Genomic DNA, 112,931 nt, shown 5'->3' with positions numbered 1-112,931 from the left:
CCGGTACGTCGGTGAGCGCGCGGGGCGCCGGGCGCGTGGCCGGGTCCGGGGCGTGGGACCAGATCAGCTCGTCGAGATCGCCCGGCGACCAGTCGGCGAGCACGCGCGCGTTGGCGAGCGTCGCGTCGACCTTGGCGCGGTTGCGGATGATGCCGGGGTCGGCGAGCAGGCGCTCGCGGTCGGCGTCCGTGAAGGCCGCCACCTCGGAGATCTTGAAGTGGGCGAAGGCGGCGCGGAAGGTCTCGCGGCGGCGCAGGATGGTGATCCAGGACAGGCCCGACTGGAACGCCTCCAGGGACAGCCGCTCGAAGAGCGCGTCGTCGCCGTGGACGGGGCGGCCCCACTCCTCGTCGTGGTAGGTCACGTAGTCCGGCGTGGACAGGCCCCAGGGGCAGCGCAGAGCGCCGTCCGGGCCCGGGACGGCGCCGCTCGTCGGCCGGCTCATCGAAGGCCCTCCCCGGCCTCGTCCTGGTAGCCCTGGTAGCCGCCGGGCGGCGCGAAGCCCGACCCGGGGCCGGGGCCCCGGTCGACCGGCCGCCGCGCCTGCGCGTGGGCGGTGGCGAGGGCGGACTCCAGCTCGGAGATGCGGGCGTCGCGTTCGGCCAGCTCCGCCCCGAGGCGGTTCAGCGCGTCGTCGACCTCCGCCATGCGGTAGCCGCGCACGGCAGTGGGCAGCCGCAGCTCCTCGACGTCGGCGCGGGCCAGCGGGCGGTCCTGGGGCAGCGGGTCCGCGTAGAACTGGGGCGGTTCCTCGGGCAGGGCGCCGCCGTCGCCCCCGCCGAGGACCGCGAGCGTCACCGCCGCGACCACCACGACGAGCGCGGCGACCAGAAACAAGAACATGACCATCGCTGCCGTCCCCTTGGCTCGACCGGGCCGGTGTGCGCACACGGCCCGGAACCATCAGGCTCCGATCGTGCCATGCCGCACCGACGGTTAAGGTCGCAGGCGGACGTTGCGGCATGATCCAGAGGAGAGTCACAGGGATGCTCAGGCTTGGCGGGCGCGAGTTCGACGCGCACGAGCCGGTGATCATGGCGATCGTGAACCGTACCCCGGACTCCTTCTACGACCAGGGCGCCACGTTCCAGGACGAGCCCGCGCTCGCCCGCGTCGAGCAGGCGGTGGCCGAGGGCGCCGCGATCGTCGACATCGGCGGGGTGAAGGCGGGCCCCGGCGAGGAGGTCGACGCCGCGGAGGAGGCGCGGCGCACCGTCGGTTTCGTCGCCGAGGTACGGCGCCGGTTCCCCTCGGTGATCATCAGCGTGGACACCTGGCGCCACGAGGTCGGCGAGGCCGTGTGCGAGGCGGGCGCCGACCTGCTCAACGACGCGTGGGGCGGGGTCGACCCGAAGCTCGCGGAGGTCGCGGCCCGCCACAAGGTGGGCATCGTCTGCACGCACGCGGGCGGCGCCGAGCCCCGTACGAGGCCGCACCGTGCCACGTACGACGACGTGATGGCGGACATCCTCGACGTGACGGTCTCCTACGCCGAGCGGGCCGTCGCGCTCGGGGTCCCCCGCGAGTCCGTCCTGATCGACCCGGGGCACGACTTCGGCAAGAACACGCGGCACTCCCTGGAGGCGACGCGGCGGCTGCCGGAGATGGTGGAGACCGGCTGGCCCGTGCTGGTCTCGCTGTCCAACAAGGACTTCGTCGGCGAGACGCTCGACAAGCCCGTCAAGGAGCGCGTCATCGGGACGCTGGCGACCACGGCGGTGTCCGCGTGGCTCGGGGCGCAGGTCTACCGCGTGCACGAGGTGGCGGAGACCCGGCAGGTGCTCGACATGGTGGCGTCGATCGCGGGGCACAGGCCCCCGGCGGTGGCCCGCCGGGGACTCGCGTGACAGGTACTACCTGCGGCTAGTTGCCGGTCTCCTTGGTGACCAGGGTGATCGCCTCCTCCACGTCGTCCGTGACGTGGAAGAGGAGCAGATCCGCCTCGCTCGCCTTGCCCTGGGCGATCACCGTGTTCTTCAGCCACTCGACGAGGCCGCTCCAGTACTGCGTACCGAAGAGGACGATCGGGAACCGCGTCACCTTGGTCGTCTGGACGAGGGTGAGCGCCTCGAACAGCTCGTCCAGGGTGCCGAGCCCGCCCGGCAGGACGACGAACCCTTGCGCGTACTTCACGAACATCGTCTTCCGCACGAAGAAGTAGCGGAAGTTCAGGCCCAGGTCGACGTACGGGTTGAGGCCCTGTTCGAAGGGCAGCTCGATGCCGAGCCCGACCGACGTGCCATTGGCCTCCACGGCGCCCTGGTTCGCCGCCTGCATGGCGCCGGGGCCGCCGCCCGTGATGACCGCGAAACCGGCCTCCACGAGCGCCTTGCCGATCTCCACGCCCGCCGCGTACTCCGGTGAGTCCACCGGGGTGCGCGCCGAGCCGAAGACACTGATCGCGGGCGGCAGTTCGGCCAGGGTGCCGAAGCCCTCGATGAACTCCGACTGGATGCGCAGGACCCGCCAGGGGTCTGTGTGCACCCAGCCCGAGGGTCCTTCCGAATCGAGCAGACGCTGGTCACTCGTCCCGGCCTGCACCTGGTCGCGACGGCGGACCACCGGTCCCGTCCGCTGCTCCTTCGGATGCCGCTTGCCCTCCGGGTTGCTCATGTCCGCTCCCTCCATGCGCAGGTATCACGCGCTCACGTAGAGCAAGGGTAGGTCTACGCGGGTTACGGACGAGGGACCTGGCAGTGTCGGGCGTCAGGCGGTGAGCCAGGCGACCAGGCGCTTCTCCGCCCCCAGGATGAGCGCCGTGTCGACATGCTCGTCGATCTTGTGGGCGTACATCGGGTCGCCGGGGCCGTAGTTGACCGCCGGGACGCCGAGCGCGCTGAAGCGGGAGACGTCCGTCCAGCCGAACTTGGGGCGCGGCTCCCCGCCCACGGCGGCCAGGAAGGCGGCGGCAGCGGGGTGGGTGAGGCCGGGGCGGGCACCGCCCGTGTGGTCGTCGACGACGAACTCCTCGACCGGGCAGCCGTCGAAGAAGTCGCGGACGAACTGCTCGGCCTCGGCCATGGTCCGGTCGGGCGCGTAGCGGAAGTTGACCGTGACGGCGCAGGCGTCCGGGATGACGTTCGTGGCGACGAAGCCCTCGATCCGTACGGCGTTGAGGCCCTCGTGGAACTCCAGGCCGTCGACGACCGGCCTGCGCGGCTCGTAGGCGGCCAGGCGCTCCAGGATCGGGGCGGCGGCGTGGATGGCGTTGTGCCCCATCCACGCGCGCGCGGAGTGGGCCCGCTCGCCCTTGACCTTGAGGATGACGCGCAGGGTGCCCTGGCAGCCGCCCTCGATGAGGCCCTCGGTGGGCTCCAGGAGGATCGCGAAGTCGCCCTCCAGCCACTCCGGGTGGGCGTCGGCGACGTGCCCGAGCCCGTTGAGGTGGGCGGCGACCTCCTCGTTGTCGTAGAAGACGAACGTGAGGTCGCGGTTGGGCTCGGTGACCGTCTGCGCGATGCGGAGCTGGACCGCGACGCCCGACTTCATGTCGCTCGTGCCGCAGCCCCACAGGATGCCGTCGGCGTCCAGGCGCGAGGGCACGTTGTCCGCGATCGGGACCGTGTCGATGTGGCCCGCGAGGACGACCCGCTCGGCGCGGCCGAGATTGGTGCGCGCCACCACGTTGTTGCCGTACCGGTCGACCATGAGGTGCGGCAGGGGGCGCAGGGCCGCCTCGACGGCGTCGGCCAGCTCCTTCTCGCTGCCGCTGGGCGAGGGGAGGTCGACCAGCTGGGCGGTGAGGAGGGCGGCGTCCTGCGTGAGGTCGAGTGAGGTGCGGTCCATGGCGTTGACCCTATCGCCCGGCCATGCGGGGCACGGAGCGACTTCAGATGCCCGCATACTCCATGGTCATCAGTGCGAGCGGCCACTCGATCGAGGTATACCCGGCATGCTCGGCGCCTGTGCGGCAAAACGCTCGGGGCAGAGCGCGGGCCGTCTCGCGATTCCCTTGCGGACACAGGGGCGTAAGGGTTCTTCAGCGCTTCGGACGCGTCACAGGACACACGACTTTTGCCCGTTTTTATCCGCAGCCGATTATGCGACGCATTACCAACCCTTTGCGTTGCCGACCCGCAACCTTCGGGGGCCCTGGGGCTGTTGTCACGGCGTCCGACCGCCGCACGGCAGCCGGGCACACCATCTTCTCTCCCGTCTAAGGAGCACCATGTCCCTCCCCCTGACCCGCCGGATCGCCCGCGTCGCGCTGCTCGTAGCGGCGGGAGCGGCGCCCGTGGTCGGTGCGGCCGGCTCCGCGAGCGCTGCCGAACTCCCGGCCACGCCCGACCTCGGCGGTGTGACCGCGCTGGACGGCGCCAACCTGGGCAACACCGTCGACAGCGCGAGCCGGCAAGTCAGCGGACTCGCGGGCCACGCCGGTGGCGAAGCCGTGAAGACGGCCGTGCCGGCCGCGGGCAAGTCGGTCGGCAAGGCCGCCAAGACCACCACGCCGGTCGCGCAGAAGGCCGCGGGCGACCTGGCCGGCAGCGCCGGTGACACGGTCGGCAAGACGGCCGGTTCGGTGACGGACGGCGGCCTCCCGACCGACGCGGTCACCAAGGGCGGCCTCCCGCTCTCCGGCGGGCTGCCCACCGACCAGCTGCCGGTCGGCCAGCTGCCGCTGGGCTGATCACCGCGCGTCGTCGGTGACGACGGGGGTGCGGGGAGCGCATGCGCTCCCCGCACCCCCGTTCTCGTTGCTCAGGCAGACGTCCGGGTCAGGCAGACGTCCGGGTCAGGCAGACGTCCGGGTCAGGACGACAGACGGGCGACGGCCGCCCGGATCCGCTCGTCCGACGCGGTCAGGGCGACGCGCACGAACCGCTCCCCCGCCTCGCCGTAGAAGTCGCCGGGCGCGACCAGGATGCCGAGGTCCGCGAGGTGGGCGACGGTGTCCCAGCAGGACTCGTCGCGGGTCGCCCACAGGTACAGGCTCGCCTCGCTGTGCTCGATGCGGAAGCCGTGCGCGAGCAGCGCCTCGCGCAGCAGTTCGCGGCGGGCCGCGTACCGGGCGCGCTGCTCGTGGACGTGGGCCTCGTCGCCGAGCGCCGCGACGACCGCCGCCTGGGTCGGCGCCGAGGTCATCATGCCGCCGTGCTTGCGGATCTGGAGCAGGTCGCCGAGGACGGCGGCGTCACCGGCGAGGAACGCGGCCCGGTACCCGGCCAGGTTCGAGCGCTTGGAGAGCGAGTGGACGGTGACCAGGCCGTCGAGCGAGCCGCCGTTCACCTCCGGGTCCAGGACCGAGACCGGGTCGGCCTCCCAGCCCAGCTCGATGTAGCACTCGTCCGAGAAGACCAGGATCGCGTGCTCGCGCGCCCAGGCGACGATGCGGGTCAGCTCGTCCTTGGAGAGGACCCGGCCCGTCGGGTTCGACGGGGAGTTGAGCCAGAGCAGCTTGATCCCGGCCGGGTCCAGCTCGGTCGGGTCGTCGTAGGCGACGTGCTCGGCGCGGGCCAGACGGGCGCCCACCTCGTACGTGGGGTAGGCGAGGCGCGGGTGGGCGACCTTGTCGCCCGGGCCGAGGCCGAGCTGCGTCGGGAGCCAGGCCACCAGCTCCTTGGAGCCGACGACCGGCAGGACGTTGGTGTGGCCGAGACCGCGGGCGCCCAGGCGCCGTTCGCACCAGGAGACCAGCGCGTCCCGCAGCTCCGGGGTGCCCCACACCGTCGGGTAGCCCGGCGAGTCCGCCGCGTCGGTGAGCGCCTTCTGGATCAGCTCCGGCACCGGGTCGACGGGGGTGCCGACCGACAGGTCCACCAGGCCGTCCGGGTGCGCCGCGGCCGTCTTCTTGTACGGCTCCAGCTTGTCCCAGGGGAAGGTGGGGAGGCGGTCGACGGGGGCGGGGACTGCGGACACCTGGTCAGCTCACTTCTCTTGCGTAGGGCGCCCTGGACGGGCGGGCGGACAAACGCCTCGGTCCCGTACGGCAGTCGAGCCGTACGGGACCGGGGCAGCGCCTGTGCGTACCGCGCTGGACGCGGGTACTGCTTCTGCTACTGGTTCTGCGGCGGCAGAGCGGCGATGAACGGGTGGTCCTTCTCGATGAGACCCATCTTCGAGGCACCACCGGGCGAGCCGAGCTCGTCGAAGAACTCGACGTTCGCCTTGTAGTAGTCCTTCCACTCCTCCGGAGTGTCGTCCTCGTAGAAGATCGCCTCGACCGGGCAGACCGGCTCACAGGCACCACAGTCGACGCATTCGTCCGGGTGGATGTACAAGGACCTGGAGCCCTCGTAGATGCAGTCGACCGGGCACTCCTCGATGCACGCCTTGTCCTTGACGTCGACACAAGGCTGCGCGATGACGTAGGTCACGCTGTCGTTCCTCCTCGATAGGGCGCTGGCGGGCCTCCACAGGCTCCGCCGCCTGGCGCGCGGGAGCGCGGCGTCGTCGATGCCCGCCCCTAGTATCTCCGTTCCCGGCCATGATCCGAACAGGAGGGGTGGACCGAGCTGTGGAATTCACTGCGAGCGGACGGCTAGAGGTTCGCTTGACCCGCGCTGACGTGGGAAAACGCGTTTCCGTGCGACGGGTGAGCGAGAAGGGGCCCGCGGGTCGCGAGTTCACCGACACGGTCGGTGTTCTCACATCGTGGAATGACGATGTGCTGCTCATCACACGGCGCACCGGAGAACAGGTGGCCGTGGACGCCGCCGCGCTCGTCGCGGGCAAGGTCGTGCCCGCCGAACCGGCCAGGCGCCAGGGGCCCTCGGCGACGTACCCGGAGCTCGCGCACGTCGCCTCGCGCGCGTGGCGGCCGATCGAGAGCGAGCGGCTCGGTGAGTGGGAGCTGAGGGCGGCTCAGGGGTTCACCCGGCGCGCCAACTCCGTCCTGCCGGTGGGCGATCCGGGCGTCCCGCTCGACGACGCCCTGGACCGCGTACGGGACTGGTACGCGGCCCGCGGCCTGCCCGCCTACGCGCAGACCGCCACGGGGGCCGCCGGGGCGCAGGAGATGCTCTGCGCCGAGCTCGAGGCGCGCGGCTGGGTGCGGGAGGTCAGCGCCGAGATGCGGATCGCGGCGCTCGCGCCCATCGGGGACGGGCGCGAGAACGACAGCGTCGTGCTGAGCCGGGAGCCGGACGAGGCGTGGCTCGGGCGCTACCAGCGCAAGGGCGCGAGCGAGGTCGCGCTGCGGGTGCTGAGCGCCGGTCCTTCCGTGTGGTTCGCCACCGTGCCGGGCGAGGGTGAGGTGCCCGCGGCGATCGGGCGGTGCGTGGTCGACGGGCGGTGGGCCGGGTTCGCCGCCGTCGAGGTCGACCCCGCCCAGCGGCGCCGGGGCCTCGGCTCGGCCGTCATGACGGCGCTCGCGCGCCGCGCCCTGGACGAGGGCGCGTCGGCGGCCTGGCTCCAGGTCGAGGCCGACAACGAGGGGGCGCGCGCGCTCTACGACCGCCTGGGTTTCGCCACACACCACGCCTATCACCACTACCGTGCTCCGGAGCGCGGCGTCCGACGACCCGTCGCCGACAGCGCCGAGCGCGCTAATCGATCGGTCTGAGAGGGCACGAGGCTCGTATGTCCCCGCAACTGTCCCCCCGCTCCGCCGAGCTGCGGCGCCGGTTCGCCGAGGAGGCCAGGGCCGAGCGGCCCGACCTCGCGCAGCTCTGCCTGCTGCTCGCCGCGGAGGGGGACGGCACGCTCGACGAGGCCGGCATGGACGCCGTCCAGATCGAGCTCGACGAGCTGGCCGGGCAGTTGCCGTTCCGGCCGGGCGGCCCGCGCTCCTGGGCCACCGCCCTCGCCGAACTGCTCGGCGAGCGGCTCGGCTTCCACGGCTCCGCCGCCGACTACCAGCGTCTTGAGTCGTCGCTGCTGCACGAGGTCGTACGGCGCCGGCGCGGGCTGCCGATCCTGCTCTCGGTGGTGTGGATGGAGGTCGCGCGGCGGGCCGGGGCGCCGGTCTACGGGGTGGCGCTGCCGGGCCACTTCGTCGTCGGGTTCGGCGATCCGGAGGAGCGGATCCTCGCCGATCCGTTCGGCGCGGGGAGGGTGCTGGCCGGGTCGGACGCGGAGCTGCTCGTCGCCGGGGCGACGGGGGCGCCGCTCGATCCGTCGATGCTGCGGCCCGCATCGGCTGGGCCGCGACCGCCGAGCGTCCGAGGCCGTCATCCTGCGCGGTTGCGGTACGAGCGCAGTTGCTTGTGCAGCGGGGGATTGTGCGGAGCGTGAGTGGAGCGTACGCGGAGTGTGAGGGTGGTCGATGCGGGGGCCGCGGAGCGGGTGCGGGGGCAGGCCCGGGCGGCCCGGGCCATGTTGAACTAGGGGTGGTGTGGTCGGGTGCGGGTCGCGTGTGGTTGCTCGCGCCGTTCCCGCGCCCCTTCAGGGCGCTGCACGGCCCCGCGCGATCTTGTCGTGCGGGGCCGCTGTCGTGCTGTGTCAGCTCGGGTTCGTCTCGATCGTCGCCGTGCGTTCCGTCGGGGTCTTGCCCAGGAGGGCCTTGCCCAGGGCCGTGGCCACGTCTTTCGGCTGGACCGGGGTCTTCTCGCCGTTGGCACGGGTGATCAGGACGCCGTCGAAGACGTTGCCGTAGAGGCTCTTGAGGGCCTCCAGGTCGTACGTCTCCTCCAGCTTGCCGTTGACCGCCTTCACGCCGAGGATCTTCGGCAGCGACTTGTCCGGGCCGAACGGGATCGACGCCGCGCCCGCCTTGATCGTGACCAGGCCGGACATCGCGGGCTCCGCGAACTCCTTCATCTCCCGGTCGACCTCGGCGTTCGCGATCGTCGGCTGCCGGGTCGTCGTGGCGACCCGCACCGGCGTCGACGCGCCCGTCTCGACCTGGCGCTGGTACGCCTGCTCGACGGCGTTCGTGGACTTGGCGACGTCGATGCCCTTGCCCGCCTTGCCGTACACGGCGACGGCCTTGCCGGGTTCGAACTTGATCGTGCCGTCGCCGGAGCCCGCGGCCCCGCCCGCCGCCTGCTCGAGCGCGGCGTGCAGCTTCTCCTCGTCGACGGGCATGACCGGGTCGACGACCCGCTGCTGGCCGAAGAGCGAGCCGATCACGGAGACCGGGTTGTAGTCGCTGCCCGCGGCGGCCGAGACGGTCGCGGCGCTGTCCAGGGACAGGCCCGCCTGGTCCGGCTTCAGCTCGACGGTCCTGCCGTCGACCTGGAGCTTCAGCGCCTGCCCGGTGCGCTTGCCGAGCGCCTTGTCGAGCTTGGCGGCGGCCTCGTCACGGGTCCCGCCGCCGATGTCGACGCCGAGGACCGTGGTGCCCTTGGGCACGTCCGAGTGGTTCATCAGCAGGCCCGCGCCGTACGCGATGCCCGCCACGCCGACGATGCCCACGCCGAGCAGGACCAGCTTGTTGCGGCCCTTCTTCTTTTTCGCGGGGGCCGGGGTGCTCGGCACCGGGTCGGGCAGCTTGGGCGGGGTGTGCGCCGCCGGGGTGCGGCCGGACCCCGCGCCGTCGGTCTGCGGGACGACCGGCATCCCGCTGGTGAGGGTGTCACCGGAGACGTGTCCTGCGGACGGCGGCTCGGGTGCGGGCTTCTGCGGGGTGAGGATCGCGGTGTCGTCGCTCATGCGCGGCGGGTTCGGGGCGCCGCCGTTGCCTCCCGGGCGGACCTGGGGGTTCGGCGCGGGCGTCGGCAGTATCGGGCCGTCACCGGTGGCGGGCCCGGCGGTGGGCCCGGCGGGGCCGCTGCGCGGGGCGCCGGGGCGGCGGGGGCCGGCGGGGCTGCTGGAACCGGCGGAGTTGCCTGGGCCGCCGAGCCCACCGGAGGCACCAGGACCACCGGCACCGCCCGGGCCGCCCGTGTCACCCGCGCTACCAGAACCGCCGTAAGCGAGCGGGCCGCCTGAGGTACCCGGGCCACCGACACCGCCGGGGCCGCCCGCGTTACCGGGACCGCCATAGGCGAGCGGGCCGCCTGAGCTGCCAGAGCCACCGGCACCGCCCGGGCTACCGGCGTCCCCCGGGCCACCCGCGTTACCGGGACCGCCATAGGCGAGCGGGCCGCCTGAGCTGCCAGGGCCGCCGGCGTCACCGAGGCCGCCGGACGTACCGGCGCCGCGGCCGTCGGAACCGCCGAAGGCGTCCGTGCCGCCGCGCGGACCCGGCGCACCGTTTCCGCGGCCGCCGGTGACGCCCAGGCCCGCCGCGTTGCCGAGGCCGCCGGAGGCACCGGCGTCGTCGAGGCCGTCGAAGACGCTCCGGCCGCCGGGGGCACCCGTACCGCCGGAGTCGCCGAGGCCGTCAGCGGCGCCCGGGCCGCCGGAACCCCGCGCGTCACCGAACCCGCCGGAACCACCGGAGGTACCCGTGTCGCCGGAGAAGTACGGCAGGTCGTCCCTGTCGCCCCGGCTCCCGGGCGCGGCGCCGTTGCCGAGCGGGCCCGCGGCGAGCGCGCCCTGGACGTCGAAGCCGCCGGACGTGCCGGACCCCTCCGACGGGGCGCCGCCGCGGGTCGCGGGGCTCTTGCGCGGCGCGAACCAGTCGCTGGTCTTCTCCTCGCGGGAGGACTTCGGCTCGGCGGCGTCGCCGGTGGCGGGCCCGGCACCGTCGGCCGCACCGGCGGTGCCGTCCGCGTACCCCGTGCGGGCGGACGGGTGGCCCGCGCCGGTGTCCGGCTCCGCGGCCTGCGCCTCGGCGCCGTCCTGCGGCCCGCCGTCGACATCGCTCATCGGCGTACGCATCACGACCGGCGGGATGGGACGCGAGCCGGGGATGTTGATCCGGATCCGCGTCGTCAGCGTGGTCTCCGTCTTGGGGCTGTCCGGAGTGGTCCGGTCGCCCGCGGGGCCCTGGCCCGGGTCGGCGTCGCCGGACGCCGCGCCCTGCGCGGACGTGCCGTACGGAGGCGTCCCCGACGGGTACGCGGCAGCGCCGCGCCCCTGGGGCCCGGAGGACGAACTGTCAGTTTCACGACTCAAAGCAGGTTCTCCCGGTTGGCTCCGCCGCCCGTCTCGACCTCACGCGGGCTGCTCGGCGGCGCGCACCACCATACTGGCCGCGGCCGGGCGTCACGGAGTGACGGACGGTGAATCCTGTACCGGGCACGGGCCGAAGTGGTACGTCACTTCCCAAGTCGGGCGTCGGAGGCGCCCGGTTGCCGGGTAAGGCCGAGCGTGGCACACATCACAGCCACGGCCATGCCTCCGAGGAGGAAGAGGTAGGAGCCGATTCCCGCGCCGAAGAGGAAGTCGCCCTCGGGGCGGCTCGCGGTGAGCAGGATGACCGCCAGGACCCAGCCGCCGGCGGGGGCGAGGGCGCCGGACCTGCCGCCGGTGAGCCGCGCTCCGCCGTGGAACAGTCCGGCCGCGCCGAGCAGCGCGAGCAGCAACCCGGCCGGGAACCAGCCCCCTTGGAGCAGCGCGCCCGCCGCGCCGACGAGGACGCCGAGCACGAAGAGGACGATCAGGGCGACGGCCCGTCCCGGGGTGAGCGACATGCTGAAGGGGAGGTCGACCTGTGCGGCCGAACTCCCGGGCCGGGCCCCGTTCGCACCGCTGTTCTTGCCGCCGCTCATCACGCGTCCACTCCCTCGATGCCGCCCTCGACGCCCTCGACGCCCTCGAACAGGTCCTTCTCGTACGCCGATCCGGCCTCGCCGCGTACCAACTCGTAGTACTCGATCGGGAACACGGGCTGTGCGAGCCCGTTCGAGAGCGCGAACACGCCGAGCCCTTCGGGGATGTCGATCTGGGTGGCGTGTGCGCGCATCGCGGCTTCCTTGCGCAGCCAGTGGAGGCGGCCGTCGATCTCGGCGGTCACGCGCTCGTCGTCGACGACGCCCGGTACGTCGGCCACGGTGGCGACGGCCTCGAAGGGCGTCTCGCCGAGTCCGGCCTCGACGCGGCGGAACAGTCTCTCGGCGACCGAACGGGGCACCCGGTTCCAGTAAATCTTGGCGATCGCGTGCGGCTCCCCCAGATCCCGGCGGAAGGCCGGCTCGGCCGCGAGGTCGGCGGCGCGCATCGCCACGCGGTGTGCCTGGATGTGGTCGGGGTGGCCGTAGCCGCCGTCCGGGTCGTACGTGATCAGGACCTGCGGGCGGATCTCGCGGATGACGGCGACGAGGTGCGCCGCGGCCTCGTCGAGGTCGGCGGACCAGAAGGCGCCCGGGCGCTCGTTCTGCTCGACGCCCATCATCCCGGAGTCGTGGTAGCGGCCGGGGCCGCCGAGGAAGCGGTGGTCGGTGACGCCCAGCTCCTTCATGGCGGCGGCGAGTTCGCCGATGCGGTGGGGGCCGAGGCGGTTCTCCCGGTCCGGGGCGAGATGGGCCAGTTCGTCCGGGATGACCTCGCCCTCCTCACCGAGGGTGCAGGTCACGAGCGTGACGTGCGCGCCGTCGGCGGCGTACTTGGCCATCGTGGCGCCGTTGTTGATCGACTCGTCGTCGGGGTGCGCGTGCACGAGGAGCAGACGCCGACCGGGCAGTTCCGTCATGCCCCCACCCTAGAACGCGGCGCCCCTGGGACCTGAACACGCTAGAACTTGATGCCGCCGATCATGCCCGCCACGTTCGTCGTCAGTTCCTTGATCGTGGGGGCGATGGAGGAGCTGGCCAGATAGAAGCCGAGCAGCATGCAGACGACGGCGTGCCCGGCCTTCAGCCCTGACTTCTTGATCAGGATGAAGACGATGATCGCGAACAGCACCACGGCCGAGATCGAGAGTGCCACAGCGGTCCCTCCTCCAAAGTGATCCGGTCACCGACGGACGTCCCCCTTCCGGGATGCCCACACAGCGCTACTGATCATAACTATCCGCTGTCGCGCATGAGTCACGGCGAGGGAGCACCGGGGGCGGGCGGGAGCGCGCGGGGGGCGCGTCACCCCCCTGTTGGTCCTAGGCTTCGGGGATGACCACCGAGAACGCCACGGGCAGTGGGCCCGACACGCCGCGGGACAGCGCGAGCGAGACGTACTCCTTTCCTCGTCAGCACGCGCGGACGCAGCGCTTCACCTCCGGTGCGCCCCGTGCCTTCACGGTGGCGCCGGACGGGGAGCGGGTCGCGTTCCTGCGGTCCTCCGGGGGCACCGACCGGGCGAACGCGCTGTGGGTGCTCGATGTGGCGAGTGGTCAGGAGCGGGTCGCGGCCGACCCGGTGACCCTGCTCGGCGGGTCCGTGGAGCGGCTGTCGGCCGAGGAGCGGGCGCGGCGCGAGCGCAGCCGGGAGGGCGGCGCGGGCATCGTGGGCTACGCGACGGACGCCGCCGCCGAGCTGGCCGCGTTCTCCTTGTCGGGGCGCCTCTTCGCCGCCGAGCTGCGGGCCGGCACCGCACGGGAACTGCGCGTTCCGGGCCCGGTGCTCGACCCCCGCCCCTCCCCCGACGGGCGGCACATCGCCTACGTGGCGCGGGGCGCGCTCCGGGTCGTCGGCGCGGAGGGCGACGACGACCGGGCCCTCGCCGCCCCCGAGTCGGACACGGTGACGTACGGGCTCGCGGAGTTCATCGCGGCCGAGGAGATGAGCCGGTACCGCGGCCACTGGTGGTCCCCGGGTTCGGACCGGCTGCTCGTGGCCCGCGCCGACGACGCGGACGTGCGGCGCTGGTGGATCGCCGACCCCGCGCACCCGGACCGCGAACCGGCGCGCAACGCCTATCCGGCGGCGGGCACGCCCAACGCCGAGGTCCGCCTGTTCGCGTACGGCCTCGACGGCTCCCGTACGGAGATCAACTGGAACCGGTCCGCCTACCCGTACCTGGCCCGCGTGCACTGGTCGGCGGACGGCGCCCCGCTCATCCTCGTACAGGCGCGCGACCAGCAGAGCGCGCTGTACCTGGCGGTGAACCCGGACGACGGTGCGACCCGCATGGTGCACGCCGACGAGGACGCGCAGTGGCTGGAGCTGTTCCCGGGCGTGCCGTGCTGGTCGCCGAGCGGGCAGCTCGTGCGGATCGCCGACGAGGGCGGCGCGCGGGTCCTCGCGGTCGGCGAACGGCTGCTCACGGGCGGGCAGTTGCATGTGCGGGCCGTGCTCGACGTCGGGGACGGCGATGTGCTCGTCTCGGCCTCCGCCGGTGCCCGCGCCGAGTCGCCCGAGACCGGCGAGGTGCACGTCTACCGGGTCAACGAGCTGGGCGTGCAGCGCGTCTCGGAGGGTCCTGGCGTGCACACGGCGGTCCGCTCGGGCGGCGTCACCGTCCTCGTCTCGTCGACGCTCGACACCCCGGGCGCGCGGGTGCGCGTGGAGCGCGACGGCAAGCACGTCGCCGACATCGCCTCGTACGCCGAACGCCCCCTGCTCTCCCCGCGCGTCACGCTGACGGAGGCGGAGGGCATCCCGTGCGCCGTCCTGCTCCCCTCCTCGTACACGGAGGGGGACGGGCCGCTTCCGGTCCTCCTCGACCCGTACGGGGGTCCGCACGGGCAGCGCGTCTACGCGGCGCACAACCCGTACCTGACCTCGCAGTGGTTCGCCGACCAGGGTTTCGCGGTGATCGTCGCGGACGGGCGCGGGACGCCCGGGACCTCGCCCGGCCGGGAGAAGTCGATCCGCGGCGACTTCACGCTGACCCTCGACGACCAGGTCACCGCCCTGCACGCGCTGGCGGAGCGGTTCCCGCTCGACCTGTCGAAGGTGGCGATGCGCGGCTGGAGCTACGGCGGTTATCTGTCCGCCCTCGCCGTGCTGCGGCGGCCGGACGTCTTCCACGCGGGTGTCGCGGGCGCGCCGGTCACGGACTGGCGGCTGTACGACACGCACTACACGGAGCGGTACCTGGGCGATCCGGCCGCCTCCCCCGACACGTACGCCGCGAACTCGCTCGTCACCGACGACGGGCTCTCGGACGCCGCGCCGCGGCACCGGCCGCTGCTGATCGTGCACGGGCTCGCCGACGACAACGTGGTGGTGGCGCACGCCCTGCGGCTCAGCTCGGCCCTGCTCGCGGACGGACGGCCGCACGAGGTGCTGCCCCTGTCGGGCGTGACGCACATGACGCCGCAGGAGCAGGTCGCGGAGAACCTGCTGCTGCTCCAGGTCGACTTCCTGAAGCGGTCCCTCGGCCTCGGCTGAACGGTCTACTGCTCCGGCGGCACGACCTGCTTCTCCTCCGCGAAGTGGCAGGCTGAGGGGTGCTGCGCCGGGCCCGGGTCGCCGAGGCGGAAGACCGCCGGGACCGCGAGGAGCGGGACCTCGTCCGCGCACCGCTGCTGGGCCTTCCAGCAGCGGGTGCGGAACCGGCAGCCCGAGGGCGGGTTGGCCGGTGAGGGCACGTCGCCGCTGAGGATGATGCGTTCGCGGTGCTCGCGCGCCTCCGGGTCCGGGACGGGCACGGCCGACAGGAGCGCCTGTGTGTAGGGATGCGTCGGATGGTCGTAGATCTCGGCGTCGGAGCCGATCTCGACGATCCGGCCGAGGTACATCACGCCGACCCGGTCGGAGATGTGGCGCACGATCGAGAGGTCGTGCGCGATGAAGACGTACGACAGGTCGAACTCGTTCTGGAGGCGGTCCAGGAGGTTGATGACCTGGGCCTGCACCGACACGTCGAGCGCGGAGACCGGCTCGTCCGCGACGATGATCTCGGGGCGCAGGGCGAGCCCGCGCGCGATGCCGATGCGCTGGCGCTGGCCGCCCGAGAACTGGTGCGGGTAGCGGTTGATGTACTCCGGGTTCAGCCCGACCACGTCGAGCAGGTCCTGCACCCGCTTCCTGCGGTCCCCCTTCGGCGCGACCTCGGGGTGGATCTCGTACGGCTCCCCGATGATGTCGCCGACCGTCATACGGGGGTTCAGGGACGTGTACGGGTCCTGGAACACCATCTGGATGTTGCGGCGCACCGCCTTCAGGGCGCGGCCCGAGAGGCGGGTGATGTCCTCGCCCTTGTACTTGATGACGCCGGCGGTCGGGCGCTCCAGGTTGACGAGCATCTTGGCGACGGTGGACTTGCCGCAGCCGGACTCGCCGACGATGCCGAGGGTCTCGCCCTGGCCGAGGTCGAAGTCGACGCCGTCGACGGCCTTGACCGCGCCGACCTGCTTCTTGAAGAGGACGCCCTGGGTGAGGGGGTAGTGCTTGACCAGGCCCCGCACCTCCAGGATGGGTTCGCGGCCCGACGCGGAGCCGTGCGCCGCGTACTCCGACTCGGCCTGTGCCTTGTGCAGGAGGTGTTCGGCCACCTCGCCCTCGCGCCGGAGATCGCCCTTGCTGACGTGCGAGCCGCCCTCAGCGTGACGCATCGATCGTCTCCTTCCAGAAGTGGCAGGCGCTGCGACGGTTCTCGGAGACGCGGTAGAGCGGCGGGACGTCGGTGGTGCACACGTCCTGGGCCATGGGGCAGCGCGGGTGGAAGGCGCATCCTGGCGGGATGTGCATGAGGTTCGGCGGCAGGCCCTTGATGGCGAAGAGCTCCTGGCCCTTCTGGTCGAGGCGCGGGATCGATTCGAGGAGCCCCTTGGTGTACGGGTGCGCGGGCGCCTTGTAGATCTCGTGGACGGGGGCGTGCTCGACGATGCGGCCCGCGTACATCACGGCGATCTTGTCGGCGACGTCGGCGACGACGCCGAGGTCGTGGGTGATGAGGATGAGCCCCATGTTGAGCTCGCGCTGCAGCTCGGCGAGCAGGTCCATGACCTGGGCCTGCACGGTCACGTCGAGGGCGGTGGTGGGCTCGTCGGCGATGATCAGGTCGGGTTCGAGGGCGAGCGCCATCGCGATCATGATGCGCTGGCGCATACCGCCGGAGAACTGGTGCGGGTACTGGTTGACCCGCTCCTTCGCCGCCGGGATGCGCACCCGGTCCATCAGCTCGACGGCCTTGTTCCTGGCGTCCTTGCGGGACATCCCCTGGTGGACGCTGAACAGCTCGCCGATCTGGGCGCCGACGGAGAGCACCGGGTTGAGGGAGCTGAGCGCGTCCTGGAAGATCATCGCCATCTCGGCGCCGCGGACCTTCCTGCGCTCCTCCTCCTTGGTCTTGAGCAGGTCCCGGCCCTTGAAGAGGACCTCGCCGCCGGTGATCCTCCCGGGCGGCACGTCGAGGATGCCCATGATCGCCTGCGCGGTGACGGACTTGCCGGACCCGGACTCGCCGAGCACGGCCAGCGTCTCGCCCGCGTCGACCGTGTAGTTGACGCCGTTCACGGCCTTGGCGACGCCGTCCCGGGTGCGGAACTCGACGTGCAGATCGCGTACTTCGAGCAACGGCATGGGCGCTACCTCAGCTTCGGGTCGAGGGCGTCGCGCACCGCGTCGCCGAGCATGATGAACGCCAGGACCGTGATCGCGAGCGCGCCGGCGGGCCAGAGCAGCATGTGCGGGGCGTTGCGGATGTACCCGGAGGCCGCCGAGATGTCGATGCCCCAGCTCACGGCCGGTGGCTTCAGTCCGACACCGAGGTACGAGAGGGTCGCCTCCAGGGCGATGTACGTACCGAGGGCGATGGTCGCGACGACGATGACGGGCGCGACGGCGTTCGGCGCGATGTGGCGCAGGAGCATCCGGTTGTTGGAGGCGCCGAGCGCGCGGGCCGCCTGCACGTAGTCGTTCTGCTTGGCGGTGATGACCGAGCCGCGGGCGATGCGGGAGATCTGCGGCCAGCCGAGCAGCACCATGAAGCCGATGACGGGCCAGACGGTGTTGCTGGTGACGACCGAGAGCAGCACCAGGCCGCCGAGGACGACGGGGATCGCGAAGAAGATGTCGGTGATGCGGGAGAGGACGGCGTCCCAGGCCCCGCCGAAGAACCCGGCGAGCCCGCCGAGGACGGAGCCGAGGAGCGCGACACCGACCGTGGAGCAGACGCCGACGGTGATCGAGTTGCGGGCGCCGTGCACGGTGCGGGTGTAGACGTCGCAGCCCTGGCCGTCGAAGCCGAAGGGGTGGCCGGGCTGCGAGCCCTGCTGGCGTTTGGCCAGGTCGCAGGAGAGCGGGTTGCCGGAGGCGATGAGCTGCGGCCAGATCGAGATGACGATCAGGAACAGGATGACGAGGGCCGAGATGATGAAGACGGGGTTGCGCCGCAGGTCCCGCCAGGCGTCGGACCACAGGCTGCGGGGCTTTCCGGCCGGGTCGCCGGGGCCGACGGCCGGGCCCTCGATGAGCGCGCCCTCGCTGGTGGCGAGGTCCATGGCGCCGCCCATGCCGGTCGCGGCGATGGCGCCGTCCTCGGGCGCGCGTCCGCCGCCGGTCGCTCCGGGCCGTCCGGAGGGGGGCTCTGGCGCTTGCGGTTCAGGCATAGCGGATCCTCGGGTCGAGTACGGCGTACAGGAGGTCGACGATCAGGTTCACCGCGAGGAAGACAAGGACGAGGATCGTCACGAAGCCGACGACGGTCTGGGTGTTCTGGCGCAGGATGCCCTGGTAGAGCTGGAAGCCGACGCCGTGGATGTTGAAGATGCGCTCGGTGACGATGGCGCCGCCCATCAGCGCGCCGACGTCGGCGCCGATGAAGGTGACGACGGGGATGAGCGAGTTGCGCAGCAGGTGCCGGGTGATGACGCGGTGCCGGGGCAGCCCCTTGGCGATGGCGGTACGGACGTAGTCGGCGCGCTTGTTCTCGGCGATGGAGGTCCGGGTCAGCCGGGTCACGTAGGCGAGGGAGACGGAGGCGAGCACGAGCCCCGGCACGATGAGTTCGCCGAAGGGGGCGTCGGTGGAGACGGCGGGGTTGATCCAGCCCCACTTCACGCCGAGCAGCAGTTGCAGCAGCAGACCGGTGACGAACGTCGGCACGGAGATGACGACCAGGGTGAGCAGCAGCACGGTGGTGTCGATGGGACGGCCGCGGCGCAGGCCGGTGAGGACGCCGAGCGTGATGCCGACGACGATCTCGAAGAGGATCGCCACGATCGTCAGCCGGATGGTGACCGGGAACGCGGTCGACATCAGCTCGGTGACCTTCTGGCCGTTGAACGCCGTACCGAAGTCACCGGTGAAGACGTTCCCCATGTAGGTCAGGTATTGCTGCCACACCGGCTTGTCGAGGCCGAACTCCTTGGAGAGCTGGGCCTTGGTGGCGGGGTCGCAGGCCTTGTCGCCGCAGAGGCCCGCGATGGGGTCGCCCATCACGTTGACCATGAGGAAGATCAGCAGCGTCGCCCCGATGAAGACCGGGATCATCTGGAGCAGCCGCCGGATCACATACCGTCCCATCGAGGGCTCCGTCCCTGGCGTCCGGTGTCTGTGTCGCGTTCGGTGGCGGTCAGTTGACCTTGATCTCGTTGTAGACGGGGACGCTGAACGGGTTCAGCGCGACGTTGGAGACCTTGTCCGAATAGCCCGCGCTGCCGTTCTGGTACCAGAGCGGGATGGCCGCCATGTTGTCCCGGACGACCTCCTGGGCCTGCTGGAACGTCTTGACCGCCGTCGCCTGGTCGGACTCGCCGTTCGCCTTGTCGACGAGGGAGTCGAACTCCTTGTTCGACCAGTGGCCGTCGTTGGAGGAGGCGTTGGTGTAGTACAGCGGCTGGAGGAAGTTCTGGATGAGCGGGTAGTCCATCTGCCAGCCGGCGCGGAACGGGCCCGTCATCTTCTTGTCGGTGATCTTGTTGCGGAAGTCGGCGAAGGTGCCGGTGGGGCTGCCGACGCAGGCCTTGTCGTTGCCGAGGGCGTTGTTGATGGAGTTGCAGACGGCGTCGACCCACTCCTTGTGGCTGCCGGTGTCGGCGTTGTAGCCGATCTTCACCTGGCCGCCGGGGATGCCGCCGCCCTCCTTGACCAGCTTCTTGGCCTCGTCGGGCTTGTAGTCGCAGAACTCGCCGCAGAGCCCCTTCTTGTAGCCGCCGTCCTCGCCGAGCACCGGCGACGTCCAGTCGGTGGCGGGGGTCCGGGTCTTCTGGAAGATCGACTCGGTGATCTGCTTGCGGTTGATCGCCATGGACAGGCCCTTGCGGACCTTGTCGCTGTCCGACTTGTTCCACGCGGAGTCGTAGAACGGGAAGGCGAGCGTCTGGATGATGCCGGCCGGGGTGTTGATGTACCGCCCGTTCAGGTCGCTGTCCGCGTTGCTGAGCTGGGAGGCGGGCACGTCGTCGACGAGGTCGAGGTTGCCGGCCGTCAGGTCCGTGTAGGCGGTGTTGTTGTCGGTGTAGACCTTGAGGTCGACGCCGCCGTTCTGCGCCTTGTCGTCACCGGGGTACTTGTCCCACTTGCGAAGGGACATCTGGGACCCCTTCTGATAGGAGTCCACGGTGTAGGGCCCGTTGCCGACGGGCTTGCTGACGTACGAGTCGTGGTCGTCGAAGAACATCTTCGGCAGCGGCGCGAAGGCGGCGTAGCCGAGGGTGTCGGGCCAGGTCGAGAACTTCTGGGTGAGCTTGACCGTGAACGTGCGGTCGCCGGTGACCTTGAGCCCGGAGAGCGTGTCGGCGCTCTGCTTGCCCGAGTCCGGGTGGACCTTGTCGTAGCCCTCGATCTGCCCGAAGAAGTACGCGTTCTTCTGGTTGTTCTTGAGGCTCGCGCCGTAGTTCCAGGCGTCGACGAAGGACTTGGCGGTGACCTTCTCGCCGTTGGAGAAGGTCCAGCCGTCCTTGACGGTGATCGTGAAGTTCGTCTGGTCGGACGTCTCGATCTTCTCGGCGAGCATGTCCTTGGCGGCGCCCGTCTTCGGGTCGTACCGCTTCAGGCCGCGGAAGATCATGTCGAGGACCTTGCCGCCCTGCACTTCGTTGGTGTTGGCGGGTTCGAGGGGGTTCTGCGGATCGCCCCACGAGGAGCGGACCACGCCGGAGCCGTCACCGCCGCCGCCACCGCTGTCGCCGCCCCCGCCACAGGCGGTCGCGGCCATGGCGACGACGACCGCTGTCGCGGCCCACTTGGCGTGCGTGGCTCCACGCATGGAGTGCCTCCCTCATACCGGTCACAAGTCACGTACGCCTAAATATCGGGGCGAGACGGACAGTGCGCACTTTGAGGGCGGCCTTACGAGGCGGGGGGTGGCCGGGCGGGCGTGCCCCGGGCGATGATCGGCCGATGCCGGACCACGCCTTCACCGACACCCGCCTCGCCGCGCTCTACGACGCGCTGAACCCGTGGGGGCCGGGGGACGACTTCTACCTCTCCCTGGTCCGGGGCGCCGGCGCGGTGCTGGATGTGGGGTGCGGTACGGGGGCGCTGCTGGTCCGGGCCCGGGAGGAGGGGCATACGGGGCGGCTGTGCGGGCTCGATCCGGCGCCGGGGATGCTGAGCGTTGCGCGGGGGCGGGCGGATGCGGGGGTGGAGTGGGTGCGGGGCACGCTGGATTCCGGGGTGCGGCTCGCGGGGCCGTTCGACCTGGTGCTGATGAACGGGCACGCGTTCCAGGTCCTGGTGGAGGACGCGGAGATCCGTACGGCGCTGGACGCGATCCGGGGGCTGCTCGCGCCCGGGGGGCGGTTCGCGTTCGAGACGCGGAATCCTGCGGGGCGGGCGTGGGAGGGGTGGACTCCGTCGGCTGCCGTGGTGGTGGACGGGGTCCGGGTCGCGCACGAGGTGGTGCGGGGCTTCGACGGGCGGACGGTCACGTTCGACACGACGTTCAGCGGGGTGGGGCGGGACCGGGCGGAGGTCAGCCGCAGCACGCTCCGGTTTCTCTCACCGGGTGAGCTGGACGGCTTCCTGACCGCGGCCGGCCTGGTGCCCGAGGCCCGCTACGGATCTTTCGACCGCTCCCCGCTGACACCCCACAGCCCGGAGATCATCAGCGTCTGCCGGGCGCCGGACTGACCCCCCGCTGCGGCCCGCACCATGGCCAGCCGCACAGTTCCCCGCGCCCCTGAGGCATCCGTCGCCGACTGCGGCGCCATCGCGGTTGCTCGCGCAGTTCCCCGCGCCCCTGAGATGCGCACTGCGTGCGCCATCAACCGGGTTGGTTCTCGGGTGCGGCGCCGTCGTGGTTGCTCGCGCAGTTCCCCGCGCCCCTGAGATGCGCACTTCGTGCGCCATCTCAGCAAGGCGCGTGGGACGCCCCGCATGCCCAGGGGAAGGCGCGGCGAAGCCGCGCCCTTCAGGGGCGCGGGGAACTGCGCGATCAGCCACGAAGGACCCGCGGACGACAACGGATGGGATGCCGCACGCAGTGCGCATCCCCAGGGGCGCGGGGAACTGCGCGACCAGCCACCACGAGACCCGCGGAGACGCACGCGCGGCAAAAGGCCCGGCCCGGTGAGATCACCGGCCCGGGCCAAAATTCCGCCGAACCGACGGAGTCAGTCGTTGTTCTCCAGCGCCGCCAGCGCCGGATCGAGCACGATGTCCTCGCCCCGCGCCTCGATGCTCGGCTCCTCCGGGAAGTGGCACGCCGTCAGGTGCCCGGGCTTGCTGCCCGAGATCTGGACGAGCGGCGGCTCCTCCGAGGCGCACTTGTCCTGCGCCTTCCAGCACCGCGTACGGAACCGGCAGCCGGACGGCGGAGCGATCGGCGAGGGCACGTCGCCCTCGAGGCGGATGCGCTCCTTCTTCTCCGCGTCGATGTCCGCGTCGGGCACGGCCGACATCAGCGCGTGCGTGTACGGGTGCCGCGGCCGGTTGTACAGCGAGTCCCGGTCCGCGATCTCGACGATCTTGCCGAGGTACATGACCGCGACCCGCTGCGAGAAGTGCCGCACGATCGCGAGGTCGTGCGCGATGAAGACGAACGCGATGCCCATCTCCCGCTGCACTTCCTGCAGAAGGTTGACGACCTGCGCCTGGATGGAGACGTCGAGCGCCGAGACGGGCTCGTCGGCGACGATCAGCTTCGGCTCCAGGGCCACCGCGCGGGCGACCCCGATGCGCTGGCGCTGACCGCCGGAGAACTCGTGCGGGAAGCGGTTGTAGTGCTCCGGGTTGAGACCGACGATCTCCAGGAGCTCCCGGACCCGGTTCTCGCGGCCGCCGGGCGGGTTGATCCCGTTGATCTCCATCGGGCCCGAGATGATCGAGCCGACCGTCTGGCGCGGGTTCAGCGACGCGTACGGGTCCTGGAAGATCATCTGGATCTCGGACCTGATGGGCGCGAGCTCCTTGCGCTTCGCGTGGCTGATGTCCTGGCCCTTGTACGTGACGGTGCCCGCGGTGGGCTCGTACAGGCGGGTCAGCATCCGGCCCGTCGTCGACTTGCCGCAGCCGGACTCACCGACGAGGCCGAGCGACTCGCCCGGGTAGACCTCGAAGTCGACGCCGTCGACGGCCTTGACCGCGCCGACGGTGCGCCGGATCGGGAAGCCGCCCTTGATCGGGAAGTGCTTCTGCAGCCCTTCGACCTTCAGCAGCGGCGTGGCGCCGCTCTCCCGCTGTCCGGGGATCGCGTCGGCGACCGCCGTGGTGCTGTTCTTGTTCTCGCTCATGGTTCTGCCCCAGTCGCCGGTCTCTGCTCAGCCCAGCCGGGGCTGAATCGTCTCGATGAACACCTGCTGCTTCTGCTCCGCCGTGAGGTGGCAGGCGGAGCCCCGTCCGGCCGGGAGCAGCGGCCGCTCGCCCGAGCAGCGGTTCCCCGACACCTTGTCGGTGAAGGCGCAGCGCGGGTGGAACGGGCAGCCCGTGGGCGGGTTGAGCAGCGACGGCGGCGATCCGGGGATCGGCAGGAGCGGCTCGTCGACGTCGGACGACAGGCGCGGCATCGAGCTCAGCAGACCCCAGGTGTAGGGGTGTTCGGGCGTCTTGAGCACCTGGCGGGTGGAGCCCCGCTCGACGGCCCGGCCCGCGTACATCACGAGGATGTCGTCGGCCATGTTCGCGACCACACCCAGGTCGTGGGTGATCATGATGATCGCGGAGCCGAACTCCTGCTGGAGGTCCTTGAGCAGGTCGAGGATCTGCGCCTGCACGGTCACGTCGAGCGCGGTGGTCGGCTCGTCCGCGATGAGCAGCTCGGGGTTGCAGGCCAGCGACATGGCGATCATGGCGCGCTGGCGCATACCGCCGGAGAACTGGTGCGGGTAGTCGTCGACGCGCTGCTTGGGGTGCGGGATGCCGACCTTGCCGAGCATCTCGATGGCCCGGTCCCGGGCCTCCTTCTTCGAGGCGCCGGTGTGCTTGCGGAAGGGCTCGGAGATCTGCCGGCCGACCGTGTAGTACGGCGACAGCGCGGTCAGCGAGTCCTGGAAGATCATCGCCATCTTGTTGCCGCGGAGCTTCTCCAGCTCGGGCTCGGTGGCGGTGAGCAGTTCCTGGCCGTCGAGGACGATCTCGCCGTCGATGGTGGTGGTCATCGGGTTGTGCAGGCCGAGCACGGTCAGGTTGGTGACCGACTTGCCGGAGCCCGACTCGCCGACGATGCCGAGCGTCTTGCCGCGCTCGAGGTCGAAGGAGAGGCCGTCCACCGCCTTGACGGCGCCGTCCTCGGTGGAGAACTGCACCCGCAGGTCGCGTACCGAGAGGAACGCCTCGGAACCGGTCGGGGCCGGGGCGTCCTCGGTCTTGGTGAGTGTGGTCACGGGGGTTCTCCTAGGACAGGCGCACGCGCGGGTCGATCACGGCGTACAGCGCGTCCACGACGATGTTGCAGATGATGATGAAGGCGGCACTGACGATCATGACGCCCATGAGGACCGGCAGGTCCTTGTTGACCACCGAGTCACGGGCGAGGCGGCCGAACCCGGCCAGACCGAAGGTGAGTTCGGTGACCATGCCGCCACTGAGCAGACCGCCGATGTCCATGCCCAGGATGGTGACGATGGGGATGACCGAACCGCGCCAGGCGTACCGGTAGAAGACGTACCGGCTGCTCATGCCCTTGGCCTTGGCCGCTCTGACGTGCTCCTCCTGGAGCTGCTCGATCATCGACGAGCGCGACATACGGGTGTAGTTGGCCGTGAAGATCGTCGCCATGACGACCCAGGGGATCAGCAGGCCCATGAACCAGGCGCCCGGGTCCTCGGTGATCGGCACGTACTTCGGCTTGTCCAGGATGCCGGTGCTGTAGACGAAGATGCCGAGCACGATCGGGCCGAGGAAGTAGATCTGGAACGAGCTGAGCACCAGCGAGCCACCGCTGAAGATCTTGTCCAGCCAGGTGCCGCGGAAGCGGGCGGCCATCATGCCGGCGCCGAGGCCGACGATGAGGAAGACGATGAGGCTGCCGAAGGTCAGCGAGAGGGTGGTGGGAAGCCGGTCCATCATGGTGTCCCACACCATCTGGTTGTTGCGGAACGAGACGCCGAAGCACGGCGCCGCGCAGTGTCCCACGCCGAAGTCCCGCCCGGCGAAGATGCCCACGAGGAAGTTCCAGTACTGCACCGGAACCGGGGAATCCAGACCGAGGTTCTTGTGGATGATGTCGAGTGCGGCCGGAGTGCAGTTCTTGCCGCACGCGAGCAACGCCGGGTCCTGTGGGATGGCGAAGTACATGAAGAACGTGAAGGCGCTGATCAGCAGGAGGATGAGTGCTGCGCCAGACGTCCGGCGTATGAGGAATCGAAGCATCGCTAAAAGCTGCTCTCAGGACGGCGGCGGTGGGAGGCCAGGAGGGGGGTCCGGCGGCCCGGGGGTGAGGGCTCCGCCGCGCCCTCACCCCCGGTGACTGCCTTGTGGTGCTTACTTCTTGAGGAAGATCGTGGTCGGGTCGGTGTAGCTGACCACCTGGCCGTAGCGCAGGCCACCCACGTTGGAACCGGCGATCTGGAACACCTTGGTGTAGTAGATCGGCGCGGCCGGGTTGATCTTCTCGGAGATGTACTTCGAGAGCTTCGCGTACTCCGAGGCGCGCTGGTCGGCGTCCGCGATCTTCTGGATGCGGGCCAGCTCGGAGTTGACGTGCTTGTCGTTGGTGTGCGAGTAGTTCGACGCACCGTCCTGGATCTGCGCACCGTCGAAGGAGGGCGGGAAGACGGTGTTGCCGTCGGCCCAGTCCTGACCCCAACCGGTCATGTACAGGTCCATGCCGTTCTTGACCTTGCCCATCTGCTCATACCAGGTGGCCTGGTCGACTTCCTTCTTCTGGATGTCGAGCCCGATCTTGTCCAGCTGGTTGATGATCAGGTTGGCCTGCGTGGTGCGGACCGGGGTGTTGGCGTAGGCGTAGACGAGCTTCTTGCCCTCGGCGCCCGCCTCCTTGATGAGCTTCTTGGCGGCCTCGATGTCGCCGTTCGGCTTCTTGGTCCGGTTGAACGGGTCGTACGACGCGTCGTAGCCGGGGGTGGTGGGCGACATCAGCGAGGTCGCGGCGTCACCGCCGTAGGCACCACCGTCGGCGCGGGCGGCCGAGGTGGCCGGGATCGCCAGGGCGATGGCGTCACGGATCCGCTTGTCCTTGATGCGGTCCATGTTGAAGTTCAGCTGCCACACGTACGGGGCGTAGCCCTGGATCGTGCGCTTCATCACGGCCTTGTCGCGCGTGATCTTCTGCAGCTGGGTGGCGTCGATCTGGCCCGTGAACATGATGGCGTTCTTGGCGTCGCCGCGGTCGGCCAGGATCGTCTTCGTCTGGTCGGCCTTGTCGTGGTTGAACTCGATGTTCCAGCCGTCGACGTAGGCGTGGCGCAGCGGGTCCGTCTTCTCGTCCCAGTTGGTGTTGCGCACCAGGCTGAGGGACTTGCCCGACTTGTACGAGGCGACCTTGTACGGACCGGTGGCGACCGGGCTCTGGTCGTACTTCTGCTTGGTGTCCGTCTTCTCGGGCACGACGGAGTAGGCGGCCATGGCGAGCGCCTGCGGCACGTCGGTGTGCGCCTCGAGGAAGTGGAACGTGATGGTCTTGTCGTCCGGCGTCTCGAGGACCGAGTCGGGCAGGTGCTTGCCCTTGTACGGACCCTGGTAGGCGTCGCGGTACTTGGTGCCGGCGCCGGAGAGCCACTGCTGGATGTACGTCGGGCCGTCCGTCAGGAACGGGTCGTACAGGCGCTCGATGGAGTGGCGGATGTCGGCCGACGTGATGACGTGGCCGTTCTGGTCCTTGATGCCGTCCTTCAGCGTGAAGGTCCAGGTCTTGCCGCCCTCGGAGGACTTGCCCGGGTCGGTGGCGAGGTCGCCGACGACCGTCTGGTTGCCCTTGTCGTCCTCGGTGTACGTGGTCAGACCACGGTAGAGGAGCTTGGCGAGCATGCCGGCGTCCGAGACGTAGATCTGGCCCGGGTCCAGGTGCGAGAAGTCCGCCTCCTGGTAGACCTGGACCGTCCCGCCCTTCTTGGCACCGGCGACCGGCTTGGCCGGGCCGACGGAGTCCTGGGCCGTACCCATGGTGACCGGCTTGGCCTGGGCCTTGGCGTCGTCCTGGGACTTGCCGACGGGCTTGTCGCTGCTCTTGCTGCCGCTGCTGCAGCCGGTCAGCGCGAGGGCGCCGACAGCCGCCGCGGCGACCGTTGCCTGCGCCGTGCGCGATCGAAGGATGCTCATGGAGTCGAGTCCACCTGCCTGTGAGTAGTGATCCTGCGGTGCTGCCTGGCGCATCCGGTCCTGATCGTCCGGCGCCCGGGTGGCAGCTCTCTCCTGGGTGGTGCTGATTAGCGTCCGGTCTTGGGATCGAAGGCGTCCCGGACCGAGTCACCCAGGAGGTTGAACGCCACGACGAAGACGACCATGGCGATACCCGGGAAGAACATGTAGGTCGGGTCCTGCTCGTAGATGTTCGCGGCCGTGGCGAACATCAGTCCCCAGTCGGGGGTCGGGTCCTGGTAACCCACACCGACGAAGGAGAGGAAGGCGACCGAGAGGATGGTGCTCGGGAGCAGGTACGTGCCCTGCACGATGATCGGCGTCACCAGGTTGGGCAGCAGCTCCTTGCGGATGATCCGCCAGGGCGAGGCGCCCGCGACCTTCGCCGCCTCCACGAACTCCCGCTCGCGCAGGGAGAGGGTGGCGGCACGGATCAGACGCGCCAGGCTCATCCAGGTCAGCAGCCACATCACGCCGGTGATGGCGAGGAAGCGGACGTAGGTCGGCGTCTCCTCGTCGGGCGCGACGAAGACCGTGACGACGACGGGCATGACCGCGACCATGAACAGCTGGCTGGGCAGCGCCAGCATGAAGTCGATGAGCCGGCCGAGCCAGTAGTCGATCTTGCCGCCGAAGTAGCCCGCGGCCAGACCGACGACGATGCCGATGAGCACCATGCCGATCGTGGCGAGCAGGGCGGTGAACAGCGACGTGCGGATGCCGTACAGCAGGTAGGCGAACACGTCGCGGCCGTAGTTCGGGTCGATGCCGAACCAGTGCTCGGGCGACATACCGCCGTTGGGCCCGGCCGGCAGGTTGAACTCGTTGAGCAGCGTGGGGTCGTCCTGGCCGTAGAAGGTGTACGGGTCCTTGCCGTACAGCTTCGTGATGACCGGGGCGAGGGCGGCTATCAGGAAGAAGAAGATGACAATGCAGGCCGCGGTGATGCCCGTCTTGTCCCGCTTGAAGCGGCGCCACATCATCTGGCCGGGGCTGCGCCCCTCCAGCTTCTTGGGCTCCTTCGCGTCACCCTTCGGCGCGCTCTCTTTGTCCAAGGCGGAAGAGGTCTCGGCGCCCTCAATCTCGATTGGACTCGTCATGATTCGTCCATTTCACAGGTGTTGGAGGTCGTCGGCCGGGTAACCGGTGATCGACGGCCGTCGCACGGCGTACGTCATTCGAAGCGCGCGATGGGAACAACGACTGGGGTGAACACACCCCTTGGGGAACCCTGGTCCGCGGCCGGCCTCGGCCTGCCGTCAGAACCGAGTCGTCAAGAGCGCTCGCGACGCTGGATCGTTACCTCGTCCACCACGGGGACGGGGCGAGACGTGCCCGCGGGACCAACACCTGTCATCGGGGACGACGCGACCCATATGGCGCTTGTGGCACCTCGCATGGGTTCCTCCTCATGAGTCCACTTTGTTCACTACAAGTGGGGGCACAAGTAACCCTGCCGACACCCCTGACGGCGAAGGTTGAGTGCCCCAGTGTGCTCGCGAGTCGGCGCTCCCCACAGCGCGTGACCCATTGACCCGAGCTCTACGCCGTCAACTATTAGCCACGCGGCCGTCGTCGACCACACCCTTTTGGTCTCGGTTCGATCACACCTGATGCGTACATTGCCCAAAATCCGGACAAACTGATCCGAGATAGAGGGCCACGAAACGGACGTGTTACATATCTATCGACCATTGGTGCCCGGATATCGGACACCAGGGTGGACTTAATCACTTGCGTCCCGGCAGCTTTTGACCCTTTGTTGGGCGAGACCTGACCCCGCCGCAGTCAATCCGCGTAGACAGGGGCAGATTAGCGCCAACGCGAAGGGCCCGGCACCCCTCTCGGAGGTACCGGGCCCGACAGTCAGGCGGGGTGCGTCAGCCGTGCTTGGCGCGCGAGGCGGAGCGGCCGCGCTCCTTCTGGTCCAGGACGACCTTGCGGATGCGCACGGCCTCCGGGGTCACCTCGACGCACTCGTCGTCGCGGCAGAACTCCAGCGACTGCTCCAGGGACAGCTTGCGGGGCGGGACGATCGCCTCGAAGGAGTCGGCGGAGGAGGAGCGCATGTTGGTGAGCTTCTTCTCCTTGGTGATGTTGACGTCCATGTCGTCGGCGCGCGAGTTCTCGCCGACGATCATGCCCTCGTACACCTCGGTGCCGGGCTCGACGAAGAGGACGCCGCGCTCCTGGAGGTTGGTCATCGCGAAGCCCGTGACGGCGCCCGCGCGGTCCGCGACGAGCGAACCGTTGTTGCGGGTCGTCAGCGTGCCGAACCAGGGCTCGTGGCCCTCGTGGATCGAGTGGGCGATGCCGGTGCCGCGCGTGCTCGTCAGGAACTCCGTACGGAAGCCGATGAGGCCACGCGACGGCACCACGAACTCCATGCGGACCCAGCCGGAGCCGTGGTTCGACATGTTGTCCATGCGGCCCTTGCGGACGCCCATGAGCTGCGTGACGGCGCCCATGTGCTCCTCGGGGACGTCGACCGTGAGGCGCTCGACGGGCTCGTGCGTCTTGCCGTCGACCTCCTTGGTGACGACCTGCGGCTTGCCGACGGTCAGCTCGTAGCCCTCGCGGCGCATCTGCTCGACCAGGATGGCGAGCGCCAGCTCACCGCGGCCCTGCACCTCCCAGGCGTCGGGGCGCTCGGTGTCCAGGACACGGAGGCTGACGTTACCGATCAGCTCGCGGTCCAGGCGGTCCTTGACCTGGCGGGCGGTGACCTTGCGGTCCTTGACGGCCGACTTGGCCGCCGCGCCCTTGCCCGTGCCACCGCGGCCGACGAGCGGCGAGGTGTTGGTGCCGATGGTCATGGAGATCGCCGGCTGGTCGACGGTGATCAGCGGCAGCGCGACCGGGTTCTCCGGGTCGGCGAGCGTCTCACCGATCATGATGTCGGGGATACCGGCCACGGCGCAGATGTCGCCGGGGCCCGCCATCTCGGCGGGCTTGCGGGTGAGCGCCTCGGTCATCATCAGCTCGGTGATGCGGACGTTCTGGATCGAGCCGTCGCGCTTGATCCAGGCCACGGTCTGGCCCTTGCGCAGCTCGCCCTGCTCGACGCGGAGGAGCGCGATGCGGCCGAGGAAGTTGTCGGCGTCCAGGTTGGTGACGTGCGCCTGGAGGGGGGCCGACTCGTCGTACGTCGGGGCCGGGACGTGCTCCAGGATCGTGGAGAAGAACGGCTCCAGGTTGGTGGAGTCCGCCGGGACCGTGCCGTCCTCCGGCTTGGTCAGCGACGCGATGCCGTCACGGCCGCACGCGTAGACGATCGGGAACTCGATCTGGTCCTCGTCGGCGTCCAGGTCGAGGAAGAGGTCGTACGTCTCGTTGACGACCTCGTCGATGCGCGAGTCGGGACGGTCCGTCTTGTTGATGCACAGGATGACGGGGAGCCGCTGCTGGAGCGCCTTGCGCAGCACGAAGCGGGTCTGCGGGAGGGGGCCCTCGGAGGCGTCCACGAGCAGGACGACCGCGTCCACCATCGACAGACCGCGCTCGACCTCGCCACCGAAGTCGGCGTGGCCGGGGGTGTCGATGATGTTGATCGTGATGACCTCGCCGCCATCCTTGGGGTGGTACTTCACCGCCGTGTTCTTGGCGAGGATCGTGATGCCCTTCTCACGCTCCAGGTCATTCGAGTCCATCATGCGATCGTCGAGGGACTCGGCGGCGTGCGCGGCGAACGAGCCCGCCTGCTTGAGCATGGCGTCGACGATGGTCGTCTTGCCGTGGTCGACGTGGGCGACGATAGCGACGTTTCGGATGTCGTGGCGCGTGGCCATATTGCGGCGTACTCCCGGAATAGGTGACGGCTGCGCGTACATCAGTGATACGCGCGCCCTGCCGGGCTGGACACGCCACGGCCTCACCCCATGGTACGTGGCTTGACGAGTGGGGGCGCTTCCGGCCCTGGAGGGGAGGGCAGGATCATGACAGGCCGGGTCGGCCGCTGGGGAAAAACTGCAGGTCAATGGGTACAACGAACCTTGCCCGCAGGGTTGTCCCGCGGGCAAGGGAGTTGAGCTCGATCTGAGGTTGAGATTCTTGTACGCCTGTCGTCGGCCCCGCGTTCGCGCCTACTTCTTCCCGTCGTTCCTCGCGGGTGCGGACGGGCCCGACGCGCCCTTCCTGAGATAGCCGATGTCCTCGTAGTGCGGGTCCTGGAAGCCGAAGGCGCCGGCGTTGACGAGGTCGGAGCGGGCGGCCACGAGCTGGGGCCGCTGATAGAGAGGAATCGATCCTGCGGCGGCCCAGATCCGCGCGTCGGCCTTCCTGACCAGGGCGTTCTCCTCGTCGGCGTCGAGTTCACCGATGGCCTGGTCGAAGAGCTGGTCGATGTGGTCGGTGCCGACGCGCGTGTAGTTCTGCTCGACGGTGAGCGACCCGTCGGCGGCCGGGACCGGCTTGGCGTAGATGGGGCGGGCGTCGGTGGCCGGATAGGCGGTGGCGGGCCACGAGTACAGCGCCAGGTCGTACTCGCCGGACGCGATGTGGTCCTTGAAGTAGCTCTCGTCGTCGACCTTCATGACGTCCGTACGCACGCCGATCCCGCTCAGCATCTGCGTGATCCGGTCCGCGACGGCGCGCAGCTGCTCCGAGCCCGCGCCCGAGGGAAGCACGAAACGCAAGGTGAGCGGCTTGCCGTCCTTGGCGAGGGCCCCGGCGGCGGCCCCCGCGGGCGCGGCGGTGCCCTTCGGCGCGTAGGCACCGGAGGCGGCGTGATCGCCATGCTTCGCGGAGTGCTGGCTGTCCTCGGCCCGCTTGGAGTCCTCGGTGTCGCGGCCGCCCTCACCGCCCGCCGTCTTCGGCTTGTCCTTCTTGTCCTTGAGCGGCCCGCCCGGCACCCAGCCCGCCTCGGCGAGCAGCGCCTGCGCCTCCGCCATGTCCTGGTCGCCGAGCGCGCTGCTGTTGTCGGCGTACGCGGCCTGCCCGGCCAGGGCGAGGTGGTTGTCGACCGTGCTCACCGGCAGGCCGAGCGGTTTGAGGGCCACCGCGGCGAGCTGATTGCGGTCCAGGGCGCGGGCCACCGCGCGGCGCACGCGCTCGTCGGCGAGCGGGCCCTGCGCGCCGTTCAGGGCAAGCTGCGTGTAGGCGGGCGCGAAGGCCTTGCGGACCTTGAACCCGTGCAGGTTCCCCTGCTCCTTGGCGTACTTCTTCACGGCCTTGCGGGTCTTCGCGCGGGCGGCCATCTCGTCGTAGGCCGCCTCCTCGTCGTCCCCGTGCGCGATCGCCCAGGAGCGCAGCGCCTCGGCGGGGGTGAGGGCGGCGCCGGGGCCGTGGCTGAGCGGGCCCGGGGAGCCGTGGTCGCGGGCGGCGTGGGCGATGCGCTCGGCGCCGCCCGCGTCGACGTCGGCCAGGTCGAGCTTGCCCGCGGCGAGGGCCGTGGCCCGCTTGGCGCGCGGCACGGTCGTCAGGACGAGCTTGTCGAGCTTGGGGCGCTCGCCCCACCAGCGCGGGTTGCGTTCGAGGGTGACCTTCTTGGCGTCCCGGTCCACCGAGTCGACGGAGAAGGGGCCCGCCGTCACCTTGAGCTTGCGGCGTGCCCCGTCGTTGAAGCCGTCCGGGGTGCCCATGACGTCCTTGGGGTACAGCGGCGAGAACAGCGCGCGCCAGTCCGCGTACGGCTTCGCGAACGTGACCCGGACCTCCAGGTCGTTCTTGCCGCGCTCGATCTTCTCGATGCGGTCGTACCCGGCGTTGTGCGCGGTCCAGTAGGAGCTGTCCTTGCCGGACAGGGCGCGCCACTGGGCGGCGAAGTCGGGGGCGCCGATCTCGCGGCCCGTGGACCAGACGGCCTTCTGGTTCAGCTTGTACAGGACGACCTGCTTCGGCTCCGTCTCGATGACGTCGGCCTTCTCCAGGTAGTCGGCGTCGGGCTGCGGGCGGCCCTGCGCGTCGAGGCGGAACATCGACGGCAGGACGGCGCCCGTGATCCGGCTCGTGACCGGGTCGGCGTCCGCCTGGAAGGAGTTGAGGGTCTTCGGCATGGCGTCGATCGCCCAGCGCACGCTGCCGCCGTCCTTGATCCGGTCCCGGCCGGCCGGCGCGATGTCGGGACCCGCGGCCGGGGTCCACGGGTCGTCGTCGGAGCCGCACCCCGCGAGGGTGGTCACGGCGAGCACGCCGCACACGAGGAGCGCGGCTGCGCGGGGGCGCCTCTTGTTGTCCTGCATCTCGACGGGTACCTCCGGTGCGGGCCGGTTCTGTCTCGTTCGGCGGTATATGTCGCTGATCACATCTATTGGCCCACTGAAGTGGATCGGGGGGCGGTGGCATGGCGACACGTCGCCGGGGGGCGGGAACGTCACCCGGGCGGGCTATGCGGGTCGCCTACTGGGGCGGCTTGCTGGTGCGGGGGCGCCTGCCCGGGGGGCGGCTTGCTGGTGCGCGGACGCCTGCCCGGGGGCGGCTTGCTGGTGCGCGGGCGCCTACCCGGGGCGCGGCTTGCTGGTACGCGGGCGCCTGCCCGCGGGGCGGCTTGCTGGTACGCGGGCGCCTACCCGCGGGGCGGCTTGCTGGTGCGCGGGGCGCCTACCCGCGGGGCGGCTTGCTGGTGCGGGGCGGCCGCGGGTCTCGTCGTGGCTGGTCGCGCAGTTCCCCGCGCCCCTGAGATGCGCACTTCGTGCGCCATCTCAGGGGCGCGGGGTGGAACGCCCGCCATCGGGGGGCGCGGCCCTCGCCCCCGTCCCCCCTTGGGGGCGGCCCTCGCCCCCGTCTCCCCTGGGGGCGCGGCGAAGCCGCATGCCTTTAGGGGCGCGGGGAACTGCGCGACCAGCCACGAACCACCCGCGGCCGCCGGCGAAGGCGCACACCCCGCCCGGACGGCGAGGGGCGCACACCCTCACCCCGTGCCCCCGGCAATACGCGACGCGGCCTTCACAAACCGTGATGTGACGCGCGACACTCGCAGGCGCATGAACATCTCCGCCGCACCAGCGGAAGCGAGGCAAGTCATGTCCGTGGCAGATGAATTGACGAAGGTTCAGCAATGTGTCGATGAGCTGACCCGAGCCGTGAACCGGTTACAACCCGCACTCGCCGGACCGGACCTGCGCCGCGTCCACGCCGACACCGCCCACCTGCGCGAGAGCGTCGCCCTGCTGCGCGCGTCGACGACGGCGACGGCGGCGCAAGCGGCGCCGGACCAGCAGGACCCGCTCCCCCGGCAGGGCCTCGTGCCGATCCCCGACACCCCGTACGACACGTCCCTGTGGACCGACTCGGACGACGAGGGACTCGGCGCCCACCACAGGCACGCCCCCTGACGGACCGTTCCGTCACCCCACCCCGTCCCTTCGAGCGGAGGCTTCCTTGGCCACCGGCACGGAACCCACCAGCACCGACGAACCCCATACCGAGAGCGGCAGCGACCAGGGCACCGGAGTACGGAGCCGGACGCGTGCCGCGATCGCCGCACCGCACCTGCGCACGGACCGCTGGTGGCTGGCCCCGGCCACGACCGCCGCGGGCCTGTTCGCCTTCGTCGTCTACTCGACGTGGCGGGCGTTCGCCAACGCCGACTACTACGCGGCCCCGTACGTCTCCCCGTTCTACTCGCCGTGCGTCGCGGAGAACTGCGCGCCCATGCGCCATGGCCCGAACTGGGAGATCTTCGGCAGCTGGTGGGGCCTCTCCCCCGCGCTGCTCATCCTGATCTTCCCGCTCGGCTTCCGGCTGACCTGCTACTACTACCGCAAGGCCTACTACCGCGGCTTCTGGGCGTCGCCCCCGGCCTGCGCGGTGGCCGAGCCGCACAAGAAGTACAGCGGTGAGACGCGGTTCCCGCTGATCCTGCAGAACATCCACCGGTACTTCTTCTACGCGGCCGTACTCGTCGCCGGCATCCTCAGCTACGACACCGTGCTCGCCTTCCGAGACGAGACCTACGCGTGGGGCCACATGGGCCTCGGCACCGTCGTCTTCCTGATCAACATCGCGCTGATCTGGGCGTACACGATCTCCTGCCACTCCTGCCGGCACATCGTCGGAGGCCGCCTCAAACACTTCTCGAAGCACCCCGTGCGCTACCGCCTCTGGGGCTGGGTCGGCAAGCTGAACGCCCGTCACATGCTGCTCGCGTGGGCGTCCCTCGTGAGCGTGGCGCTCGCCGACTTCTACGTGTACCTGGTCGCGTCCGGCGTCTTCGACGATCCGCGGTTCTTCTGATGCCTTCGACGGTGGGAGCGCAACGATGAGTGTGGTGGAGCGGCAGCACTGGGATGTTGTCGTGGTGGGCGCGGGCGGCGCCGGACTCCGGGCCGCGATCGAGGCGCGTGAGCGGGGCGCCCGTACGGCGGTGATCTGCAAGTCCCTGTTCGGCAAGGCCCATACGGTGATGGCGGAGGGCGGCATCGCGGCCGCCATGGGCAATGTGAACTCCGGCGACAACTGGCAGGTCCACTTCCGCGACACGATGCGCGGCGGCAAGTTCCTCAACCAGTGGCGGATGGCCGAGCTGCACGCGCAGGAGGCACCCGACCGGGTGTGGGAGCTGGAGACGTGGGGCGCGCTTTTCGACCGCACCCGCGACGGCCGGATCTCGCAGCGCAACTTCGGCGGCCACGAGTACCCGCGCCTCGCCCACGTCGGCGACCGTACGGGCCTGGAGCTGATCCGCACCCTCCAGCAGAAGATCGTCCAGCTCCAGCAGCAGGACAAGGCGGAGTTCGGCGACTACGAGGCGCGGCTGAAGGTCTTCCAGGAGTGCACGGTCACGCGCGTGCTGAAGGACGAGGACGGCAGCCGCGTCTCCGGCGCCTTCTGCTACGAGCGCGAGAGCGGGCGGTTCTTCGTCCTCGAAGCGCCGAGCGTGGTCCTGGCGACGGGCGGCATCGGCAAGTCGTTCAAGGTGACGTCGAACTCGTGGGAGTACACGGGCGACGGCCACGCGCTCGCGCTGCTCGCGGGCGCGCCCCTGCTGAACATGGAGTTCGTGCAGTTCCACCCGACCGGCATGGTCTGGCCGCCGTCGGTGAAGGGCATCCTCGTCACCGAGTCGGTGCGCGGCGACGGCGGTGTGCTGCGGAACTCCGAGGGCAAGCGGTTCATGTTCGACTACATCCCGGACGTCTTCAAGGAGAAGTACGCGGAGTCGGAGGCCGAGGGCGACCGCTGGTACGAGGACCCCGATCACAACCGGCGCCCGCCCGAACTGCTCCCCCGCGACGAGGTGGCCCGCGCCATCAACGCCGAGGTGAAGGCGGGCCGAGGCTCCCCGCACGGCGGCGTCTTCCTGGACGTGTCGACGCGGATGCCCGCCGAGGTCATCCGGCGCCGCCTGCCGTCGATGTACCACCAGTTCAAGGAGCTGGCGGACGTCGACATCACGGCGGAGGCGATGGAGGTCGGCCCGACCTGTCACTACGTGATGGGCGGCATCGCCGTCGACTCGGACACGGCGGCGGCGCGCGGCGTGCCGGGCCTGTACGCGGCCGGTGAGGTGGCGGGCGGAATGCACGGCTCGAACCGCCTCGGCGGCAACTCGCTGTCCGACCTGCTGGTCTTCGGCCGCCGCGCCGGGCTGCACGCGGCGCAGTACGCGCAGAACCTCACCGAGGACCGCCCGGTCGTCCCCGACCTCCAGCTCGACACCGCCGCGGCGGAGGCGCTCCGCCCCTTCTCGGCGGAGGGCCAGGAGGAGGGCACCGTCCCCGAGAACCCGTACACCCTGCACCAGGAACTCCAGCAGACGATGAACGACCTCGTCGGCATCATCCGCCGCGAGGGCGAGATGGAGGAGGCGCTGCGCAAGCTCGCGGCGCTGCGGGTGCGGGCGCGGCGGGCCGGGGTCGAGGGGCACCGGCAGTTCAACCCGGGCTGGCATCTCGCGCTCGACCTCCGCAACATGCTCCTGGTCAGCGAATGCGTAGCCCGCGCCGCGCTCGAACGGCAGGAGTCGCGCGGCGGCCACACCCGTGAGGACCACCCGGCGATGGACCGCGAATGGCGCCGCGCCAACCTGCTCTGCTCGTTGCGCGACCCGAGCGGGGGCCTGGCGGCCACCGACCCGGTGCGCGGCCAGATCGACCTCGTACGCGAGACCACCGACCCGATCCGCCCCGACCTGCTGGCCCTCTTCGAGAAAGAGGAGCTGGTCAAGTACCTGACCGAAGAGGAGCTGTACGAGTGAGCGCGTATGAGGCCCGCTTCAAGGTGTGGCGCGGGGACACGGCGGGCGGCGGCCTGGAGGACTTCGACGTCGAGGTCAACGAGGGCGAGGTGGTGCTCGACATCATCCACCGCCTGCAGGCGACGCAAGCCCCCGACCTGGCGGTCCGCTGGAACTGCAAGGCGGGCAAGTGCGGCTCGTGCTCGGCGGAGATCAACGGCCGTCCCCGGCTGATGTGCATGACACGCATGTCGGTCTTCGGCCAGGACGACGTGATCACGGTGACCCCGCTGCGGGCGTTCCCGGTCGTCCGGGACCTGGTGACGGACGTCGGCTTCAACTACGCGAAGGCGCGCGAGGTCCCGGCGTTCGTGGCGCCGAGCGGGCTCGGTCCCGGCGAGTACCGGATGATGCAGGAGGACGTGGACCGGCCGCAGGAGTTCCGCAAGTGCATCGAGTGCTTCCTGTGCCAGGACACCTGCCATGTGGTCCGCGACCACGAGGAGAACAAACCGGCGTTCGCGGGCCCGCGCTTCCTGATGCGCGTCGCGGAGCTCGACATGCACCCCCTGGACGAGGCCGCCGAGACCGGCCTCGACCGCAAGACGACCGCCCAGGACGAACACGGCCTCGGCTACTGCAACATCACCAAGTGCTGCACCGAGGTCTGCCCCGAGCACATCAAGATCACGGACAACGCCCTGATCCCCCTGAAGGAGCGGGCGGCCGACCGCAAGTACGACCCGGTGGTGTGGCTGGGCAACAAGATCCGCCGCAGGTCGTGACCGCCCCGGCCCGTGACCGGAGCCCCGGCGCGCCGGAGCCGTAGCCGGGCGTACGGGGGCGCAGCGGTCGCGGAGGGGCGGACCCAGACATACGCTCCAAAATGTGCCCCTGCCCGAGAGCCGCTCCCGCCCGGTGCCGATATCCGTACGGGCGCGCCCCTGTCCGGTTGTGTTCACCGCGCGGGCGCGCCCCTGCTTGGCCGCGAGCGCCGCGCGGGCGCGCTCCCGTCCTGGTGTGAGCGCCGCGCGGGCGCGCCCCGGTCCGGGCGTGAGCGCCGTGCGGGCGCGCTCCCGTCCAGGCGTGTACGCCGCGCGGGCGTGCTCCCGTCCGGGCGTGAGCGCCGCGCGGGCCGCGCTCGCCGCGCTGCTCGCCCTGGCGTGGCTGCTCGTGCCCGCTGCCGCCGCCCGCGCCGACGACCCGGTCACCCTCTCCCGTACCGGGCAGATCACCGACGAGGTCGGCGCGCTCGGGGACCGGAAGGGCGCCGTCGCCACCGCGCTGACCGGCCTCGACGACCAGCACGGCACGCAGCTCTTCGTCGCCTACGTACGGGACTTCTCCGGACGCTCCGCGCAGAGCTGGGCCGACGCCACCGCCGAGCGGAACGGGCTCGGCCTCGACGACGTCCTGCTCGCCGTGGCCACGCACGACCGGCAGTACGCGCTCTCGGTCGACCAGGATTCACGGATCACGGACGCGCAGATCCAGGAGATCACGCGGGCCGGGATCGAGCCCGCTCTGCGCCGGAACGACTGGCCCGGCGCCGCGATCGGTGCCGCGAACGGGATCGGCGCGGTCGTCGCGGGCCGCCCCGTGCCCACGCCGACGATCACCCCGGGCGCCGACGACCCGGGCGCGAGCGGCAACGACGGCGGCCTCAGCGGCAGCGGCGACCTCGTGCTGCCGATCGTCGCCGTCGGCGCGGCCGGCGCCCTGGCCGCGTACAGCTGGACCCGCCGCAAGCGGCGCATGAACGAGCGGACCACACCGCAGACCTGGGGAAAGCAGGCCGTCACACCGTTGCCCGAGCTGGACAAGCAGGCTGGGCACCTGCTCGTGGAGACGGATGACGCGGTGCGCACCAGCACGGAGGAGCTGGGCTTCGCGACGGCCCAGTTCGGCGAGGACGCGGTCCGGCAGTTCGGCGAGGCGCTCGCGTACGCGCGCTCGGAGCTGACGGCGGCGTTCAAGCTGCGTCAGCAACTCGACGACGCGTTCCCCGAGGACGACGCGGCCAAGCGGCGCATGCTGGACGAGATCATCAGCCGCTGCACGGAGGCGGGCCGCCGCCTGGACCAGGAGGCCGGCGACTTCGACCGGCTGCGCTCGCTCGAACGGGCGGCGCCGGACGCGCTGGCCCACGCCGAGCGGGCGTACCAGGAGCTGACGGCGCAGACGGGCCACGCGCGGGAGACGCTGACCGCGCTCGGCACGCGCTACGCGCCGTCCGCACTCACATCGGTCGCGGACCACGTCGAACAGGCCGAGGACCGGCTCGCGTTCGCCTCGACCCACCTCGGTCGGGCCCGCCGCTCCGTCGACGCGGGCGACAACGGCAAGGCCGCCGTCTCCCTGCGGGCCGCGGAGGGCGCCGTCGACCAGGCCCGCACCTTCGTCACCGCCGTCGAACGCCTGGGCGGTGAACTCGCCGAGGCGACGGACCGCCTCCCCGCCGCGCTGACCGAGTCCGAGGCCGACCTCGCGGACGCGCGCGGCCTCCTGGAAGGCACCACCCAGGGCGTCTCCACCGCCGACCTGCGTGGCCGCGTCGCCCGCGCCGAGTCCGTCATCGGCGACGTACGCAAGGAGACGGCCGCGGGCCCGTACGACCCGATCGACGCGCTGCGCCGCGTGGAGGAGGCGGACGCGGCGCTCGACGAGGCGCTCGCGGCGGCCCGGGAGCGCGAGGCCGGCACCACGCGCGCCCGCTCACTCCTCGGCCAGGCGCTGCTCGCGGCGCGCAGCGGCACCGGCGCCGCCGCCGACTTCATCACCACGCACCGCGGCGCGGTCGGCAGCGAGGCCCGCACCCGCCTCGCGGAGGCCCAGCGCCACCTGGCCATCGCGCAGGACGCCGAGGGGGCCGACCCGGCGGGCGCGCTCGCCGAGGCGCAGCAGGCCGACGCGCTGGCCCGGCAGGCCCGGTCGCTCGCCGAACGGGACGTACGCGCGTACGGCGGCGGCCCGTACGGGGGCGGCGGACGCGGCGGCGGCTCCGGCGGCGCGATGCTCGGCGGCATCCTCCTCGGCCAGCTCCTCGGCGGCGCGGGTCGCGGCATGGGCGGGATGGGCGGCGGCCGTCGCGGCGGGTTCGGCGGCGGGGGCGTCCGGGGCCCAGGACCCGGCAGCTTCGGCGGCGGAGGCACCCGCGGCCGCAGGGGCGGCGGAGGCCGTTTCTGACCACTTCGGCCCCGCGATCCCGGCGAAAGCCCGCACTCCACCCGAGCTTCACCCGAGCTCCACCGACGGAGGACCTGACCATGACCAAGCAGACCGTCTTCAGCCGGGTCGCCACCCTCGCGAAGGCCAACATCAACGCGCTGCTCGACAGTGCCGAGGACCCGCAGAAGATGCTGGACCAGCTCATCCGCGACTACACGAACAACATCCGGGAGGCCGAGGAGGCCGTGGCGGCGACCATCGGCAACCTGCGTCTCCTCGAACAGGACCACAAGGAGGACGTGGACGCCGCCGCCGAGTGGGGCACGAAGGCGCTCGCCGCCAGCAGACAGGCGGACGAGCTGCGCTCCGCCGGTACGACGGCGGAGGCGGACACGTTCGACAATCTCGCCAAGGTCGCGCTCGGCAGGCAGCTCAAGGCGGAGAAGGAGGCGAAGGACGCCGAGCCGACGATCGCCGCGCAGACCGAGGTCGTCGACAAGCTGAAATTCGGCCTCACCCAGATGCAGGAGAAACTGAAGGAGCTGCAGGCGAAGCGCGACCAGCTGGTGGCCCGCGCGAAGACGGCGCAGGCGCAGAACCAGATGCTGGACGCGGCGAAGAACATCGACGTCCTGGACCCGACGAGCGAGCTGCACCGCTTCGAGGAGAAGGTGCGCCGCGAGGAGGCCAGGGCGCTCGGCAAGCAGGAGCTGGCCGCGTCCTCGCTCGACGCGCAGTTCGAACAGCTGGACGCGCTCGGCGACGACGCGGAGATCGAGGCCCGTCTGGCCGCGCTCAAGGGCGCGTAGGGGCAGCGGTCCTAGAACAGGCTGAGCAGCGCCTCCGTAGGATCCACGAGCCCGGTCCCCCCGTCCGGCAGCGCCATCTCGAACCAGACGGTCTTGCCGCGCGGGGTACGACGTGACCCCCACGCCGCGCTGAGCAGCCCGACGAGCTGGAGCCCGCGCCCGCCCTCGTCGGTGTCGCGGGCGCGGCGGCGGCGCGGCTGCACGAGCCCCGCGTCCCACACCTCGCAGACCAGGGTGCGGTCGAGCAGCAGCCGGAGCCTGATGTCGCCCTCGCCGTACCGCAGCGCGTTGGTGACCAGCTCGCTGACGAGCAGTTCGGTGGTGTCGACCAGGGGTTCGAGTTCCCAGGCGGTCAGTTGCTCCCGCGCGAGCTCGCGCGCCCGGCCGACCGACTTGGGTTCGCGCGGCAGCGTCCAGTCGCCGACGTTCTCGCTGGGCAGCCCCTCGATCCGGGCCATGAGCAGCGCGATGTCGTCCTCGCCGTGGTGCGTGTCGAGGGTGGTGAGGACGTGGTCGCAGACGTCCTCCAGGGCGGGCGCCGGATCGTTCAGGACATCGCGGAACGCCGAGAGCCCCTCGTCGAGCGGGTGGTCGCGGGACTCGACGAGCCCGTCCGTGTAGAGCGCGAGCAGCGACCCCTCGGGCAGCTCGACCTCCACCTCCTCGAACGGTTCGCCGCCCACGCCGAGCGGCATCCCCGGCGGCACGTCGAGCATGAGGGCGCCGTCGCCGGGTGCGACGAGGACGGGCGGCAGGTGCCCGGCGTTGGCGAAGGTGCAGCGCCGGGTGACGGCGTCGTAGACCGCGTAGACGCAGGTGGCGAGGTAGACCTCGGACAGGTCGGCGTCGGAGGGCTTGCTGCGGGCGGCGCGGGTGGCCTGCTGGACGCCGCCGGGCGTGCCGAGCCCTCGCGCGATCTCGTCCAGCGCGTCGAGCACCTCGGCCGGTTCGAGATCGAGCAGCGCCAACGTCCGTACGGCCGTCCGCAGTTCTCCCATGGCGACGGCGGCGCGCAGCCCGCGCCCCATGACGTCCCCGATGACGAGCGCGGTGCGGTGCCCGGGCAGCTCGATGACGTCGAACCAGTCACCGCCGACCTCGGTCGCCGCGTTGCCGGGCAGATAGCGGCAGGCGATGTCGAGCCCCGACGCCTCGGGGTTGTCGGGCGGCAGGAGGGAGCGCTGGAGGATCAGGGCGCGCTCGTGCTCACGGCGGTACAGGCGCGCGTTGTCGATGCAGACCGCGGCGCGCGCGGCCAGCTCGACGGCGAGGGCCCGGTCCCGCTCGTTGAACGGCTCGCTGCCCTTCGTACGGGAGAACTGCACGAGCCCGACGACGGTGTCGTGCGCGACCATCGGCACCGCGAGCGTGGACTGCACGAGATCGCCGGGCTCGGCGGGCAGCAGCTGGGGCCGCGCGGTGCGCAGGGCGTCGGCGCACGCGGAGTTGAACGGAAAACGGTGCACGGCGCCCACGCCGACCGGCGCCTGCCCGCCCAGATCGAGGAACGGCACATCGGCGACGGCGCTGGCGGCGGCGACGCGCCGCAGCTCGGCACTGCCGTCGGCGAGGCTGTGGCTGCCGAGCGCCACCTCGTCGCCGAGGAGCAGCCCCTGGTAGAGGTCGACGGAGGCCAGATCGCAGAAACCGGGGACGACGACGTCGAGGAGTTCCCGCGCGGTCGTCTCCAGGTCGAGCGAATTGCCGATCCGGGCGCCGGCCTCATTGAGCAGCGCGAGATTCCTTCGGGCGTGCGCGGCCTCACGGGCGGCGGCGTGGCGGCGGGTCACGTCGGTGGTGAGGCCGGCGATGCCGATGGGCCGCCCCGAACCGCTGTGCACGCGGTAGAGGTTGATGGACCAGTGCCGCCGCTCCGGGGAGCCGGGCACGGTCCCGACGAGCTGCATGTCGGTGACGGCGTCCCCGGTCTCCAGGACGCGGCGCAGCGCGCCCTGCACCCGGTCGGCCTCGTGGCGCGGCAGGTAGTCGTGGACGGTGCGTCCCCGGTGGTCGTCGGCCTTGCCGCCGAAGACCGAGGTGAACGTGCGATTGGTCCGCCGCACCTTGAGGTCGGTGTCGAACAGCAGGAAGCCGAAGGGTGATTGGCCGAAAATGGCCTGCGAGGCGGCGAGGTCGGTCTCGATGCGCCGCAGGGTCCGTACGTCGACGACGATGCAGACCGCGGCCCGCTCCCCGGACTCGGTGGTCGTCGGCATCACATAGACCTCGGCGCGCGCGGTGGGCCGGTCGGCGCCCGCCCCGGCGTCCTCCCGCGGCGGCATCCGGAACGGCACGCTGCCCGTCCACTCGCGCCCGTCCAGGATCTCGGCCATCTTGCGGTGCCCGCGCTCCCGGAGGTCGGCGGGGACGAACGCCTCGATCGGGTCCTTGCCCACCGCGTCCTCGGGCGCGACCCCGAAGAGGTGCGCGGCGCGCAGGCTCCACTGGTCGATCAGCCCGTCGGGCCCGATGGAGAAGGAGGCGACCTTGATGTAGTCGTAGATCGATCCGGGCGGGCTGGACTGCCAGGTGTCGGACGCGCCCGCCTGGGCGCCACGGTCCGCATCCCGCGCAGACTCCGTGCCCGAGCGGTCCTCGGACATCCCGGCCTTCGCTGGTATCTCGCTCACGCGAACCGTCCCCTCCAGCTCACCACGCCCGGCACCGGTCACCGGGGCGGCTGCCCGCAGTATCCAGCACTACGGGGCCGCGCAACACGGTGTTCACGATCACACCACGCTCCCGACGCTTTTTGGCCCGTCGGGGCCGATTGTTTCCGTACCCACGGTGGAGGTGGGCCCACACCCGACGCCCCGCACCCACTGCCGAATCCTCCAGACCTCCCCTGCCGATGCGTTTCTGCTCCCTCGTCTAACCAGGCAGCGCCAGCTCGAACCACACGGTTTTGCCACCCGTGCGGGGGTCCCCCGGTCTGGTGCCCCAGCGCCGGGACGCCCCGGCGACCAGCTGGAGCCCCCGCCCGCCCTCGTCGTCATGCGCGGCGGTACGGGCACGAGGGGGGTCCGGCAGCGGGTCGGAAACCTCCACGAGCAGCCCGCCGTACGGTCCGCCCTGCCGGCACAGGCGCACGCCGATGGGCCCGGACGCGTGCCGCATGGAGTTGGTGACCAGCTCGCTGACCAGCAGGGCGGTCACATCACCCAGCTCGGCGAGAGCCCAGTCGGCGAGCTGGGTGCGCACGGCGGCGCGGGCTCTGCGGACCGCCGTCGGATCGGCGGGAAAGGCCCACTCGGCGGAGTCGCCGTCGGTGTGGATCACGCCGATCACTTCCCTGGAACGCGATGAGCCCTGCCCGGTTTCAGAGGGTTAATCGGCATATACCCGGACGGAACGTGGTGCTACCGCGTCAGGGGGTGCGTGGTGGTACGGACGGCGTACGCGGGGTCGCCACGGGCGCGCGGGTATCGCGCCGCCCGGCGTTCACTCCGAGGCGATCACGTGCTTGACGGCGGCGACGTCCTGATCCAGCCACTCGACGGACCAGACCTCATCAGCCGCGAGCCAGCGCAACTCGTCATGATCCTGAAGCGTGCGCGGCACTCCGGAAACAATCCGCGTACGCCAAACCCGCAGGACATAGCCCGCTTTCAGATCCCACTCCCCCGGAACGCGCCGCTCGGGCAGGGCCTCGACGCCCAGCTCCTCGCGCAGCTCACGCACGAGGGCCTGCTCGCAGCTCTCCCCCGGCTCGACCTTCCCGCCGGGCAGTTCCCAGCGCCCGGCCAGCTCGGGGGGCGCACTCCGTCGCGCGGCGAACAGGCGCCCCGCGTCGTCGAACAGGGCGGCGGCGACCACGACAACAGGTTCAGCGGGAATGGGTGCGGTGGGCATGCACCGGAGCCTACGGCCCCGTCAGCGCACCGTGCCGTTCTGCCCCGGCTCCGCGTTCGGGGTGAGCCGCTCGATCCAGTAGAGCTGCTTGTGGCCGCGGCTGTCGAGGCTGTCCGCGGTGCGCTGGGCCTCGGCCCTGGTCGCGTACCGCCCGACGCGGTAGCGGTTGCCGTTGTCGTCCTCGCGAATGACAAGCCACGGAAGTGTGGTCGTGTTGTCCGTCATCGCGCCCCTCCACTCCCCGACTCCGGCTCGCATGGTGCCCCGCCCCCTAAGCGTCCTGAGGAAACCGCAATCCGCATATGCCCGAGCCTACGCCTGACCTTTACGGAGCGGATACGGATTGGCACAAAGAGAGACGCAACAAGCCAAGGAGCGGCGGCGCACGCCGGAACACAACAAAGGGGGCGCGCCACAAGGACGCGCCCCCACTCCCCCACGCTCCCCAGTTCAGAGAGACGAAGCCGTACGCGGCCCAGGCCCGGCGGGCGCGGACGAGCTGCCGCGCTCACTTCACTCATGGACGAAGCGGTTAAAGGCTTGGGCAAGAAAGGCCAGATTCAGCCCCCGACGAGACCCTCCCGCGCGGCTTACTTCACCGGCAGGTGATAGGCGATGCGATAGCGATCGGCGGGCACGACGACATCGGCGGTCTCGACGGGTCTGCCGGACGCGAAGAAGGTCCGGTGAATGACAAGAACGACATGTCCCGGCACTCCCCCCAGAGCGCTCAACTCCTCGGCGAGCCCGGGACGGGCGGCGACTTCCTCCGTGACGTTGTCCACGACCACATCGATGGCCGCCATGCGCTCGACGACACCACATCCGCCGAGGGGCCCTTCCTCGGGCAGCATGACCGGCGTCCGCCCGGTGACGGCGAGCGGCTCCCACGAGGTGGCGAGCATGACCGTCTCCCCGGAGTCCCGGTACACGTACTTGGTGCACATGACGCGGTCCCCGACCCGCACACCGAGCCGCTCGGCGACGACGCCGTCCGCCTCGACCTGCTCACTGCGGGAGTCCCAGGACCCCCTAGCCGTCGGATCGGCCTGCTCCTGCCGGAACGGAGTGGACCCCCCGCCCGTCTGATAGCCGCTCCGGGCCACCCGCCGGGGCACGGGCCGCTCCCGCACATACGTGCCCGACCCGGAGCGCCCTTCGACAAGCCCCTCGGCCATGAGCACTTTCCGAGCCTCGAGAGCAACGGTGTCGGAGACCCCGTACTCCTCACGGATGCGCGCCTGCGAGGGAAGCCTGGTGAGCGGCGGCAGTGAGCCGTTGACGATCTTCCTGCGCAGATCTCCCGCGACACGCAGGTACGCCGGCTGCTCACCGAATGCCACTTCTTGTTTCCCCTCGAATCCCCATCAGATTGACAGACAGCAACAGCGTGGCAACCGTGGGTTGAGCCATGCAAGCAAAGGCCAGGGAATCACCCGAAGTGATGACATGCAGCGCCGCAGGTCTTTACTCAGCGAGTTTCTCCGGGTAGTGCACGATTCACACATCGAGCCGCGCCCCGACAGCCCCTACGATTCACCGCACCCGACTCTCCGCCATCCCGGTCTTCAACCCGGCCCCGCACAACGGAACAACAGCGGCCCGCCCGTTCAGAACAGCGGCCACGGACCCCCCGTCCCGAGTGGCCGCCCAACAAGCGGCACCGGTCGACTCGACATACAACCCGCGTGATGCCAGATCCAACTGAGCATGCCGGACCTGATCCTCCGTCACGGTATGAAAAGCGCCCCCGGACTCCCGGACGACGCGCAGAATCTGCCGGGCCCGAGCGGGCAGCGGAATGGCGATCCCCTCAGCGAGAGTAGGCACCACAGCCACAGCCTCGACGACATCCTCGGCCCCCCGACGCCAAGCCTCCGCCAGCGGCGCGACAGCGGCAGCCTGCACGGCATGCAACGCGGGCCGCCGATCGATGAGCTCCGCACCATGCAACTCGGCGACAGCGAGAGCGGCCCCCAGCAAGAGAGTCCCATTCCCCACAGGCACCACCAGCACCTCAGGAAGCCGCCCCCCAAGCTCCTCCCAGATCTCATGCACATAGGTCTTGGTCCCGTGCAGAAAAAAGGGATTATGCACATGACTGGCGTAAAAGACCCCGGGCTCATCAGCAACACCCCGAGCGGCCCGCGCGGCGGCCTCCCGATCCCCGTCCACCACTTCCACCCGGCCCCCATGGGCCAGAATCTGCTCCACCTTCTTGGCGGAGGTCCCCTCAGGCACGTAAACGGTGCAGGCAAGCCGCGCCCGCGCACAGTAGGCAGCCACAGCGGTCCCGGCGTTCCCACTGCTGTCAGCGACGACCCGCTCGGGCCCCAGCCGCCCGGCAAGCGCGGCAAGCACCACAGCCCCCCGGTCCTTGAAGGACAGGGTCGGCATCAAGAAGTCCAACTTGGCGGAGACATCCCCCGCAAGCGAGACGAGCGGCGTACGCCCTTCTCCGAGGGAACACTCCGCAGGCCCGCCCAACGGCAGACACTCGGCATACCGCCAAAGCGAGTTGACGCGCCCGCTCAACGAACCGAGCGACGCGGGCGTAGGCGCCCAATCAAGATCAAGCGGCCCCCGGCACACGGGACAACACCACGCAAGAGACTCACCAGAGACACGTGTTCCATCGACAGGGCAGTAGCGATCAGGAAGGGCGGCGGTCATGAGGGCACCCTAGGCCGGTAACCAGGAGCCGACGCTCAGACAAGACTCAACGGGAGGGGCCGGTCGGGGTATGTCCGCGCGCAGCACATCAGCACGCGGTGGCGGGACGGATCACAAGGGGCGATGCCATCAAGATGGCGAGCACGGACATACCCCGACCGGCCCCGTACCCACCCAGACACCTGTCGGATCGAAACGGATGCCCGCCAACCGAAGCCCAGACGGCCACCCTCCCTTCTCGGCGCGCTCCCACCGCAGGGCATGGTTGCTACGCTTCGACCATGACCGCCCTACCCGACTGGATGCGCCCGCCGCGCCCGGAAGGATGGTTCGCGGAGGACTTGGACCGCCTTCCCGAGGCGCCCCGCCACACCGAACTCATCGACGGAGCGCTCGTCTTCATGATGTCGCCGCAAAGGTCGTGGCACGGCCGCGTCGTCACCAGCCTGACCACAGCACTGATGGAGCAAGCTCCTGCGGGCTACGAGGTCGAGCGTGAGATGACCATCCGCCTCGACGTCCGCAACCGACCGGAGCCGGACATCCTGGTGACGACGGCGCCCTACGACCCGGACCGCACATGGTACGCACCGGACCAGGTGCACTTGGTCGTGGAGGTCGTTTCCCCCGAGTCTGCCCACCGTGACCGCACGGTGAAGCTCCGGAAATACGCTGAAGCCGGAATCGCACACTACTGGCGGGTTGAGGACGAAAAGGAGTCGGCCGTCGTACATGTCTATGAGCTGGACGCCCCCACCAGCATCTACGTCGCCCGCGACATCTTCCGTGGAACCCTCAAGCGCCCGGTCCCGTTCGAGATCACCCTGGACCTCGACAACCTCGTCCCGCCCCGAAGGCCATAAGCCAAAGGGGGCCAGGTCCACAAAGGACCAGGCCCCCACGTCACAGCGACGGCTACACGTTGAACCGGAACTCGACGACGTCCCCGTCCTGCATCACATACTCCTTGCCCTCCATGCGCGCCTTCCCGGCCGCCCGCGCCTCCGCCACAGACCCCGTCTCCACCAGGTCCTCGAAGGAGATGACCTCCGCCTTGATGAAGCCCTTCTGGAAGTCGGTGTGGATGACGCCGGCCGCCTCGGGGGCCGTGGCGCCCTTCTTGATGGTCCAGGCGCGGGACTCCTTGGGGCCGGCCGTGAGGTAGGTCTGCAGGCCGAGCGTGTTGAACCCGACCCGGGCAAGCGTGGCGAGCCCCGGCTCCTCGGCGCCGACGGACTCCAGGAGCTCCATCGCGTCGGCCTCGTCGAGCTCGGCGAGGTCCGCCTCCAGCTTGGCGTTGAGGAAGATCGCCTCGGCGGGGGCGACGAGGGCGCTCTGGGCGGCCTTGAACGCGTCGTCGGTCAGCTCGTCCTCGTCCACGTTGAACACGTAGAGGAAGGGCTTGGTGGTGAGGAGGTGCAGGTCGTGCAGAAGCTCCTCGTTGCCGGAGCCCTGGACGATGCCCGCCGAGAACAGCGTGTCGCCCTTCTCGAGAATCGCCTTGGCCGCCTCGACCGCCGCCACCTTCGGCGCCACGTCCTTCTTGATCCGCGACTCCTTCTGGAGGCGCGGCAGGACCTTCTCGATGGTCTGGAGGTCGGCGAGGATCAGCTCGGTGTTGATCGTCTCGATGTCGTCCTTGGGCGAGACCTTGCCGTCGACATGCACGACGTTCTCGTCCTGGAAGGCGCGGATGACCTGGCAGATCGCGTCGGACTCACGGATGTTCGCGAGGAACTTGTTGCCCAGGCCCTCGCCCTCGGAGGCGCCGCGCACGATACCCGCGATGTCGACGAAGTCAACGGTCGCCGGCAGGACCTTCTGCGAGCTGAAGATCTCGGCCAACTTGTCGAGCCGGGGGTCGGGCACCCCGACCACGCCGACGTTGGGCTCGATCGTGGCGAACGGGTAGTTGGCCGCGAGCACGTCGTTCTTGGTCAGGGCGTTGAACAGGGTCGACTTGCCGACATTCGGCAGACCGACGATTCCGATCGTGAGCGACACGTTGCGACTTCCCGTACGTGGTGGGCGCTGATGGCCAGGACTGATGGATGGGCGCAGGCAGTCCACCAGTCTACGGCCTGGCCGCAACCGATCCGGCTCCGCACGCATCTGTATCGAACGGGCGACCCGAGCAACAGGTCGCGGTCAAGGTCGGCCAAAACGCGTGTCCTATGGCCTATTCCACACATAAGCCCACCTATGTTGGGCCTGTGGAGCAACCCAGGACGCGTCCCGCGCAACCCCGGCAACCTCGCCCCCGCCGCACGGCCCCGCTTCCGCCGCAGGCGCAGGGCGGCCGCGACGTGCGCGCCCCGGACGCGGCCACGGACCCGGCCGACGGCTCCGTGGCCGTCTACAGAAGCGCCGCCCGGCCGGGACGCAACCTGCCCCCGGTTCTGCGGGCCCTGCGCCGGTTCCCCAACCCGCGCCTGACGGGCCTCGGCAGCGGACTGTTCTGCCTCGCCGCGATGCTGCTGTCCGGCGCCCTGGACCGGTTCCTGTTCGACGGCGCCGCGGCCGTGTACGGCGTGCTGTTCGTGCTGGTGAGCGCGTTGACCGCGGGCTGGGTCCGGAAGGCGGACCTGGTGACGGCGCCGGTCGCGGTGCCGATCTCGTTCGCCGTCGGGGCGCTGACGATCGCGGACGGGGCGGGCGGCGTGGGCGCGCGCCTGATGGGCGTCTTCACCACGCTGGCCCTGAACGCGGGCTGGCTCTACGCCGGCACCCTGGTCGCCGTGGCGATCGTCGGCGTACGCAGGGTGCGGATCGTGGCGCGCAGGGCGGCGCAGCGACGGGCGGCGGGGCAGCAGCAGGCGCCCCGCTCGGCGGCCCCGGCGCCCCGCCGCCGTACCGCGTAGGGGCGCCGGGGCATCGAGACGCCGGGGCGTCGAGGCGTCGAGGCGTCGAGGCGTCGAGGCTTCTACGCGGTACGGCGTCGAGGCGCTGAGGCGCTGAGGCGCTGAGGCGCTGAGGCTTCTACGCGGTACGGCGGCAGGGCGCCGAGAGGACGACTACACGCGCGAGGCAGCCATGGCCGCCCCCACGATCCCGGCGTTGTTCTGCAACTGCGCCGGCACCATCTCCGCCTTGATGCCCTCGATCAGGGGCAGGAACTTGTGCGCCTTGCGGCTGACACCGCCGCCGATGACGAACAGGTCGGGCGAGAACAGCATCTCGACGTGGGCCAGGTACTTCTGGACGCGGTGCGCCCAGTGCTCCCAGCTCATGTCGTGGTCCTCCTTGACCTTGGTGGAGGCGCGCCGCTCGGCGTCGTGGCCGTCGAGTTCGAGGTGGCCCAGCTCGGTGTTGGGCACGAGGACGCCGTCGCTGAACAGGGCGCTGCCGATGCCGGTGCCGAAGGTGAGCAGCATGACGGTGCCCTTGCGGCCCTGGCCCGCGCCGAACTGCATCTCGGCGACACCCGCCGCGTCCGCGTCGTTGAGCACGGTGACGGGCAGGCCGCCGAGCTCGGCGCTGAGCAGGGCGCGCGCGTCGACGTCGATCCAGCTCTTGTCGACGTTGGCGGCGGTCCGGATCGTCGAGCCGCCGGTGACGACGCCGGGGAAGGTGATGCCGACCCGGTCGCACCGTCCACCGAAGTTGTCGACGACCTGCTTGACGCCGTCGGCCACCGCGTCGGGGGTGGCCGGTTGCGGCGTCAGCACCTTGAACCGCTCCTGGGCGAGGTCGCCGCGCTCAAGATCGACCGGGGCGCCCTTGATCCCGGAACCGCCGATGTCCACACCGAAGATCTCCATGGGCACCACCGTACGACGCCGGGAGGCCGGTCACTTCTCGGCGCGGGAACCCTGCAGGAGAGCGGCGGCCTCGGCGCGGAGGTCGCGGCGAAGCTCCTTGGGAAGCGAGAACGTGATCGATTCCTCAGCGGCCTTCACGATCTCCACGTCGGCGTAGCCGCGCTGCGAGAGCCACTCCAGGACTTCCTCGACGAGGACGTCCGGGACGGAGGCGCCGGAGGTGACCCCGACGGTCGTGACGCCGTCGAGCCAGCCCTCCTCGATCTCGGAGGCGAAGTCGACGAGGTACGCCTCGCGCGCGCCCGCCAGCTTGGCGACCTCGACGAGCCGCTTGGAGTTGGAGGAGTTGCGCGAGCCGACGACGATGACGAGGTCGGAGTCGGCGCCCATCTGCTTCACGGCGAGCTGGCGGTTCTGCGTGGCGTAGCAGATGTCGTCGCTGGGCGGCGAGACGAGGGCCGGGAACTTGTCCTTGAGGGCGTCGACCGTCTCCATCGTCTCGTCGACGGAGAGCGTGGTCTGGGAGAGCCAGACGACCTTGGAGGGGTCGCGGACCTCGACCTTGGCGACGTCCTCGGGGCCGTCGACCAGCGTGATGTGGTCGGGGGCCTCGCCGGAGGTGCCGATGACCTCCTCGTGGCCCTCGTGGCCGATCAGGAGGATGTCGAAGTCGTCGTTGGCGTAGCGGATCGCTTCCTTGTGGACCTTGGTGACCAGGGGCAGGTCGCGTCGATGGTGGCGAGCTTGCCGCGCTCGGCCTCCTCGTGCACGGTCGGGGCGACGCCGTGCGCGGAGAACATCACGATGGCGCCCTCGGGGACCTCCTCCGTCTGCTCGACGAAGATCGCGCCCTTCCGCTCCAGGGTTTGCACGACGTACTTGTTGTGCACGATCTCGTGGCGGACATAGATCGGGGCGCCGTACTGCTCCAGGGCTTTCTCGACGGCGATCACGGCACGGTCCACACCGGCGCAGTAGCCACGGGGGGCGGCGAGCAGGACGCGGCGGGAGCCAGTGGTAGCAGTCATGCCTCCATCGTAAGGCCGCGTACAGGAGGCCGAAGATCCCCCGCGTGGGGAGACTGAAGGCCCGCGATCTACGGAGGCCCGATGTCCGCACCAGCCGCCCCCGAGGTCCCGGACGGCACGCTCCGCCGCGACCTCGGCTTCCGTGACCTCGTCGTCTACGGGCTTCTCTTCATCGCCCCCATGGCGCCCGTCGGGGTCTTCGGCACCCTGGACGCGAAATCGCACGGCGCGGTCGCGCTCGTCTACATCGTGGCGACCGTCGCGATGGCGTTCACCGCATTCAGCTACGCCCAGATGGTGCGGGTCGCTCCGCGGGCGGGGTCCGTGTACGCCTACGCGCGCGTGGGGCTCGGCAAGGGGCCGGGGTTCATCGCGGGCTGGATGGCGATGCTGGACTATCTGCTGATCCCGGCGGTGGCCTACCTGTTCTCCGGCATCGCGATGAATGCACTGGTCCCCTCGGTCTCCCGCTGGGTGTGGACGGCCCTGGCAGTGGTGATCACGACGCTCCTCAATCTCTGGGGCGTACGGGCGGCGGCGCGGGTCGGTTTCGCGGTCCTGGCCCTGGAGATCGTCGTCCTCCTCGTCTTCGTGGTCTCCGCGATCGTGGTGCTGGCGCGGGACGGGGCGCAGCGGGGGTGGCTGTCGCCGCTTTCGGGGGACGGGACGCAGGGCGCGTTCGCCTTGTCGGCGGTGGTCGGCGCGGTGTCGATCGCGGTCCTGTCCTACCTGGGCTTCGACGCGATCGCGACGTTCGCGGAGGAGGTGACGGGCGGCTCGGCGAAGGTGGCGCGGGCGGTGCTGTTCTGTCTGGCGCTGACCGGTGTGCTCTTCGTGGCGCAGACGTACCTGGTGGCGCTCCTGGAGCCGGTGACCTCGGCGCAGCTCGCGGCCGACCCGGGGAAGCAGGGCTCGGCGTTCTACGACGCGGTGGACTCGTCCGTCGGGGGCTGGCTGCATGACCTTGTGGCGGTCAGCAAGGCGATCGGGGCGGCGTTCGCGGCGCTCGCGGGTCAGGCGGCGGCGGGTCGCCTGTTGTTCGCCATGGCCCGCGACCGCCGCCTCCCGAAGGGCCTGTCGCGCACGAACTCGGGCGTCCCGCGCGCGGCGCTGCTCGTCGCCGCGGTGATCACGCTCGTGGCGGCGGTATGGGCGGCCCGCCGCGACGACGGCATGGACCACCTGGTCTCGGTGGTCGACATCGGCGCCCTGACGGCGTTCACGCTGCTGCACGCGAGCGTCTTCGGCTACTTCGCCGTACGCCGCCAGGACGGCCCGCCGAGCTGGTGGCGCCACGTCCTGATCCCGGCCCTGGGCGCGGCGATCACGGTGGCGGTGATCGTGGAGGCGTCGGGGGCGGCGCAGGTGGTCGGGGCGATCTGGCTGGTGGTGGGGCTCGTGGTGCTGCTGGCGCAGCGAAACCGGCTGGCGGAGCCACCACCAAGCTGAGCACAGCCCCGGCCGGGCCCGTCGCCGCGCTGGTCACCCAGGCCGGGCCCGTTGCCACGCTGGCCACAGACCAGGCCCGGCCCGCCGCCGCGCAACACAGGCCCGACCCGGCCCGGTCCACCGCCGCGCTGAACGCGAACCCGACCCGACCCACCACCGCGCTGAACACGAACCCGACCCGACCCACCGCCGCGCTGAACACAGGCCCGGTCCGAATCGGCGGCGGCGTTTCGCTGTCAGTGCCGGCGACTACCCTCGCGGCATGGCTGCCAATACGTCTCCGGACGCCCCGCTCCCCGTGGGAGAGGTGTCCCGGCTCATCGGCGGGTGGATCGAGCGGCTCGGTGCCGTGTGGGTCGAGGGGCAGATCACCCAGCTCTCCCGCAGACCCGGTGCCGGGGTGGTGTTCCTGACGCTGCGCGACCCGTCGTACGACATCTCCGTGTCGGTCACCTGCTACCGGCAGGTGTTCGACGCGGTGGCGGACGTGGTCCGCGAGGGGTCCCGGGTGGTCGTGCACGCGAAGCCCGAGTGGTACGCGCCGCGCGGACAGCTCTCGCTGCGGGCCGCGGAGATCCGCCCGGTCGGCGTCGGCGAGCTGCTCGCCCGCCTGGAGATGCTGAAGAAGTCGCTCGGCCAGGAGGGCCTCTTCGCGGCCGACCGCAAGAAGCCGCTGCCGTTCCTGCCGCAGCTCATCGGGCTGGTGTGCGGCCGCGCGTCGGCCGCCGAGCGCGACGTCCTGGAGAACGCGCGCCACCGCTGGCCCGCCGTCCGCTTCGAGGTGCGCAATGTGCCCGTGCAGGGCGTGCACGCCGTACCGCAGGTCGTCCAGGCGGTGAAGGAGCTGGATGCGATCGAGGACGTCGACGTGATCATCGTCGCGCGGGGCGGCGGCAGCGTGGAGGACCTGCTGCCCTTCTCCGACGAGCAGCTGGTGCGGGCCGTGGCCTCCTGCCGCACACCCGTCGTCTCGGCGATCGGCCACGAGCCGGACAGCCCGCTGCTCGACCTCGTCGCCGACCTGCGCGCCTCGACACCGACCGACGCGGCGAAGAAGGTCGTGCCGGACGTCGGCGAGGAGTACGAGCGGGTGCGCTGGCTGCGCGACCGGGCCCGGCGCTGCATGGAGGCGTTCGTCGACCGCGAGGAGCGGGGCCTGGCCGCTGCCCTCTCCCGGCCCTCGATACAGGACCCGCACCGCATGATCGACGAGCGCGAGGAGCAGGTCGCGGCGCTCGCGGGACGGGCCCGCCGCACGCTCGGCCACCTCCTGGACCGCGCCGAGTCCGACCTGACGCACACCCACGCGCGCGTGGTCGCCCTCTCCCCCGCGGCCACGCTCAAGCGCGGCTACGCGGTCCTGCAGAAGGCCGACGGCCACGTGGTCCGCGCCCCGGACGAGACCGCGCCGGACGAGGAGCTGCGCGCCAGGGTCGCCGAGGGCGAGTTCACCGTACGCGTCACCCCCACCCGCACCCCTGACACCTCCGACACCTGAGGACGGACCACCGCATGACCACCACCGACACGGCCGACGCGACGCTCGGCTATGAACAGGCCCGGGACGAGCTGATCGACGTCGTACGACGCCTGGAGACCGGCGGCACATCCTTGGAGGAGTCCCTCGCCCTGTGGGAGCGCGGGGAGGAGCTGGCCAAGGTCTGCCGCCGCTGGCTGGACGGCGCGCGGGCCAGGCTCGACGCGGCGCTCGCCGAGGAGAACGACGGCGAGGGCGAGGCGGCCGAGGGAGAGTGACCCGGCCCCCGGGCGGGCCGAGTGAACGCCGAGTGTGCAGGGTCACCAGACGTTTGGTTGAAAGTTGAACCTCATCCGCGTACTGTCGTGGCTACCGGCTGATCCGGAACGGATCGGATCGCCACAGCCGGCACGCCGAACGTCTGTACCGAGAAGGTTGATCGATGTCTCTCGTTCTTGACCCCGCCGCCCAGGACCTGCTCTTCCGCGAGGCCCGCACCGCGAACACGTTCACCGACGAGCCGGTGACCGACGAGCAGGTCCAGGCGATCTACGACCTGGTCAAGTTCGGCCCGACCGCCTTCAACCAGTCGCCGCTGCGCATCACCCTGGTCCGCTCCCCCGAGGCCCGCGAGCGCCTCGTGAAGCACATGGCCGAGGGCAACCAGCCGAAGACCGCCGCCGCCCCGCTGGTCGCGATCCTCTCCGCGGACAACGAGTTCCACGAGGAGCTTCCCGCGCTCCTCCCGCACTTCCCGGCCGCCAAGGACGCCTTCTTCTCCGAGCGCCCGGTCCGCGAGCAGGCCGCGCTGGTCAACGCCACGCTGCAGGCCGGCTACTTCATCGTCGGCGTGCGCGCCGCCGGTCTGGCCGCGGGCCCGATGACCGGCTTCGACTTCGCCGGCGTCCAGAAGGAGTTCCTGGACGACGACCACACCCCGCTGATGATCATCAACATCGGCAAGCCGGGCGAGGACGCCTGGTTCCCGCGCTCCCCGCGCCTGGAGCTCGACCAGGTCATCACGACCGTCTGAGCCACACCCGTACGCACGCGAAAGGGCCCCGGCACCAGCCGGGGCCCTTTTCCGTGCACCTGAAGACCGAGAACTACTGAGCGGCGCTCCCGCCCTCGTCCCCGCCCTTCTTCATCTCCAGCGCCGTCGCCATCTTCGTCAGCTGCCCGAAGTCGGCCGTGCCGGTGACCAGGGTCGTCGACCCCTTCTCCGTCAGCACCAGGGCGTCGTACTTCTCGCCCTCGTAGCGCTGCCACTGCTTGCCGTTGATGGTCCGCTTGCGGCTGGTCTCCTCGGCGCCCTGGCTGGCGTCCTCGATGAACCGGGCCGGCTTGTCCGTGGACTGCTCGACGGCGACGTACTGGCCCTCGGGGTCGAGGAAGCCGAGGTGCCAGGCCTCGTTCGGCTCGCCCGCGTACCGCACGGAAGTCGGCTTCCAGGCCTTCGGCAGGCCCTTGGGGGCGGCCACCGGGTACGAGGCCGCGCGCCGGGCCGTGAGCAGCTCGATGCGGTAGTCGACGCGCTTGATCGGCGGCTGCTTGGAGTCGTCATGCGGGATGAACGCGTAGGCGACACCGGCCGCGACGACGCAGACGCCGAGCGAGAGGACCAGGCTGCCGACCGTCTTCTTGCCATTTCTTCCTGCCACGCGCCCCATCGTCGCAGGTCGCCGGATGATCTCCGGCGGGAGGTCCCGATATGCGCCACCTGGCACCACCCAAGTCCGCTCATACGTGGGGCGCTCTGCTCAGATTGTCGTACTGGCGATAGAGTCACCCGTAATAACCCTCATCCGGCCGTCGTCGTATCCCGGTGAAATCCCGGAACAGAAAGGTGCGTCTCGATGACCGAGCATCACCAGCTTCCGTCCGAGCTCGAGGTCCCCTCCGAGGCCCCGGACCGCAACCTCGCCCTCGAACTCGTCCGCGTCACCGAGGCCGCCGCGATGGCCGCCGGCCGCTGGGTCGGGCGCGGCGAGAAGAACGGGGCGGACGGCGCGGCCGTGCGCGCCATGCGGACCCTCGTCTCCACCGTGTCGATGGACGGCGTCGTCGTCATCGGCGAGGGCGAGAAGGACGAGGCGCCGATGCTGTTCAACGGCGAGCGGGTCGGGGACGGGACGGGCGCCGAGTGCGACATCGCCGTCGACCCGATCGACGGCACCACGCTCTGCGCCAAGGGCATGCCGAACGCCATCGCGGTCCTGGCCGCCGCCGACCGCGGCACGATGTTCGACCCGTCCGCCGTCTTCTACATGGACAAGCTGGTCACCGGCCCCGAGGCCGCCGACTTCGTGGACATCAACGCGCCGGTCTCGGTCAACATCCGCCGGGTCGCCAAGGCGAAGAAGGCGGCGCCCGAGGACGTCACCGTCGTCATCCTGGACCGGCCGCGCCACGAAGGCATCATCAAGGAGGTCCGGGAGACCGGCGCCCGGATCAAGCTGATCTCCGACGGTGACGTCGCGGGCTCGGTGCTCGCCGTGCGCGAGGGCTCCGGCGTCGACCTGCTCCTCGGCATCGGCGGCACCCCCGAAGGCATCATCTCGGCGTGCGCGATCAAGTGCCTGGGCGGTGTCATCCAGGGCAAGCTGTGGCCGAAGGACGACGCGGAGCGGCAGCGGGCGCTCGACGCGGGCCACGACCTGGACCGCGTCCTGTCCACGGACGACCTGGTCTCGGGCGAGAACGTGTTCTTCGTGGCCACCGGCATCACCGACGGCGAGCTGCTGCGCGGCGTGCGCTACGGCTCCGAGACGGCGACGACCTCGTCCCTGGTCATGCGCTCCAAGTCCGGCACGATCCGGCAGATCGACTCCCAGCACCGGCTGAGCAAGCTGCGCGCGTACAGCGCGGTCGACTTCGACCGGGCCAAGTAGGCCCGCCGCTCTCCCGCCCCTTCCGCACCGCTACGTGTGCGGGGGCGCCCCGGACTCCGGAGGCGCCCCCGTTCACGTACGCGTACGGATCAGCCCGCCGCGGCCACCGCCCGCGCCGACTTCTTGAGCTCGACCTCGCGGCGGCGTCTGCGGGCGAGGACCACGCGGCGCTCGGCCGCGGTGAGGCCGCCCCACACCCCGTACGGCTCCGGCTGGAGCAGGGCGTGCTCGCGGCACTCGACCATCACCGGGCAGCGGGCGCAGACCCGCTTGGCCGCTTCCTCGCGCGACAGGCGCGCGGCGGTGGGTTCCTTGGATGGGGCGAAGAACAGTCCCGCCTCGTCGCGCCTGCACACGGCCTCCGTGTGCCATGGTGCGTCCTGGTCCCGGTCCCCCACGGGCACCCGCTGCGGCGGGACAGCGGCGACCTGCAGGGACTGATGCGGCGGATGCAGCACGGTCTACTCCTGACGACGGCTTACGACGGCTTTCGCGAGCGAGAGACGATGCAGCAAGCTCTACCCGCTGTGTCGACGCCTATGCACTGAGTTCCGAAGAGCGGAAGTGCCGGTACCCGCAAGGGAGTTCACCGACGGCGCCGTCAGGGCGTTCGCGCGTGGTCAGTCCAGGTGCTTGCGCAAACGTTTGTCGACGTAGCGGCCGACGTACTTGTGCAGGTCGGCGATGATCTTGCCGCGCTTGGGCCGCGCCTCGATGCTGCCGAGGATCGCGACGCCGTCGACGTGGACGACGGGCGCCCCGGGGTCGGCCGCCTCGAGCGCGTCCACCTCGAAGTTGCCGAGGACGCCGCCGCCGCTGCCGCGCAGCGAGATGTTCTCCGGGACGCGGATGTCGACGCTGCCGAAGACCGAGACGGCGCGAATGTAGACCTGCTGGTGTTCGAAGATCGCCTCGCTGAGGTCGATCTCGACGCTGCCGAAGACGGCGTACGCGTGCGTGCGGCGGCCCACGCGCCAGCGGCCCTTGCGGGTGGCGGCGCTGAACACCGCCACCAGGTTCTCGTCCGCCACGGCCGGGATCGCGCCGGGCGCCGGGCGGCCCGGCGCGGGGGCCGCGGCGGGGCGCGGGGTGTGCGCGCCGGGCAGGTCGCGGACGAGCGGCTCCAGCTCGCCCACCGTCTTGGCGCGGTAGACGCCGTCGACGCGCTCGGCGTGCTCGTCCGCGTCGAGCCGGCCCTCCGCGAGCGCCTCGCGCAGGATGTCCGCGATGCGGTCGCGGTCGGCGTCGGAGGCGCGCAGATCGGTCGGGTCCGCCGCGGGGGCGCTCGGCTTGGGGCGCTTGTGAAGGTCCACGGCAGCAGCGTACCCAAACGCGATAGATCGCGACTAGGGGGCAGGAGGTCGGGATCTCCGCGAACACAGCCGCGAACTGAGCCTTACCTCACAGCGGCGCGCCCCGCGCCAGGTTCTACGCTGGTTGGCGCTGCCAACGAATGCCAGCCGCTGTCTGCCGAGTGAGGAATGGGCGAGATGCCTGAGTTCGCGTACACCGATCTGCTCCCCCAGGGCGAGGACACCACGCCGTACCGGCTGGTGACCTCGGGGGGTGTCTCCACCGCCGAGGGGCCGGACGGCCGTACGTTCCTGAAGGTCGAGCCCGAGGCGCTGCGCAAGCTCGCCGAGGAGGCCATCCACGACATCCAGCACTACCTGCGCCCGGCCCACCTCGCACAGCTGCGCCGGATCGTGGACGACCCGGAGGCGTCGGGCAACGACAAGTTCGTCGCGCTCGACCTGCTGAAGAACGCGAACATCGCGGCGGCGGGCGTGCTGCCGATGTGCCAGGACACGGGCACCGCGATCGTCATGGGCAAGCGCGGCCAGAACGTCCTCACCGAAGGTGAGGACGAGAAGGCGCTCTCCAAGGGCATCTACGACGCCTACAAGAACCTGAACCTGCGCTACTCGCAGATGGCCCCGCTGACCATGTGGGACGAGAAGAACACCGGCTCGAACCTCCCGGCCCAGATCGAGCTGTACGCGACCGACGGCGGCGCCTACAAGTTCCTCTTCATGGCGAAGGGCGGCGGCTCGGCCAACAAGTCGTTCCTGTACCAGGAGACGAAGGCCGTCCTGAACGAGGCCTCCATGATGAAGTTCCTGGAGCAGAAGATCCGTTCGCTGGGCACGGCCGCCTGCCCGCCGTACCACCTGGCGATCGTCGTCGGCGGCACCTCGGCCGAGTACGCGCTCAAGACCGCCAAGTACGCCTCGGCGCACTACCTGGACAACGTCCCCTCCGAGGGCTCCGAGCTCGGCCACGGCTTCCGCGACAAGGATCTCGAGGAGAAGGTCTTCGAGCTGACGCAGAAGATCGGGATCGGCGCGCAGTTCGGCGGCAAGTACTTCTGCCACGACGTGCGCGTGGTGCGCCTGCCCCGGCACGGCGCCTCCTGCCCGGTCGCCATCGCCGTCTCCTGCTCGGCGGACCGCCAGGCCGTCGCGAAGATCACCGCCGAGGGCGTCTTCCTGGAGCAGCTGGAGACGGACCCGGCGCGCTTCCTCCCGGAGACGACCGACGAGCACCTCGATGAGTCGTCGGACGTGGTGAACATCGACCTCAACCAGCCGATGGACGCGATCCTCGCCGAGCTGACCAAGTACCCGGTGAAGACCCGCCTCTCCCTGACCGGCCCCCTGGTCGTGGCCCGCGACATCGCGCACGCCAAGATCAAGGAGCGCCTGGACGCGGGCGAGGAGATGCCGCAGTACCTGAAGGACCACCCGGTGTACTACGCGGGCCCGGCCAAGACCCCGGAGGGCTACGCCTCGGGCTCGTTCGGCCCGACGACGGCCGGCCGCATGGACTCCTACGTCGAGCAGTTCCAGGCGGCCGGCGGCTCCAAGGTGATGCTCGCCAAGGGCAACCGTTCGCAGCAGGTCACCGACGCCTGTGACGCGCACGGCGGCTTCTACCTCGGCTCCATCGGCGGCCCGGCCGCGCGCCTGGCCCAGGACTGCATCAAGAAGGTCGAGGTCGTCGAGTACGAGGAGCTCGGCATGGAGGCGGTCTGGAAGATCGAGGTCGAGGACTTCCCCGCGTTCATCGTCGTCGACGACAAGGGCAACGACTTCTTCCAGAACCCGGCGCCCGAACCCACGTTCACGCACATCCCGGTGCGCGGCCCCGGCATGGCGTAACCACGCGCGCGTGGCCGTCATCCGCCGGACGGGCTGAATCGAACGGCCCGTCCGGCGGTCTCGCGGCGTTTCTCCGGGAACACCCGCGCTCTCCCCCGTGCTGTACGAGGTATGAGCGACTACCGGATCGAACACGACTCCATGGGCGAGGTGCGGGTCCCCGCCGACGCGAAGTGGCGGGCGCAGACCCAGCGCGCCGTGGAGAACTTCCCCGTCTCCGGGCAGCGCATCGAGCGCGCCCACATCGAGGCGCTCGCCCGTATCAAGGCGGCGGCGGCGAAGGTCAACGCGGACCTTGGCGTCCTCGACAAGGACATCGCCCAGGCGGTCGCGGACGCGGCGGCGGAGGTCGCCGAGGGCCGCTGGGACGAGCAGTTCCCGGTGGACGTTTTTCAGACAGGATCCGGCACCTCCTCCAACATGAACACCAACGAGGTGCTGGCCACGCTCGCCACCGAGCGCCTCGGCCGTGACGTCCACCCGAACGACCACGTCAACGCCTCGCAGTCGTCCAACGACGTCTTCCCGTCCTCGATCCACATCGCGGCCACCGCCGCCGTCACCCACGATCTGATCCCTGCCCTCGAACACCTCGCCGCCTCCTTCGAGCGCAAGGCGGAGGAGTTCTCCGACGTCGTGAAGTCCGGGCGTACGCACCTGATGGACGCCACGCCGGTGACCCTCGGCCAGGAGTTCGGCGGCTATGCGACGCAGGTCCGCTACGGCGTCGAGCGGCTGAAGTCCGCCCTCCCCCGGCTGGCCGAACTGCCCCTCGGCGGCACGGCGGTGGGCACCGGCATCAACACGCCGCCCGGCTTCCCGGCCGCGGTGATCGCCGAGGTCGCGCGGGCCACGGGGCTGCCGCTGACCGAGGCCCGCGACCACTTCGAGGCGCAGGGCGCGCGCGACGGCATCGTCGAGACGAGCGGGCAGCTGCGGACCATCGCGGTCGGTCTGACGAAGATCGCCAATGATCTGCGCTGGGCGGCGTCGGGCCCCCGCACCGGGCTCGCCGAGATCAACCTGCCGGACCTGCAGCCCGGTTCGTCGATCATGCCGGGCAAGGTCAACCCCGTCATCCCCGAGGCGACGCTGATGGTCGCGGCGCAGGTCATCGGCAACGACGCGACGGTGGCGACGGCGGGCGCGGCGGGCAACTTCGAGCTGAACGTGATGCTCCCGGTCATCGCCAAGAACGTCCTGGAGTCGATCCGGCTGCTCGCCAACGTCTCCCGGCTGCTCGCCGACCGCACCGTCGACGGCATCACCGCCAACCGCGAACGGGCCCGTGAGTACGCCGAGTCCTCCCCGTCCGTCGTCACGCCGCTCAACAAGTACATCGGCTACGAGGAGGCCGCCAAGGTCGCCAAGAAGTCGCTTGCCGAGCGCAAGACCATCCGTGAAGTCGTCCTGGAGGGCGGCTATGTGGAGCGCGGAGACCTGACGGAGGAACAACTCGACGAGGCGCTCGACGTCCTGCGCATGACGCGCCCGTGACGCGTGGGGCATGAGAGGCGCCAGAGACGGGCGAGGCGGCCGGATGACGTATTCGTGACCTGTGCCGCAGCGTCGTATGCCGACGGCACCTAATATCTGCGCATGACAGACGACGGCCGGACCGGCGGCGGGGAAAGCGGGCGATGGGCGCCCGGGGAGCAGATCCTGTGGCGCTACCGCGCCAACGGGGGCGACGGCTTCCACATCTGCCGCCCGGTCACGGTCGTACGGGACACGGCGGACCTGCTCGCCGTGTGGATGGCGCCCGGTACCGAGTGCGTGAAACCCGTGATGGCGGACGGCACCCCGGTCCACCGCGAGCCGCTCGCCACCCGCTACACCAAGCCCCGCGCCCTGCGCCGCGACCACTGGAGCGGCGCGGGCGTGCTCAAGCTGGCCCGGCCGGGCGAGCCCTGGTCGGTGTGGCTGTTCCGGGAGCCGGACTGGACCTTCCGCAACTGGTACGTGAACCTGGAGGAGCCGCGGGCCCGCTGGTCGGGCGGCGTCGACTCCGAGGACCACTTCCTCGACCTGTCGGTGTATCAGGACCACGGCTGGCTCTGGCACGACGAGGACGAGTTCGCGCAGGCGCAGGCCGCGGGTCTGATGAGCGCGGAGCAGGCCGCGGAGGTACGGGACGCGGGGCGCCGCGCGATCGAGGTGATCGAGCGCTGGGGGCCGCCGTTCTCGGACGGCTGGGAGCACTGGCGTCCCGATCCGTCGTGGCCGGTCCCCGCCCTGCCGGCCGACTGGGACCGTACGCCCGCGCACGTGTCGTCATGAGACCCTTGATGCGCCCCCACGGGGGAAACGTAGGATCGTCCTCCGCAAGAGCGCACAGCGACGCGAAGAAGAGCACAAAAACCGTCTTCGACAGCAACTCTTCGCGTGTTCAACAGGTCTGACGACGTGGACAAGAGACGGCGCAGGCACAAGATCTGACACGGTGTCGGTGACGTCATCGAGGCGGCGGGAGCGTGGACGTGGGTGGAGCGGGCGGGGCCGACATGCCCGGTCGGAGCTCGACCGGCCCGTACCCGTACCCCGGCGCCGACCTGTACGACGCGGAAGTCCCGTTCCCGGCACACCCGATCCGGGTATCGGATTTCCTGCGGGCACCAGCTGTTCCCCAACTGCCGGCGCACCGGCCAGCGACACGGCGCGCAGCCCCGGACGGACGGATTCGACACGCGTGACGGAGTACCCGACCTCGCACGAAGGCCGCCACCACGGCACGGCGGCCCGCCCCGCCGATCCCCGCGGGGCCTTCCGGCGTGCCCCCCAGGCCTCCGCGGCCCCGGCCGGTGACGGCCTGCCCCAGCAGCCGCGCCGCACCCCGGCCGCCCTGCCCTCGGCGTCCGCGGACGCCGAGCACACGCAGCCGCACGCGCCGTCCCCCGAGCCGGTGCGCCCCACGGGCCCGCCGGAGGGCGGCGAGCGGCGCTCCGGCGGTCAGCCGCGCCCCGTCGGCCAGCCCACACCGATGCGCCGCGACGGCGACCGGCTGCGCTTCGTCGGCGCCGCGACCCGCCGCATCGCGCGCGGCATCGACCTCGACGAGATCGTGATGGGCCTGTGCCGGGCGACGGTGCCGACGTTCTCCGACGCGATACTGGTCTACCTGCGCGAACCGCTGCCCGTCGGCGACGAGCGCCCGGCCGGGCCGATGGTGCTTCGTCTGCGCCGCACCGACCGCATCCCCGACGCCATCGACGACACGGAGACGGACGGCACCGCCCCGCCCGCCACCGTCGTCATTCCGCCCATCGAACTCGCGCCGGACAGCCTGGAACTGTGCGAGGTGCGCACAGGCGGCGCGCTCGCCGAGGTGCTGCGCGGGGTGCGGCCCGTCTTCGCGGACTCCCCCGCGGCGCTCTCCGCGCTGCCCGAACTCCTCGGCAGCGACCGGGCGGTGCCGACGGGGCGGCGGGCGATCCTGGCTCCGTTGCGCGGGCGCCGCCGGGTGATCGGCGCGGCGGTCTTCCTGCGCCAGCCGAACCGGACCGCGTTCGACGGCGACGACCTCCTCGTCGCCGGTCAGCTCGCCACGCACAGCGCGCTCGGCATCGACAAGGCCGTCCTGTACGGGCGCGAGGCGTACATCGCGGACGAGCTGCAGCGCACGATGCTGCCCGAGACACTGCCCCGCCCGACCGGGGTGCGGCTCGCCTCGCGCTACCTGCCCGCCGCGGAGACCGCGCGCGTGGGCGGCGACTGGTACGACGCGATCCCGCTGCCCGGCAGCCGCGTCGCCCTCGTCGTCGGCGACGTCATGGGCCACTCCATGACCTCCGCCGCGATCATGGGCCAGCTCCGCACCACCGCCCAGACCCTCGCCGGGCTCGACCTGCCGCCGCAGGAGGTCCTGCACCACCTCGACGAGCAGGCCCAGCGGCTCGGCACGGACCGCATGGCGACGTGCATGTACGCGGTCTACGACCCGGTCTCGCACCGCATCACCATCGCCAACGCCGGGCATCCGCCGCCGATAATGCTGCACCTCGGCGGGCGCGCGGAGGTGCTGCGCGTGCCGCCCGGGGCGCCGATCGGCGTCGGCGGCGTCGACTTCGAGGCGGTCGAGCTGGACGCCCCGGCCGGCGCCACGCTGCTGCTCTACACCGACGGCCTGGTCGAATCGCGCCTGCGCGACGTCTGGACCGGCATAGAGCAGCTGCGGGAACGGCTCGCCGCCACCGCGCAACTGACCGGACCCGACCACCCGCCGCCGCTGGAAGCGCTCTGCGACGACGTGCTCGACATGCTCGGCCCGGGCGACCGGGACGACGACATCGCGCTGCTCGCCGCCCGCTTCGACGGGATCGCGCCGAGCGACGTCGCGTACTGGTTCCTCGACCCGGAGGACTCCGCGCCCGGCCGGGCGCGCCGTCTCGCCCGCAGCGCGCTGGCCCGCTGGGGTCTGGAGGAGATGACGGACTCCGTCGAGCTGCTCGTGAGCGAGGTCGTCACCAACGCGGTGCGGTACGCCTCGCGCCCCATCACGCTGCGGCTGCTCCGCACCGACGTGCTGCGCTGCGAGGTCGGCGACGACGTGCCCCAACTGCCCCGCCAGCGCCAGGCCCGGGCCACCGACGAGGGCGGCCGCGGCCTGTTCCTGGTGAATCGTCTCGCCCGGCGCTGGGGTGCGACGCGGCTCAGCACCGGCAAGGTGGTCTGGTTCGAGCTGGTGCAGCACGCCGGGGGCTGACCTGCCCGCACATGACTGAGGGGCGCCGGGAACCTGTGGTTCCCGGCGCCCCTCGGCCATGTGCTCAGTTGGCCGGGTCTCTGCCGTTGCCGAGGGCGTCGCCGCCCGGGTTCTCCGGGAACCCCCAGGACGACGAGGCCGAGTCCGAGGGCACCGGCGGGCTGCTCGACGGCGGCGCCGAGGACGTCGGCGGGGTGCTCGGCGGCGCGGAGCTGGTGGGCGGCGTCGACGGCGGCGCGGAGGACGTCGGCGGGGTGCTCGGCGGCGCGGAGCTGGTGGGCGGCGTCGACGGCGTGGCGGGGGCCGTGGTGGTGGGCTCGACGGCGGCACCCATGTCGGTGTCGAGGTCGAACTTGGCGGTAGTGCTGCTGGAGTTGAAGGTGTACTGGGCCCAGATCTGCGCGGGGAAGCTGCCGCCGTCCACGCGGGGGCGGCCGCCGGCGCCTGCCATGGTGACCTGCTGGTTGGCCTCGGCCGTGCCCTGGGCGCCCTCACCGAACAGACCCACCGAGGTCACCAGGTCCGGCGTGTAGCCGGTGAACCAGGCCGAGCGGTTCTTGTCGGAGGTGCCGGTCTTGCCCGCGACCTTGCGGCCGTCCCGCGAGGGGTTGTCGCGGACCGAGACCTTCGCCGTACCGTCGTCGACCACACCGGTGAGGACCGAGGTGACCGAGTCGGCGGCGGCGCGGCTGATGACCTGCTCCCCGATCGCGCTCTTGAGCTCGATCGGCTTGCCCCCCTTGGTCACGGACTTCACGATCTGCGGGGTGACCTGCTTGCCGTGGTTGTCGAGGGTCGCGTAGACACCGGCCATCTCCAGCGGACTCGCGCCCATGGTGCCGAGGGTCTGCGCGTAGTACGGCTTCAGGTCGCCGTCCTCCATGCCGAGCTTCTTGGCCGTGGCCATGACCTGGTCCATGCCGACGTCGGCACCCATCTGCGCGAAGACGGAGTTGATGGACTTGTTGGTCGCCGTCTGGACGGTGACGGGACCGTAGCTCCGCTGGTCCTCGTTGGGCGGCGCGAACCCGACCTTCGTACCGTTCTCGACCACCGGCCGCCTGCTCGTGCCGTCGTAGACGGTGTTCGCCCTGATCGTCGAGCCGTCCTGCGTCTTGGCGTTGTTCTCCAGGGCGGCGGCGAGGATGATCGGCTTGAACGTGGAGGCGGGCTGGTAGTCGGTGCGCGTGGCGTTGTTGCGCCAGTGCTTGCTGATGCCGGCGCCGCCGTACATCGCGACGACCTTGCCGTTCTTCGGGTTGACGGAGACCGCGCCCGCCTGCACCCGCTTGTCCGCCTTGGTGCCGGACTTCAGCTTCTCGGTCAGCTGCTGCTCGACCGCCTTCTCCAGCTGCTTCTGCTTCTTGCGGTCGATGTTGAGCGTGACCGTGTAGCCGCCGAGGTCGAACTGTTCCGAGGTGATGCCGAGGTCCTTGACGACCTCTTCCTTGGCCGCCTGGTAGAGGTAGCCCTCCTGCCCCTGCAGGCCGGAGACGGCCTTCGGCTCCTCCGGCACCGGGAACGTCATGCCCTCGCGGTCGGCGGAGCTGATGCGGCCCATCTCGACCATGTTGTTCAGGACGTAGTTCCAGCGCTGCTTGACGAGCTTCTTGCCGGTGTCCGAGGCGACCGCCCAGTCGTACTGGTTCGGGGCCTGGAGCAGCGCCGCGAGATACGCGCCCTGCTCGACGCTCAGCTTCTTGGCGTCGATGCCGTAGTAGGCCTGCGCCGCGGCCTGGATGCCCCACGCGCTGCGGCCGTAGTAGCTGGTGTTGATGTACCCGGCGAGGATCTCGTCCTTGGACTTCTTGCGGTCCACCTTGAGCGAGATGACCAGTTCCTTCAGCTTGCGCGTGACGGTCTGGTCCTGCGTGAGGTAGTAGTTCTTCACGTACTGCTGGGTGATGGTCGAGCCACCCTGCTTGCCCTTGCCGGTGACCGTGTTGAGGACACCGCGGGCGGTGCCCTTCAGGTCGACGCCCTTGTCCTTGTAGAACGACTTGTTCTCGGCGGCCACGAAGGTCTGCTGGACCTCCTTGGGGACCTCGGACAAGTCGACTATCTCGCGGTTGACTTCGCCGGTGCGGGCCATCGTGGAGCCGTCGCTGTACTTGTAGACGTTGCTCTGCAGCTTGGCGTCCGGGTTGCCCTCGGGCACCTCGATCACCATGTAGAGCACCACGAACGCGCCCATGATCAGCAGCACGAATCCGAAGAACGCACCCAGAAGCTTCTTCCAGGTGAAGAAGCGGCGTATGCCCGACGGCCGCGTCTCGCGCTTGCGCGCCTTTCTCGCATCCGCTCGGCCCATGACCTCAGTCGCTCCGCTTCTCGTCCGTACCGCTCGTGATCAGTCGCGTCTTCCGGCACTTCCGTGCGGAATCAGCTCATGAAGCTAACACCGTCACTTAAGGCAAAACCCTGCCCATCCGGTCATTTCCGGACGTGACAATCAGCACCCACCCCATGGGAACCGACGATCCAGGGTCGCCTATGGTTGCCGTACGCGATAAAGTGATATCACTTTGCTAGAGGATGCTCGGGGCACTTCCGCCGCGAAGCACCAGCTCAGAGAGGTGGGACTCGCCATGACCGAGACCGACGCCACACCGGACATGCCGGCGATGCCGAAGGCGCGTGTGCGCGAGTTCACGGCGCACAGCATCGGGGGCGGGCTCGCGCTGCTGCTCGGGCTCCTGGGCCTGATCGTCGGCGCCGGCCTGGTCACGCTCGGCGGGGCGCTCACCTCGTCCGGCGGGGCGGTGCGGGCGGTGCTGATCACCGTCGGCATCCTCGTCGCCGTCGCGTCGTGCATCGCGATGGGCGGCCTGAACATGGTGGCGCCGGGCGAGGCCCGCGTCGTCCAGCTCTTCGGCCGCTACCGGGGCACGATCCGCGAGGACGGGCTGCGCTGGGTCAACCCGCTCACCTCACGCACCAAGATCTCGACCCGCGTGCGCAACCACGAGACCGCCGTCCTCAAGGTCAACGACGCGTACGGCAACCCCATCGAGCTGGCCGCCGTCGTCGTCTGGAAGGTCGAGGACACCGCGCAGGCCACCTTCGAGGTCGACGACTTCCTGGAGTTCGTCTCCACGCAGACCGAGGCGGCCGTCCGGCACATCGCCATCGAGTACCCCTACGACGCGCACGACGAGGGCGGGCTCTCGCTGCGCGGCAACGCCGAGGAGATCACCGAGAAGCTCGCGGTCGAGCTGCACGCGCGCGTGGAGGCGGCCGGTGTGCAGATCATCGAGTCCCGGTTCACGCATCTCGCGTACGCGCCCGAGATCGCGTCGGCGATGCTTCAGCGGCAGCAGGCGGGAGCTGTGGTCGCCGCCCGCCGTCTCATCGTGGACGGTGCCGTCGGGATGGTCGAGGACGCGCTCGCCCGGATCACGGAGCAGGATTTTGTCGCCCTGGACGAGGAGCGCAAGGCGGCGATGGTCAGCAACCTGCTGGTCGTGCTCTGCGGTGACCGTGCGGCGCAGCCGGTCCTGAACACCGGAACGCTCTACCAGTGACCCCGCCTCCGCCTCCGCCTCCGGCGCGTAAGCAGGTGTTGCTGCGGTTGGACCCTGCGGTGTACGAGGCGCTTGCCCGCTGGGCCGGGGACGAGTTGCGCTCGGCGAACGCCCAGATCGAGTTCCTCCTGCGCCGGGCCCTCTCCGAGGCGGGCCGGCTCCCCGGTTCGGCGGGCCCGCTCCCCAGGCGAGGCCGCCCGCCCACGAACCCGGGCGAGCCCGACACACCGCCGCCTGATCACTGAGCCGGGCCGAGCACGCCCGGGTACGTCATCGACTGCCACGCCGTCGTGGCCGGTCGCGCAGTTCCCCGCGCCCCTGGGTGCGTCGTCGGCCGCCACGCCATCGTGGCTGGTCGCGCAGTTCCCCGCGCCCCTGAGATGGGCACTTCGTGCGCCATCTCAGGGGCGGCGTGCGTGGCGCGCCCTGATGGAGCTGCGGCGAAGGCGCACGCTTCAGGGGCGCGGGGAACTGCGCGACCAGCCCCCACCGGCCCGCAGGTGAGCGGACAACCCCCGAAGCAGCCCAGGCCGCTATACACGCCAGGTATACACACCGTGTACAGTCCTCCCCATGTCCATCGGTCACACCCTTCTCGGGCTCCTGGAATCCGGCCCCCGCCACGGCTACGACCTCAAGCGCACCTTCGACGAGACGTTCGGCCACGACAAGCCGCTGCACTACGGGCAGGTCTACTCGACGATGTCCCGCCTCCTGAAGAACGGCCTCGTCGAGGTCGACGGGATAGAGCCCGGCGGCGGCCCGGAGCGCAAGCGGTACGCGATCACCGAGGCCGGCGTCACGGACGTACGGCAGTGGCTCGCGACCCCGGAGAAGCCGGAGCCGTACCTCCAGTCGACCCTCTACACCAAGGTCGTCCTCGCGCTGCTCACCGAGCGCGACGCCGCCGAGATCCTCGACAGCCAGCGCGCCGAGCACCTGCGCCTCATGCGCATCCTCACGGACCGCAAGCGCAAGGGCGACCTCGCCGACCAGCTGATCTGCGACCACGCCCTGTTCCACCTGGAAGCCGACCTGCGCTGGCTGGAACTGACCGCCGCGCGCCTCGACAAGCTCGCCGCGGAGGTGCGCCCGTCATGACCCCCGCCGGATCCCTTCTCACCGCCCACGACCTGCGCAAGGCGTACGGTCCGACCCCGGCGCTCGACGGCGCCGCGTTCACCATCCACCCCGGCGAGATCGTCGCCGTCATGGGCCCGTCGGGCTCGGGCAAGTCGACGCTCCTGCACTGCCTCGCGGGCATCGTCACCCCGGACTCCGGGACGATCACCTACGACGGCCGCGACCTGACCGCGATGTCCGACGCCCAGCGCAGCGCCCTGCGCCGCACCGAGTTCGGCTTCGTCTTCCAGTTCGGCCAGCTCGTCCCCGAGCTGACCTGCGTCGAGAACGTGGCGCTCCCGCTCCGCCTGACCGGCGTCAAGCGCAAGGAGGCCGAGCGCCGGGCGGCCGGGTGGCTGGAGCGCCTGGAGGTCGAGGACCTCGCGGGCAAGCGGCCCGGCGAGATCTCCGGCGGCCAGGGCCAGCGCGTCGCCGTGGCCCGCTCCCTGGTCACCAACCCGCGCGTGCTCTTCGCCGACGAGCCGACCGGCGCCCTGGACTCGCTCAACGGCGAGCGCGTCATGGAGCTGCTCACCGACGCGGCCCGTGGCTCGAACACCGCCGTCGTCCTCGTCACACACGAGACGCGCGTCGCGGCCTACTCGGACCGCGAGATCGTCGTACGGGACGGCAAGTCGCGGGACATGGAGTTCATCGGATGAGCCGGACGACACTCCTCGACGACCACAGGAACACCACCGCACCACCCGCTCCCGGCGGTCCGTCCGGTCCCAAGGGCTGGCTGCGCGACCTCGGCCTCGGCATCCGCTTCGCCGTCTCCGGCGGCCGCGAGGGCTGGATCCGTACGACGCTGACCGCGCTCGGCGTCGGCCTCGGCGTGGCCCTGCTGCTCGGCGCGGCGTCCGTACCGACGCTGATGCACCAGCGGGACGTACGCGCCGACGCACGCCAGATGGGCGTCGGGACGGACGGGCAGCTCAAGCGCGGCGACCGCACGATGCTCATGGTGGACGCCTCCTCCAGCTTCCGGGACGACTCGGTCGGCGGCTATCTGGTGCGCCCCGAGGGCGAGCACCCGCCGGTGCCGCCCGGCGTCGACAAGCTGCCCGGCCCGGGCGAGATGGTCGTCTCGCCCGAGCTGAGGAAGGCGCTCGACGCCCCCGGCAACGAGCTCCTGAAGGAGCGCTATCCGTACCGCGTCGTGGGCATGATCGGCGAGGCGGGCCTCGGCGACCCCTTCGAGAAGTACCTGTACATCGGCAGCGACACCCTGAGCGCCGAGCGCGACGCCTCCCGCGTCGACCACTTCGGCATGTCCTACGTGAAGGGGCCGCTCGACCCGGTCCTCATCGTCCTCATCGTCCTCGCCTGCGTCGTCCTCCTCGTACCGGTCGCCATCTTCATCGCGACGGCCGTACGGTTCGGCGGCGAGCGGCGCGACCGGCGCCTGGCCGCGCTGCGCCTGGTCGGCGCGGACGCGCGGATGACGCGCCGGATGGCCGCGGGCGAGGCCCTGTTCGGCACACTCGTCGGCCTCGCCTGCGGTGCCGTCCTCTTCTTCGGCGGGCGGCAAGTGCTCGGCGTCGTGAAGATCTGGCGGCTCTCGGCGTTCCCCTCGGACGTGTCGCCGGTGCCCGCGCTCGCCGTCCTGATCCTGCTCGCCGTCCCCGTCGCGGCGGTCGCCGTGACCGTGTTCGCGCTGCGCTCGGTGGCGATCGAACCGCTGGGCGTCGTCCGCAGCGGCCGTGCCCGAGGCCGGCGCCTGTGGTGGCGGCTGCCCGTGCCGGTCTTCGGCGTGCTCCTGCTGCTGACGTCCGGTTCGGCGGACGCGGCGGGCACGAAGGGCGTCGTGCAGATCTCGGCGGGCATCACCCTGACCCTGCTCGGCCTGGTCCTGGTGATGCCGTGGATCGTGGAGGCGGTCGTGCACCGGCTGCGCGGCGGCCCCGTACCGTGGCAACTGGCGGTGCGCAGGCTCCAGTTGAGCAGCAACGCCGCGAGCCGGACGGTCGCCGGGATCACCATCGCCGTGGCGGGCGGCATCGCCCTGCAGATGTTCACCGTCGGCATCAACGACGACTTCACCCGGACGACGAACCAGGACCCGAGCCGGGCCCAGGTCGGCGTCAACACCAGTGTCGGCGACGGGGAACTCGCCGAGCGGATGGTGCGGGACTTCGGGACGACCAAGGGCGTCAAGTCGGTGTACGGCACGGTGGACACATGGGCCGCCGCGGCGGGCAGCGATCCGGACGACGACGACGTCGCGCACGTCGTGACGATCTCCGTCGGCAACTGCTCCAGCCTGCGCGAACTGGCGAAGCTGCCGTCCTGCGAGGACGGTGACACCTTCCGGGTCACGGGGTCCGACTACCCGGACGACGACACGGAGCTGAAGAACGTCGCCAAGCCCGGCGCCAGGCTCATGCTCGGCGACGAGCCCTCCGACCAGTGGACGCTGCCCGCGAAGGCCCGGCTGGTCCACTCCCGGCTCGACCCGGGCGGCCGCCGCTTCGGCGGTGTCCTCGCCACCCCGGCGGCCCTGGACGTACGGAAGGTGCAGACCGCCTCCACGTCGGCGCAGATCCAGATCGACCACTCCGTGCCGGACGCGGTCGAGTACGTACGCAACACCGCGTTCCGGCTGGATCCGGGGATGCATGTGTGGAACTACTACTCGGAGGAGCGCGACTCGGAGTACGCGTCCATCCGCCGGGGCCTGTTCACCGCCGCCGCCCTGACGCTGTCGCTGATCGCGGCCTCGATGCTGGTCTCCCAGATCGAACAGCTCCGCGACCGCAAGCGGCTGCTCTCGGTCCTGGTCGCCTATGGCACCCGCCGCGCGACCCTGGCCTGGTCGGTCCTGTGGCAGACGGCGATCCCGGTCGTCCTCGGCATGGCGGTGGCCGTCGGCGGCGGTCTCCTCCTGGGCTGGCTGATGCTCCGCATGGTGGACAAGCCGGTCACGGACTGGTTCCTGTTCCTGCCCCTGGCGGGGGTCGGCCTGGCCGCCATCGCAGCGGTGACGTTGCTCAGCATGCCGCCGCTTTGGCGCTTGATGCGGGCGGACGGCTTGCGCACGGAGTGACTCGCCGTCGGGGATCCGCTTATGGCGGGCGCGGGTTGCGTCGCGACGTGTCGCGCCGTTCCCCGCGCCCCTCGGTGCGCCGTCGGCCGCCACGCCATCGTGGCTGGTCGCGCCGTTCCCCGCGCCCCTGCGATGCGCACTGCGTGCGCCATCTCCGGGGGCGCGTGCGTCCCGATGGAGCCGCGGCGAAGCCGCGAGCTCTCAGGGGCGCGGGGAACTGCGCGACCAGCCACGACGCACCCGCACCCGCCTACAACCCCAAAATTCAGCCCCGCAGAACCCGAACCGGCAGATCCCGCAGCGCCCCTCTCAACGCCCCGGCCAGCTCCTCGTACTCTCCGGCCCGCGCAGCCCCCACCCGCATGGCGAGAGCGACCCTCCGCGTGGGCGCGGGCTCCGCGAAATACCCGGTCAGCAACTGACTGCTCCGGCTCGTCTCGACGGCCACGGCGGTCCGCGGCAACAGCGTGACCCCGAGCCCGCCCGCGACCAGCTGAACCAGCGTCGCGAGCCCCGCCGCGGTAGTCGTGACGGGCGCGTCCGAACGCCCCGCCTCCCGGCAGATGTCCAGCGCCTGGTCCCGCAGGCAGTGCCCTTCGTCGAGCAGCAGCAGATTCAGCTCCCGCAACGCCTCCCGCGGAATCCCCTCACGCCCGCCCAGCCAGTGATCCAACGGCGTGACCAGCACGAAGTCCTCGTCGAACAAGGGCAGTTCACTCACCCCCGGCACCCCGAGCGGAACGGCGAGCAGCAGCAGATCGAGCCGCCCCGCCGTCAACCCCTCCACCAGCGACGCCGTCTGCTCCTCGTGCACCTGGAGGTCGAGCTCCGGGTACTTCTCGTGCACGAGCCGCAGCACGCTCGGCAACAGGTAGGGCGCGACCGTGGGAATCACCCCGAGCCGCAGCGCCCCGGTGAACGGCGCCCGCACCGCCTCGGCCTCCTCCATGAGCGCCGAGACCTCGTCGAGCACGGCCCGCGCCCGCACCGCGATCCGCTCCCCGGCGGGCGAGAGCAGCACTTTTCTCGTCGTACGCTCGACAAGGGTCACCCCGAGCGTCTCCTCCAGGGCCGAGACCGCCCCGGACAGCGCGGGCTGGCTCATCCCTATCGCGGCCGCCGCGTCCCGGAAGTGCAGATGCTCCGCGACCGCCCCGAACGCCCGCAGCTGCGCCAGACTGGGCGTCCTCTTTCTCCCGGCCACTGATAGCCACCTCCGATCAACACGACCGAGTCTAGCTATTTCCGTAATCAATGCACTCTGTGCCACGATCGGTTCCTAGTCCAACCCATGGAAATCTCCCCAAAAGGGAGGTTTCTCGCTGCAAGGAGTGCGTGTGCTCACCGTCGGTGACAAGTTCCCCGAGTTCGACCTGACCGCCTGTGTCTCCCTGGAGAAGGGCTCGGAGTTCGAGCAGATCAACCACAAGACCTACGAAGGCAAGTGGAAGATCGTCTTCGCGTGGCCCAAGGACTTCACCTTCGTGTGCCCCACGGAGATCGCCGCGTTCGGCAAGCTGAACGAGGAGTTCGCCGACCGCGACGCCCAGATCCTCGGCTTCTCCGGTGACTCCGAGTTCGTGCACCACGCCTGGCGCAAGGACCACCCGGACCTGACCGACCTGCCCTTCCCGATGATGGCGGACTCCAAGCACGAGCTCATGCGTGACCTCGGCATCGAGGGCGAGGACGGCTTCGCGCAGCGCGCCGTCTTCATCGTCGACCAGAACAACGAGATCCAGTTCACGATGGTGACCGCCGGTTCCGTGGGCCGTAACCCCAAGGAGGTCCTGCGGGTCCTCGACGCCCTGCAGACCGACGAGCTGTGCCCGTGCAACTGGAGCAAGGGCGACGAGACCCTCGACCCGGTCGCGCTGCTCTCGGGCGAGTGACGACAGCGGAACGGAAGCGGAAGGGTAACGAGCACTGACATGGCTCTCGACGCACTGAAGTCCGCCATACCGGACTACGCCAAGGACCTGAAGCTCAACCTGGGCTCGGTCATCGGCAACTCGGACCTCCCCGCGCAGCAGCTCTGGGGCACGGTCCTGGCCACCGCCATCGCCGCCCGCTCCCCGCGCGTCCTGCGCGAGCTGGAGCCCGAGGCGAAGGCGAACCTGTCGCCGGAGGCGTACACGGCCGCCAAGTCGGCCGCCGCCATCATGTCGATGAACAACGTCTTCTACCGCACGCGTCACCTGCTCTCGGACAACGAGTACGGGACGATGCGCGCGGGCCTGCGGATGAACGTCATCGGCAACCCGGGTGTCGACAAGGTCGACTTCGAGCTGTGGTCGTTCGCGGTCTCCGCGATCAACGGCTGCGGCATGTGCCTGGACTCGCACGAGCAGGTGCTCCGCAAGGCGGACGTCTCCCGCGAGGTCGTCCAGGAGGCCTTCAAGATCGCCTCCGTCATCCAGGCGGTCGCGGTCACCCTGGACGCCGAAGAGGCGCTCAGCTAGTACGTCCTTGCAGTGAAGGGGGCCGGATCGATTCCGGCCCCCTTCACTCATGCCCCGGGGCTCCGCCCCGGACCCCGCTCCTCAAGCGCCGGAGGGGCTTGATTCGGCTCAACCGGCGCCAGATCCACCGCCGTAGCCCCATGCGGACCAGGCGTCTGCTTCAGCGCCGCCTCCTGCGACCAGGACCGCAGATACCCCACCACCGTGTTCGTCACAGCGACCAGCGGCACCGCCACCACGGCCCCGCCGATCCCGGACACCATCCCGCCGGCGGCGACCGCGAGGACGACGGCCAGCGGGTGCACCCGTACCGCGCGGCCGAGGATGAACGGCTGCAGGATGTGGCCCTCGATCTGCTGCACGGCGAGGACGACGACGAGGACCATCACCGCGGTGAACACGCCCTGGGTCACCAGCGCCACGACCACCGCGAGCGCGCCGGAGACGACCGCGCCCACCAGCGGGACGAACGCGAACAGGAAGATGAAGACGGCGAGCGGCACCGCCATCGGCACGCCGAGGAAGAAGATGCCGAGGCCGATGAAGATGGCGTCGATCAAGGCCACTATGACCGTGCCGCGGACGTACGCGGTGAGCGTCCGCCAGGCCCGGGGCCCGGCCCCGGCGATCCCGGGGCGCGCCTGCGCCGGGAACAGCTTGAGGGTCCACTCCCAGATGCGCTTGCCGTCGTAGAGCAGGAACAGCGTCGAGAACATCGCGAGCAGGATGCCGGTCAGCGCCTCGACCATGACGGTGACGCCCTCGAGCCCCGCCGAGGTGATCTCGTCCGTGTTCGCGCCGATCGCGTCGCGCAGCGACTTGGCGGTGTCGTTGATCTGGTCCTCGGTCACGTGGAACGGGCTGTTGAGCAGCCATTTGCGCAGCTCGTCGATGCCGTCCTGGACCTGGGTGGAGAGGTTGTCGATGTTCTCCTGGACCTGCCAGACCACGAACCAGCCGACGAGCCCCATGATGACGAAGCCGAGGATGGCGGTGAGGGCGGTGGCGAGTCCGCGCGGTACGCCGTGGCGGCGCAGCCGGGCCACCGTCGGCTGGAGCAGCGCGGTGATGAGCAGCGCCGCGACGAACGCGAAGATCACCAGCTGCACCGAGGCGATGATCTTCATGAGGACCCAGACCATGCCGGCGAGCACGAGGAGGCGCCAGGACGCCTCGGCGGCGACGCGCAGCCCCCAGGGCACGGCGGCGGCCGGTTCGGGCCGCGCCGAGACGGCGGGCGCGTACGCGGGCGGTGGCGGCACCTGGTCGTGCGGCGACTCGTCACGCTGTTCGTCGGCGGACAAGGCGTCTCCCTCGGCCCGGCGCTCTTCCAAGCGCTCGCCCACTCTGCTGATTCCGGCGCCGACTCTCCCGAGCCAGCCTGGCACACGCGACATGATCCGTCCCTTTCCCCCGTGCGCTCTCAACACTCCCCCCGGAGCCTCTGGATCAAGACGGTACAACGACGGAGCCCCTGCACCGTAGGACGGTGAGGGGCTCCGTGAGGTTGAGCTAGATCGGGCGTCGGCTCAGTACCACTGGTGGGCCTGCCAGAACGACCAGGCGCCGCACGGGCTGCCGTAGCGCGAGTCCATGTAGTTCAGGCCCCACTTGATCTGGGTGGCCGGGTTGGTCTGCCAGTCGGCGCCCGCGGAGGAGTACTTGGAGGCGGGCAGCGCCTGGAAGAGGCCGTACGCGCCGGAAGAGGCGTTGGTGGCCGTGTAGTTCCAGCTCGACTCGTGGTTCACGATGTTGCTGAAGCACTGGAACTGGTCGGCGGGGACCATCTGCCGTGCCATCGACTGGATCTGGTTGATCGAGTACGACGTCTGGAGCGCGAAGCTGGACGAGTCGCGGGTGGCGGAGCGGCTGGCGACCTTCTCGGCCTCCTCGCGCTTCTTGGCGTCCGCGGCGGCCTTCTCGGCCTTCTCCTTGGCCGCCTGCGCGTCCTTCTGCTTCGCGATGGCGTCCTCGGCGGCCTGCTTGCGGGCCGTCTCCTCCGCCGTCTTCTGCGCCGCGTTGTCGGCCGCGATGGCCTGCGTCTGTGCCTGCTGGGCCAGCGACGCGGTCTGCACCTGCGCCTGCTGTCCAGCGGGGATGTCCGCGAGGAGGGTCGCGTCGCCGACCGCTGCCCCGGCCTCGTTGTTCGAGGCGGGCTGGCCGGTGCTGCCCGAGGCAACACCCACGACTGCGCCGACGGTGGTGACCGCGGCGGCCGAAGCCACTGCGAATCCCCGGACCGAGATCCGGCTCACACGGTTTCCTTCCAGCATCGCCCGCTGAAGTGTGACCCTCGCGGACGCGATCGTGCCCCTGGCACTGGCCTCCCAACTGACGGGTCACGGGAGGCACGGGCCCGGTGGACGATCCCCGCTGGGGGAGCGCCGCGTGGTGCTCGGGCGGCATACGACGGTCACTATGAAGTTCAGGTGCGGCTGGTGCCGCGGTGAAGCCGTACCACTGGGGGTACACGAGTGTCGTATGCGGGGCCTGACGGAACCGAGACTCTGCCGTATGCGAACGCCGCAAGGCAATTCTGTGCCGGGTGTGAAAGGTCACACCTCGTTTGCCCCAGGTCTTTTCCGGAAATGCACGCGCACCAAGACGCCGCCCGGTTAAGCTCTCTGGCTTCTCCGGGCGGCGCCAACCAGGGCCTATCGGGCTAGATCTGACCGTCCTCCAGCATTTCGGTCACCAGGGCCGCGATCTGCGAACGCTCCGAGCGCGTGAGCGTGACGTGCGCGAACAGCGGATGCCCCTTGAGCTTCTCGACGACGGCGACGACACCGTCGTAGCGGCCCACCCTGAGGTTGTCGCGCTGGGCGACGTCATGGGTGAGGACCACCCGCGAGTTCGCCCCGATCCGGGACAGCACGGTCAACAGGACGTTGCGTTCCAGGGATTGGGCCTCGTCCACGATCACGAAGGCGTCGTGCAGCGAGCGCCCCCGGATGTGGGTGAGCGGCAGGACCTCCAGCATGCCGCGCGAGGTGACCTCCTCGATGACCTCGCGCGAGGTGACCGCCGAGAGGGTGTCGAAGACGGCCTGCGCCCACGGCCCCATCTTCTCGGCCTCGGAGCCCGGCAGATAGCCCAGTTCCTGCCCGCCGACCGCGTACAGCGGCCGGAAGACCATCACCTTCTTGTGCTGGCGCCGCTCCAGGACGGCCTCCAGGCCCGCGCACAGGGCGAGCGCGGACTTGCCGGTGCCGGCCCGGCCGCCCATCGAGACGATGCCGATGTCCGGGTCGAGGAGGAGGTCGAGGGCGATCCGCTGCTCGGCGCTGCGCCCCTTGAGCCCGAACGCCTCCCGGTCGCCGCGCACCAGACGAACGTTTCCCTCGGGCGTGACGCGGCCGAGGGCCCTGCCCCGCTCGGAGTGGATCGTCAGGCCCGTGTGCACGGGGAGTTCGGCCGCCTCGGGGACGTACACGCTCTCCTCCTCGAAGAGCAGGTCCACCTGCTCGGCGGGGAGGGACAGCTCGGACATGCCGGTCCAGCCGGAGTCCGTGATGGCGAGTTCGGCGCGGTACTCCTCGGCGAGGAGACCGACCGAGGACGCCTTGATCCTGAGCGGCAGATCCTTCGAGACGACCGTGACGTCGAACCCCTCGGCCTGCAGATTGCGGGCGACCGCGAGGATGCGGGAGTCGTTGTCCCCGAGGCGGTAGCCCGAGGGCAGCACGCTGGGGTCGGAGTGGTTGAGCTCGACGCGGAGCGTGCCGCCCAGGTCCCCGGTGGGGATCGGGGCGTCGAGCCGCCCGAAGCGAATGCGGTAGTCGTCCAGCAGGCGCAGCGCCTGCCGGGCGAAGTACCCCAGCTCCGGATGGTGCCGTTTGGCCTCCAACTCCGTGACCACGACGACGGGCAGCACCACTTCGTGCTCGTCGAAACGGGTCATGGCGTTGGGATCGGCCAGCAGGACGCTGGTGTCGAGAACATAGGTGCGCCGGTCAGGCTGGTGGCGCTTGTTGCTGGTCACCACGGAAGGACGTACCCCCTCGGAAGAGGTCGGGGAGCGACGGAGGGAATCCCGGGCCGGGAGGGCGGGAGCGACCTGCCGGTCGACGGCCGCGCTGCGCGGGGCCGAGATCCGGCCCTCCAAGTCGCGTCCGTACGCATCTGGGTACGGTCGTCCTGGTGCAAAGGGCCTCCCGGGCGGACGGCCCCGTGCCGCCCGCTGAGAACCGGTGTCCGTGGTTCGGACACCGACCTGGAGGGGTTATTCCCTCGAACACGCGCAGCCATGCCACGGCATAGGACGACGCGTGCGTTAACTCCTGGTGACCCTTCTGGACCCCTGCCCCGCGTGTCCGGGGCGTAAAAGGCCGTGGTGACGCCTGATCAGCCGCCGAAGCGCCGGTGCCGGGCGGCGTAGTCGCGCATCGCGCGCAGGAAGTCGACCTTGCGGAACGCGGGCCAGAAGACGTCGCAGAAGTAGTACTCGGAGTGCGCCGTCTGCCACAGCATGAACCCGGACAGCCGCTGCTCGCCGCTGGTGCGGATGACGAGGTCGGGGTCGGGCTGGGCGCTGGTGTAGAGGTGCTTGCCGATCAGGTCGATGGTGACGTCGTCGGCGACCTGCTCCAGGCTCGCGCCCTTGTCGGCGGCGTCGAGGAGCATGGAGCGGACGGCGTCGGCGATCTCCTGGCGGCCGCCGTAGCCGATCGCCACGTTGACCAGTATCCCGGGCCGTCCCGCGGTCTCCTCCTCGGCCTCCTTGAGGGCCGTCTGCATGCCGGAGGGCAGGATGTCGGCGGCGCCGACGTGGTGCACGCGCCAGCGGCCGTCGGCGGCGAGCGAGCGGACGGTGTCCTCGATGATGCCGAGGAGGGGTACGAGCTCCTCCTGCGGCCGGTCGAAGTTGTCCGTCGAAAGCAGCCACAGGGTGACGACCTCGACGTCCGTCTCGCTGCACCAGCCGAGGAACTCCTCGATCTTGGCGGCGCCCGCCTGGTGGCCCTGTGCGGCGGTGGAGCCGGCGGCCTTCGCCCAGCGTCGGTTGCCATCCATGATGACGCCGATGTGCTTGGGTGCCTGGTCGTGGTCCAGGTGGCCTTCCACCCGGCGTGCGTAAAGCCCGACCAGCAGGCGGCGCAGCCTGTCGCGCAGGTTCACGGTGTTCTCAGCCTCTCCGTGCAGACGGCGGTCCCCGAGGGCGAAAGCCTACCCCCGCGCGGGCACCCCTTCCGCCCGTGCCCGGGCGGCCCGCTCTGACGTAGTTTCGTCTTCATGAACCACATCTCCCCCTACGTCGCCGCGGGCGACCGGTACGACACGATGGAGTACCGGCGCACGGGCCGCAGCGGTCTGAAGCTGCCCGCCGTCTCGCTCGGCCTGTGGCACAACTTCGGTGACGACCGCACCCTGGACTCCCAGCGCGCGATCCTGCGCCGCGCGTTCGACCTGGGCGTCACCCACTTCGACCTGGCGAACAACTACGGTCCGCCGCCCGGCTCCGCCGAGCTGAACTTCGGCAAGATCTTCGCCCAGGACTTCGCCCCGTACCGGGACGAGTTGGTCATCTCGACCAAGGCGGGCTACCTCATGCACCCCGGCCCGTACGGTGAGTGGGGCAGCCGCAAGTACCTGCTGTCGTCGCTCGACGCGTCCCTGGACCGGATGGGCCTGGATTACGTCGACATCTTCTACTCGCACCGTTTCGACCCGGAGACTCCGCTCGAGGAGACGATGGGAGCGCTCGCATCGGCGGTTCAGCAGGGCAAGGCGCTCTACGTCGGCGTGTCCTCGTACACGAGTGAGCAGACGGCCGAAGCGGCGCGGCTGCTCAAGGAGATGGGCGTGCCCGCCCTCATCCACCAGCCGTCGTACTCGATGATCAACCGCTGGACCGAGGACGACCACCTGCTCGACACACTGGAGACGGCCGGCATGGGCTGCATCTCCTTCGTACCGCTCGCGCAGGGCCTCCTGACGGGCAAGTACCTGAAGGGCATCCCGGAGGGTTCGCGCGCCACGCAGGGCAAGTCGCTCGACCCGGACCTGCTGAGCGACGAGGTCGTGCGGCGGCTCAACGGCCTGAACGACATCGCCGCGCGGCGCGGCCAGTCGCTCGCGCAGCTCGCGCTGCAGTGGGTGCTGCGTGACGAGCGCATGACGTCGGCGCTGATCGGCGCGTCCAGCGTGAAGCAGCTGGAGGAGAACGTGGCGGCGCTCGCGGGCCCGAAGCTCACGGACACGGAGCTGACCGAAATCGACTCGTTCGCGGTCTCGACGCCGGGCACGAACATCTGGGCGAACCGGGGCTGACCGGTCCCCTGCAACACCTGGGAAGGACCCGGAGAAAAAACGGGCCGGTCCGTGGGGGGGAGACGGACCGGCCCGAGGGGGGGTTCCCACCATAACCCTTCGTAAGTACGGACGCGCGCATCCGCGTGTCACAACTACTCTCCGCAGTCGCCCGGCGACGGCGGGCCGCGCGTTTCAGGCCGCCGCTCAGCAGGTCCTTCGAGGCTTCAGCACCCCTTTTCCGGCGGCAGCGCCGGGGTTCCGGTGTCCCTCTCCCGGGTGGTGCGTGCGGTTGACGCGCGTCCACGGGGCGGCACGGGCGGCCCCGGCGGAGATGGCGCATTCGGAGTACGTCCAGCGGGCGGGTACGCGGCGAATCACGGACGCGGGCGGTACCGCGCGGCCCCCTCCACCGCGCGGTACCGGCGCGCAGCTTTGCTCACGCGAATTGCCGTTGGTCTGAACTTACGTGAGGTGTACGTGTGGATCGAGTGGATGTCGATAACGATGCGGAATCGGTTGCCGGGGCGTTGGCCTGACCCGGTCCGGGGCCGGTCCACTACGCCGACGGCTTGCGCGCCTCGATGAGATGCCGGGTGCTGTGCGCCACGAACGGCCCTTCCCGCTCGATCTGTTGGTGCAGGGCGAGAAGGCGCGGCCGGTACGCGTCGGCGGTGAACCCCGGGACCATCCAGACGACCTTGCGCAGGAAGTGCACCACCGCGCCGATGTCGTGGAACTCCACCCGCAGCCGCTCCGCCCGCAGGTCCACGACGTCCAGACCCGCCGCCTCGGCCGCCGCCTTCTCCGCGTACGGGTCCCGGGCCCGCCGGACCTCCTCGGGCTGCGGCCCCAGGAAGTACTCGACGAGCTCGAACACGCTGCTCGGCCCGACGTGCTGGGCGAAGTACGTGCCGCCGGGGCGCAGCACACGGGCGATCTCGGCGAACCGGGCCTCGACCGGATGGCGGCTGGTGACGAGGTCGAAGGCCGCGTCCGCGAACGGCAGCGGCGCGTCCTCGGGGGAGGCGACGACGACCACTCCGCGCGGGCCGAGGCGGCGGGTCGCCTTCTCGACGTTCGGCGGCCAGCCCTCGGTCGCGGCCGTCAGCGGCGGCAGCACCGGCGCCTCGTCGAGGACCTCGCCGCCGCCCGTCTGCAGATCGAGGGCTGCCCTTGCGTGCGCGAGCCGCTCCCCCATCGAGCGCGCGTAACCCCAGGACGGGCGTTCCTCGGTGGCCCGCCCCTCGAACCACGAGAAGTCCCAGCCCTCGGTGGGTTCGGCGACGGCCTCGGCGACGAGTTCCTCGAAGCCGCGGTCCGGGTGCGGGCTGTTCCGGTGGGCATCGGCGTCTTTGCTGCTCATGGCCCGATGGTCGCAGGGGGCGGGCCTTGCATCACCTGTATTCGTGCGCGGCGGCGCGAAGGTCCACGTCGGAGCCGGGTCGCCGTACCTGTGGGCGGCGACGGTAGGGGTGGCCCCCGGCGCGGGCCGGGGGCTGCCCCTCTTCCGGGGGACCCGGTGAACGCACGTACCCTTGGCGGACCCCCGCGCCCCGTCAGAACCACGGCCCCCACGTACCCGTCCAGGTACCCGTAGGCCCATTCCGTCCCACCGCAGAAATGCGAGCACATGTCCGTACGTTCCGCGATAGCGACCTGGCTGACCCGTCTCTACTTCTCCCGGCTCCGGAAGAAGGGGGGCAGCCTCGATCTGTCCGTGCTGGCGAAGCTGCCCGACGCGGCGCTGCTTCCGCTGCGCCGCGACGGCCTCGACCCGGTCCCCGAGATAGCCGCGCTGCGCGACCGCGAGCCGGTCAGCCGGCTGCCGATCCCCGGCATGACGGTCTGGCTGGTCTCCGGCTACGACGAGGCGAAGGAGGTCCTCGGCGACGCGAAGGCGTTCAGCAACGACTTCCGCCACCTGGTCGGCGTGGGCGGCGCGGGTGCCGACCAGAACCCGGGCGGCCTCGGCTTCTGCGACCCGCCGGACCACACGCGCCTGCGGCGCCTGCTCACCCCCGAGTTCACGATGCGCCGCCTCTCCCGGCTCACGCCGCGCATCCACGCCATCGTCGAGGAGCAGCTGCTGCACCTGGAGAAGGCGGCGCACGGCTCGGCGGACGGTACGGCCGACTTCGTCGAGCACTTCGCGATGCCGGTACCGGCCCTGGTGATCTGCGAGTTGCTGGGCGTGCCGTATGAGGAGCGGGACGCGTTCCAGCGGTTCTCGGTGGCGCGTTTCGACGTCCTCGGCGGCGCGGGCGCGTCCTTCGGCGCCGTCTCGCAGTCCCTGGACTACCTGCGCAAAGTCGTCGCCGAACAGCGGCGTAACCCGGGTGAGGGCCTGCTCGGCATGCTGGTGCGCGAGCACGGCGACAGCATCACCGACGAGGAGCTGACCGGCCTCGCCGACGGCGTCCTGACCGGCGGCCTGGAGACCACCGCGAGCATGCTCGCCCTCGGCACGCTGATCATGCTCCAGGACCGCGAGCACTTCGACGCGCTGCGCGACGCGGAGGACCCGGCGGCGGTGGCGGCGCCCTTCGTCGACGAACTCCTGCGCCATCTCACGGTGGTCCAGACGGCGTTCCCGAGGTTCGCCCGCGAGGAGGTCGAAGTCGGCGGGGTGCGGATATCCGGCGGCGAAGTCGTGATCGTCTCGCTCAGCGCGGCCGACCGCGACCCGCGCCTCGGCGCCGACATGGAGGCGTTCCTGCCCGGACGCCCGCCCGCCGCCTCCCACCTGGCGTTCGGCTACGGCATCCACCGCTGCATCGGGGCGGAGCTCGGCAAGATGGAGCTGCGGGCGGCGTTCCCGCAACTGGTGCGCGCCTTCCCGGAGTTGCGCCTCGGCGTCCCGACATCGGAGCTGGAGTTCCGGAAGCTGTCGATCGTGTACGGGGTGGACACGTTGCCGGTGCGGCTGACGGTGCAGGAGTGAGGGCGGCTTAGGCTTCTGCCTCACGGGGCGTATCGGGGGGCCGGGCATGCTTCCGCCCCACGGGGCGGTATCAGGGGCTTGGCATGCATCTGCCTCACGGGGCGGTATCAGGGGGGCTTGGCGTGAACGAGGCGAGGGCGGTCTTCGAGCCGCTGACGGCGGACGATCCGCGGACGGTGGCCGGTCACCGGCTGGCCGCGCGACTCGGCGCGGGCGGTATGGGCCGCGTCTATCTGTCGCACACGCAGGGCGGCCGCCCCGTCGCGATCAAGGTCGTCCGCCCCGAGTTCGCCGACGACCCCGACTTCCGGCGGCGCTTCCGGCGGGAGATGGACGCGGCCCGGCGCGTACGAGGCGCGTACACCGCCGAACTGATCGACGGCGACGCCGACTCCTCCCCGCCCTGGCTCGCCACGCTGTACGTCCCCGGCCCCTCGCTCGCCCAGGCCGTGGCCCGGCGCGGCCCGCTGCCCGAGTCCGCGCTGCTGTGGCTGGCCGCCGGGGTGGCGGAGGCGCTGCAGGCCATCCACGCCGCCGGGATCGTGCACCGGGACCTCAAACCGTCGAACGTGCTGCTCGCCGCCGACGGCCCGCGCGTCATCGACTTCGGCATCTCGACGGCGTTCGACGGTACGTCGTACACGGCGACCGGGGCGACGATCGGCACCCCGCAGTTCATGGCGCCCGAGCAGGCGGCGGCGGGCCAGGCGACGGCGGCGACGGACGTCTTCTCGCTGGCCCAGACAGTGGCCTTCGCCGCGCTCGGCGAGCCGCTGTACGGGGACGGGCCCGGGGTGAGCGTGCTCTACCGCATCGTGCACGAGCAGCCCGACCTCTCCGCCCTCCCGCCGCGGATCCGCCCGCTCCTCGAACGCTGCCTGGCCACCGACCCCGCCGAGCGGGCCACTCCGGCGGAGGTGGTGGAGTGGTGCCGCCGCGAACTCGGCCCCGACGCGGATCCCGCGGTGTGGCGGGAGGTGAAGGGGCCGGAGGTACCGGTACCGCCCCCGGTCGAGTCGACCCCCGCGCCGTCCCCCACGGAGGCGTACGGCACGCAGGCACTGTCGCCGTGGCGGGCGCCGGACGCGAAGCCGGTCACCCGGGAGGGGCGGGCGCGCGGACGCCGGCGGGCGATGGTCGGAGTGGCCGGTGCGATGGCGGGGCTGCTGGTGCTCGGCGGGCTGGGATGGGGGCTGTGGGACGCGACCGGCCCCCTGCGCACGAGGGCCGCGGCGTCGGCGACGCCGGGCACGGCGTCCGGGGGGACGAGCACGGGGCGGGCGGATCGGGTGGACACGGCGCCCTCGGCGGACTCGGCGGCCGGTTCGTCCAAGGAGGTCGGTTCGGCTACGTCATCCGGTCTCTCCGCCACGTCCGGGGGCACAAGCCCCTCGGTTCCCGCCTCCTCCATAGCGACCCCGTACACCGGGCTGAGCCTGGACGAGGAGAACTCGCTGGACATAGCCGACGGAAACCAGCGCGAGGACCGCGAAGGGGACATTCGCTTCACCTGCGCCGAGGCGATGAACTGCGCGCTGGAATCCTCCACGACCCTGATCGTCCCGATGCTCGACACCCCCACCGGCTCCCTCGACGACTGCCGCTCCTATCTCGCCGACCCGTATGGTGAGCTGGAGGGTGATGCGGACGCGAAGCGGCTGCCTCTCGCCGTCATCACCACCGGCAGCCGGATCTGTCTCAAGCACCCCGACGGCTATGTCGGCCTGTTCGTGGTCGATGTGAAATCGACGGCGTCTGCGAAGAACGACGGTAATTTCCTGATGGGGTCACTGTCGGTGTGGCGGACGACAGCCGACTGAACCGGGAGCGTGACGACTTCCCGGAGTTCATCAGTGCCGTGCACTTGCCGTCGCCGAAAGAGTGCTCGCCGCTCCGACGCAGATCCCGTCGTCCTGGCGCCCGTCCTTCAGAGCGCGGAGGAGACCGGAGAAGGCCGTGGGAGTCACCGCGACTTCCCTTCTGGGGGCGTCACTCTCGCGGATGCGGATGAACGTGGCCGTCAGAGCCACTTCGATACACGTGTTGCCGTCCACGCCCCCTGAGAACGTGGTCTTCTGTCAACGCGCGGAACTGCACATGCCGTGTCCCTCCTCCCCGGGGTCAGATCATGTCCGCCACGAAGTGGTCGAACTCCCCGGCCTGTACGCCGAGTACGAATGCGTCCCATTTTTTGCGGGTGGTGGTGACGACCGTCGCGGGGTCGGAGGTCTCCCGCAGATAGACCAGGTCGTCCGCGCCGAAGGCGATCTCGATCCAGGGGCCGGGGCCCTCCGCGTCCTCAGGCGCCGCGCGGGTCCAGGTGAGGTCGGTGGGGATGTCGGTCACTGGTGGGGGTCCTTGAGGGTGCGGAGGAGGTGGGAGAGGGCCGTGGGGGTGGTCGCTATCTCCTGTGCGGGATCGTCGCTCTCGCGGAGATGGACGGTTCCGGCGGTGGTCGCCACCTCTACGCAGGTGTTGCCGTCGCCGCCGTCGGAGAAGGTGGACTTCTGCCAGTGCAGGGCCTCACGCATGTCGATGCCTCACAGTTCCTTGGCCAGGCGATGGATGAAGTCGCGGGACGCCGTCGGGTCCAGCGTCGCCCTCTCCACCCTACGGAGCAACGTGCGGAGCCGTTTCAATTGCGGCTCGGCATCGACGAACACCGTGCCCGTGGGCGCGTCACGCAACCCGGTGTCCAGCCGGGGCAGCGGCCCTCCGACGTACAACATCGACGCTCCGGCGCCCGCGAAACCGTCCTGGTCGACGGGGATGACGCGCACCGTGGCGCAGCCCCGTTCGATGCAGGTGAGGATCTCCTGGAGCTGCTTCTGGGCGACCTTGCGGTCCGCCACACGGACGCGCAGCGCGAACTCGTGGATGGTCGTCTCGTACGGCGTCGGGTTCTCGCCCTCGATGGCGGTGCGCCGCCTCAAGCGGTGCTCGACCCGTGGCTCGAGTTCGCCCGACGGCAGGCCGGGCGACATGTACGCGTACACCGCGCGGGCGTAATCGGCGGTCTGCAGGAGACCCGGAACGTGCGTGATCACCACCTCCCTCAGGTACGTGGCGTGGTGCTCCAGTTCGGCGACATCGAGGAACACCGCCGGAAGTACGTCCCTGTACTCCTCCCACCAGCCGCGCGTGCGGTCGGTCGCCATGGCGACCAGAGCCTGGATCAGCTTGTCGTCACCGCACTCGTAGTGCGAGGCGAGCTTGCGCACGCGCCCGGCGCTGACGCCCGCGACCGCCGATTCGATCTGGCTGATCTGTACGGCGTCGGCTCCCAGCAGCACAGCGGCCTCGCGGGCTTTCATGCCCGTCGCCTCGCGCAGTCTGCGGAGTTCGGCGCCTAGGCGCACGCGGCGGGCAGTGAGGTGCCTCTTCGGCGGCATGGACCTCTCCTGGATCAACTCCCGGACGCCCGTTACTCGTTCGAGTGTCGCGTGCGGGATCGGCTTGCTTGTTCCTAAGCCTAGGAAATACCTTCAGTGACGCAACAGCAACGCTACGCGATCGGGTGGGCGGAAGTGCAGCGCCCCGGTCCCAGGACGCCACAAGGGCGACGAAGCCACCGTCAGCCGACGCCTCGTAGCAACACGCAACCCGTTGACTCAGTAACGGAGTTCAGCCATGCCCCGATACGCCTCCTCCCCCTGGGAGTACGTCCTCCACATCCCGCACGACCCCAGAGCCGTCAGCGTCGCCCGGCGCACGCTGCGGCTCGTGCTCCACGCGCACGGGTTGCACGCCCTGACGGAGATGGCCGAACTCCTCGCCACGGAGCTGGTCGCCAACGCCGTGCAGCACACCAAGGGGCCGGCAGCCTTGCGGCTCAGTTGGGAGCACGGGTTGCTGCGCGTCGGCGCCTGGGACGCGGACCCGACGCCACCACGGCCTCCCACCCCGCACCTCCTCCACGCCGAACGGGGGCGGGGCCTCGCGCTCGTCGGGGCCTGTTCCGACGAGTGGGGCTGGCAGCCGTCCGCGGCGTGCGGGGACAGCGGTAAGTACGTCTGGTGCCAGTTCGGGGCCGCGTGATGGTGAGCTCCGCGCACGAGGCGATGCACCACGTCTTCCAGAAGGACACCGTCGGCCTCATCCGCAATTTCGAGCGCCTCTTCCGGGTGCCTTTCCCGGAGCCGCGCGACTTCGCCGTGCTCAACACCGACCTCACCGAGATCGAACCGGTCGAGCGACGCGTGGACAGTCTCGTACGGGTGGACACGGACGAGGGCGCCTTTCTGATCGTCCTTGAGTCGCAGGGCAAGAAGGACGAGCGGAAGTGGGGCAGCTGGGCCTACTACCTGGGCTATCTGCGTGAGAAGTACCAATGCCAGCCCGTGCTGATCGTGCTGACGCAGAGCAGGTCGACGGCGCAGTGGGCGGCGCAGCCGATCAGGTTCGGGCTGCCCGGGTGGGCGTCGCTCACGGTGCGGCCGCTCGTCCTCGGGCCGGACAACGTTCCGGTGATCGTGGACGAGGACGAAGCCGTCCAGAACCCGTCACTGGCGGCGCTGTCAGCGATGACGCATGGTAACGGCGCGCATGCCGCTGCGATACTGAGGACGCTGGCGGCGGCGCTGGAACGCGTCGAACCCGAGAGCGCGGCGGTATTGGCGATGCTCGTGGAGGCCGGTCTCGTGGACGACGAGGCCAGGAAGCTGTGGAGGGAACTGATGTCGCAGATGCACTACTTCTTCCGGCACGACGTCGCCGAGAAGGTGCGGGAGGAAGGACGCGTCGAGGATCGGGCGGAGATGATCCTGCAGATCCTCGAATGGCGCGGGCTTGACGTGCCGGAGGGCGTCCGTGCGCGTGTTCTCGGTTGTGCCGACATTGCTCAGCTCACCGCCTGGGCCGAACGCGCCGTCCACGTGACGGACGCGGCCGACATCTTCGACAGCGCCGCCGACTGAGTCGAACGCAGGCAGGGCTGAGCGGGCGGGCGCGCCCGTTCAGCCTGCCTTCGGGAAGGAGACCTCCACTCGGCGGTTCTTCTTCCGGCCCTGTTCCGTCGTGTTGTCCGCGATCGGGTAGTCCTCGCTGTAGCCGCGGACCTGGAACGTGATGTTGCCGCCCTGGGCGCCGAGCGCGGCGGTCAGTTCGTCGTGGACCGCTTCCGCGCGCTTCTTGGAGAGGGTCAGGCCGTGGGCGTACGAGCCCAGGTTGTCCGTGAAGCCGAAGACGCGGACCGCGCCCGCCTTCTGCGTGTTGATCTCGTCCGCGATCGTCTGGATGCGGGAGCGGGCGTCCGGGTTGAGTTGGGCGCTGTCCGTGGGGAAGAGGACCTCGGCCTGGAGGGCGAAGGTGACGTTCTCGTTGGTGTCGGAGCGGCGTTCGTCGCCGGAGAGGTCTTCGACGACCGACTTGATGTCCAGGACCTTGGCGGGGGCCAGCGTCGCGCCGTCGGCGAGTTTCAGGCCCGGGCTGTTGGCGTCCACCTGCGGGGCGGGGAGGTCGTCGTGGTGCCGGGTGGGGCGCCGGACGCCTTGCCGGCGGGGGTGGGGTCGTCGGCCGCCGCGGTGCCGGCCGCGAGGAGCACCGTGGCGGTGGCCATCGTGAGCGCTGCGGTCACGCTTCGTCGGGGCATGTCAGTCGCCCTCGGTGATCTCGATCGGGGCCGGTGGCATCGCGCCGACCTGGAAGGAGAGTTTCGTCGTGCCTTCCGGCGGGGCCGGGAACTGGGCGTACCAGGTGGCGGTCTCACCGTTGCGAACCCCGCCCGTGAAGCGGGTGCACAGGCAGCGGCCCTCCGTGTCCCGCAGGATGAGGTACTTCTTCTTGCCCGCCTCGTCCACGAGCGCGGCGCCCGCGATGGAGCCGCCGTTGGCCATCAACTCGCGTTCGTCGCCGCGCCAGTTGACCGGGACCCACGCCTTCCCGGTGCCGTTGGCCACCGTGCCCTGCACCGTGACGAAACCGCCCGCGTCGCGCGCCGCCGAGGAGACGGTCAGCGTGATGCCGTTCTCACCCTTCACCTCGGCCAGGGTCTGCCCCTCGTCGTCGGCCGGGGGCGCCGAGCTCTCCGCGTCCCCGCCGCCCTCGTCCGCCGACGCCGTCGTGGACGCGGCCGAGTCCGTCGCCTTGTCGCCGCCACCGTCACCGCTGTCGCCGCCTCCGCAGCCGGCGACCGTGAGAACCAGCCCCGCCGCGATCGCCGCCAGGGGCAGGGACCGACGGCCCGTCGTCGTACGCCGAAGTCTCATGGCTGGGGCTTCCCTCTTTCTCGTCGTTCGCTACGTCAGTCGGCCAGATGGACGGAGAACAGGTCGGACGCGTCGGGCAGGTCGGCAGGGTCGAGGTGCTCAGGGTCGATGATCACGTCCCCGACATCACCGTCGCAGTGGAGTTCAAGGGGGTTCCTGGGGGCGTCGTCCTCCGCGTCGGAGCCATCGGAGCCATCGGAGCCACCTGAACCGTCCGAGCCACCCGGCCCGTCCGAGCCACCGGGCCCATCGGGCTCATCGGCCCCGTCCGAGCCACCGGGCCCATCGGGCCCATCGGCCCCGTCGGAGCCACCGGAGCCGTCGAAGTCGCATCGGGGCTTCAGCACGGCCGTGGCATGCGCCGTCGCGTGCATGGACTCCGTGCCGGGGAGGATCGTGTCGCCGACGGTGGACCGGGACTCGACCCCGACCTCGTAGCCCGGGTAACCGTTGATCAGCCTGAACGCCGGGCCGTCGACCACCGTGGCGTCGTTCTGCGCCGCCAGATCGCTCGCTGCGGCACCGGCGCCGCCCCCGAGGCCGTCGAAGGAACCCGGGTCCAGGCGGTCCATCCAGTCCTCGTCCTCGTTCCCCACGGCCTGGATCAGGTCGTCGAGCAGGTCGTCCCGCACGGACTGCACTGCCGCCAGCGCGGCGGCGTCGGCGGCGGACTGCGCCCCGTTGCGCGCCGAGGCCGCCTGGGCGAAAGCGAAAAACGCGAACGCGGCGAAGAGGAGGATCGCCGTCACCCAGATGTAGAGGGGGAGCGTCGAACCCCGGTCGTCCCGCAGGCGTACGCGCAAGCGAGTGCGGAGGCGGCGCTCCGTCAGCCGCCGATGACGTTCGAGATCGCGTCCAGTACCGCGCCGGAGATCAGGCCGTCCAGCCCGAGGCTGTCGATGGCCACGAAGATCCCGGCGATCAGAATCATCAGCCCCGCATACTCCACGAACCCGGCCCCGGCATCCCGCCGTGTCCATCGGACCCGCTCCCCCAGTGAACTGCTCCACGTCATCCACGTCCCGCGCACTCGGTCCTTGATCACGGGGACCCCCTTCCGCCACGTCCTCCAGGGCAACCAGAACAACACACGCAACGTACGCGAACTGCGACCGTGCGCACCCGGTTTCGCCAACATAAGGGCCGGGGTTGACCGGAAGTTGTCTAGGTGTTGCGCGGGGCGTCATCGCGTGCCAGCTCCCTTCCTGTTGCCCTCGTACCGGCTTCGTCATGCTCCGGTCATTTCCACCCAGGGGTGTGATTCGCGAAAGCCAACCTTTGCTCACTTTCACTGTAGCCAGTCATGCGTGGTGAGAGGAGGGGTCAACGTCCCAGTATCGAACCGAAGTTGGTTCCCGAGCCGAGGAACATGCCCGTCGCGATCAGGATCATGGTGGCCGGGAGCATGAAGACCAGGGTCACCATCGTTGCCTTCGGGATCGTCTTCGCGGCGCGGCGGCGGGAGTTCTGGGCGTCGGTGCGGCGCATGTCCGTGGCCAGTTGGATCAGGGTTTCGGCGATCGGTGAGCCCAGCTCCTCGCCCTGCTGGAGGGCCGAGACGAACTGGGCGACCTGCTCGGACGCGTTGCGGCGGCGCAGTTCGTCGAAGGCCTGGCGGCGCGGGACACCCATGTCCATCTGGCGCAGGGTGATGCGGAGTTCGTCGGCCCAGGGCCCCTCGTACTTCTCCGCCACGCGGTCCAGCGCCTGGCGGAAGCCGAGGCCCGCCGAGACGACGACCGCGAGGACGTCCAGGAAGTCGGGGAGGGTGCGGTCGATGACCTCCTTGCGTTCGCGTACCGCCTGCCAGATCAGCGCGTCCGCCGCCAGCGCGCCGAAGGCCAGGGTGAGCAGGGCGAAGAGCGGGCTGCCGTTCGAGAGGAAGACCAGCCCCATGACGATGCCGAAGGCGCCGTAGACCGCGCGGCGCGCCGCGTACCGGTCGATCGTCAGGCCGCCGGGGTTCCCCGCCATGTCGATCTTGCGGCGCTTGGCGTCCACCCGGCGTGGGCCCATGAGGCGGAGGACCAGGGGTGCGAAGCGCATGCCCAGGCGGTCCACCGCCGAGCCCGCCGTCGAGACGCGGGTGGCGCCCACCTCCAGGGCGAGCGCCAGGTCGCTGGGGACCTTGGCCTCGGCCCGGTACATGCGGACGCCCGTGAAGACGCCGAGGACCGCCAGGCCGGTCAGCAGCGCCAGGAGCAGGCCCACAACCGTTGTCGACATGGCTCAGACCTCGATCTTTCCCAGGCGGCGGATCACGAAGAACCCGATCCCGTACAGGCCGAGGGAGATCAGGATCAGGGTCTGGCCCAGGGGTGAGCCGGTGACCTTCGCGAGCGCGCCCTCGTTCGAGGAGTTGATCAGGAGGAGGGAGCCGAGACCGAGGAGCGGGACCGTGAACGCCGTCGCGTTCACCTCCGACAGCATCGTGCGGATCTCGCGCCGCGTCTCCTTCCGGTCCTCCAAGGTCTGGGTGAGGTTGCGCAGGGACGAGACGACCGTGCCGCCCGCCTTGTTCGCCAGGACGAGGGTGGTGACGAGGACGATCAGTTCGCGGGACGGGAGGCGGCTCGCGAGTTCGTCGAGCGCGTCGTCGACCGAGCGGCCGAGCGCCAGCTGGTCCGCCACGCGGCTCAGCTCCTCGCCCGCCGGGGCCTCCAGCTCCTCCGCCGCCATCGCCAGGGACGTGCGCAGGGCGAGACCCGCCGCCGTCGCGTTCGCCAGGAGGCGGGCCACGTCGGGGAGTTGGTTGATGAACGCCTCGATGCGTTTCTGGCGCTGCCAGTTCAGGAAGATGACCGCCGCCCAGACGGCGACCGCGCCCGCGATCGGGCCGAAGAACGGGGCCAGCGTCACCGCCGCGAGGATCCACAGAGCGGCGACGACCGCGGCCACGTAGACCGAGAACTCGCCCGCCGTCAGGTCCAGGCCCGTGGCGGAGAGGCGCAGGTGGACGGCGCGGCCCAGGCGGGTGCGGCGCAGGCGGCGGTCGACGGCGGCGAAGCGGCGGACGCGGCCGCCCAGCGTGCCGGAACCGCCGCCGTCGCCCGTCCGGTAGTCGTCCAGGCGGTCGACGAGGGCCTGGCGCTGGGCGCGTCCGGACGCGTAGACGTGGACGCCCGCGATGGCGAGGACGCAGGTCACGAGGGTGGCGCCGAGGGCGACCAGTGCGGGGTTCGTCATGCCGGCCCGCGCCCCCTCACCCGTACTGATGTCATGCCCGGACGAGCCCTCCCCACCAGTACCGGCGGCGTCATGCCGGCCCGCGCCCCCCTCTCCCGTACCGGTGTCATCCCGTGGCCTCCCTCGTGTGGCGTGTGTCCACCGTCTCCACCACGCCGTACGCCGGTGGCACCGACTCCCCCGCCACGTACAGGCGGTCCGCGAGGCGGCGCGGCAGCGGGAGGTGCTCGTAGTAGCCGTGGACGCGGCGGCGTTCCAGGTCCGTGGTGCCGGAGACGTACGGCTGGGCCACGAAGCGGGTCACGGGCGCGATCGTGAACTGTTCGCGGCCGTGGGAGACCAGGAGCACTATCTCGCTGATCCGGCGCGAGCCGTCCGCGTGCCTCGTGAGCTGTACGAGGACGTCGACGGCCGAGTTGATCTGGTCGCGCAGCGCCTCGAAGGGGACGTCGACCTCCGACATGGAGCCGAGCGTCTGGAGGCGGGTGAGGGCGTCCTCCGCCGTGTTCGCGTGGACGGTGGCGAGGGAGCCGTCGTGCCCCGTCGACATGGCCTGCAGCATGTCGAGCGTCTCGCCGCCGCGGACCTCGCCGACGATGATGCGGTCGGGGCGCATGCGCAGGCTGTTGCGGACGAGGTCCCGGATGGTGACCTGGCCCTTTCCCTCGACGTTCGCGGGGCGCGACTCCAGGCGGATCACGTGGTCCTGCTGGAGCTGGAGTTCCGCCGAGTCCTCGATGGTGATGATGCGCTCGTGGGACGGGATGAGGGCGGAGAGGGCGTTCAGGAGGGTCGTTTTGCCTGAACCCGTGCCGCCGCTGACGATGATGTTGAAGCGGGAGCGGACGAACGCCGCGAGCAGCATCAGCATGTGCTCGTCGAGCGAGCCGAGTTCGAGGAGTTCGGTGAGGCTGTACGCGCGCGGGAAGCGGCGGATCGTGAGCGTGGCGCCGGTCAGGGCGAGCGGCGGGATGATCACGTTGACGCGTTCGCCGGTGGGGAGGCGGGCGTCGACCATCGGGTTCGACTCGTCGACGCGGCGGTTGACGGTCGACACGATGCGCTCGATCGTCTGCATCAGCTGTTCCGGGGACGCGAAACGCAGGGGCAGTTGCTCCACCCGTCCCGCTCGCTCCACGAAGATCGCGTCCGGGCCGTTCACCATGATCTCGGTGATCGAGGCGTCCGCGAGGAGGGGTTCGAGGATGCCCAGGCCGAGGGCCTCGTCGACGACCCGGCGGATGAGCTGGGTGCGCTCGGTGGAGGAGAGGACCGGGCCCTCGCGGCTGATGATGTGGCCGAGTACGCGCTCCAGGCGGACGCGGCGGTCCGCGGCCTGGAGCGAGGACATCTCGGCGAGGTCGATCTCCTCCAGGAGCTTGGCGCGGTAGACGGCGACCAGGCCCTCGTCGCGGTCCGGGGGTGTGCCGGTGGGTGTCTCGCGGGTGGCCACCACGCGGGAGCGCAGGCTCATGTCTTCATCAACTCCCGATCAGCTCCCGTCGGTGTTCGTGTCGCCGGAGCGGTCGTTCGGCATCGTGGCGGAGCGGTTGATGTCCCATCCGTCGAAGAGGGGGATGATCGCGGCGACGTGGACGGTGACGGTCGCCGTGATCGTGTCGCCGGTCGCGATCGACGGGGACGGGTTCAGCCAGCCGCTGACCGAGCTGGTGGCCGCCGCCGCGCCCGTGCCCTCGTTCAGCGACTCCGCCCTGGCGCCGGCCCGTGCGGCACTGCCCGCCTGGTTCGCGCCGTAGCCGACGAGGCCGAGCTGGATCGCGGCGAGGCCGATGACGAGGAGGAAGGGGAGGAAGCCGGCGAATTCGAGCATGGAGACTCCGCGATCCCCTTGCAGGTGCCGGCCGAGTCCGGCCGAGCGCCTCGGGGTCGCCCCCTCCTCCCCTGCCCGTCCCGAACCCGGGGGCTCCGCCCCCGGACCCCTGCGGGGCCCGGCCCCCTTCACTGGTTCTGCTCCTCTTCCGTCGCCGCGCCCGCCTCGCCGGTGACGCTCCAGCCGGGGTTCACCCCTGGGAAGAACAGGGGGACGTCGACCTGGACGGTGGCCTTGGTGACCGGGCCGGTCGAGTACGGGCAGGAGATGGTCGCGGCCTGCCAGGCCGATGGAAGGTGCGCCTTCCCGGCATCGGCACAAGCGGCCTGCCCATCCTGGCCGGAGGCGTACGCGGAGGTCGCCGCCCGCGCCGCCTCGTCCGCCGCGTTCCCGGCCAGGGAGTACGTGTAGCCGTACAGCACGCACTGCCACATCAGCGCGAGGACGACGAGGACCAGCGGGAACATCGCCGCGAACTCGAGCGTCACCGCCCCCTTGTCGCCACCGGCGCGGCGGCGGGAGCGGCGGCCCGTCGCCTCCGGGGCCGGGGCCGCGACCAGGCCCAGTTCACCGGCGAGCGTCCACAGGGCCTGCTTGACGGTGGAGCGGTTGTCGAGGTCCTGCATGCGGCCCGCGTCGACGGCCGCCGCGAGTTCCTTGTACGCGGCCGGGACGGCGGCGCGGGCCGTCTTCGTCCCGGTGACGCGTTCGACGAGCGGGGGCTGGATCTCGGCCGAGCGGGAGTGCCGGTTGACGACCGTCAGGGTCTCCTCCGCCTTGCGGATCTGGAGGCGGTCCCAGAGGCGGACCATGCGCTTGGCGGCCCGGACCGCGACCACGTCCGGGGTCACGACAAGAACCGCCTGGTCGGCGAGTTCGACCGCCGCCGCGTTCGCCGCGCCCATCTGCGTACCGCAGTCGACGACCACGACCTCGTAGCGGGCGCGCAGGGCGTGGACGACCTGGCGGGCGACGCGGTCGGTGACCTCCTCGCCGCGTTCGCCGTCGGCGGGGGCGAGGAGGAGGTCGATGCCGGTCTCGTGGGTGTAGACGGCGTCCTGGAGGACGCGCGGGGTGATGTCGCGGATCGCCGCCAGGTCCGCCACCGAGCGGCGGAACTGCACGTCCAGGTACGACGCCACGTCGCCGGACTGCAGGTCCAGGTCGAGCAGCGCCACGGAACGGCCGGAGGCCCGCGCCGCCAGCGCGAACTGGACCGCCGCGAGCGTCGTGCCGACGCCGCCCTTCGCCCCGGTCACCGCCACGACCCGGCCGCCGCCGCCCGCGGGCATCAGCTCGGCGCCCGTACCGCCCGCGAGGTGCCTGCGCATACCGGCCGACCACGACGCCGCGGCGTGGACGCGCTCCGCGAGGGCGTCGTAGCCGAGCGGGAACGCGACGATGCCGCGCGCTCCGCTGTCCATCGCGGCCGTGAGCAGCGCCGGGCTGGTGTCGGCCGTGGCGAGGATGACGCCGACGGCCGGGAAGCGCAGGACGAGGTCGCGGATGAGGTCAAGGGCCGGTACGGGGCCGATGCGTTCGTGTACGAGGACGACCTCGGGGAGTTCGTCGAGGGACTCGGCGGCGAGTCTTGCCAGGGTGTCGAGCAGGGCGGTGCTGTCGGCGACGGGTGGGGCGGGTTCGGTGTCGGGGAGCTGGGAGAGGAGGGTGACGAGTGCGCGGGCCGCCTCCGGCTCGCCAGCGGCTGGGAGGATCCTTGTGGTCATCGGCGTTCTCCCTTCGAGGGGGCTTGCCCCCTGGTCACGGGGCTCCGCCCCGGACCCCGCTCCTCAAACGCCGGAGGGGCTTGAATGGGCCTCATCACTTCGCCTCGCCCAGCGTGTACGACCGGTCCCCCGGCGCGATCTTCCCGTCGTCCCCCGGCGCGACCAGCGCAAGACGCACGTGCGTCGCGAACGACTCCGCGTACGCGACCCGCTGTGCGTCCCCCGCGCTCAGTGCGAACGTGATCGGCACGGCCTCGCCCTGGCGGCGGGTGCGGCTGCCCGAGTCGCCGGTGCCCTGCTGGTCGATGGGGGTCAGTCTGCCCACGTCGATGACCTCGGCGTTCTCGACGATGACCTCGGAGCGGTCGCGCTGTTTGTCGTTCTCGGCCTTGAAGGTGGCGTAGATGTTGACCTTGGCGCCGGGGTCGATCTTCCCGGCGACGCCCGTCTCCGCGTCAATCATGATGGCGATCTCCTGCTGTCCCGGTTTCAGTTCGGGCCGGGAGACGACCATGTCGCTCTGGAGCAGAGAGCCCTTCTTGAGCTGGGTGACGGCGATCTTGCCGCGGACCTCACGGAGGTTCTTGACGGCCGTGTCCGACAGCCAGCGTTCGGGCATCTCCACCTTCTCGAACTGGTCGTCGGTCAGCTCCTTGTAGGGCGCCACGTCCTCCTTCAGCCGGTACGCGGCCACCTCGGGCCCGACCTTGGAGTTCACGTCGCGGATCACGGACAGCACACCGGCGAACGCGCCGACGGCGCACAGGGCCGAGACGACCAGGAGGATGACGCCGCGGCGCTGACGTGAATTCATGGACCGGACAACCTCGTCGGTAGGCGGACAGGGGATCGGGTGGGCATCAGTGGTGCTGCGAGGCGCGGGGCAGTGCCGCCCGGCCCGACGCGGCGGCCGGGGCGAGTGAGGTGCGGGTCGGTCCCGCGCGTTCGGGCACCGCGCCGGTGGCGAGCGGCGCGGAGCAGAATCCGCACCGGTCGCCGATGAGTTCGAGCCCGCACCAGTGGCACTCCTCGCGCCGTACGGACGACACGAGCTGGTAGAGCACGGAGATGTCGGGGATGGCGGCGGCGAACTCGACGATCTTGCCGGGGTGGCCGTTCCGGCCCGTCGCCCACCAGCGCGGCGACTCGGCGGGCAGCGGCGCCTCGGTCGCGCCCGTCACCCGCCAGGCCGGGGCGAGCGCGCCGGTGACCCAGTCGGTGGAGTGCTGCCCGGCGGCGTAGAACATCCGCGTGCCGAAGGCGGGGCCGCTCGGCGTCTCACCCCCCGTGACGCGAAGGAGCTGCGGCTGGGGCGAGGCCACGACGGCGAACTGCGCGTTCGGCGACCACGATTTGGCGTGCGCCTTGAGCGGGACGGGGACGCGGTCCAGCTTGGCGACGGAGCCGAGCAGGGCGCCCGCGTGGACGTAGTGGGCGAGCAGCCGTCCGGCGGAGGCGAGCACGCCGGGGCTGAAGTCGCAGATGGACAACTGGCGCAGTTGCAGGGCGAGTACGGCGAGGCCGAGCGGCGGGAGCTCCGGCCGCAGGATGGCTATGCGGTCACTTTCGAGCACGGACCGGACGGAATGCAGCCGGTGCACGACCGCGTCCGGTACGGATTGCGGACAGAGCACGATCACGTAGCCGTGCTGTTCGATCAGTGTGTGTACGTCGGTGAGCGCGCGGTCGAGCGGGTACGCGTCCGGCGCTCCGCCCACCGGCAGCACGGCGGCGCTCGGGGTGTGCCGGTCGGGCGAGGCGAGCACCAGGTCGGGGTCGGTCACGGCTATCGCGGTCGGCACGCGTGAACCCCCGGTCGCTCTGCGCTCCTTCGGACACTGTCTGCCTCAGCACCATATCCACGCGGGCGCCCGGCAACACCCCACTTCGCACTGTTCACGACCGCTGTTCATCGAGTCCGGCCCCCGTTTGTCCGGAGCGCGCCCGCCGGTTGGCGCGGAAGCATCGACCGGTTGGCGCGGAAACTTCGACCAGTTGGCGCGGAAGCTTCGGCGCAAACCCTTGACATCGCTATTGGTCTGGACCAGTTTTGTCGCCCAGCAGCTGCTTCCCCACGCACCTCAGCCCCGCACACGAGGCCCCGTCCGTGAGCCACTCCCGTGTGCCGGGCCCTCCCCCCCCCCCACATGGAGGCAGAAATGAATCGAGTCGGCGCTCTCACAGGCGCGTTCACGGCGGCGACGCTCGCGGTGACCGGCCTGCTCACGACGGCCGGCCCGGCCCTGGCAGCCCCCACGGCCGCCCCCTCCGCCGTTCCGGCCCACGCGGTGACCGGCTACTGGCAGAACTTCGACAACGGCGCGGAGGTCCAGGAACTCAGCGACGTCCCCGCCGACTACGACATCATCGCGGTCGCCTTCGCGGACGCGACCACGACGCCCGGCGCGGTCGACTTCACGCTCGACTCGGCGGGCCTCGGCGGCTACACCGAGGACGCGTTCAAGGCGGACATCAAGGCGAAGCAGGACGCCGGGAAGTCGGTCATCATCTCGATCGGCGGCCAGAACGGCACGGTGTCGGTCAGCGACTCCGCCTCCGCGACGAACTTCGCGGACTCGGTGTACGCGCTCATGCAGGAGTACGGCTTCGACGGCGTCGACATCGACCTGGAGAACGGGCTGAACTCGACGTACATGTCGCAGGCGCTGAAGTCGCTCGCGGCGAAGGCGGGCGACGGCTTCGTCCTGACGATGGCGCCGCAGACGATCGACATGCAGTCGACGTCCGCCGAGTACTTCAAGACGGCCCTGGCGGTGAAGGACATCCTCACGGTCGTCAACATGCAGTACTACAACAGCGGTTCGATGCTCGGCTGCGACGGCAAGGTCTACAGCCAGGGTTCGGTGGACTTCCTGACCGCGCTCGCGTGCGTGCAGCTGGAGGGCGGCCTCGACCCGTCGCAGGTCGGCATCGGCACGCCCGCGTCGACGAGCGCGGCGGGCAGCGGTTACGTAGCCCCGTCCGTCGTGAACGACGCGCTCGACTGCCTCACCAAGGGCACGGGCTGCGGCTCCTTCAAGCCGTCGAAGACCTACCCGGGCCTGCGCGGCGCGATGACCTGGTCCACGAACTGGGACGCGACGTCCGGGAACGCGTGGGCCTCGGCGGTCGGGCCACACGTCCACGGCCTGTAACCCCAGAACCGGGCAGCGCCGCCGCTCCCCCGGCGGCGCTGCCCCGGCCTCAGTCGGCGTCGGCGTCGCCCCGGTCACATACGTCGATGACGAAGTGCAAAAGCTCGTCCGGTCGATTGGTGATGCCGAAGACGTGCGCGGGTGTGCCCCTGTCCCTGTCGAGCTGTTCCAGGTAGACGACCACGGGGCAGATGGTGTGCTGATCCAGCATCCCGCGTACGAGCATCCGACCCGCGACCGGGCTTTCCGGCCGCTCCATGTCAGTGACGACCATGACGATGTCGTCATGTCGGCGCAGCACATGGAGCGCTTCCCGGGTGGATTCCGCGTAGCGGAACTGAACGCCGAGAAGTCGCCTGAAGACCCGTGCCACTGGATGGTTCCCCTGGGGGCGATCGTCGACCCAGAGGATGGTTCTGCCCTCGCAGACATCTCGACGCCGCAGGGCCCGTGCGACCGCGCCGCGCCGTTCCGCGTCGGGAACCCAGGCTGCGGCGGGCTGTGCCTGTTGCAGCGCCTCCGAGAAGCTCAGCTCGATACCTCGCGTACCTCCGCTGACCCGTGTGAGCGAGGAGATCCGCTCGCTCAGCGGACGGCGGAAGAGGAGCAGCACGACCACAAGTACGATCGGCCAGACGAACCGCCGGGCCTGGTCCGTCACATTGATCCACGTCGCGTCAGCCACAGCCATTGGACGACAGCCAGCCGGGGAAGCGCTCTTCGATGCGTGCCTGCATCTGCCGCAGCACTCCCTCGAGCCATCTGCGCTCGGGGCGCTCGCCGAGGAAGTTCTCCGGCATCTGGGAGGCCGGGTCCCGGCCCAGTGAACGCTGTCGGGAAGGCGGTCCGCCCAGGTGGTCCCAGCCGTCCGGATCGTGCTTCTCGTGGTAACGCCACTCAGTGACGTTGAGGATCATGCCGTACGGATCCGTGTCGAAGGGGCCGATACCCCGCAGCCCGAAGCCTCGGTCATCCTCGGGGTACTCGGCGACGCTCCACAGCGGACACAGGTTGAACGGCAGGAGGTGGAGCAGTCCGTGGTGCGGGGGTGGGAGCGGCACCGGCGTCGGGCCTGCACCCAGGACCCGCACGATCACCTTGTAGAGATGGGCGGACTCGTCGCCGACGTTGCCCCACCGCCGCCGCAGCCCACGCCGGACCAGCGCGTACCTCTTGGCGATCTCGGGTTCGTAGGTGAGATCCAGGATGTCGGTGTCTCCGATGGCCCGCTTCTTGTAGTGCTGCAGGATGCCGCACACTTCGAGATCCTGGAGCACCTGTTGTCGGCCGCGGACGTACGCCTCCCGGAGCAGATTCCCGGCGTAGCCCTCCACCTCCTTGTACTTCAGGTATCCGGGCACTTCCGAGGGTGTGGCGTCACGCAGCTTGCTGGGGGTGAGGACGTGCCGGTATTCCTGGGTGTGACCGCGGTAACCGACGAGAACGGTGACCGATTCCCTGCCCGGGCGCGCGTAGGAGACCGGGTGGTAGGTGATCAGTCCTGTCGGCAGTACGAAGAAGTCACCCTCGAACGTGAACCCTTGTCCCGTCTGGTAGAAGCGCCACAGTTCCTCCCAGTTCTCAGGGGTGCTGGGGATTTCCTCGTTCTCGGGAAGGAAGACCGTGCCGACGTCCCGTCGGGCGAACATGTCCAACGCTCCGGGCGCGGCCCAGACCATCGCGCTGTACCCCTTGGTTTCCCCGAGCAGGGTCCAGCCGGGCGAGGGCGTGTATCCGGCCTCGGGGTGGCGTTGGATCTCGGCGGGCAGGGCCAACCTATGTGTGCCGCGATTGACGAAGTAGGGGCCGAAACTGTCGGCGCCCTCATCGTCGAGCACCGCGTCCGCCCATGTCTCGCGCCCGAGTACAGCATGCATAGCGCACCCCCTGACACCGGAGTCCGCGTGCCGCGCCGGCAGGAGGCCCGTACCGGCCTGTTCTCCAGTGCTGCTTTCTGCCCTAGCGTGAGATGCGCCAGGGCGTCAACCCAGGCGCCGCCGCGCACGGCCGGTCACGGTCACCGCCAGAGGTTCGCGGGCAGGCAGAGGGTGGGTGTCCATGCCCGGAACGGGTGGTCAGTAACCTTGCGGCATCCCCAGGAAGCAGCGATCAGGAGCAGCCGCCATGACGTTCGGTCCGCCGCCCCAGGACTTCGGCCCGGCAGCGACACCGGCGTGGACCGCGCCCACCCCTACCGAGCAGGCGCTGTACGAGGCGAAAGCGCGTGGGGACTGGGCGGCGTACTACGAGACGCTGGCGCGGGTCTATCTGTACTTCGTGATCGACCGCGCCCACGCCGACACCCACTCAGACTCCCTCCTCCCGCTCTACTGCCCGCCGCACGCCCCCACCTACCGGTGGGAAATCTTCACCGACGGGATGCTGCCCGCGCCCGAGCCGAACCTCGTGTTCACGCGGCACACCCTGCACTGGTTCGCCCGCTCCTGGACTCCCACCGATCCGCCGCTCCTCACCGTGAACCCCGGTTCTCCCTGCGAGGTCTCGCTGCCCGCCGGCCCGTCGCACGCCACCTACTGGGCCCAGGTCGCCGACCACGTGGGAAGCCCGCGGCTCCGCGGACGTCTGCGAGCGCTCGGCGTCGGCGGCCCGCTGCACGGCCCGGTTGCCCACGGGCTCGCGTGCGGGGCGCTGCTCTGCGTGAGCAACGGTTCCCTGTGGAACGCCATGGGCTGGCACGGGACGGGTTACGTCAAGGAGCGCGAGCGTCTGCGCGAATGGTGGGGCATCACCACGCGCGAGGCGTGGAGATCGGCGCTGGACGGTCTGCTCGCCTGCGAGTCCCACAGCCCCGTCTGGGAGTTCGCTCTGAGCCTGCGCCGCACCATCGCCCGCGACTTCGGGGGCCACGTCGACCCCGCGTACTGGCGCCAGGCGGCGGAGACGGTGATGCGGCGCAATGCCGACGAACGCACCACGCTCAGCGAGGACGGGGTCACCTACACGGAGCCCCGCCCCGAGGCGGAGACCACCGCCCGGATCGAGGGCGTGCAGCGGCTCATCGGCCGGATCACCCGCTACGAGGCCCGAATGCGGGCCGACGGCGTACTCGCCGAGGGGCGGTACGTGAGCTCGGTGGACGCCTGGGACCTCGGCCGCGCCTCGAAGATGGCCCGCTGGGGCCTCGGCGCCCGCTTCGACACACTCCAGGAGGCGGAGTCCGCCGTCGTGGCCGCAGGCCGGGCGGCCTCCCTCTCGTACCGCTCCTGGCAGGACTTCTCCGCGGGCTACATCCTCGGCCGCTGCCTGCACTTCGACGAAGAGGAGTTCGGATCGTGGTACGAGGACATGGTCGCCGCCCACCGCGTCCTGATGGAGGACCCGGGAAGCCCTTGGCTGAACATCCCGTTCCAGTAGACCTCGTGGGCGGCGGGCCCTATCTCCCGTAGCCGCCTGCCCCATGCCCGGGGACAACGCTGAGAGAATGCCGGGGCTCCTCGCGGTGCGGGGCGGATGCGGCCGCCGCTCAGCTCGACGAAGTCGTCAAGCGGTCCCAGTAGGACCACATCCACGCTGAAGGTGATCCCGTTCGAGGCGGGCGTGTTCCCGGGTGCGGGGCCGACCGTTCTCTACGCACAGGGCTCTGCGCCCCAGCTGGACACGGTCCAGGTCGACAACAGCCACGGTCCGGAATTCCTGAACGCCGAGAACCAGTTGACCGAGTACCGCGCTCACCTGGACTGGATGGAAGACATCGCGCTGACGGCCGACGCCTCACGTCATCTCATTCGCGAAATCGCCGACGAACTGCGAAGGAGCACAGCATGACCGACATCACGTGGGAAGACCCGTTCTGCGGCGAGGGGAATTCCTGCTTTCGCCTCGGGACCGACGCCGGCGGAAACGCCTACATCACCGTCACCGGCGCCGAGGACACCTACATCACGGACTCCCGCGAAGCGCTGCGCACGCTGATCCGCGACATCAAGGCAGGCAAGGCGGACCACCTGCTGTGAAGGAGACGGGGATTCGCGATCATCAGGAGTTCGACGTGACGGTGATCGCGGTAGGGCCGGTGGGGGCGCGCATCGAGGTGCACGGCCACCCCGGCTTCGTCGACCAGGTGAAGCACCCTTTCTGGTGGGATGAAAGCGTGGCCCCACCGGTGCCCGGGGACACCTTGCATGTGGTCGTCCTGGACGCCGAAAGGGATCCGCCCCGGTTCAGTGCGCTGCGCGGGGACATCGAAATAGCCCGCCGACTCCGGGGCGCCTCGGGTCAGAAGAACTCCGACCAAGGCTGATCCCAGATCTGCTTCACGCACAGGATCACGAACAGCAGGCCCGCCGCCGCCAGCATCCCGTTGCTCAGCCACCCGTTGCGCCAAGCGGCGGGCGTGCGGGCGCTGTTCAGGAGCCAGATCAGGGTCAGGGCCAGGAACGGCATGAAGGCCGCGCCCAGGACCCCGTAGAGGATGACCAGGCGGAACGGTTGGCCCTGGAAGAGGAGGATGATCGGGGGGAAGGTCAGCCAGAGGAGGTAGATGCGGAAGGGCCAGTTGCGTTCCAGGTCGCCCCTTGCCACCTTTTCGCCTCCGACGCGCTCCGCGCGGTACCGCTCGACGAAGTCCGCGAACATCAGGCTGACGCCGTGCCAGACGCCGATCAGGGACGTGAAGGACGTCGCGAAGAAGCCGATCAGGAAGAGTTTGGCCGTCGCCGTGCCGTACTCGGATTCAAGGATTGTCGTCAGGTCCAGTAGGCCCTTGTCGCCGCTCGCGATCGCCGTGTGGGAGGCGTGGAGCAGCTCCGCTCCTACGAAGAGCATCGCCACGACGAAGACGCCCGTCGTGATGTAGGCGACCCTGTTGTCCAGGCGCATCACCTTCATCCAGCTCGTGTTCGTCCAGCCCTTCGCGTTGACCCAATAGCCGTATGCCGCGAGGGTGATCGTGCCGCCGACGCCGCCGATCAGGCCGAGGGTGTTGAGGACCGAGTCCTTCTCGTCGGGGAGGACGGGGACGAGGCCCGCTACCGCGTCGCCCAGGTTCGGGGTCACCCGGATCGCCAAGTACACCGTCACCACGAACATGACGCCCACCAGGACCGTCATGACCTTTTCGAAGACGTTGTATTTGTTGAACCAGACGAAGAGCAAGCCCACCAGGCCGCAGAGGATCGCCCACGGCTTGATCGACCAGTCCGCCGGGAACACGTCCGGGAAGAGCGCCTGGAGCGGGAGCGCGCTCGAACTCATCGCCGCCGCTCCGTAGACGAAGCCCCAGATCACCACGTAGGCGACGAAGAACCATGTCGTCCAGCGGCCCAGGCTCGCCCAGCCGTCGAAGAGCGTGCGGCCCGTCGCCAGGTGCCAGCGGCCCGCCGCCTCGGCCAGGCTGATCTTGACGAGGCAGCCGAGGACCGCCGCCCAGAGCAGGGTGTAGCCGAAGTTGCTGCCCGCGACGAGGGTCGCGACCAGGTCGCCCGCGCCCACGCCCGTCGCGGCGACCACGATGCCCGGGCCGATGTACTTCCAGCTGGACTTGCGGGGGTGGTCGGAGTCGCGGGTGGGATGAGTGGTGCCCTTGGTGTCCGCCATGACACCAAGGGAGCGTAACCAGGCCCCGGTCGGCAAGAGGGCCTACCGGAACCGTTTCCGGCCGGACGCCCTCCCGAGCCGCGAGGCTCAGTCCTCGAAGTACGCGTCCAGCGCCTTGTCCAACTGCTCGGTCCACTCGCCCAGGCGGGACTTGTCCGGGGCCTCGACATCGTTCGGGTACCAGCGGCTGTTGGGCGTGTGGACCGTCACCGTGAGGCGCTTGCGGGACGTGCCGTACTCGACCGCGCTGATCTCGTCCCAGGTGAACTCCGCCTCCTGGTCGTCGAGTGTGAAACGGACGCCGGTCGCGTCGACGGTGATGGACCCGCGGCGGTCCTTCGCCTCCATCGCCGGGCCGTCACCGGCGGCCTCCGGAGCGGGCTCGCCCTCGCCCTCAGCCTCAGCCTCGGCCTCGGCCCCGGGGGCCTTTTCGACGCGCTTGGCGTCCTGCGGCTCCTCCGGCTCCTCCCGCTCCGCCTCCCCCGCAGCCCCGTCGGGCTCCGTGACCGCGTCCTCGGCGTCCTGGACGTCTCGGACGTCCTTGGCCGTCGCCTCCGCTCCGGGAGACGTCAGGCCGGGTACGTACGCCGGGTCGAAACCGGCACCGGTGACGGGCGGGACCTTCTGACTCTGACTCTCCATACGCTGCTCCACGGGCGGAAGTATGGCGGACGAGGCTGTGCGGCGCCTCCCCCGGGCCCCACTGGTTCTCGTCCGCCACGGGCGGTGCATCGAGTCACGACTTGACGCGCCCTTTACCGTACGCGGCGCGTCGCTAGACGAACAGGCTCACCATCGCCGCCACCACGAACCCGGCGATCGAGAGGACCGACTCCAGGACCGTCCACGTACGCAGCGTGTCGCGTTCGGTGATGCCGAAGTACTTGGCGACCATCCAGAAGCCGCCGTCGTTGACGTGCGAGGCGAAGATCGAGCCCGCCGAGATCGCCATGATGACGAGCGCCGTGAACGCCTGGGAGTAGTTGCCCTCGGAGAGGAGCGGGGCCACGATGCCCGCCGTCGTGACGATGGCCACCGTCGCCGAGCCCTGTGCGACGCGGAGGACGAGCGAGATCAGGTAGGCCAGGACGATGACCGGCAGGCCCACGTCGTTGAAGGTGTCCGCCAGGGCCTGCGCGATGCCGCTCGCCTTCAGGACGGCGCCGAAGACACCGCCCGCGCCGACCACGAGCAGGATGTTGCCGACCGGCTTGAGCGACGCGGTCGAGACCGTCTCCAGGGACTTGCGGGACCAGCCGCGCCGGATGCCGAGCAGGTAGTAGGCGAGCAGCAGCGCGATCGTCAGGGCCACGAAGGGGTGGCCGAAGAACTCGATGACGGAGCGGCCCGTGGACGGGTCGAAGGCGATCGAGGAGAAGGTGGCCAGGAGGATCAGGATCAGTGGCGTACCGATGATGGCGAAGACCACGCCGAGCGCTACCGGCTTCTCCGTCGGGGTGACGCCCGAGGCGCGCTGTTCGGCCTCCAGGGACGCCTTGGCCTCCTCGGCGGCCTCGACCATGTCCTGCGGGACGGGGACGAAGATCCGCTTGCCGATCCAGGCGGCCCAGCCCCAGGCGGCGAGCACGGCGGGGATGCCGCAGACGATGCCCATGAGGATGACCCAGCCGAGGTCGACGTGGAGCAGACCGGCGGCGGCGACGGGGCCCGGGTGCGGCGGCAGGAACGCGTGCGTCATCGACAGGCCGGCAAGCAGCGGCATGCAGTACAGGATGATCGACTTGCCGCCGCGCTTGGCCGCCGCGTAGACGATCGGCGCGAGGACGAAGATGCCGACGTCGAAGAAGACGGGGATGCCGAAGATCAGGCCGGTGAGGCCCATGGCGAGCGGGGCGCGCTTCTCGCCGAAGAGGTTGAGGAGGCGGGAGGCCAACACCTCGGCGCCGCCGGAGACTTCGAGGACCGCGCCGAGCATGGTCCCGAGTCCGATGATGATCGCCACGTGGCCGAGGGTGCCGCCCATGCCGGACTCGATCGTGGAGACCGCGTCGGACTTCTGGACGGTGCCGAAGAGTTCGGTGACGGACAGGCCCGCGCCGAGACCGACCGCGATGGAGACCGCGAGGAGGGCCACGAAGGGCTGGAGGCGCGCCTTGATGATCAGGAAGAGGAGCAGGACGATGCCGAGCGCGGCGATCGTCAGGAGGCCCGCTGTGCCGTCGATCAGCTTCAGGATGCCGCCGGTGTGGGGTGGCGGTTCGGTGGCGGCGGCCGCGAGCGGGGCCAGGGTGGTGGATATGGGGAGCATGGGGGTCCTCGTAAGGGCATGGATGTTTCTGGGCAGGGGGGATCGCGGTGCGGCGCGTCCGGACGACGCGCCGCACCGTGACGACGTACAGAAGTGAGGAAGATGCTGCTCAGCTCAGAAGAGTCCGAAGGGCGGGCTCAGCCCAGGACTGCGAGCGCGTCGATCTCGATGAGGAGGCCCTTCGGGAGGCCGACGTAGACCGTGGTGCGGGCGGCGGCGGGGGCCTTGAGGCCCTGCTCCTCGAAGTACTCGTTGTAAATCTGGTTCATCTCGGCGAAGTGGTCGACGTCCGTGAGGTAGACGCGCATCATCATGACGTCGTCCCAGGTCGCGCCGCCCTCTTCGAGGATCGCCTTGACATTGGCGAACGTCTGCAGGGTCTGCTCGCGCAGGGTCGGGCCCGCCGGGGTCGGGGCCTTGCCCTCCTCGGCGGGGAGGAAGCCGACCTGGCCGGCGACCTGGAGGATGTTGCCCTTCTTGACGCCGTGCGAGAACTTCGCGGGCGGCGTGGTGTGCGTGGCGGGGGTGAGAGCCGTCTTCTCGGTCATCGTGAACTTGCTTCCTTCGTGGGGGTGTTGCCGGAACCCGGGCCGGGACCGGTTCCTGAGTAGTCCCGGCTGATGGCTTCCGCCGTGCGGCGCACCAGCGGGAGCAGGGTGAGGAGTTCCTCGGCGGTGACGACGACGTTCGGCGCGGAGACCGACATGGCGGCGACGACACGGCCGTCGGCGCCGCGGACCGGGGCCCCGACGCAGTTGATGGACTCCTCGTGGCCACCGAGGTCGGTGGCCCAGCCCTGTTCGCCCACCTTCTCCAGCTCGCGCAGGAACGCGGCGGCGTTGGGGGTCGAACGGGACGTGTACATGGGGTAGTCGAGCTTGTCGGCCACAGCGCGGCGCTCGGGCTCGGAGAGGTCGGCGAGCAGCAGTTTCGCGACGGCGGCGACCGTGATCGCGACCGGCTTGCCGATGCGTGAGTACATGCGCACGGGGTAGCGGCTCTCGACCTTGTCGATGTAGAGGACCTCGTCCTCCTCGTAGACCGCGAGGTGCACGGTGTGGCCGCACTTCTCGTTGAGGGCCACGAGGTGGGGGTGGGCGATCTCGCGGACGTCGAGGTTCTCGACGGCTTCCTGGGCGAGCGCGAAGAGGCGGGCGCCGAGCCGGTAGCGCTGGTCGGCCTGGCGGTGCACGAGGCCGTGCTCGTGCAGGGTGCGGAGCAGGCGGAGAGCGGTGCTCTTGTGCACCCCGAGGCGGTCGGCCACCTGGCCGAGGTCGGCTGGTCCCTCGGCGAGCAGCGGCAGGATGCTGAGCGCGCGGTCGACGGTCTGGCTCATGGCGTACGTACCTCCTCGGCGGCCTCGTCGGGGGCGGTCGTCCACCCGGGGCCGAGGTGCAGTGTCCCCCACGCGGCGGCGTCGAGGGCGACCAGGCGGTCGGCGTGGTCGCGGTGCGGCGGCGCGGCGAGGTCGCCGGGGACGGTGAGGGCGGCGGCGGCCCACAGGTGGCCGTGGCGCAGCCGGCCGGCGACGGGCAGGCCGCGCAGGGTCGCGGAGAGGAACCCGGCGGCGAAGGCGTCGCCCGCGCCGACGGCGGCGACGACGTCGACGCGCGGGGCGGGTTCGAAGTGGCGCCCGCCGTCGCGGTCGTAGGCGACCGCGCCGTCGGCGCCGCGCTTCACGACGAGGAGGTCCGGCTCCGGCAGGGCGGCGCGTACGGCGTCGGGGCCGCCGGTGATCCCGAACGCGTCCTCGGCCTCGTCCTCGCCGACGAAGACGAGGTCCGCGTGGCGGGCGAGGTCGAGGAGGACGCGGGCGTCGCGCGCGTCGGCCCAGAGGCCGGGGCGGTGGTTGACGTCGAAGGAGACGAGCGGGCTGCTCACGCCGCCGGAATCCCGCATAAGCGTACGGAGCAGGGTCAGGCAGTCCTCGGAGAGCGCGGCGGTGATGCCGGAGAGGTGGAGGATGCGGCCCGCGCGGAGCGTCTCCGGGTCCATCGTGGCCGGGGACATCGCGGAGGCGGCGGAACCGGCGCGGTAGTAGGCGACCTCGTGGGCGTCGGTGGCGCGGTCCCCGGCGGTGCGGAAGTAGATGCCGGTGGGGCGGGCGGGGTCGCGGCGTACGTGCTCCACGTCGACGCCGTACGCGCCGATCGCCTCGATCAGATGGTCGCCGAAGCCGTCGGCGCCGACGCGGCTGACCCAGCGGGCGCGGTGGCCGCCCGCGGCGAGGACGCAGGCCAGGTTGGACTCGGCGCCGCCGATGCCGCGCTCGAAGGACGGCACGTCGGCGAGGCGCCCGGGGACCGAGGGGACGAAGGTGACCATGGACTCGCCGAGCGCGACGACGTCGGGCACGACGACGGCGGCTGCGCCGTGCGGGGCTGCGGGTCCGGTGACGGTCACGGGGGTCGGTCTCCTCACGGCGTGGGGGCCAACAGCTCCGTTGACCCGGCGTTGGCTCGGATGTTAGACAGCAGTGAGCGACATACGCAATGGGCGTTGCACATATTGCAACTACCTCGCCTGGAAGGGGCAACCGTGACCGCCAAGAATGCCGTCAGCGCCGACGACGCAGCCGAACGCGGAGCGACACGTCTTGAGGAGCTGGCGCGCGAGCGCGTCGACTTCCGGTTCAAGGGGCTGCCGCCCCAGGCCGAGGGCCTGACCGTCGCCGAACTGGCCGAGCGGCGCCTCAACCTCTTCACGGACGGTTTCACCACCCCCGTCCTCGCCCTCTCCGCCGAGCGCCTGGAGCACAACCTCGCGCTGATGGAGACGTACGCCACCCGGCACGGGCTCACGTTCGCGCCGCACGGCAAGACGTCGATGGCGCCACAGCTTTTCGCTCGGCAGATCCAGCACGGGGCGTGGGGGATCACACTCGCCGTCCCGCACCAGGTGCGCGTGGCTCGGGAGTTCGGCGTGGAGCGGATCTTCCTCGCGAACGAGCTGGTCGACGCGGCGGCGCTGCGCTGGCTCGCGGGTGAGCTGGACTCCGACCCGTCCTTCCGGTTCATCTGCTACGTGGACTCCGTACGGGGCGTGGAGCTGATGGACGCGGCGCTGCGTGCGGCGGGCGCCGGGCGTCCCGTCGATGTCGTGGTCGAGCTGGGCGCGGGGGACGGGGCGCGGACCGGGGCCCGGACCGAGGCCGAGTGCGGGGCGGTCGCCGACGCGGTGGCCGGGGCCTCGACGCTGCGGCTCGTCGGGGTCGCCGGATACGAGGGCGAGGTGCCGCAGGCCGACGGTGAGCGGGTGCGGGAGTGGCTGCGGCGGCTTGTCGCGCTGGCCGTGGAGTTCGACTCGGCCGGGCGGTTCGCGGGGCTCGACGAG

The 112,931-nt window shown here is 70.6% G+C and carries 101 protein-coding genes and 4 pseudogenes (2 of these 105 only partly in view); 41 read left to right on the top strand and 64 right to left on the bottom strand.

From position 1 onward, the window contains the following. Together N5I75_RS23935 and N5I75_RS23930 are read right to left on the bottom strand one after the other, a co-directional pair. Nucleotides 1-445, bottom strand: the 5' portion of a protein-coding gene (locus N5I75_RS23935) for a DNA-3-methyladenine glycosylase I (protein ID WP_476680414.1). Its footprint begins 149 nt before the window's first position; the window shows 445 of its 594 coding nt (coding positions 1-445); the start codon lies at nt 443-445; its stop codon lies off the left edge, out of view. Further along, a complete protein-coding gene (locus N5I75_RS23930; RefSeq protein WP_476680412.1) occupies nt 442-849 on the bottom strand; it encodes a DivIVA domain-containing protein in 408 nt (135 codons plus the stop codon). Before N5I75_RS23930 ends, N5I75_RS23935 begins: the two co-directional genes overlap by 4 nt. A gap of 137 nt (nt 850-986) precedes the next feature. Between N5I75_RS23930 and folP the strand changes: the two genes are divergently transcribed. Continuing rightward, on the top strand, nt 987-1,847 hold the full coding sequence (gene folP / locus N5I75_RS23925) for a dihydropteroate synthase (protein WP_476680410.1): 861 nt from the start codon (nt 987-989) through the stop codon (nt 1,845-1,847). Between the two features lie 16 nt (nt 1,848-1,863). On the opposite strand, the gene N5I75_RS23920 is transcribed toward folP, so the two are convergent. Both N5I75_RS23920 and dapE read right to left on the bottom strand, forming a co-directional pair. After that, a complete protein-coding gene (locus tag N5I75_RS23920) occupies nt 1,864-2,613 on the bottom strand; it encodes an LOG family protein (protein ID WP_394430731.1) in 750 nt (249 codons plus the stop codon). A 93-nt stretch (nt 2,614-2,706) separates the two neighbouring features. After that, nucleotides 2,707-3,786: a succinyl-diaminopimelate desuccinylase gene (dapE, locus tag N5I75_RS23915; protein ID WP_476680408.1), complete on the bottom strand. Its 1,080-nt coding sequence runs from the start codon at nt 3,784-3,786 to the stop codon at nt 2,707-2,709. Nucleotides 3,787-4,168: 382 nt separating this feature from the next. Between dapE and N5I75_RS23910 the strand changes: the two genes are divergently transcribed. Next, complete coding sequence (locus N5I75_RS23910) at nt 4,169-4,630, top strand: ATP-binding protein (protein WP_476680406.1); 462 nt, start codon at nt 4,169-4,171, stop codon at nt 4,628-4,630. Between the two features lie 122 nt (nt 4,631-4,752). On the opposite strand, the gene N5I75_RS23905 is transcribed toward N5I75_RS23910, so the two are convergent. After that, nucleotides 4,753-5,859 (bottom strand): bifunctional succinyldiaminopimelate transaminase/glutamate-prephenate aminotransferase, encoded by a 1,107-nt coding sequence (locus N5I75_RS23905; protein ID WP_476680404.1) that lies wholly within the window; start codon nt 5,857-5,859, stop codon nt 4,753-4,755. A gap of 137 nt (nt 5,860-5,996) precedes the next feature. After that, on the bottom strand, nt 5,997-6,317 hold the full coding sequence (gene fdxA / locus N5I75_RS23900) for a ferredoxin (RefSeq protein ID WP_111666449.1): 321 nt from the start codon (nt 6,315-6,317) through the stop codon (nt 5,997-5,999). A 140-nt stretch (nt 6,318-6,457) separates the two neighbouring features. On the opposite strand from fdxA, the gene N5I75_RS23895 reads away from it, so the two are divergent. Together N5I75_RS23895 and N5I75_RS23890 are read left to right on the top strand one after the other, a co-directional pair. Further along, complete coding sequence (locus N5I75_RS23895) at nt 6,458-7,504, top strand: GNAT family N-acetyltransferase (RefSeq protein ID WP_476680402.1); 1,047 nt, start codon at nt 6,458-6,460, stop codon at nt 7,502-7,504. A 17-nt stretch (nt 7,505-7,521) separates the two neighbouring features. Continuing rightward, nucleotides 7,522-8,268 (top strand): annotated as a pseudogene (locus tag N5I75_RS23890) (transglutaminase-like domain-containing protein). 114 nt (nt 8,269-8,382) lie between these two features. Here the strand turns inward: N5I75_RS23890 and N5I75_RS23885 are convergent. The 4 genes from N5I75_RS23885 to N5I75_RS23870 all read right to left on the bottom strand — a co-directional run bounded on the left by N5I75_RS23885 (nt 8,383) and on the right by N5I75_RS23870 (nt 12,636). Then, entirely contained in the window at nt 8,383-10,884 is a 2,502-nt protein-coding gene (locus N5I75_RS23885; protein ID WP_476680400.1) for a hypothetical protein, read from the bottom strand. Nucleotides 10,885-11,027: 143 nt separating this feature from the next. Then, on the bottom strand, nt 11,028-11,402 hold the full coding sequence (locus tag N5I75_RS23880; protein ID WP_476680477.1) for a DUF6113 family protein: 375 nt from the start codon (nt 11,400-11,402) through the stop codon (nt 11,028-11,030). Between the two features lie 77 nt (nt 11,403-11,479). Further along, a complete protein-coding gene (gene mshB, locus N5I75_RS23875; RefSeq protein WP_476680398.1) occupies nt 11,480-12,400 on the bottom strand; it encodes an N-acetyl-1-D-myo-inositol-2-amino-2-deoxy-alpha-D-glucopyranoside deacetylase in 921 nt (306 codons plus the stop codon). A gap of 41 nt (nt 12,401-12,441) precedes the next feature. After that, on the bottom strand, nt 12,442-12,636 hold the full coding sequence (locus N5I75_RS23870; protein ID WP_476680396.1) for a hypothetical protein: 195 nt from the start codon (nt 12,634-12,636) through the stop codon (nt 12,442-12,444). 179 nt (nt 12,637-12,815) lie between these two features. Here N5I75_RS23870 and N5I75_RS23865 point away from each other — a divergent pair, with 179 nt between their 5' ends. Then, on the top strand, nt 12,816-14,978 hold the full coding sequence (locus tag N5I75_RS23865; protein WP_476680394.1) for a S9 family peptidase: 2,163 nt from the start codon (nt 12,816-12,818) through the stop codon (nt 14,976-14,978). A 5-nt stretch (nt 14,979-14,983) separates the two neighbouring features. On the opposite strand, the gene N5I75_RS23860 is transcribed toward N5I75_RS23865, so the two are convergent. The 5 genes from N5I75_RS23860 to N5I75_RS23840 are packed head-to-tail and all read right to left on the bottom strand — an operon-like array spanning nt 14,984 to nt 20,742. Next, nucleotides 14,984-16,144, bottom strand: a complete 1,161-nt coding sequence (locus N5I75_RS23860; protein ID WP_476680392.1) for an ABC transporter ATP-binding protein — start codon at nt 16,142-16,144, stop codon at nt 14,984-14,986. Then, nucleotides 16,131-17,114 carry an ABC transporter ATP-binding protein gene (locus N5I75_RS23855; protein ID WP_476680390.1) on the bottom strand — a complete coding sequence of 328 codons (984 nt, stop codon included), beginning with the start codon at nt 17,112-17,114 and terminating at the stop codon, nt 16,131-16,133. The genes N5I75_RS23860 and N5I75_RS23855 overlap by 14 nt, the downstream gene beginning before the upstream one ends. 5 nt (nt 17,115-17,119) lie before the next feature. Further along, on the bottom strand, nt 17,120-18,142 hold the full coding sequence (locus N5I75_RS23850) for an ABC transporter permease (RefSeq protein WP_476680388.1): 1,023 nt from the start codon (nt 18,140-18,142) through the stop codon (nt 17,120-17,122). Beyond that, nucleotides 18,135-19,058: an ABC transporter permease gene (locus N5I75_RS23845; RefSeq protein ID WP_476680386.1), complete on the bottom strand. Its 924-nt coding sequence runs from the start codon at nt 19,056-19,058 to the stop codon at nt 18,135-18,137. The genes N5I75_RS23850 and N5I75_RS23845 overlap by 8 nt, the downstream gene beginning before the upstream one ends. A gap of 49 nt (nt 19,059-19,107) precedes the next feature. Continuing rightward, a complete protein-coding gene (locus N5I75_RS23840) occupies nt 19,108-20,742 on the bottom strand; it encodes a peptide ABC transporter substrate-binding protein (protein WP_476680384.1) in 1,635 nt (544 codons plus the stop codon). A 134-nt stretch (nt 20,743-20,876) separates the two neighbouring features. Between N5I75_RS23840 and N5I75_RS23835 the strand changes: the two genes are divergently transcribed. Continuing rightward, nucleotides 20,877-21,608: a class I SAM-dependent methyltransferase gene (locus N5I75_RS23835; protein WP_476680382.1), complete on the top strand. Its 732-nt coding sequence runs from the start codon at nt 20,877-20,879 to the stop codon at nt 21,606-21,608. A gap of 482 nt (nt 21,609-22,090) precedes the next feature. Here N5I75_RS23835 and N5I75_RS23830 read toward each other — a convergent pair whose 3' ends face one another. From N5I75_RS23830 to N5I75_RS23800, 7 genes are all read right to left on the bottom strand, one after another. Then, nucleotides 22,091-23,209: an ABC transporter ATP-binding protein gene (locus tag N5I75_RS23830; RefSeq protein ID WP_476680380.1), complete on the bottom strand. Its 1,119-nt coding sequence runs from the start codon at nt 23,207-23,209 to the stop codon at nt 22,091-22,093. A 27-nt stretch (nt 23,210-23,236) separates the two neighbouring features. Continuing rightward, nucleotides 23,237-24,298 (bottom strand): ABC transporter ATP-binding protein, encoded by a 1,062-nt coding sequence (locus tag N5I75_RS23825; RefSeq protein ID WP_476680378.1) that lies wholly within the window; start codon nt 24,296-24,298, stop codon nt 23,237-23,239. Between the two features lie 10 nt (nt 24,299-24,308). Next, nucleotides 24,309-25,286 (bottom strand): ABC transporter permease, encoded by a 978-nt coding sequence (locus N5I75_RS23820; protein ID WP_476680376.1) that lies wholly within the window; start codon nt 25,284-25,286, stop codon nt 24,309-24,311. A gap of 111 nt (nt 25,287-25,397) precedes the next feature. Next, nucleotides 25,398-27,194, bottom strand: a complete 1,797-nt coding sequence (locus N5I75_RS23815; protein ID WP_476680374.1) for an ABC transporter substrate-binding protein — start codon at nt 27,192-27,194, stop codon at nt 25,398-25,400. A 107-nt stretch (nt 27,195-27,301) separates the two neighbouring features. After that, nucleotides 27,302-28,333 carry an ABC transporter permease gene (locus tag N5I75_RS23810; RefSeq protein WP_476680372.1) on the bottom strand — a complete coding sequence of 344 codons (1,032 nt, stop codon included), beginning with the start codon at nt 28,331-28,333 and terminating at the stop codon, nt 27,302-27,304. 780 nt (nt 28,334-29,113) lie between these two features. Continuing rightward, nucleotides 29,114-31,021 carry a translational GTPase TypA gene (gene typA / locus N5I75_RS23805; protein ID WP_476680370.1) on the bottom strand — a complete coding sequence of 636 codons (1,908 nt, stop codon included), beginning with the start codon at nt 31,019-31,021 and terminating at the stop codon, nt 29,114-29,116. 294 nt (nt 31,022-31,315) lie between these two features. Then, on the bottom strand, nt 31,316-33,412 hold the full coding sequence (locus tag N5I75_RS23800; RefSeq protein ID WP_476680368.1) for an ABC transporter family substrate-binding protein: 2,097 nt from the start codon (nt 33,410-33,412) through the stop codon (nt 31,316-31,318). 780 nt (nt 33,413-34,192) lie between these two features. On the opposite strand from N5I75_RS23800, the gene N5I75_RS23795 reads away from it, so the two are divergent. The 6 genes from N5I75_RS23795 to N5I75_RS23770 all read left to right on the top strand — a co-directional run bounded on the left by N5I75_RS23795 (nt 34,193) and on the right by N5I75_RS23770 (nt 41,324). After that, complete coding sequence (locus tag N5I75_RS23795) at nt 34,193-34,504, top strand: hypothetical protein (RefSeq protein WP_476680366.1); 312 nt, start codon at nt 34,193-34,195, stop codon at nt 34,502-34,504. 46 nt (nt 34,505-34,550) lie between these two features. Further along, nucleotides 34,551-35,405: a hypothetical protein gene (locus N5I75_RS23790; RefSeq protein ID WP_476680364.1), complete on the top strand. Its 855-nt coding sequence runs from the start codon at nt 34,551-34,553 to the stop codon at nt 35,403-35,405. Between the two features lie 25 nt (nt 35,406-35,430). Then, nucleotides 35,431-37,368, top strand: coding sequence for a fumarate reductase/succinate dehydrogenase flavoprotein subunit (locus N5I75_RS23785; RefSeq protein ID WP_476680362.1), 1,938 nt, complete (start codon nt 35,431-35,433; stop codon nt 37,366-37,368). After that, on the top strand, nt 37,365-38,132 hold the full coding sequence (locus N5I75_RS23780; protein ID WP_476680360.1) for a succinate dehydrogenase/fumarate reductase iron-sulfur subunit: 768 nt from the start codon (nt 37,365-37,367) through the stop codon (nt 38,130-38,132). Before N5I75_RS23785 ends, N5I75_RS23780 begins: the two co-directional genes overlap by 4 nt. Nucleotides 38,133-38,466: 334 nt before the next feature. Next, entirely contained in the window at nt 38,467-40,533 is a 2,067-nt protein-coding gene (locus N5I75_RS23775) for a TPM domain-containing protein (RefSeq protein WP_476680358.1), read from the top strand. A gap of 80 nt (nt 40,534-40,613) precedes the next feature. Beyond that, nucleotides 40,614-41,324: a PspA/IM30 family protein gene (locus N5I75_RS23770; protein ID WP_476680356.1), complete on the top strand. Its 711-nt coding sequence runs from the start codon at nt 40,614-40,616 to the stop codon at nt 41,322-41,324. Between the two features lie 11 nt (nt 41,325-41,335). On the opposite strand, the gene N5I75_RS23765 is transcribed toward N5I75_RS23770, so the two are convergent. The 6 genes from N5I75_RS23765 to N5I75_RS23740 form a co-directional block, all read right to left on the bottom strand. Then, nucleotides 41,336-43,954 (bottom strand): SpoIIE family protein phosphatase, encoded by a 2,619-nt coding sequence (locus tag N5I75_RS23765; protein WP_476680354.1) that lies wholly within the window; start codon nt 43,952-43,954, stop codon nt 41,336-41,338. 241 nt (nt 43,955-44,195) lie between these two features. Further along, a complete protein-coding gene (locus tag N5I75_RS23760; RefSeq protein ID WP_476680352.1) occupies nt 44,196-44,612 on the bottom strand; it encodes an ATP-binding protein in 417 nt (138 codons plus the stop codon). 153 nt (nt 44,613-44,765) lie between these two features. Continuing rightward, entirely contained in the window at nt 44,766-45,176 is a 411-nt protein-coding gene (locus tag N5I75_RS23755; RefSeq protein WP_476680350.1) for a (deoxy)nucleoside triphosphate pyrophosphohydrolase, read from the bottom strand. A 21-nt stretch (nt 45,177-45,197) separates the two neighbouring features. Then, nucleotides 45,198-45,401 carry an SPOR domain-containing protein gene (locus tag N5I75_RS23750; protein ID WP_476680348.1) on the bottom strand — a complete coding sequence of 68 codons (204 nt, stop codon included), beginning with the start codon at nt 45,399-45,401 and terminating at the stop codon, nt 45,198-45,200. Between the two features lie 365 nt (nt 45,402-45,766). After that, nucleotides 45,767-46,519: a GntR family transcriptional regulator gene (locus N5I75_RS23745; protein ID WP_476680346.1), complete on the bottom strand. Its 753-nt coding sequence runs from the start codon at nt 46,517-46,519 to the stop codon at nt 45,767-45,769. 193 nt (nt 46,520-46,712) lie between these two features. Then, on the bottom strand, nt 46,713-47,849 hold the full coding sequence (locus tag N5I75_RS23740; RefSeq protein WP_476680344.1) for a pyridoxal-phosphate dependent enzyme: 1,137 nt from the start codon (nt 47,847-47,849) through the stop codon (nt 46,713-46,715). 281 nt (nt 47,850-48,130) lie between these two features. Here N5I75_RS23740 and N5I75_RS23735 point away from each other — a divergent pair, with 281 nt between their 5' ends. Then, the gene (locus N5I75_RS23735) at nt 48,131-48,712 is read left to right on the top strand and encodes a Uma2 family endonuclease (RefSeq protein WP_476680342.1); all 582 of its coding nucleotides are present in this window, start codon (nt 48,131-48,133) and stop codon (nt 48,710-48,712) included. Between the two features lie 52 nt (nt 48,713-48,764). Here N5I75_RS23735 and ychF read toward each other — a convergent pair whose 3' ends face one another. Continuing rightward, nucleotides 48,765-49,853 (bottom strand): redox-regulated ATPase YchF, encoded by a 1,089-nt coding sequence (gene ychF / locus N5I75_RS23730; protein WP_476680340.1) that lies wholly within the window; start codon nt 49,851-49,853, stop codon nt 48,765-48,767. 209 nt (nt 49,854-50,062) lie between these two features. Between ychF and N5I75_RS23725 the strand changes: the two genes are divergently transcribed. Beyond that, nucleotides 50,063-50,710: a DUF6542 domain-containing protein gene (locus N5I75_RS23725; RefSeq protein WP_476680338.1), complete on the top strand. Its 648-nt coding sequence runs from the start codon at nt 50,063-50,065 to the stop codon at nt 50,708-50,710. Nucleotides 50,711-50,863: 153 nt separating this feature from the next. Here the strand turns inward: N5I75_RS23725 and ppgK are convergent, their stop codons facing one another. Continuing rightward, on the bottom strand, nt 50,864-51,610 hold the full coding sequence (gene ppgK, locus N5I75_RS23720) for a polyphosphate--glucose phosphotransferase (RefSeq protein ID WP_476680336.1): 747 nt from the start codon (nt 51,608-51,610) through the stop codon (nt 50,864-50,866). A gap of 30 nt (nt 51,611-51,640) precedes the next feature. Next, nucleotides 51,641-52,638, bottom strand: a pseudogene (locus tag N5I75_RS23715) (4-hydroxy-3-methylbut-2-enyl diphosphate reductase). Between the two features lie 81 nt (nt 52,639-52,719). On the opposite strand from N5I75_RS23715, the gene N5I75_RS23710 reads away from it, so the two are divergent. From N5I75_RS23710 to N5I75_RS23695, 4 genes are all read left to right on the top strand, one after another. Next, a complete protein-coding gene (locus N5I75_RS23710) occupies nt 52,720-54,087 on the top strand; it encodes an APC family permease (RefSeq protein WP_476680334.1) in 1,368 nt (455 codons plus the stop codon). Between the two features lie 262 nt (nt 54,088-54,349). Beyond that, on the top strand, nt 54,350-55,585 hold the full coding sequence (xseA, locus tag N5I75_RS23705; RefSeq protein ID WP_476680332.1) for an exodeoxyribonuclease VII large subunit: 1,236 nt from the start codon (nt 54,350-54,352) through the stop codon (nt 55,583-55,585). 14 nt (nt 55,586-55,599) lie between these two features. After that, nucleotides 55,600-55,842 (top strand): exodeoxyribonuclease VII small subunit, encoded by a 243-nt coding sequence (locus N5I75_RS23700; protein ID WP_476680330.1) that lies wholly within the window; start codon nt 55,600-55,602, stop codon nt 55,840-55,842. A 164-nt stretch (nt 55,843-56,006) separates the two neighbouring features. Beyond that, a complete protein-coding gene (locus N5I75_RS23695; RefSeq protein ID WP_476680328.1) occupies nt 56,007-56,597 on the top strand; it encodes a malonic semialdehyde reductase in 591 nt (196 codons plus the stop codon). Between the two features lie 73 nt (nt 56,598-56,670). On the opposite strand, the gene N5I75_RS23690 is transcribed toward N5I75_RS23695, so the two are convergent. Continuing rightward, nucleotides 56,671-57,225 carry a DUF4245 domain-containing protein gene (locus N5I75_RS23690; RefSeq protein ID WP_476680326.1) on the bottom strand — a complete coding sequence of 185 codons (555 nt, stop codon included), beginning with the start codon at nt 57,223-57,225 and terminating at the stop codon, nt 56,671-56,673. Between the two features lie 195 nt (nt 57,226-57,420). Here N5I75_RS23690 and glpX point away from each other — a divergent pair, with 195 nt between their 5' ends. Next, nucleotides 57,421-58,455 (top strand): class II fructose-bisphosphatase, encoded by a 1,035-nt coding sequence (gene glpX / locus N5I75_RS23685; protein WP_476680324.1) that lies wholly within the window; start codon nt 57,421-57,423, stop codon nt 58,453-58,455. An 89-nt stretch (nt 58,456-58,544) separates the two neighbouring features. Here the strand turns inward: glpX and N5I75_RS23680 are convergent, their stop codons facing one another. Continuing rightward, nucleotides 58,545-58,913, bottom strand: coding sequence for a WhiB family transcriptional regulator (locus N5I75_RS23680; protein ID WP_398198469.1), 369 nt, complete (start codon nt 58,911-58,913; stop codon nt 58,545-58,547). 162 nt (nt 58,914-59,075) lie between these two features. Beyond that, entirely contained in the window at nt 59,076-59,768 is a 693-nt protein-coding gene (locus N5I75_RS23675; protein WP_476680322.1) for a DUF1707 SHOCT-like domain-containing protein, read from the bottom strand. Between the two features lie 177 nt (nt 59,769-59,945). Here N5I75_RS23675 and N5I75_RS23670 point away from each other — a divergent pair, with 177 nt between their 5' ends. The 4 genes from N5I75_RS23670 to N5I75_RS23655 all read left to right on the top strand — a co-directional run bounded on the left by N5I75_RS23670 (nt 59,946) and on the right by N5I75_RS23655 (nt 66,318). Continuing rightward, a complete protein-coding gene (locus N5I75_RS23670; protein WP_476680320.1) occupies nt 59,946-61,616 on the top strand; it encodes a fumarate hydratase in 1,671 nt (556 codons plus the stop codon). Nucleotides 61,617-61,727: 111 nt separating this feature from the next. Continuing rightward, entirely contained in the window at nt 61,728-63,113 is a 1,386-nt protein-coding gene (locus N5I75_RS23665; RefSeq protein ID WP_476680318.1) for a class II fumarate hydratase, read from the top strand. A 102-nt stretch (nt 63,114-63,215) separates the two neighbouring features. After that, the gene (gene fomD, locus N5I75_RS23660; protein WP_476680316.1) at nt 63,216-63,896 is read left to right on the top strand and encodes a cytidylyl-2-hydroxypropylphosphonate hydrolase; all 681 of its coding nucleotides are present in this window, start codon (nt 63,216-63,218) and stop codon (nt 63,894-63,896) included. 409 nt (nt 63,897-64,305) lie between these two features. Continuing rightward, nucleotides 64,306-66,318: an ATP-binding SpoIIE family protein phosphatase gene (locus N5I75_RS23655; protein WP_476680314.1), complete on the top strand. Its 2,013-nt coding sequence runs from the start codon at nt 64,306-64,308 to the stop codon at nt 66,316-66,318. Nucleotides 66,319-66,382: 64 nt separating this feature from the next. Here the strand turns inward: N5I75_RS23655 and N5I75_RS23650 are convergent, their stop codons facing one another. Then, on the bottom strand, nt 66,383-68,629 hold the full coding sequence (locus tag N5I75_RS23650; protein ID WP_476680312.1) for a transglycosylase domain-containing protein: 2,247 nt from the start codon (nt 68,627-68,629) through the stop codon (nt 66,383-66,385). Between the two features lie 277 nt (nt 68,630-68,906). On the opposite strand from N5I75_RS23650, the gene N5I75_RS23645 reads away from it, so the two are divergent. The 5 genes from N5I75_RS23645 (at nt 68,907) to N5I75_RS23625 (ending at nt 74,013) form a co-directional block, all read left to right on the top strand. Further along, the gene (locus N5I75_RS23645; protein ID WP_476680310.1) at nt 68,907-69,842 is read left to right on the top strand and encodes an SPFH domain-containing protein; all 936 of its coding nucleotides are present in this window, start codon (nt 68,907-68,909) and stop codon (nt 69,840-69,842) included. Next, nucleotides 69,839-70,087 (top strand): type II toxin-antitoxin system antitoxin, encoded by a 249-nt coding sequence (locus tag N5I75_RS23640; RefSeq protein WP_476680308.1) that lies wholly within the window; start codon nt 69,839-69,841, stop codon nt 70,085-70,087. The genes N5I75_RS23645 and N5I75_RS23640 overlap by 4 nt, the downstream gene beginning before the upstream one ends. Before the next feature lie 328 nt (nt 70,088-70,415). Continuing rightward, nucleotides 70,416-70,943 (top strand): PadR family transcriptional regulator, encoded by a 528-nt coding sequence (locus tag N5I75_RS23635; RefSeq protein WP_476680306.1) that lies wholly within the window; start codon nt 70,416-70,418, stop codon nt 70,941-70,943. Further along, the gene (locus N5I75_RS23630; protein WP_476680304.1) at nt 70,940-71,626 is read left to right on the top strand and encodes an ABC transporter ATP-binding protein; all 687 of its coding nucleotides are present in this window, start codon (nt 70,940-70,942) and stop codon (nt 71,624-71,626) included. Before N5I75_RS23635 ends, N5I75_RS23630 begins: the two co-directional genes overlap by 4 nt. Further along, nucleotides 71,623-74,013 carry an ABC transporter permease gene (locus tag N5I75_RS23625; RefSeq protein WP_476680303.1) on the top strand — a complete coding sequence of 797 codons (2,391 nt, stop codon included), beginning with the start codon at nt 71,623-71,625 and terminating at the stop codon, nt 74,011-74,013. The genes N5I75_RS23630 and N5I75_RS23625 overlap by 4 nt, the downstream gene beginning before the upstream one ends. A 265-nt stretch (nt 74,014-74,278) precedes the next feature. Here the strand turns inward: N5I75_RS23625 and N5I75_RS23620 are convergent, their stop codons facing one another. Continuing rightward, nucleotides 74,279-75,217 (bottom strand): hydrogen peroxide-inducible genes activator, encoded by a 939-nt coding sequence (locus N5I75_RS23620; RefSeq protein WP_476680301.1) that lies wholly within the window; start codon nt 75,215-75,217, stop codon nt 74,279-74,281. Nucleotides 75,218-75,350: 133 nt separating this feature from the next. Here N5I75_RS23620 and N5I75_RS23615 point away from each other — a divergent pair, with 133 nt between their 5' ends. Both N5I75_RS23615 and N5I75_RS23610 read left to right on the top strand, forming a co-directional pair. Then, nucleotides 75,351-75,905 carry a peroxiredoxin gene (locus tag N5I75_RS23615; protein ID WP_476680299.1) on the top strand — a complete coding sequence of 185 codons (555 nt, stop codon included), beginning with the start codon at nt 75,351-75,353 and terminating at the stop codon, nt 75,903-75,905. A gap of 39 nt (nt 75,906-75,944) precedes the next feature. After that, a complete protein-coding gene (locus N5I75_RS23610) occupies nt 75,945-76,475 on the top strand; it encodes an alkyl hydroperoxide reductase (RefSeq protein ID WP_476680297.1) in 531 nt (176 codons plus the stop codon). A 47-nt stretch (nt 76,476-76,522) separates the two neighbouring features. Here the strand turns inward: N5I75_RS23610 and N5I75_RS23605 are convergent, their stop codons facing one another. The 4 genes from N5I75_RS23605 to N5I75_RS23590 form a co-directional block, all read right to left on the bottom strand. Continuing rightward, complete coding sequence (locus N5I75_RS23605) at nt 76,523-77,872, bottom strand: AI-2E family transporter (RefSeq protein WP_476680295.1); 1,350 nt, start codon at nt 77,870-77,872, stop codon at nt 76,523-76,525. A gap of 132 nt (nt 77,873-78,004) precedes the next feature. Then, the gene (locus N5I75_RS23600; protein ID WP_476680294.1) at nt 78,005-78,730 is read right to left on the bottom strand and encodes an aggregation-promoting factor C-terminal-like domain-containing protein; all 726 of its coding nucleotides are present in this window, start codon (nt 78,728-78,730) and stop codon (nt 78,005-78,007) included. Between the two features lie 407 nt (nt 78,731-79,137). Beyond that, complete coding sequence (locus N5I75_RS23595; protein ID WP_476680292.1) at nt 79,138-80,460, bottom strand: PhoH family protein; 1,323 nt, start codon at nt 80,458-80,460, stop codon at nt 79,138-79,140. A gap of 359 nt (nt 80,461-80,819) precedes the next feature. Beyond that, nucleotides 80,820-81,593, bottom strand: a complete 774-nt coding sequence (locus N5I75_RS23590; RefSeq protein ID WP_476680290.1) for an isoprenyl transferase — start codon at nt 81,591-81,593, stop codon at nt 80,820-80,822. Between the two features lie 114 nt (nt 81,594-81,707). Here N5I75_RS23590 and mgrA point away from each other — a divergent pair, with 114 nt between their 5' ends. After that, complete coding sequence (mgrA, locus tag N5I75_RS23585) at nt 81,708-82,745, top strand: L-glyceraldehyde 3-phosphate reductase (RefSeq protein ID WP_476680288.1); 1,038 nt, start codon at nt 81,708-81,710, stop codon at nt 82,743-82,745. Nucleotides 82,746-83,283: 538 nt separating this feature from the next. On the opposite strand, the gene N5I75_RS23580 is transcribed toward mgrA, so the two are convergent. Continuing rightward, a complete protein-coding gene (locus N5I75_RS23580) occupies nt 83,284-84,090 on the bottom strand; it encodes a class I SAM-dependent methyltransferase (RefSeq protein ID WP_476680286.1) in 807 nt (268 codons plus the stop codon). Between the two features lie 267 nt (nt 84,091-84,357). Between N5I75_RS23580 and N5I75_RS23575 the strand changes: the two genes are divergently transcribed. Both N5I75_RS23575 and N5I75_RS23570 read left to right on the top strand, forming a co-directional pair. Then, nucleotides 84,358-85,668 carry a cytochrome P450 gene (locus N5I75_RS23575; protein ID WP_476680284.1) on the top strand — a complete coding sequence of 437 codons (1,311 nt, stop codon included), beginning with the start codon at nt 84,358-84,360 and terminating at the stop codon, nt 85,666-85,668. Between the two features lie 122 nt (nt 85,669-85,790). Continuing rightward, complete coding sequence (locus N5I75_RS23570; RefSeq protein WP_476680282.1) at nt 85,791-87,488, top strand: serine/threonine-protein kinase; 1,698 nt, start codon at nt 85,791-85,793, stop codon at nt 87,486-87,488. A 30-nt stretch (nt 87,489-87,518) separates the two neighbouring features. Here N5I75_RS23570 and N5I75_RS23565 read toward each other — a convergent pair. From N5I75_RS23565 to N5I75_RS23550, 4 genes and pseudogenes are all read right to left on the bottom strand, one after another. Beyond that, nucleotides 87,519-87,734 (bottom strand): annotated as a pseudogene (locus N5I75_RS23565) (DUF397 domain-containing protein); the annotation flags it as partial. A gap of 55 nt (nt 87,735-87,789) precedes the next feature. Further along, the gene (locus tag N5I75_RS23560) at nt 87,790-88,014 is read right to left on the bottom strand and encodes a DUF397 domain-containing protein (RefSeq protein ID WP_476680280.1); all 225 of its coding nucleotides are present in this window, start codon (nt 88,012-88,014) and stop codon (nt 87,790-87,792) included. Further along, nucleotides 88,011-88,199, bottom strand: a complete 189-nt coding sequence (locus N5I75_RS23555; protein WP_476680278.1) for a DUF397 domain-containing protein — start codon at nt 88,197-88,199, stop codon at nt 88,011-88,013. Before N5I75_RS23555 ends, N5I75_RS23560 begins: the two co-directional genes overlap by 4 nt. A gap of 9 nt (nt 88,200-88,208) precedes the next feature. Continuing rightward, nucleotides 88,209-89,060, bottom strand: a complete 852-nt coding sequence (locus tag N5I75_RS23550; RefSeq protein WP_476680276.1) for a helix-turn-helix domain-containing protein — start codon at nt 89,058-89,060, stop codon at nt 88,209-88,211. A gap of 238 nt (nt 89,061-89,298) precedes the next feature. Here N5I75_RS23550 and N5I75_RS23545 point away from each other — a divergent pair, with 238 nt between their 5' ends. Then, a complete protein-coding gene (locus N5I75_RS23545; RefSeq protein ID WP_476680274.1) occupies nt 89,299-89,706 on the top strand; it encodes an ATP-binding protein in 408 nt (135 codons plus the stop codon). Further along, nucleotides 89,706-90,584 (top strand): RpnC/YadD family protein, encoded by an 879-nt coding sequence (locus N5I75_RS23540; RefSeq protein ID WP_476680272.1) that lies wholly within the window; start codon nt 89,706-89,708, stop codon nt 90,582-90,584. Before N5I75_RS23545 ends, N5I75_RS23540 begins: the two co-directional genes overlap by 1 nt. Nucleotides 90,585-90,623: 39 nt before the next feature. Here N5I75_RS23540 and N5I75_RS23535 read toward each other — a convergent pair. The 11 genes and pseudogenes from N5I75_RS23535 to N5I75_RS23485 all read right to left on the bottom strand — a co-directional run bounded on the left by N5I75_RS23535 (nt 90,624) and on the right by N5I75_RS23485 (nt 100,420). Beyond that, nucleotides 90,624-91,258, bottom strand: a pseudogene (locus tag N5I75_RS23535) (OmpA family protein). Between the two features lies 1 nt (nt 91,259). Continuing rightward, nucleotides 91,260-91,874 carry a hypothetical protein gene (locus N5I75_RS23530; protein ID WP_476680270.1) on the bottom strand — a complete coding sequence of 205 codons (615 nt, stop codon included), beginning with the start codon at nt 91,872-91,874 and terminating at the stop codon, nt 91,260-91,262. Between the two features lie 35 nt (nt 91,875-91,909). Then, nucleotides 91,910-92,677: a pilus assembly protein TadG-related protein gene (locus tag N5I75_RS23525; protein ID WP_476680268.1), complete on the bottom strand. Its 768-nt coding sequence runs from the start codon at nt 92,675-92,677 to the stop codon at nt 91,910-91,912. Between the two features lie 23 nt (nt 92,678-92,700). After that, entirely contained in the window at nt 92,701-92,889 is a 189-nt protein-coding gene (locus tag N5I75_RS23520) for a hypothetical protein (RefSeq protein ID WP_476680475.1), read from the bottom strand. A gap of 308 nt (nt 92,890-93,197) precedes the next feature. Next, on the bottom strand, nt 93,198-94,100 hold the full coding sequence (locus N5I75_RS23515) for a DUF5936 domain-containing protein (protein WP_476680266.1): 903 nt from the start codon (nt 94,098-94,100) through the stop codon (nt 93,198-93,200). Nucleotides 94,101-94,103: 3 nt separating this feature from the next. Continuing rightward, nucleotides 94,104-95,060 carry a type II secretion system F family protein gene (locus N5I75_RS23510; RefSeq protein WP_476680264.1) on the bottom strand — a complete coding sequence of 319 codons (957 nt, stop codon included), beginning with the start codon at nt 95,058-95,060 and terminating at the stop codon, nt 94,104-94,106. Between the two features lie 106 nt (nt 95,061-95,166). Beyond that, entirely contained in the window at nt 95,167-96,534 is a 1,368-nt protein-coding gene (locus N5I75_RS23505) for a CpaF family protein (protein WP_476680262.1), read from the bottom strand. An 18-nt stretch (nt 96,535-96,552) separates the two neighbouring features. Beyond that, nucleotides 96,553-96,891 carry a TadE/TadG family type IV pilus assembly protein gene (locus N5I75_RS23500; RefSeq protein ID WP_476680260.1) on the bottom strand — a complete coding sequence of 113 codons (339 nt, stop codon included), beginning with the start codon at nt 96,889-96,891 and terminating at the stop codon, nt 96,553-96,555. A gap of 128 nt (nt 96,892-97,019) precedes the next feature. Next, on the bottom strand, nt 97,020-98,618 hold the full coding sequence (locus tag N5I75_RS23495; protein ID WP_476680258.1) for a CpaE/TadZ family protein: 1,599 nt from the start codon (nt 98,616-98,618) through the stop codon (nt 97,020-97,022). Between the two features lie 94 nt (nt 98,619-98,712). Further along, nucleotides 98,713-99,432, bottom strand: coding sequence for a Flp pilus assembly protein CpaB (gene cpaB / locus N5I75_RS23490; protein ID WP_476680256.1), 720 nt, complete (start codon nt 99,430-99,432; stop codon nt 98,713-98,715). Between the two features lie 46 nt (nt 99,433-99,478). After that, complete coding sequence (locus N5I75_RS23485; RefSeq protein ID WP_476680254.1) at nt 99,479-100,420, bottom strand: hypothetical protein; 942 nt, start codon at nt 100,418-100,420, stop codon at nt 99,479-99,481. A gap of 357 nt (nt 100,421-100,777) precedes the next feature. Here N5I75_RS23485 and N5I75_RS23480 point away from each other — a divergent pair, with 357 nt between their 5' ends. Further along, the gene (locus N5I75_RS23480; protein WP_476680252.1) at nt 100,778-101,773 is read left to right on the top strand and encodes a chitinase; all 996 of its coding nucleotides are present in this window, start codon (nt 100,778-100,780) and stop codon (nt 101,771-101,773) included. 49 nt (nt 101,774-101,822) lie between these two features. On the opposite strand, the gene N5I75_RS23475 is transcribed toward N5I75_RS23480, so the two are convergent. Both N5I75_RS23475 and N5I75_RS23470 read right to left on the bottom strand, forming a co-directional pair. Beyond that, on the bottom strand, nt 101,823-102,392 hold the full coding sequence (locus N5I75_RS23475; protein WP_476680250.1) for a hypothetical protein: 570 nt from the start codon (nt 102,390-102,392) through the stop codon (nt 101,823-101,825). A 58-nt stretch (nt 102,393-102,450) separates the two neighbouring features. Further along, the gene (locus tag N5I75_RS23470; RefSeq protein WP_476680248.1) at nt 102,451-103,650 is read right to left on the bottom strand and encodes a hypothetical protein; all 1,200 of its coding nucleotides are present in this window, start codon (nt 103,648-103,650) and stop codon (nt 102,451-102,453) included. 247 nt (nt 103,651-103,897) lie between these two features. On the opposite strand from N5I75_RS23470, the gene N5I75_RS23465 reads away from it, so the two are divergent. The 4 genes from N5I75_RS23465 (at nt 103,898) to N5I75_RS23450 (ending at nt 106,034) form a co-directional block, all read left to right on the top strand. Further along, nucleotides 103,898-105,148 carry a DUF1266 domain-containing protein gene (locus tag N5I75_RS23465; RefSeq protein ID WP_476680246.1) on the top strand — a complete coding sequence of 417 codons (1,251 nt, stop codon included), beginning with the start codon at nt 103,898-103,900 and terminating at the stop codon, nt 105,146-105,148. A gap of 162 nt (nt 105,149-105,310) precedes the next feature. Beyond that, a complete protein-coding gene (locus N5I75_RS23460; RefSeq protein ID WP_476680244.1) occupies nt 105,311-105,559 on the top strand; it encodes a Scr1 family TA system antitoxin-like transcriptional regulator in 249 nt (82 codons plus the stop codon). Further along, nucleotides 105,556-105,747 (top strand): hypothetical protein, encoded by a 192-nt coding sequence (locus N5I75_RS23455; RefSeq protein WP_476680242.1) that lies wholly within the window; start codon nt 105,556-105,558, stop codon nt 105,745-105,747. Before N5I75_RS23460 ends, N5I75_RS23455 begins: the two co-directional genes overlap by 4 nt. After that, nucleotides 105,744-106,034 (top strand): hypothetical protein, encoded by a 291-nt coding sequence (locus N5I75_RS23450; RefSeq protein ID WP_476680240.1) that lies wholly within the window; start codon nt 105,744-105,746, stop codon nt 106,032-106,034. Before N5I75_RS23455 ends, N5I75_RS23450 begins: the two co-directional genes overlap by 4 nt. Here the strand turns inward: N5I75_RS23450 and N5I75_RS23445 are convergent. The 6 genes from N5I75_RS23445 to N5I75_RS23420 form a co-directional block, all read right to left on the bottom strand. Continuing rightward, the gene (locus N5I75_RS23445; protein ID WP_476680238.1) at nt 106,010-107,329 is read right to left on the bottom strand and encodes an Nramp family divalent metal transporter; all 1,320 of its coding nucleotides are present in this window, start codon (nt 107,327-107,329) and stop codon (nt 106,010-106,012) included. The two genes, N5I75_RS23450 and N5I75_RS23445, sit on opposite strands and share 25 nt — an antisense overlap. An 87-nt stretch (nt 107,330-107,416) precedes the next feature. Further along, on the bottom strand, nt 107,417-107,971 hold the full coding sequence (locus N5I75_RS23440) for a hypothetical protein (protein WP_476680236.1): 555 nt from the start codon (nt 107,969-107,971) through the stop codon (nt 107,417-107,419). A gap of 133 nt (nt 107,972-108,104) precedes the next feature. After that, nucleotides 108,105-109,598, bottom strand: a complete 1,494-nt coding sequence (locus tag N5I75_RS23435) for a GntP family permease (protein WP_476680234.1) — start codon at nt 109,596-109,598, stop codon at nt 108,105-108,107. Between the two features lie 137 nt (nt 109,599-109,735). Continuing rightward, nucleotides 109,736-110,146, bottom strand: a complete 411-nt coding sequence (locus N5I75_RS23430) for a RidA family protein (protein ID WP_476680232.1) — start codon at nt 110,144-110,146, stop codon at nt 109,736-109,738. Further along, complete coding sequence (locus N5I75_RS23425) at nt 110,143-110,934, bottom strand: IclR family transcriptional regulator (RefSeq protein WP_476680230.1); 792 nt, start codon at nt 110,932-110,934, stop codon at nt 110,143-110,145. Before N5I75_RS23425 ends, N5I75_RS23430 begins: the two co-directional genes overlap by 4 nt. Then, nucleotides 110,931-112,001: a sugar kinase gene (locus N5I75_RS23420; RefSeq protein WP_476680228.1), complete on the bottom strand. Its 1,071-nt coding sequence runs from the start codon at nt 111,999-112,001 to the stop codon at nt 110,931-110,933. Before N5I75_RS23420 ends, N5I75_RS23425 begins: the two co-directional genes overlap by 4 nt. A gap of 201 nt (nt 112,002-112,202) precedes the next feature. Here N5I75_RS23420 and N5I75_RS23415 point away from each other — a divergent pair, with 201 nt between their 5' ends. Then, nucleotides 112,203-112,931, top strand: the 5' portion of a protein-coding gene (locus N5I75_RS23415) for an alanine racemase (protein ID WP_476680473.1). Its footprint extends 528 nt past the window's final position; 729 of the gene's 1,257 nt are visible here — the first part of the coding sequence; it begins with the start codon at nt 112,203-112,205; its stop codon lies off the right edge, out of view.

Source organism: Streptomyces sp. R818 (assembly GCF_056172735.1).
Note: the sequence above shows the minus strand (reverse complement) of the source record. Positions and strands in the feature narration are given on the sequence as shown.

Bases quoted from the DNA above. Each gene is read 5' to 3' on its own strand.
- mgrA (WP_476680288.1), top strand. From the start codon at position 81,708: ATGAACCACATCTCCCCCTACGTCGCCGCGGGCGACCGGTACGACACG.
- N5I75_RS23465 (WP_476680246.1), top strand. From the start codon at position 103,898: ATGACGTTCGGTCCGCCGCCCCAGGACTTCGGCCCGGCAGCGACACCG.
- N5I75_RS23630 (WP_476680304.1), top strand. From the start codon at position 70,940: ATGACCCCCGCCGGATCCCTTCTCACCGCCCACGACCTGCGCAAGGCG.
- N5I75_RS23665 (WP_476680318.1), top strand. From the start codon at position 61,728: ATGAGCGACTACCGGATCGAACACGACTCCATGGGCGAGGTGCGGGTC.
- N5I75_RS23445 (WP_476680238.1), bottom strand. From the start codon at position 107,329: ATGGCGGACACCAAGGGCACCACTCATCCCACCCGCGACTCCGACCAC.
- N5I75_RS23855 (WP_476680390.1), bottom strand. From the start codon at position 17,114: ATGCCGTTGCTCGAAGTACGCGATCTGCACGTCGAGTTCCGCACCCGG.
- mshB (WP_476680398.1), bottom strand. From the start codon at position 12,400: ATGACGGAACTGCCCGGTCGGCGTCTGCTCCTCGTGCACGCGCACCCC.
- N5I75_RS23500 (WP_476680260.1), bottom strand. From the start codon at position 96,891: ATGCTCGAATTCGCCGGCTTCCTCCCCTTCCTCCTCGTCATCGGCCTC.
- dapE (WP_476680408.1), bottom strand. From the start codon at position 3,786: ATGGACCGCACCTCACTCGACCTCACGCAGGACGCCGCCCTCCTCACC.
- N5I75_RS23710 (WP_476680334.1), top strand. From the start codon at position 52,720: ATGTCCGCACCAGCCGCCCCCGAGGTCCCGGACGGCACGCTCCGCCGC.
- N5I75_RS23505 (WP_476680262.1), bottom strand. From the start codon at position 96,534: ATGAGCCTGCGCTCCCGCGTGGTGGCCACCCGCGAGACACCCACCGGC.
- N5I75_RS23800 (WP_476680368.1), bottom strand. From the start codon at position 33,412: ATGCAGGACAACAAGAGGCGCCCCCGCGCAGCCGCGCTCCTCGTGTGC.
- N5I75_RS23555 (WP_476680278.1), bottom strand. From the start codon at position 88,199: ATGCGTGAGGCCCTGCACTGGCAGAAGTCCACCTTCTCCGACGGCGGC.
- N5I75_RS23820 (WP_476680376.1), bottom strand. From the start codon at position 25,286: ATGCTTCGATTCCTCATACGCCGGACGTCTGGCGCAGCACTCATCCTC.
- N5I75_RS23530 (WP_476680270.1), bottom strand. From the start codon at position 91,874: ATGAGACTTCGGCGTACGACGACGGGCCGTCGGTCCCTGCCCCTGGCG.
- N5I75_RS23860 (WP_476680392.1), bottom strand. From the start codon at position 16,144: ATGCGTCACGCTGAGGGCGGCTCGCACGTCAGCAAGGGCGATCTCCGG.
- N5I75_RS23435 (WP_476680234.1), bottom strand. From the start codon at position 109,598: ATGCTCCCCATATCCACCACCCTGGCCCCGCTCGCGGCCGCCGCCACC.
- N5I75_RS23840 (WP_476680384.1), bottom strand. From the start codon at position 20,742: ATGCGTGGAGCCACGCACGCCAAGTGGGCCGCGACAGCGGTCGTCGTC.
- N5I75_RS23470 (WP_476680248.1), bottom strand. From the start codon at position 103,650: ATGCATGCTGTACTCGGGCGCGAGACATGGGCGGACGCGGTGCTCGAC.
- N5I75_RS23830 (WP_476680380.1), bottom strand. From the start codon at position 23,209: ATGAGCGAGAACAAGAACAGCACCACGGCGGTCGCCGACGCGATCCCC.
- N5I75_RS23645 (WP_476680310.1), top strand. From the start codon at position 68,907: ATGACCGAGACCGACGCCACACCGGACATGCCGGCGATGCCGAAGGCG.
- N5I75_RS23755 (WP_476680350.1), bottom strand. From the start codon at position 45,176: ATGCCCACCGCACCCATTCCCGCTGAACCTGTTGTCGTGGTCGCCGCC.
- N5I75_RS23430 (WP_476680232.1), bottom strand. From the start codon at position 110,146: ATGACCGAGAAGACGGCTCTCACCCCCGCCACGCACACCACGCCGCCC.
- N5I75_RS23425 (WP_476680230.1), bottom strand. From the start codon at position 110,934: ATGAGCCAGACCGTCGACCGCGCGCTCAGCATCCTGCCGCTGCTCGCC.
- N5I75_RS23845 (WP_476680386.1), bottom strand. From the start codon at position 19,058: ATGGGACGGTATGTGATCCGGCGGCTGCTCCAGATGATCCCGGTCTTC.
- ppgK (WP_476680336.1), bottom strand. From the start codon at position 51,610: ATGGAGATCTTCGGTGTGGACATCGGCGGTTCCGGGATCAAGGGCGCC.
- N5I75_RS23670 (WP_476680320.1), top strand. From the start codon at position 59,946: ATGCCTGAGTTCGCGTACACCGATCTGCTCCCCCAGGGCGAGGACACC.
- N5I75_RS23540 (WP_476680272.1), top strand. From the start codon at position 89,706: ATGGTGAGCTCCGCGCACGAGGCGATGCACCACGTCTTCCAGAAGGAC.
- N5I75_RS23575 (WP_476680284.1), top strand. From the start codon at position 84,358: ATGTCCGTACGTTCCGCGATAGCGACCTGGCTGACCCGTCTCTACTTC.
- N5I75_RS23865 (WP_476680394.1), top strand. From the start codon at position 12,816: ATGACCACCGAGAACGCCACGGGCAGTGGGCCCGACACGCCGCGGGAC.
- N5I75_RS23770 (WP_476680356.1), top strand. From the start codon at position 40,614: ATGACCAAGCAGACCGTCTTCAGCCGGGTCGCCACCCTCGCGAAGGCC.
- N5I75_RS23520 (WP_476680475.1), bottom strand. From the start codon at position 92,889: ATGACGTGGAGCAGTTCACTGGGGGAGCGGGTCCGATGGACACGGCGG.
- N5I75_RS23880 (WP_476680477.1), bottom strand. From the start codon at position 11,402: ATGTCGCTCACCCCGGGACGGGCCGTCGCCCTGATCGTCCTCTTCGTG.
- N5I75_RS23495 (WP_476680258.1), bottom strand. From the start codon at position 98,618: ATGACCACAAGGATCCTCCCAGCCGCTGGCGAGCCGGAGGCGGCCCGC.
- N5I75_RS23510 (WP_476680264.1), bottom strand. From the start codon at position 95,060: ATGACGAACCCCGCACTGGTCGCCCTCGGCGCCACCCTCGTGACCTGC.
- N5I75_RS23795 (WP_476680366.1), top strand. From the start codon at position 34,193: ATGTCCGTGGCAGATGAATTGACGAAGGTTCAGCAATGTGTCGATGAG.
- N5I75_RS23625 (WP_476680303.1), top strand. From the start codon at position 71,623: ATGAGCCGGACGACACTCCTCGACGACCACAGGAACACCACCGCACCA.
- N5I75_RS23455 (WP_476680242.1), top strand. From the start codon at position 105,556: ATGACCGACATCACGTGGGAAGACCCGTTCTGCGGCGAGGGGAATTCC.
- N5I75_RS23695 (WP_476680328.1), top strand. From the start codon at position 56,007: ATGTCTCTCGTTCTTGACCCCGCCGCCCAGGACCTGCTCTTCCGCGAG.
- glpX (WP_476680324.1), top strand. From the start codon at position 57,421: ATGACCGAGCATCACCAGCTTCCGTCCGAGCTCGAGGTCCCCTCCGAG.
- N5I75_RS23785 (WP_476680362.1), top strand. From the start codon at position 35,431: ATGAGTGTGGTGGAGCGGCAGCACTGGGATGTTGTCGTGGTGGGCGCG.
- N5I75_RS23650 (WP_476680312.1), bottom strand. From the start codon at position 68,629: ATGGGCCGAGCGGATGCGAGAAAGGCGCGCAAGCGCGAGACGCGGCCG.
- N5I75_RS23635 (WP_476680306.1), top strand. From the start codon at position 70,416: ATGTCCATCGGTCACACCCTTCTCGGGCTCCTGGAATCCGGCCCCCGC.
- N5I75_RS23815 (WP_476680374.1), bottom strand. From the start codon at position 27,194: ATGAGCATCCTTCGATCGCGCACGGCGCAGGCAACGGTCGCCGCGGCG.
- N5I75_RS23835 (WP_476680382.1), top strand. From the start codon at position 20,877: ATGCCGGACCACGCCTTCACCGACACCCGCCTCGCCGCGCTCTACGAC.
- fomD (WP_476680316.1), top strand. From the start codon at position 63,216: ATGACAGACGACGGCCGGACCGGCGGCGGGGAAAGCGGGCGATGGGCG.
- N5I75_RS23545 (WP_476680274.1), top strand. From the start codon at position 89,299: ATGCCCCGATACGCCTCCTCCCCCTGGGAGTACGTCCTCCACATCCCG.
- xseA (WP_476680332.1), top strand. From the start codon at position 54,350: ATGGCTGCCAATACGTCTCCGGACGCCCCGCTCCCCGTGGGAGAGGTG.
- N5I75_RS23735 (WP_476680342.1), top strand. From the start codon at position 48,131: ATGACCGCCCTACCCGACTGGATGCGCCCGCCGCGCCCGGAAGGATGG.
- N5I75_RS23580 (WP_476680286.1), bottom strand. From the start codon at position 84,090: ATGAGCAGCAAAGACGCCGATGCCCACCGGAACAGCCCGCACCCGGAC.
- folP (WP_476680410.1), top strand. From the start codon at position 987: ATGCTCAGGCTTGGCGGGCGCGAGTTCGACGCGCACGAGCCGGTGATC.
- N5I75_RS23740 (WP_476680344.1), bottom strand. From the start codon at position 47,849: ATGACCGCCGCCCTTCCTGATCGCTACTGCCCTGTCGATGGAACACGT.
- N5I75_RS23440 (WP_476680236.1), bottom strand. From the start codon at position 107,971: ATGGAGAGTCAGAGTCAGAAGGTCCCGCCCGTCACCGGTGCCGGTTTC.
- N5I75_RS23700 (WP_476680330.1), top strand. From the start codon at position 55,600: ATGACCACCACCGACACGGCCGACGCGACGCTCGGCTATGAACAGGCC.
- N5I75_RS23515 (WP_476680266.1), bottom strand. From the start codon at position 94,100: ATGTCGACAACGGTTGTGGGCCTGCTCCTGGCGCTGCTGACCGGCCTG.
- N5I75_RS23610 (WP_476680297.1), top strand. From the start codon at position 75,945: ATGGCTCTCGACGCACTGAAGTCCGCCATACCGGACTACGCCAAGGAC.
- N5I75_RS23810 (WP_476680372.1), bottom strand. From the start codon at position 28,333: ATGACGAGTCCAATCGAGATTGAGGGCGCCGAGACCTCTTCCGCCTTG.
- N5I75_RS23605 (WP_476680295.1), bottom strand. From the start codon at position 77,872: ATGTCGCGTGTGCCAGGCTGGCTCGGGAGAGTCGGCGCCGGAATCAGC.
- cpaB (WP_476680256.1), bottom strand. From the start codon at position 99,432: ATGAATTCACGTCAGCGCCGCGGCGTCATCCTCCTGGTCGTCTCGGCC.
- N5I75_RS23920 (WP_394430731.1), bottom strand. From the start codon at position 2,613: ATGAGCAACCCGGAGGGCAAGCGGCATCCGAAGGAGCAGCGGACGGGA.
- N5I75_RS23850 (WP_476680388.1), bottom strand. From the start codon at position 18,142: ATGCCTGAACCGCAAGCGCCAGAGCCCCCCTCCGGACGGCCCGGAGCG.
- N5I75_RS23910 (WP_476680406.1), top strand. From the start codon at position 4,169: ATGTCCCTCCCCCTGACCCGCCGGATCGCCCGCGTCGCGCTGCTCGTA.
- N5I75_RS23750 (WP_476680348.1), bottom strand. From the start codon at position 45,401: ATGACGGACAACACGACCACACTTCCGTGGCTTGTCATTCGCGAGGAC.
- N5I75_RS23550 (WP_476680276.1), bottom strand. From the start codon at position 89,060: ATGCCGCCGAAGAGGCACCTCACTGCCCGCCGCGTGCGCCTAGGCGCC.
- N5I75_RS23480 (WP_476680252.1), top strand. From the start codon at position 100,778: ATGAATCGAGTCGGCGCTCTCACAGGCGCGTTCACGGCGGCGACGCTC.
- N5I75_RS23930 (WP_476680412.1), bottom strand. From the start codon at position 849: ATGGTCATGTTCTTGTTTCTGGTCGCCGCGCTCGTCGTGGTGGTCGCG.
- typA (WP_476680370.1), bottom strand. From the start codon at position 31,021: ATGGCCACGCGCCACGACATCCGAAACGTCGCTATCGTCGCCCACGTC.